At 63.0% G+C, this 111,207-nt stretch carries 114 protein-coding genes, 1 tRNA gene, 2 pseudogenes and 1 riboswitch (1 of these 118 only partly in view); of the genes and pseudogenes, 49 read left to right on the top strand and 68 right to left on the bottom strand.

Annotation, left to right across the window (positions count from 1 at the left end):
• From ABIA96_RS30530 to ABIA96_RS30540, 3 genes are all read right to left on the bottom strand, one after another.
• Positions 1-284 (bottom strand): hypothetical protein (locus ABIA96_RS30530; RefSeq protein ID WP_354140640.1); only part of this gene is annotated, 284 nt, incomplete at its 3' end.
• Positions 285-342: 58 nt separating this feature from the next.
• The gene (locus tag ABIA96_RS30535) at positions 343-2,433 is read right to left on the bottom strand and encodes a ParB/RepB/Spo0J family partition protein (protein WP_354140641.1); all 2,091 of its coding nucleotides are present in this window, start codon (positions 2,431-2,433) and stop codon (positions 343-345) included.
• Between the two features lie 172 nt (positions 2,434-2,605).
• Positions 2,606-3,799 carry a DUF932 domain-containing protein gene (locus ABIA96_RS30540; RefSeq protein WP_354140642.1) on the bottom strand — a complete coding sequence of 398 codons (1,194 nt, stop codon included), beginning with the start codon at positions 3,797-3,799 and terminating at the stop codon, positions 2,606-2,608.
• A gap of 286 nt (positions 3,800-4,085) precedes the next feature.
• On the opposite strand from ABIA96_RS30540, the pseudogene ABIA96_RS30545 reads away from it, so the two are divergent.
• The 4 genes and pseudogenes from ABIA96_RS30545 to ABIA96_RS30560 all read left to right on the top strand — a co-directional run.
• Positions 4,086-4,366 (top strand): annotated as a pseudogene (locus ABIA96_RS30545) (hypothetical protein); the annotation flags it as partial.
• A 507-nt stretch (positions 4,367-4,873) separates the two neighbouring features.
• The gene (locus ABIA96_RS30550) at positions 4,874-7,843 is read left to right on the top strand and encodes a CHAT domain-containing protein (RefSeq protein ID WP_354140643.1); all 2,970 of its coding nucleotides are present in this window, start codon (positions 4,874-4,876) and stop codon (positions 7,841-7,843) included.
• A gap of 12 nt (positions 7,844-7,855) precedes the next feature.
• Complete coding sequence (locus tag ABIA96_RS30555; RefSeq protein WP_354140644.1) at positions 7,856-8,236, top strand: hypothetical protein; 381 nt, start codon at positions 7,856-7,858, stop codon at positions 8,234-8,236.
• A 52-nt stretch (positions 8,237-8,288) separates the two neighbouring features.
• Positions 8,289-8,813: a hypothetical protein gene (locus ABIA96_RS30560; protein WP_354140645.1), complete on the top strand. Its 525-nt coding sequence runs from the start codon at positions 8,289-8,291 to the stop codon at positions 8,811-8,813.
• A gap of 191 nt (positions 8,814-9,004) precedes the next feature.
• Here the strand turns inward: ABIA96_RS30560 and ABIA96_RS30565 are convergent, their stop codons facing one another.
• Positions 9,005-9,694: a hypothetical protein gene (locus tag ABIA96_RS30565; RefSeq protein ID WP_354140646.1), complete on the bottom strand. Its 690-nt coding sequence runs from the start codon at positions 9,692-9,694 to the stop codon at positions 9,005-9,007.
• A 187-nt stretch (positions 9,695-9,881) separates the two neighbouring features.
• On the opposite strand from ABIA96_RS30565, the gene ABIA96_RS30570 reads away from it, so the two are divergent.
• The 3 genes from ABIA96_RS30570 to ABIA96_RS30580 all read left to right on the top strand — a co-directional run bounded on the left by ABIA96_RS30570 (position 9,882) and on the right by ABIA96_RS30580 (position 11,435).
• A complete protein-coding gene (locus ABIA96_RS30570) occupies positions 9,882-10,478 on the top strand; it encodes a hypothetical protein (protein WP_354140647.1) in 597 nt (198 codons plus the stop codon).
• Positions 10,478-10,837 carry a ubiquitination-like system serine protease family protein gene (locus tag ABIA96_RS30575; protein ID WP_354140648.1) on the top strand — a complete coding sequence of 120 codons (360 nt, stop codon included), beginning with the start codon at positions 10,478-10,480 and terminating at the stop codon, positions 10,835-10,837. The genes ABIA96_RS30570 and ABIA96_RS30575 overlap by 1 nt, the downstream gene beginning before the upstream one ends.
• A gap of 145 nt (positions 10,838-10,982) precedes the next feature.
• Positions 10,983-11,435 carry a hypothetical protein gene (locus ABIA96_RS30580; protein WP_354140649.1) on the top strand — a complete coding sequence of 151 codons (453 nt, stop codon included), beginning with the start codon at positions 10,983-10,985 and terminating at the stop codon, positions 11,433-11,435.
• 73 nt (positions 11,436-11,508) lie between these two features.
• Here ABIA96_RS30580 and ABIA96_RS30585 read toward each other — a convergent pair whose 3' ends face one another.
• The 3 genes from ABIA96_RS30585 to ABIA96_RS30595 form a co-directional block, all read right to left on the bottom strand.
• Positions 11,509-12,957 carry a hypothetical protein gene (locus ABIA96_RS30585; RefSeq protein WP_354140650.1) on the bottom strand — a complete coding sequence of 483 codons (1,449 nt, stop codon included), beginning with the start codon at positions 12,955-12,957 and terminating at the stop codon, positions 11,509-11,511.
• 137 nt (positions 12,958-13,094) lie between these two features.
• On the bottom strand, positions 13,095-14,462 hold the full coding sequence (dgt, locus tag ABIA96_RS30590) for a dGTP triphosphohydrolase (RefSeq protein WP_354140651.1): 1,368 nt from the start codon (positions 14,460-14,462) through the stop codon (positions 13,095-13,097).
• Complete coding sequence (locus tag ABIA96_RS30595; RefSeq protein WP_354140652.1) at positions 14,440-14,610, bottom strand: hypothetical protein; 171 nt, start codon at positions 14,608-14,610, stop codon at positions 14,440-14,442. The genes dgt and ABIA96_RS30595 overlap by 23 nt, the downstream gene beginning before the upstream one ends.
• Before the next feature lie 459 nt (positions 14,611-15,069).
• Here ABIA96_RS30595 and ABIA96_RS30600 point away from each other — a divergent pair, with 459 nt between their 5' ends.
• Positions 15,070-16,431, top strand: a complete 1,362-nt coding sequence (locus ABIA96_RS30600; protein ID WP_354140653.1) for a hypothetical protein — start codon at positions 15,070-15,072, stop codon at positions 16,429-16,431.
• A 14-nt stretch (positions 16,432-16,445) separates the two neighbouring features.
• Here ABIA96_RS30600 and ABIA96_RS30605 read toward each other — a convergent pair whose 3' ends face one another.
• The 4 genes from ABIA96_RS30605 to ABIA96_RS30620 all read right to left on the bottom strand — a co-directional run bounded on the left by ABIA96_RS30605 (position 16,446) and on the right by ABIA96_RS30620 (position 20,057).
• On the bottom strand, positions 16,446-17,126 hold the full coding sequence (locus tag ABIA96_RS30605; protein ID WP_354140654.1) for a nitroreductase family protein: 681 nt from the start codon (positions 17,124-17,126) through the stop codon (positions 16,446-16,448).
• Positions 17,116-17,709, bottom strand: a complete 594-nt coding sequence (locus tag ABIA96_RS30610) for a 7-cyano-7-deazaguanine synthase (protein ID WP_354140655.1) — start codon at positions 17,707-17,709, stop codon at positions 17,116-17,118. Before ABIA96_RS30610 ends, ABIA96_RS30605 begins: the two co-directional genes overlap by 11 nt.
• The gene (locus tag ABIA96_RS30615; RefSeq protein ID WP_354140656.1) at positions 17,706-18,914 is read right to left on the bottom strand and encodes a PfkB family carbohydrate kinase; all 1,209 of its coding nucleotides are present in this window, start codon (positions 18,912-18,914) and stop codon (positions 17,706-17,708) included. The genes ABIA96_RS30610 and ABIA96_RS30615 overlap by 4 nt, the downstream gene beginning before the upstream one ends.
• 315 nt (positions 18,915-19,229) lie before the next feature.
• Complete coding sequence (locus ABIA96_RS30620; RefSeq protein ID WP_354140657.1) at positions 19,230-20,057, bottom strand: 8-oxoguanine DNA glycosylase; 828 nt, start codon at positions 20,055-20,057, stop codon at positions 19,230-19,232.
• A gap of 456 nt (positions 20,058-20,513) precedes the next feature.
• On the opposite strand from ABIA96_RS30620, the gene ABIA96_RS30625 reads away from it, so the two are divergent.
• The gene (locus tag ABIA96_RS30625) at positions 20,514-21,584 is read left to right on the top strand and encodes a restriction endonuclease (protein ID WP_354140658.1); all 1,071 of its coding nucleotides are present in this window, start codon (positions 20,514-20,516) and stop codon (positions 21,582-21,584) included.
• A gap of 91 nt (positions 21,585-21,675) precedes the next feature.
• Here ABIA96_RS30625 and ABIA96_RS30630 read toward each other — a convergent pair whose 3' ends face one another.
• Both ABIA96_RS30630 and ABIA96_RS30635 read right to left on the bottom strand, forming a co-directional pair.
• On the bottom strand, positions 21,676-22,500 hold the full coding sequence (locus ABIA96_RS30630) for a response regulator transcription factor (protein ID WP_354140659.1): 825 nt from the start codon (positions 22,498-22,500) through the stop codon (positions 21,676-21,678).
• Positions 22,494-22,652 (bottom strand): hypothetical protein, encoded by a 159-nt coding sequence (locus tag ABIA96_RS30635; protein WP_354140660.1) that lies wholly within the window; start codon positions 22,650-22,652, stop codon positions 22,494-22,496. The genes ABIA96_RS30630 and ABIA96_RS30635 overlap by 7 nt, the downstream gene beginning before the upstream one ends.
• A 512-nt stretch (positions 22,653-23,164) precedes the next feature.
• Between ABIA96_RS30635 and ABIA96_RS30640 the strand changes: the two genes are divergently transcribed.
• Positions 23,165-23,497, top strand: coding sequence for a hypothetical protein (locus ABIA96_RS30640; protein WP_354140661.1), 333 nt, complete (start codon positions 23,165-23,167; stop codon positions 23,495-23,497).
• Positions 23,498-23,546: 49 nt separating this feature from the next.
• Here ABIA96_RS30640 and ABIA96_RS30645 read toward each other — a convergent pair.
• A tRNA-His gene (locus ABIA96_RS30645) sits at positions 23,547-23,623 on the bottom strand.
• A gap of 194 nt (positions 23,624-23,817) precedes the next feature.
• Positions 23,818-24,252 carry a phasin gene (locus ABIA96_RS30650; RefSeq protein WP_354140662.1) on the bottom strand — a complete coding sequence of 145 codons (435 nt, stop codon included), beginning with the start codon at positions 24,250-24,252 and terminating at the stop codon, positions 23,818-23,820.
• Between the two features lie 735 nt (positions 24,253-24,987).
• On the opposite strand from ABIA96_RS30650, the gene ABIA96_RS30655 reads away from it, so the two are divergent.
• Positions 24,988-28,341: a PAS domain-containing sensor histidine kinase gene (locus tag ABIA96_RS30655; protein ID WP_354140663.1), complete on the top strand. Its 3,354-nt coding sequence runs from the start codon at positions 24,988-24,990 to the stop codon at positions 28,339-28,341.
• A 107-nt stretch (positions 28,342-28,448) separates the two neighbouring features.
• Here the strand turns inward: ABIA96_RS30655 and ABIA96_RS30660 are convergent, their stop codons facing one another.
• From ABIA96_RS30660 to ABIA96_RS30710, 11 genes are all read right to left on the bottom strand, one after another.
• On the bottom strand, positions 28,449-29,621 hold the full coding sequence (locus tag ABIA96_RS30660) for a thiolase family protein (protein WP_354140664.1): 1,173 nt from the start codon (positions 29,619-29,621) through the stop codon (positions 28,449-28,451).
• A gap of 155 nt (positions 29,622-29,776) precedes the next feature.
• Positions 29,777-31,366: a phosphoglycerate dehydrogenase gene (gene serA / locus ABIA96_RS30665; protein ID WP_354140665.1), complete on the bottom strand. Its 1,590-nt coding sequence runs from the start codon at positions 31,364-31,366 to the stop codon at positions 29,777-29,779.
• Positions 31,367-31,485: 119 nt separating this feature from the next.
• On the bottom strand, positions 31,486-32,658 hold the full coding sequence (locus tag ABIA96_RS30670; protein WP_354140666.1) for a phosphoserine transaminase: 1,173 nt from the start codon (positions 32,656-32,658) through the stop codon (positions 31,486-31,488).
• 79 nt (positions 32,659-32,737) lie between these two features.
• Positions 32,738-32,929, bottom strand: a complete 192-nt coding sequence (locus ABIA96_RS30675; protein ID WP_354140667.1) for a hypothetical protein — start codon at positions 32,927-32,929, stop codon at positions 32,738-32,740.
• A 174-nt stretch (positions 32,930-33,103) separates the two neighbouring features.
• On the bottom strand, positions 33,104-33,568 hold the full coding sequence (locus tag ABIA96_RS30680; protein WP_354140668.1) for a GNAT family N-acetyltransferase: 465 nt from the start codon (positions 33,566-33,568) through the stop codon (positions 33,104-33,106).
• Positions 33,569-33,584: 16 nt separating this feature from the next.
• Positions 33,585-34,175, bottom strand: coding sequence for a glutathione S-transferase family protein (locus ABIA96_RS30685; protein ID WP_354140669.1), 591 nt, complete (start codon positions 34,173-34,175; stop codon positions 33,585-33,587).
• A gap of 72 nt (positions 34,176-34,247) precedes the next feature.
• Entirely contained in the window at positions 34,248-35,147 is a 900-nt protein-coding gene (locus tag ABIA96_RS30690) for an outer membrane protein (protein ID WP_354140670.1), read from the bottom strand.
• 169 nt (positions 35,148-35,316) lie between these two features.
• On the bottom strand, positions 35,317-36,153 hold the full coding sequence (locus tag ABIA96_RS30695) for an outer membrane beta-barrel protein (protein WP_354140671.1): 837 nt from the start codon (positions 36,151-36,153) through the stop codon (positions 35,317-35,319).
• A 310-nt stretch (positions 36,154-36,463) separates the two neighbouring features.
• Positions 36,464-37,714, bottom strand: coding sequence for an MFS transporter (locus ABIA96_RS30700; protein ID WP_354140672.1), 1,251 nt, complete (start codon positions 37,712-37,714; stop codon positions 36,464-36,466).
• A 299-nt stretch (positions 37,715-38,013) separates the two neighbouring features.
• Positions 38,014-39,363 (bottom strand): phosphoglucosamine mutase, encoded by a 1,350-nt coding sequence (glmM, locus tag ABIA96_RS30705; RefSeq protein WP_354140673.1) that lies wholly within the window; start codon positions 39,361-39,363, stop codon positions 38,014-38,016.
• A 222-nt stretch (positions 39,364-39,585) separates the two neighbouring features.
• On the bottom strand, positions 39,586-39,753 hold the full coding sequence (locus ABIA96_RS30710) for a hypothetical protein (protein WP_354140674.1): 168 nt from the start codon (positions 39,751-39,753) through the stop codon (positions 39,586-39,588).
• A gap of 104 nt (positions 39,754-39,857) precedes the next feature.
• Here ABIA96_RS30710 and ABIA96_RS30715 point away from each other — a divergent pair, with 104 nt between their 5' ends.
• On the top strand, positions 39,858-41,000 hold the full coding sequence (locus tag ABIA96_RS30715; protein ID WP_354140675.1) for an alpha-hydroxy acid oxidase: 1,143 nt from the start codon (positions 39,858-39,860) through the stop codon (positions 40,998-41,000).
• Between the two features lie 119 nt (positions 41,001-41,119).
• On the opposite strand, the gene ABIA96_RS30720 is transcribed toward ABIA96_RS30715, so the two are convergent.
• From ABIA96_RS30720 to ABIA96_RS30755, 8 genes are all read right to left on the bottom strand, one after another.
• Positions 41,120-41,746, bottom strand: coding sequence for a single stranded DNA-binding domain-containing protein (locus ABIA96_RS30720; RefSeq protein ID WP_354140676.1), 627 nt, complete (start codon positions 41,744-41,746; stop codon positions 41,120-41,122).
• A 77-nt stretch (positions 41,747-41,823) separates the two neighbouring features.
• Positions 41,824-42,450 (bottom strand): hypothetical protein, encoded by a 627-nt coding sequence (locus tag ABIA96_RS30725; RefSeq protein WP_354140677.1) that lies wholly within the window; start codon positions 42,448-42,450, stop codon positions 41,824-41,826.
• A 56-nt stretch (positions 42,451-42,506) separates the two neighbouring features.
• Positions 42,507-43,340, bottom strand: coding sequence for a shikimate dehydrogenase (locus ABIA96_RS30730; protein ID WP_354140678.1), 834 nt, complete (start codon positions 43,338-43,340; stop codon positions 42,507-42,509).
• Positions 43,341-43,410: 70 nt separating this feature from the next.
• On the bottom strand, positions 43,411-45,168 hold the full coding sequence (locus ABIA96_RS30735; RefSeq protein WP_354140679.1) for a SulP family inorganic anion transporter: 1,758 nt from the start codon (positions 45,166-45,168) through the stop codon (positions 43,411-43,413).
• Between the two features lie 102 nt (positions 45,169-45,270).
• A complete protein-coding gene (locus tag ABIA96_RS30740) occupies positions 45,271-45,543 on the bottom strand; it encodes a helix-turn-helix domain-containing protein (protein WP_008566993.1) in 273 nt (90 codons plus the stop codon).
• 261 nt (positions 45,544-45,804) lie between these two features.
• Entirely contained in the window at positions 45,805-47,853 is a 2,049-nt protein-coding gene (locus tag ABIA96_RS30745) for an elongation factor G (protein ID WP_354140680.1), read from the bottom strand.
• 154 nt (positions 47,854-48,007) lie between these two features.
• On the bottom strand, positions 48,008-48,487 hold the full coding sequence (locus tag ABIA96_RS30750) for a DUF992 domain-containing protein (protein WP_354140681.1): 480 nt from the start codon (positions 48,485-48,487) through the stop codon (positions 48,008-48,010).
• A gap of 155 nt (positions 48,488-48,642) precedes the next feature.
• The gene (locus ABIA96_RS30755; RefSeq protein WP_354140682.1) at positions 48,643-49,845 is read right to left on the bottom strand and encodes a pyridoxal phosphate-dependent aminotransferase; all 1,203 of its coding nucleotides are present in this window, start codon (positions 49,843-49,845) and stop codon (positions 48,643-48,645) included.
• A 444-nt stretch (positions 49,846-50,289) separates the two neighbouring features.
• Here ABIA96_RS30755 and ABIA96_RS30760 point away from each other — a divergent pair, with 444 nt between their 5' ends.
• The 6 genes from ABIA96_RS30760 (at position 50,290) to ABIA96_RS30785 (ending at position 54,182) form a co-directional block, all read left to right on the top strand.
• Positions 50,290-50,940 (top strand): glutathione S-transferase family protein, encoded by a 651-nt coding sequence (locus tag ABIA96_RS30760; RefSeq protein ID WP_354140683.1) that lies wholly within the window; start codon positions 50,290-50,292, stop codon positions 50,938-50,940.
• Positions 50,941-51,095: 155 nt separating this feature from the next.
• On the top strand, positions 51,096-51,272 hold the full coding sequence (locus tag ABIA96_RS30765; protein ID WP_354140684.1) for a hypothetical protein: 177 nt from the start codon (positions 51,096-51,098) through the stop codon (positions 51,270-51,272).
• Between the two features lie 73 nt (positions 51,273-51,345).
• Entirely contained in the window at positions 51,346-51,504 is a 159-nt protein-coding gene (locus ABIA96_RS30770; protein ID WP_354140685.1) for a hypothetical protein, read from the top strand.
• Positions 51,505-51,633: 129 nt separating this feature from the next.
• The gene (locus ABIA96_RS30775; protein ID WP_354140686.1) at positions 51,634-52,446 is read left to right on the top strand and encodes a PAS-domain containing protein; all 813 of its coding nucleotides are present in this window, start codon (positions 51,634-51,636) and stop codon (positions 52,444-52,446) included.
• Between the two features lie 76 nt (positions 52,447-52,522).
• A complete protein-coding gene (locus tag ABIA96_RS30780) occupies positions 52,523-52,978 on the top strand; it encodes a GNAT family N-acetyltransferase (RefSeq protein WP_354140687.1) in 456 nt (151 codons plus the stop codon).
• A gap of 262 nt (positions 52,979-53,240) precedes the next feature.
• Positions 53,241-54,182: an aldo/keto reductase gene (locus ABIA96_RS30785; RefSeq protein WP_354140688.1), complete on the top strand. Its 942-nt coding sequence runs from the start codon at positions 53,241-53,243 to the stop codon at positions 54,180-54,182.
• Positions 54,183-54,198: 16 nt separating this feature from the next.
• On the opposite strand, the gene hmuQ is transcribed toward ABIA96_RS30785, so the two are convergent.
• The 4 genes and pseudogenes from hmuQ to ABIA96_RS30805 form a co-directional block, all read right to left on the bottom strand.
• The gene (gene hmuQ / locus ABIA96_RS30790; RefSeq protein ID WP_354140689.1) at positions 54,199-54,522 is read right to left on the bottom strand and encodes a heme-degrading protein HmuQ; all 324 of its coding nucleotides are present in this window, start codon (positions 54,520-54,522) and stop codon (positions 54,199-54,201) included.
• Between the two features lie 275 nt (positions 54,523-54,797).
• Positions 54,798-55,170 (bottom strand): annotated as a pseudogene (locus ABIA96_RS30795) (endonuclease domain-containing protein).
• A 158-nt stretch (positions 55,171-55,328) separates the two neighbouring features.
• Positions 55,329-56,546, bottom strand: coding sequence for a DUF1501 domain-containing protein (locus ABIA96_RS30800; RefSeq protein ID WP_354140690.1), 1,218 nt, complete (start codon positions 56,544-56,546; stop codon positions 55,329-55,331).
• A 2-nt stretch (positions 56,547-56,548) separates the two neighbouring features.
• Complete coding sequence (locus ABIA96_RS30805; RefSeq protein WP_354140691.1) at positions 56,549-58,117, bottom strand: DUF1800 domain-containing protein; 1,569 nt, start codon at positions 58,115-58,117, stop codon at positions 56,549-56,551.
• Positions 58,118-58,232: 115 nt separating this feature from the next.
• Here ABIA96_RS30805 and ABIA96_RS30810 point away from each other — a divergent pair, with 115 nt between their 5' ends.
• Positions 58,233-58,448: a cysteine-rich CWC family protein gene (locus ABIA96_RS30810; RefSeq protein WP_354140692.1), complete on the top strand. Its 216-nt coding sequence runs from the start codon at positions 58,233-58,235 to the stop codon at positions 58,446-58,448.
• Between the two features lie 62 nt (positions 58,449-58,510).
• On the opposite strand, the gene ABIA96_RS30815 is transcribed toward ABIA96_RS30810, so the two are convergent.
• The 3 genes from ABIA96_RS30815 to ABIA96_RS30825 form a co-directional block, all read right to left on the bottom strand.
• Positions 58,511-59,209: a glutathione S-transferase family protein gene (locus tag ABIA96_RS30815; protein WP_354140693.1), complete on the bottom strand. Its 699-nt coding sequence runs from the start codon at positions 59,207-59,209 to the stop codon at positions 58,511-58,513.
• 99 nt (positions 59,210-59,308) lie between these two features.
• Positions 59,309-59,539 carry a hypothetical protein gene (locus ABIA96_RS30820; protein WP_354140694.1) on the bottom strand — a complete coding sequence of 77 codons (231 nt, stop codon included), beginning with the start codon at positions 59,537-59,539 and terminating at the stop codon, positions 59,309-59,311.
• Positions 59,536-60,315, bottom strand: a complete 780-nt coding sequence (locus ABIA96_RS30825) for a TSUP family transporter (RefSeq protein ID WP_354140695.1) — start codon at positions 60,313-60,315, stop codon at positions 59,536-59,538. Before ABIA96_RS30825 ends, ABIA96_RS30820 begins: the two co-directional genes overlap by 4 nt.
• A 311-nt stretch (positions 60,316-60,626) precedes the next feature.
• On the opposite strand from ABIA96_RS30825, the gene ABIA96_RS30830 reads away from it, so the two are divergent.
• The 4 genes from ABIA96_RS30830 (at position 60,627) to uvrB (ending at position 65,293) form a co-directional block, all read left to right on the top strand.
• Positions 60,627-61,541 carry a LysR substrate-binding domain-containing protein gene (locus ABIA96_RS30830; protein ID WP_354140696.1) on the top strand — a complete coding sequence of 305 codons (915 nt, stop codon included), beginning with the start codon at positions 60,627-60,629 and terminating at the stop codon, positions 61,539-61,541.
• A 174-nt stretch (positions 61,542-61,715) separates the two neighbouring features.
• Entirely contained in the window at positions 61,716-61,943 is a 228-nt protein-coding gene (locus tag ABIA96_RS30835) for a hypothetical protein (protein WP_354140697.1), read from the top strand.
• 59 nt (positions 61,944-62,002) lie between these two features.
• On the top strand, positions 62,003-62,233 hold the full coding sequence (locus tag ABIA96_RS30840; RefSeq protein WP_354140698.1) for a hypothetical protein: 231 nt from the start codon (positions 62,003-62,005) through the stop codon (positions 62,231-62,233).
• A gap of 93 nt (positions 62,234-62,326) precedes the next feature.
• Complete coding sequence (gene uvrB, locus ABIA96_RS30845; protein WP_354140699.1) at positions 62,327-65,293, top strand: excinuclease ABC subunit UvrB; 2,967 nt, start codon at positions 62,327-62,329, stop codon at positions 65,291-65,293.
• 3 nt (positions 65,294-65,296) lie between these two features.
• Here uvrB and ABIA96_RS30850 read toward each other — a convergent pair whose 3' ends face one another.
• The 3 genes from ABIA96_RS30850 to ABIA96_RS30860 form a co-directional block, all read right to left on the bottom strand.
• Entirely contained in the window at positions 65,297-66,607 is a 1,311-nt protein-coding gene (locus ABIA96_RS30850) for a hypothetical protein (RefSeq protein WP_354140700.1), read from the bottom strand.
• Positions 66,608-67,117: 510 nt separating this feature from the next.
• Positions 67,118-67,537: a hypothetical protein gene (locus tag ABIA96_RS30855; RefSeq protein WP_354140701.1), complete on the bottom strand. Its 420-nt coding sequence runs from the start codon at positions 67,535-67,537 to the stop codon at positions 67,118-67,120.
• A 264-nt stretch (positions 67,538-67,801) separates the two neighbouring features.
• Complete coding sequence (locus ABIA96_RS30860; RefSeq protein WP_354140702.1) at positions 67,802-68,041, bottom strand: hypothetical protein; 240 nt, start codon at positions 68,039-68,041, stop codon at positions 67,802-67,804.
• Positions 68,042-68,209: 168 nt separating this feature from the next.
• Between ABIA96_RS30860 and ABIA96_RS30865 the strand changes: the two genes are divergently transcribed.
• The 5 genes from ABIA96_RS30865 to ABIA96_RS30885 all read left to right on the top strand — a co-directional run bounded on the left by ABIA96_RS30865 (position 68,210) and on the right by ABIA96_RS30885 (position 71,115).
• Positions 68,210-68,446: a hypothetical protein gene (locus ABIA96_RS30865; RefSeq protein WP_354140703.1), complete on the top strand. Its 237-nt coding sequence runs from the start codon at positions 68,210-68,212 to the stop codon at positions 68,444-68,446.
• A gap of 74 nt (positions 68,447-68,520) precedes the next feature.
• Positions 68,521-68,961, top strand: coding sequence for a nuclear transport factor 2 family protein (locus ABIA96_RS30870; protein WP_354140704.1), 441 nt, complete (start codon positions 68,521-68,523; stop codon positions 68,959-68,961).
• A gap of 220 nt (positions 68,962-69,181) precedes the next feature.
• Positions 69,182-70,093 (top strand): hypothetical protein, encoded by a 912-nt coding sequence (locus tag ABIA96_RS30875; RefSeq protein WP_354140705.1) that lies wholly within the window; start codon positions 69,182-69,184, stop codon positions 70,091-70,093.
• A 172-nt stretch (positions 70,094-70,265) separates the two neighbouring features.
• A complete protein-coding gene (locus tag ABIA96_RS30880) occupies positions 70,266-70,691 on the top strand; it encodes a hypothetical protein (RefSeq protein ID WP_354140706.1) in 426 nt (141 codons plus the stop codon).
• 286 nt (positions 70,692-70,977) lie between these two features.
• Positions 70,978-71,115 (top strand): hypothetical protein, encoded by a 138-nt coding sequence (locus ABIA96_RS30885; RefSeq protein ID WP_187434827.1) that lies wholly within the window; start codon positions 70,978-70,980, stop codon positions 71,113-71,115.
• A 65-nt stretch (positions 71,116-71,180) separates the two neighbouring features.
• On the opposite strand, the gene ABIA96_RS30890 is transcribed toward ABIA96_RS30885, so the two are convergent.
• From ABIA96_RS30890 to ABIA96_RS30900, 3 genes are all read right to left on the bottom strand, one after another.
• Entirely contained in the window at positions 71,181-71,327 is a 147-nt protein-coding gene (locus ABIA96_RS30890; RefSeq protein ID WP_194477789.1) for a hypothetical protein, read from the bottom strand.
• Between the two features lie 186 nt (positions 71,328-71,513).
• Positions 71,514-72,008 (bottom strand): MaoC family dehydratase, encoded by a 495-nt coding sequence (locus ABIA96_RS30895; RefSeq protein WP_354140707.1) that lies wholly within the window; start codon positions 72,006-72,008, stop codon positions 71,514-71,516.
• Positions 72,008-72,460, bottom strand: coding sequence for a MaoC family dehydratase (locus ABIA96_RS30900; protein ID WP_354140708.1), 453 nt, complete (start codon positions 72,458-72,460; stop codon positions 72,008-72,010). Before ABIA96_RS30900 ends, ABIA96_RS30895 begins: the two co-directional genes overlap by 1 nt.
• 157 nt (positions 72,461-72,617) lie before the next feature.
• Between ABIA96_RS30900 and ABIA96_RS30905 the strand changes: the two genes are divergently transcribed.
• A complete protein-coding gene (locus tag ABIA96_RS30905; protein WP_027534247.1) occupies positions 72,618-72,914 on the top strand; it encodes a DUF4282 domain-containing protein in 297 nt (98 codons plus the stop codon).
• Between the two features lie 100 nt (positions 72,915-73,014).
• Here the strand turns inward: ABIA96_RS30905 and ychF are convergent, their stop codons facing one another.
• From ychF to ABIA96_RS30925, 4 genes are all read right to left on the bottom strand, one after another.
• Positions 73,015-74,112, bottom strand: a complete 1,098-nt coding sequence (gene ychF, locus ABIA96_RS30910; RefSeq protein ID WP_354140709.1) for a redox-regulated ATPase YchF — start codon at positions 74,110-74,112, stop codon at positions 73,015-73,017.
• 5 nt (positions 74,113-74,117) lie between these two features.
• Positions 74,118-74,723, bottom strand: a complete 606-nt coding sequence (pth, locus tag ABIA96_RS30915) for an aminoacyl-tRNA hydrolase (protein ID WP_354140710.1) — start codon at positions 74,721-74,723, stop codon at positions 74,118-74,120.
• Positions 74,724-74,781: 58 nt separating this feature from the next.
• The gene (locus ABIA96_RS30920; protein ID WP_354140711.1) at positions 74,782-75,513 is read right to left on the bottom strand and encodes a 50S ribosomal protein L25/general stress protein Ctc; all 732 of its coding nucleotides are present in this window, start codon (positions 75,511-75,513) and stop codon (positions 74,782-74,784) included.
• Between the two features lie 248 nt (positions 75,514-75,761).
• Entirely contained in the window at positions 75,762-76,013 is a 252-nt protein-coding gene (locus tag ABIA96_RS30925; RefSeq protein ID WP_128953911.1) for an accessory factor UbiK family protein, read from the bottom strand.
• Between the two features lie 171 nt (positions 76,014-76,184).
• Here ABIA96_RS30925 and ABIA96_RS30930 point away from each other — a divergent pair, with 171 nt between their 5' ends.
• From ABIA96_RS30930 to ABIA96_RS30965, 8 genes are all read left to right on the top strand, one after another.
• Positions 76,185-76,916, top strand: a complete 732-nt coding sequence (locus ABIA96_RS30930; protein WP_354140712.1) for a dienelactone hydrolase family protein — start codon at positions 76,185-76,187, stop codon at positions 76,914-76,916.
• A gap of 14 nt (positions 76,917-76,930) precedes the next feature.
• Positions 76,931-77,776, top strand: coding sequence for a prolipoprotein diacylglyceryl transferase (gene lgt / locus ABIA96_RS30935; RefSeq protein ID WP_354140713.1), 846 nt, complete (start codon positions 76,931-76,933; stop codon positions 77,774-77,776).
• Between the two features lie 21 nt (positions 77,777-77,797).
• Positions 77,798-78,919, top strand: a complete 1,122-nt coding sequence (locus ABIA96_RS30940; RefSeq protein ID WP_354140714.1) for a class I SAM-dependent methyltransferase — start codon at positions 77,798-77,800, stop codon at positions 78,917-78,919.
• The gene (pgeF, locus tag ABIA96_RS30945) at positions 78,916-79,683 is read left to right on the top strand and encodes a peptidoglycan editing factor PgeF (protein WP_354140715.1); all 768 of its coding nucleotides are present in this window, start codon (positions 78,916-78,918) and stop codon (positions 79,681-79,683) included. The genes ABIA96_RS30940 and pgeF overlap by 4 nt, the downstream gene beginning before the upstream one ends.
• Positions 79,684-79,802: 119 nt before the next feature.
• Positions 79,803-80,420: a hypothetical protein gene (locus tag ABIA96_RS30950; protein WP_354140716.1), complete on the top strand. Its 618-nt coding sequence runs from the start codon at positions 79,803-79,805 to the stop codon at positions 80,418-80,420.
• Positions 80,421-80,613: 193 nt separating this feature from the next.
• Positions 80,614-81,567 (top strand): ribose-phosphate pyrophosphokinase, encoded by a 954-nt coding sequence (locus ABIA96_RS30955; RefSeq protein ID WP_354140717.1) that lies wholly within the window; start codon positions 80,614-80,616, stop codon positions 81,565-81,567.
• A 202-nt stretch (positions 81,568-81,769) separates the two neighbouring features.
• Positions 81,770-82,798, top strand: coding sequence for a putative zinc-binding metallopeptidase (locus tag ABIA96_RS30960; RefSeq protein ID WP_354140718.1), 1,029 nt, complete (start codon positions 81,770-81,772; stop codon positions 82,796-82,798).
• The gene (locus ABIA96_RS30965; protein ID WP_354140719.1) at positions 82,795-83,829 is read left to right on the top strand and encodes a D-alanine--D-alanine ligase family protein; all 1,035 of its coding nucleotides are present in this window, start codon (positions 82,795-82,797) and stop codon (positions 83,827-83,829) included. Before ABIA96_RS30960 ends, ABIA96_RS30965 begins: the two co-directional genes overlap by 4 nt.
• Before the next feature lie 8 nt (positions 83,830-83,837).
• On the opposite strand, the gene ABIA96_RS30970 is transcribed toward ABIA96_RS30965, so the two are convergent.
• Positions 83,838-84,923, bottom strand: coding sequence for a serine hydrolase domain-containing protein (locus ABIA96_RS30970; protein ID WP_354140720.1), 1,086 nt, complete (start codon positions 84,921-84,923; stop codon positions 83,838-83,840).
• A 97-nt stretch (positions 84,924-85,020) separates the two neighbouring features.
• Here ABIA96_RS30970 and ABIA96_RS30975 point away from each other — a divergent pair, with 97 nt between their 5' ends.
• The gene (locus tag ABIA96_RS30975; RefSeq protein ID WP_354140721.1) at positions 85,021-85,350 is read left to right on the top strand and encodes a PadR family transcriptional regulator; all 330 of its coding nucleotides are present in this window, start codon (positions 85,021-85,023) and stop codon (positions 85,348-85,350) included.
• Complete coding sequence (locus ABIA96_RS30980; RefSeq protein WP_354140722.1) at positions 85,347-85,922, top strand: DUF1700 domain-containing protein; 576 nt, start codon at positions 85,347-85,349, stop codon at positions 85,920-85,922. Before ABIA96_RS30975 ends, ABIA96_RS30980 begins: the two co-directional genes overlap by 4 nt.
• A gap of 90 nt (positions 85,923-86,012) precedes the next feature.
• Here ABIA96_RS30980 and ABIA96_RS30985 read toward each other — a convergent pair whose 3' ends face one another.
• The 9 genes from ABIA96_RS30985 to ABIA96_RS31025 all read right to left on the bottom strand — a co-directional run bounded on the left by ABIA96_RS30985 (position 86,013) and on the right by ABIA96_RS31025 (position 95,480).
• Positions 86,013-86,471, bottom strand: coding sequence for an SRPBCC family protein (locus ABIA96_RS30985; RefSeq protein ID WP_354140723.1), 459 nt, complete (start codon positions 86,469-86,471; stop codon positions 86,013-86,015).
• Positions 86,472-86,477: 6 nt separating this feature from the next.
• Complete coding sequence (locus ABIA96_RS30990) at positions 86,478-87,317, bottom strand: XdhC family protein (protein ID WP_354140724.1); 840 nt, start codon at positions 87,315-87,317, stop codon at positions 86,478-86,480.
• A gap of 11 nt (positions 87,318-87,328) precedes the next feature.
• Complete coding sequence (locus ABIA96_RS30995; RefSeq protein WP_354140725.1) at positions 87,329-88,537, bottom strand: vWA domain-containing protein; 1,209 nt, start codon at positions 88,535-88,537, stop codon at positions 87,329-87,331.
• On the bottom strand, positions 88,534-89,400 hold the full coding sequence (locus ABIA96_RS31000) for an AAA family ATPase (RefSeq protein ID WP_354140726.1): 867 nt from the start codon (positions 89,398-89,400) through the stop codon (positions 88,534-88,536). Before ABIA96_RS31000 ends, ABIA96_RS30995 begins: the two co-directional genes overlap by 4 nt.
• A 108-nt stretch (positions 89,401-89,508) precedes the next feature.
• Positions 89,509-91,929, bottom strand: coding sequence for an aerobic carbon-monoxide dehydrogenase large subunit (locus ABIA96_RS31005; RefSeq protein WP_354140727.1), 2,421 nt, complete (start codon positions 91,927-91,929; stop codon positions 89,509-89,511).
• Positions 91,926-92,426, bottom strand: a complete 501-nt coding sequence (locus ABIA96_RS31010; protein WP_354140728.1) for a (2Fe-2S)-binding protein — start codon at positions 92,424-92,426, stop codon at positions 91,926-91,928. The genes ABIA96_RS31005 and ABIA96_RS31010 overlap by 4 nt, the downstream gene beginning before the upstream one ends.
• 12 nt (positions 92,427-92,438) lie before the next feature.
• Positions 92,439-93,302 (bottom strand): FAD binding domain-containing protein, encoded by an 864-nt coding sequence (locus tag ABIA96_RS31015; protein WP_354140729.1) that lies wholly within the window; start codon positions 93,300-93,302, stop codon positions 92,439-92,441.
• Positions 93,303-93,493: 191 nt separating this feature from the next.
• Positions 93,494-94,696 carry an MHYT domain-containing protein gene (locus ABIA96_RS31020; protein WP_354140767.1) on the bottom strand — a complete coding sequence of 401 codons (1,203 nt, stop codon included), beginning with the start codon at positions 94,694-94,696 and terminating at the stop codon, positions 93,494-93,496.
• A gap of 223 nt (positions 94,697-94,919) precedes the next feature.
• Complete coding sequence (locus ABIA96_RS31025; RefSeq protein ID WP_354140730.1) at positions 94,920-95,480, bottom strand: 6,7-dimethyl-8-ribityllumazine synthase; 561 nt, start codon at positions 95,478-95,480, stop codon at positions 94,920-94,922.
• 74 nt (positions 95,481-95,554) lie between these two features.
• Positions 95,555-95,729, bottom strand: a riboswitch (FMN riboswitch).
• A gap of 411 nt (positions 95,730-96,140) precedes the next feature.
• On the opposite strand from ABIA96_RS31025, the gene ABIA96_RS31030 reads away from it, so the two are divergent.
• Together ABIA96_RS31030 and proC are read left to right on the top strand one after the other, a co-directional pair.
• Entirely contained in the window at positions 96,141-96,641 is a 501-nt protein-coding gene (locus ABIA96_RS31030; RefSeq protein WP_354140731.1) for a type III secretion system chaperone family protein, read from the top strand.
• A gap of 186 nt (positions 96,642-96,827) precedes the next feature.
• Entirely contained in the window at positions 96,828-97,652 is an 825-nt protein-coding gene (proC, locus tag ABIA96_RS31035) for a pyrroline-5-carboxylate reductase (RefSeq protein WP_354140732.1), read from the top strand.
• 110 nt (positions 97,653-97,762) lie between these two features.
• Here proC and ABIA96_RS31040 read toward each other — a convergent pair whose 3' ends face one another.
• The 4 genes from ABIA96_RS31040 to ABIA96_RS31055 all read right to left on the bottom strand — a co-directional run bounded on the left by ABIA96_RS31040 (position 97,763) and on the right by ABIA96_RS31055 (position 101,385).
• The gene (locus ABIA96_RS31040; RefSeq protein ID WP_354140733.1) at positions 97,763-98,155 is read right to left on the bottom strand and encodes a thioesterase family protein; all 393 of its coding nucleotides are present in this window, start codon (positions 98,153-98,155) and stop codon (positions 97,763-97,765) included.
• 69 nt (positions 98,156-98,224) lie between these two features.
• Positions 98,225-98,428, bottom strand: coding sequence for a tautomerase family protein (locus ABIA96_RS31045; RefSeq protein ID WP_008144861.1), 204 nt, complete (start codon positions 98,426-98,428; stop codon positions 98,225-98,227).
• 117 nt (positions 98,429-98,545) lie between these two features.
• Positions 98,546-100,066, bottom strand: coding sequence for a histidine--tRNA ligase (gene hisS, locus ABIA96_RS31050; RefSeq protein ID WP_354140734.1), 1,521 nt, complete (start codon positions 100,064-100,066; stop codon positions 98,546-98,548).
• A gap of 236 nt (positions 100,067-100,302) precedes the next feature.
• Positions 100,303-101,385 (bottom strand): branched-chain amino acid aminotransferase, encoded by a 1,083-nt coding sequence (locus ABIA96_RS31055; RefSeq protein ID WP_354140735.1) that lies wholly within the window; start codon positions 101,383-101,385, stop codon positions 100,303-100,305.
• A 335-nt stretch (positions 101,386-101,720) separates the two neighbouring features.
• Between ABIA96_RS31055 and ABIA96_RS31060 the strand changes: the two genes are divergently transcribed.
• The 3 genes from ABIA96_RS31060 to ABIA96_RS31070 are packed head-to-tail and all read left to right on the top strand — an operon-like array spanning position 101,721 to position 104,398.
• Positions 101,721-102,263, top strand: a complete 543-nt coding sequence (locus tag ABIA96_RS31060; protein ID WP_354140736.1) for a MarR family winged helix-turn-helix transcriptional regulator — start codon at positions 101,721-101,723, stop codon at positions 102,261-102,263.
• Complete coding sequence (locus ABIA96_RS31065; RefSeq protein ID WP_354140737.1) at positions 102,260-102,991, top strand: response regulator; 732 nt, start codon at positions 102,260-102,262, stop codon at positions 102,989-102,991. Before ABIA96_RS31060 ends, ABIA96_RS31065 begins: the two co-directional genes overlap by 4 nt.
• Positions 102,992-103,009: 18 nt before the next feature.
• Complete coding sequence (locus ABIA96_RS31070; protein WP_354140738.1) at positions 103,010-104,398, top strand: ATP-binding protein; 1,389 nt, start codon at positions 103,010-103,012, stop codon at positions 104,396-104,398.
• A 177-nt stretch (positions 104,399-104,575) separates the two neighbouring features.
• Here the strand turns inward: ABIA96_RS31070 and ABIA96_RS31075 are convergent, their stop codons facing one another.
• Both ABIA96_RS31075 and ABIA96_RS31080 read right to left on the bottom strand, forming a co-directional pair.
• Positions 104,576-105,106, bottom strand: coding sequence for a DUF3617 domain-containing protein (locus ABIA96_RS31075; protein ID WP_354140739.1), 531 nt, complete (start codon positions 105,104-105,106; stop codon positions 104,576-104,578).
• Positions 105,107-105,160: 54 nt separating this feature from the next.
• The gene (locus ABIA96_RS31080) at positions 105,161-105,466 is read right to left on the bottom strand and encodes a hypothetical protein (protein WP_354140740.1); all 306 of its coding nucleotides are present in this window, start codon (positions 105,464-105,466) and stop codon (positions 105,161-105,163) included.
• 182 nt (positions 105,467-105,648) lie between these two features.
• On the opposite strand from ABIA96_RS31080, the gene ABIA96_RS31085 reads away from it, so the two are divergent.
• The 4 genes from ABIA96_RS31085 (at position 105,649) to ABIA96_RS31100 (ending at position 108,413) form a co-directional block, all read left to right on the top strand.
• On the top strand, positions 105,649-106,113 hold the full coding sequence (locus tag ABIA96_RS31085; RefSeq protein WP_354140741.1) for a hypothetical protein: 465 nt from the start codon (positions 105,649-105,651) through the stop codon (positions 106,111-106,113).
• A 119-nt stretch (positions 106,114-106,232) separates the two neighbouring features.
• Positions 106,233-106,943: a ribonuclease T2 family protein gene (locus tag ABIA96_RS31090; RefSeq protein ID WP_354140742.1), complete on the top strand. Its 711-nt coding sequence runs from the start codon at positions 106,233-106,235 to the stop codon at positions 106,941-106,943.
• Between the two features lie 122 nt (positions 106,944-107,065).
• Positions 107,066-107,938: a 23S rRNA (adenine(2030)-N(6))-methyltransferase RlmJ gene (locus ABIA96_RS31095; RefSeq protein WP_354140743.1), complete on the top strand. Its 873-nt coding sequence runs from the start codon at positions 107,066-107,068 to the stop codon at positions 107,936-107,938.
• Positions 107,939-108,197: 259 nt separating this feature from the next.
• Positions 108,198-108,413, top strand: coding sequence for a cold-shock protein (locus tag ABIA96_RS31100; protein ID WP_200513008.1), 216 nt, complete (start codon positions 108,198-108,200; stop codon positions 108,411-108,413).
• 88 nt (positions 108,414-108,501) lie between these two features.
• Here ABIA96_RS31100 and ABIA96_RS31105 read toward each other — a convergent pair whose 3' ends face one another.
• A complete protein-coding gene (locus tag ABIA96_RS31105; protein WP_354140744.1) occupies positions 108,502-109,125 on the bottom strand; it encodes an outer membrane protein in 624 nt (207 codons plus the stop codon).
• A 250-nt stretch (positions 109,126-109,375) separates the two neighbouring features.
• On the opposite strand from ABIA96_RS31105, the gene uvrC reads away from it, so the two are divergent.
• Positions 109,376-111,207, top strand: partial view of an excinuclease ABC subunit UvrC gene (gene uvrC / locus ABIA96_RS31110; RefSeq protein WP_354140745.1) — the 5' portion only. The gene runs 244 nt beyond the window's last position; only the first 1,832 of its 2,076 coding nucleotides appear in the window; it begins with the start codon at positions 109,376-109,378; its stop codon lies off the right edge, out of view.

Consider the following 111,207-nt stretch of genomic DNA (forward strand, 5'->3'; position numbering starts at 1 on the left):
AGCGCGCTGGTGTTATGTTGCGTAGAAGCTGCCAATCGTCCGTGAGACAGCACCCCAGCGCAAATGCGCAACATAACTCTCGGCGCAACATATTCGGTCCATTTGCCGGCAGGACCTTTCATCGACTCCTTGAGCCGGACGAACATCGAGCGGCCTGGGGTATTACGGGCGTCGCCCACAAGCCAATAGCTGCCTTCCCGCCGACCGGAAGAGAGATAATGGCGGCACACGGCCTCGGCTTGTTGCCTAAGGCGTTGTGCGAGATCACGCACAGCATCGGCCATGATGGTCCTCGTAAAGAAAAGGCCCGCCGTCCCCGGCGGGCCTTGTTGCGCAGGGCAGCTATTCGGCCGCGATCATCGGCTCGCCGATATCGCCATTCTGAGCAGCCGCCTCGTCTTCGTCTTCCAGCAGTTCTTCGCTGGACCGCTCTGGAGTTTCCTCCATCGCGGATTCCGGCGGCTGCCGCTCGTCAGCGGTTTGGCCCGGCGTGCGCAGTGGTTCGGGCAGCCAGGCGGTGTCGGCCAGCAGCGTTTCTGCCTCGGTCGCCATGTCGCCTTTCTTCAGATGCTCGATCCGATCGGCGGCGCGCTGGCCCTGCGCCTGCGCCACTGCCTGCAGGATGCGAGCCTTCGTCACCCGACCGAGGAAATTGTCCACCGTCGGCTTCCACCCGGCTGCCGCCATGTCGAGATCGACCGCCTGCGCGACCCGGTCGGCATGTGCGGATGCCCGCGGCCGCCGGTTCCACGGTTCGTACACCGCGTTGACCGACAGACTGACGATATGAGCGAACAAGCCGGCCTGGCTGTCGCCGTCCCATTCGTGGAGCCCTTCCCAGAGGTCAGCCGACTCCTTTGGAAGCGCCTTCGACCAGCTGTCGTGTCGCGTACGGATCGCTTGAGCCGACGCGCTGTCGTTCAGTCCTGGCGCCTGCGTGCCAAGGCTGACGCTCTTCACGTCCAGCTCGAGGCAGCTATCCGATCCGTAATGATAGAAAGTCTTCAGCGTGAGGACGTGGAGGGCCGCGAGGAAGGCGACGTCCGGCCGTTCGCCCAACGCATGGCGAAGGCCCAGCGTGCGGTGCGAGGTCAGCTCAGTCATCAGCCGGTCGGAGATGGGCGAAAGGCCCCCGTCCTCTTCCAGCTCCGCAGCGGGCTCGGCCGCCCCGATCGCCTCGCTGCCTTCGTAGCTTGCGGTCATGGCTCGTTCGGCTTCGCCATCCACGTCCGGATCGGGCTCCGGCTCGACCGGCAGCTCGTCCTCGGGTCGCACAAAGCCGCGTTCAACACGAAGATGCCCGTCGGCGCCGATGCTGACGAAGACACCGGCGCGAGCGATCTCGGCAGGGTCGAATACAACAGGCCGCGCCTCGAAGCCCTCCAGCGCGGTTTCGAGCTCCGACAGGCGCTCGTCCATCTCGCCCGGCAGTTCGTCGGCTTCCTGATATTGTTCGGATAGCCGGTCGAACTCGGCCTGGAGCGCGTCGCGCGCGGCTTCCTCGTCGGCCGAGAGCGCGAGTGTCTCACCGCGAAGTTGGCGCAGACCGAAGGCGTGACCGTAGGCGAAATCGGGGGCGGCCTCGGTCCACCGCCATCCTTCGGCGGCGATCGTCTCGGATTCCGCCTTCAACTTGTCAGCCACCATGTGGTCGACCAGCGGAACATCCTGCAGCCAGCCGCCATCATCGCCCTGGAACAGGTCGCGCAGCACCGTACCGCCCGCCGCGACATAGGCTTCCACGCCGATGAACTGCGCCCGCTTGTCTGATGCGCGGACGGCGCCCTCGGTCAGCATGCGACGAATGACGTAGGGCTGCTTGTCGTAGGACGCCTTCAGGCGCTCGAACACCTGCTCCTGGCGTTCGTGATCGCCGGACACTGTGAAGGCCATGAGCTGGTCGAGCGTCAGGCCGTCCTCGGCATAGACGTCGAGCAACATCGGCGAGACCGACGCCAGCTTCAGGCGCTGCTTCACCACGTTCACCGAGACGAAGAAGGCGGCAGCAATCTCTTCCTCGGACTGGCCTTTCTCACGCAGCGCCAGAAACGCCCTGAACTGATCGAGAGGGTGTAGCGGCGCGCGCTGGACGTTCTCAGCGAGCGAGTCCTCCTCAGCAATGCCGCTTTCGCGTACAACGCAGGGCACCGGCGCAGTCTTGGCGAGACGCTTCTGCTTCACGAGGAGTTCCAGCGCCCGGTAGCGCCGGCCACCGGCCGGGATCTCGAACATGCCGGTCGGGGCGCCTGCCTGGTCGGTAACAGCCCGGACGCTGAGGCCCTGCAACAGGCCGCGGCGGGCAATGTCCTCGGCCAGTTCCTCGACCGAGACGCCGGCCTTCACGCGCCGGACGTTCGACTGGCTGAGCAAGAGCTTGTTGAAGGGAATGTCGCGCGAGGGCGAGAGGGTGATCTTCTGAACAGTGGTAGCCATCGGGATATACTCCGCGACGAGCGCCGAAAGCCTCGCTCTCGGCATGCAACTCGTCACGAAGCGCAGCGCCGCCCTCTTCCTCTGGGGGCAGCGCCGCACAACCGATGATCAGGAAAGACGGAAAGGCACGAAGCCGGAGACACGTTTTTCCGCATCTCCGGCTTTCCGGAAGTCAGGCTGCCCGGTCGAGCAGCCTCTTCGCGCGCGCCTCTAGATCGAGCCGGGCGTCCTGGTGGGTCTTGTCGCGCGCAACGGCGGTGATGCCCTGCACGAAGTCGAAGACGCTCTCCGGTTTGCGCCCTTCCTCGGCCAATACGGTCTCGATGATCTTCGCTGTCTCGGTCTTCGAGAAGCCGCGCTTGCGCAGAAATTCGGTGCGGTCATCGTCGGTGCGGGCCACGATCTTTTCCCGCGCAGCCTTGATGCCGTTGACGAAGGAGATAGGCGAGGAGTTTGCGAAGCGGGTCAGCGCCGGTGAAGCCTCATGCGCGAAACGCGAGGCGGCGTATTTCGAGTGGCGGATGGTGATCTCCTCGAAATCCTCGACGCCCCAGAGATTGCGATTTTGGCAGACCGCGCGGAGATAGAAGCTCGCGATGCCGAGCGTCTTCGCGCCGACCTCGGAATTCCAGCAGTAGAAGCCGCGGAAATAGAGGTCAGGCGAGCCGTCCGGCAGACGGCCTGCTTCGATCGGATTTAGGTCGTCGACCAGGAAAAGGAAAACATCTCTGTCCGATGCATAGAGGGTCGTCGTATCCTTGGAGATGTCGACTCTGGGATTGTAGATTCCGGTTGACCAGTCGAGCACCCCCGGCACCTTCCAGCGTGTATCACCTGTGCCATTGCCGGCGATGCGCTGCACGGCCTCAACCAGCTCATGGTCAAAGATCCGGCCATAGTCCGGGCTGGTGACGGCACGAAGCTCAACGCGGCCATCGTCGGTCTCGAGCGTTTTGATCTGTTCCGCGCGGTTGGCGGTCAGGCCATATTGCAGGTTGATGCCTGCGAGTGCTGCGGGCAGTTGCCGGAGGTAGGCGGCCGGAGCACCAACCTGGCTTGCAAGCTGGCCGAAGCTCCAATGAGTCGGCGCGACGGGCTTGTCCGAGCCGGGCAGCATCAGGGCCAAGCGCTCGGGATCTCCGCGGCTCGCCTCGACATGAATGAGCGCGCTTTCGACCACGCGCGTGCGGCTGCGGTCTGCGCGATCACGCACCGTACGGGCCAGTTCGTTGAGCGACAGATAGCGCTCATCCGCCGGACGGGAAAACCACTCCGACGACACCCGGCCGACGCGCTCGCCACGACCCACATCTACTTTGTAACCGCCGCTGTTATCGCGGCGGGCATCCAGAACTTGCATATTCATGGGAGCAATCTCCATGACGGGCGCCGGAAGACTCCCCTCCGGCCTTCAACCCGTCACGGCGAACACCGCCCCACTCTGCCTCTCCTGCACCGTCGATCGCCGACGTCATTGCGTCTCCGCTCTCGCCGCAACTTCCGTCAGGGTTGGAAGCCCGAAGGGTGAAAACCCGGCGCAATCCGGGGTTTCGGCGTCAGCCGACAGCCCGGCCCCGCAGGGAGGCGGCAAACCTCTGGGCTGGATCAGTAAAAAATCAGTCGATCAATGCATTGCGCGTTGGCGAAACCAAATGTTCCTGCGTGCGGGCGAACCTCGACTTCTGCGCGGCGTTCTCGAGCTAGCGCTGTTCCGCGTTGTGAACCGCTACGTGCGCAATCTGGCGCCGATGCCCAGGGTTTCTCCCGATTACAAGACACCGATCGTGCGCAACGGGCAGAGGGCCGCGAACTCGTCACGGCGCGGTGGGGAATGCCATCGTCGTCAAAAGCGCTGATGGACGCCACCAAGCAGCGAGCCGAGAAGCTGCAGGCCAAGGGCGAGACAGTTGATTTCAAGGAATTGCTGCGGATGCACGTAGCGATCCTCGCAAGGTCAGGCAAACCATCGATAAATTCTCGACGGCGGTCAAACGCGCGAAATCAGATCTGTCAAAACGCCGCGTGAGAGAGCAAGGCCGCCTCTGGCGCGAATTGCAGAAGCGAAACAAAAAGGCTTGACACTCAACAGCGGATCAATCCGCTATGGCAACCACCTCAATAGTCTCTCGCTCGGCGGCTGCCGCATGACACGGACAGCGATGCGCTCGCGAAAAAATCCAATCGCGATTCTTAGACCGTATAGACGGCGTTGGTTGGACCAACGCGATAGCCGTTGCATGACGTTCAAACGAGAGTTGGCGCCGTAGCGGTGAAATACCGCAGACGAAACGAAGCACTTTACTTTCGGTTGTTTTGGACGTTCTATGCAAGCCGGAATGCCAGCACGGGATTACCCGGTATGCGCGCGATTTTCTTGTGAGTTTGTTTTAACGGTTTTCTTGAGAGCCTGCGCATGCGCCCTTCGTGCGTCGTGGTCGCCATGGTTTTTGCCGTCATGTTGGCGCCGGCCCACGGCAAGGGCAGCGCTTCGATGAGCAGAACGGAACGATGCAGCAATAATGCTCTCAAGGAGATGCTAACTTCAACCCATCTTGCTGCCGCCCGGCTTGAGCAGATGCTCGCGTGCCTTGGCAAAAGCGCCGACCGCCTGCTGGCCGCCCAGGCTGCATACGAGATCGCCTTGAGTTTTGCCGGAGCCAATGGCGACCGGCCCGCTGACTTCCGCACGGCAGCACAATGGGCGCGCAAATCCGCAGAGTACTTGAGGACCTTGAACGAGCCGAAGCTCAGGAACGGCACCACGTTGGCCGCTATCCGCCTGGACTATTACAGCGCTTCGACGACCGCCGAGCTTCGAGAAGTCACCCAATCGCTTGACCGGTATTACGCCGTCACTTGCGCGGTCCCACCTCTCGACGGGCATTGCGCGGAGAGCCTTAAGCTCCTGGGTGAGGTCGAGAGGGATCTGTCGAGCCGCGGACTTCCGCGCGCGCAGGCCTCGATCGATGCATTCCGGCGATATCTCAGTACAAATGCCGGCAAGGTGCCTGGTCCCGACCGCGCCAGCGCCCTGCTGGACAAGGGCACCCTGATTGCTCAGGCCCCGGAAGGTGCCTTGCCGCCAGGTCAAGCCGACGAAGCTGAAACCGCGCTGCACGAGGCAGCCGAGGTCTTTCGCGGCGATCGCCGGCAATTGGCACAACTCAATCTCGCGGCCTTTCTGGGAACCCATCGATCCGACCGCTCGGACTCGCTGGACGAAGCCGAAGCTCTTTTGCGCGGCCTTCTCGCGCAGAAGCTCGCTCCAAGCTCCGCTTTCACCGCGCAGCGCAATCTAGGAAGTATTCTATTCAAGAAACAGACGGGAAATCACCAGAAGAACCTCTCAGAGGCCATTACGCTCCTCGACGCCGCATATGCAGGCGTCTTGCCACGCGAGAAGGCCACTTGGATCAAGACCGGAATCAGTCTTGCGCTGACGCTAGAGGCCTCCCGAATTGGTACTCCCGCCAATCTGGAACGAGCCAAGAAGCTGCTCGAAGAGCTGCTGGCCGCAGCGGATTCGGCCGGCATGGCACGGGATGCAGCAGAGATCCTCGAAACACTGGTAAGCGTGCGGCTGCATCGTCTGGCGCTCGGAGAGGGTGAGAACCTCGACGATATCGGGGCTCAACTGAGGCGCGCTCAGAACGCTTCCGCCGGCGCACCACCCCTGACAAAAGCCCGGCTGTTGGCGCTCTCCTCCGATTACTTCAGCGTCAGAGCAAAGAACGGCGACACTGCCGCTTTGGACAAGTCAATCCAAGAGCTGCGCCAGGCTATCGAATTGACAGACCGGCAGCTAGCACCCGGCCTATGGGCCACATTCCAGAACAATCTCGGAAATCGCTGCAACAATCGCAAGCGGCCCGAACTCGCCAGCTGCGCAGAACAGGCCTACTCGCAAGCTCTCACTGAACGCACCGCTGCCAATATGCCTCGCGAGCATGCCGATACGCTCGTCAACCTCGCCAATCTGCAGTTCAGTCTGAGAAATTGGCAGGGCGCCTCCGATCTTTACACACACGCCGCGGAGCTAAGCCGGACAACCTTCGACCCCGCGCTGGGACAGGACGTGCTTCGCTTCGATGCTGCAAGATCGGATCGCTGGTTTGAACGCGCCGCTTACGCACTGGCGTGGACCGGCAAGATATCCGACGCAATCACACTCGCCGATGAAGGCCGGTTGCGCGTGCTCAAACAACGGCTGAGCGCACTGCCTGATCCAGAGTCCGGCAGGCCAAGGGCAGTCAGCTTCGAAAAGCTCCTGACCGGGCGTACCATCGTGCTCATGCCGATCGTGACAACGGCGGGGTGTGTCGTCTTCGCGGCCACTTTGAAGGATGGCCAGGTCGCCCTCCAGCGGGTATTTCTCGACGACTTTAACGGCGATCGCGTCGCCCGCTTCCTGGAGGATCGCTGGCTCCAGGCTTACCGTAGCGTCTTCGAAGCCGATCAGCCGGACGCCGCCGATGATCGCTGGAACGCGACGATCACCGAGGCGGGTGACTGGCTGGGAACGAGCTTTTTTGGCCCGCTCCTTCGCACACTTGAAGGTGCGGGCTTATGGCCGCGCGAAGACGTGGTTCTCGTCGTCCAAGGCGAACTGGCGCTTCTGCCTCTTCATATAGGAAAAGACCCAACAGGAAAGCGCCTCATGGACATCGCCAGCGTATCGTACCTGCCGAGCCTGGCGCTCTGGCAGCCACGAACTGCTGTGGCGAGCACCTCTCTGAAGCTCTACTCGATTGCGGACCCGTCGGATGACTCCGGGCTGCCTTACGCTCCGACCGAAGCTCAGGTGTCGGCCGTTCTCGGCGGCGTCACGCTTGCAGGACCGGTCGACAAGGGCCAATTCCTTCAGGCCCTCGAACAGGCCGACATCCTGCACTTTGTCGGGCACGCCCGTTTTGACCCCGACGACCCGGAACGGTCGAGCATCCGTCTCAGCAGCAAGGATCGTCTCGAGGTGCGCGACATCGAAACGGCCCAAATCCGCAAGGCTCCCGATCTGATCGTGTTGTCCGCATGCGAGACCGGCCGCGTCGAGACCGCCTCGATGGCGAATGAATTCGTCGGACTTCCCGCTGCGTTCATGAGCATCGGGGCAAAAGGAGCTGTATCTTCTCTCTGGCCAGCGAGCGACGGGCCAACTCTGTTTCTGATGGCACGGCTGATGCGCGAGCTGCATTCCGGCACGCCCCCTTCGCGCGCGCTCCAAGAAGCCCAGGTCTGGCTGTCCAACAGTACCGGCTCGCAACTCGCCGAAGTCTTGCGCACACTTGGGCCTACCCCAGGCAGCGATGCAGCCAAATTGGAGCAGATCCTTCGAATCCGCTTCCGGGATAGCCGCCCCTATGCTGAGCCTTGGGCGTGGGCGGGATTCATGTATACCGGTTTCAAACCTTAGAGGGTGCCATCCATGCGGCAATTCTGCTTCTGCTTCGCGTTCACACTCCTAGCGCTTGGCGTTTTCGCTCGATCTGCGCCTGCACAACAGGCGACCGTCTCAAAAGCCGAGGCCAGATGCATCGCCGAGAATGTTGACAGCTTCCTGGATGATCTGAGTGACCCGGTCACGATCTACCTGGATATTTGCCTCTCCTCGGACCGCCTGAAAGGCCAGGTGGCGGGCACCGTCAGAGCGGATTTGCCGAGCATCGGCAAACCCAGCAAGACAGACGGAAAAGCCACGAAAAGCATCGCGCTCTCAAAGGCTGCCCTGCGCTGCCTGAAGTCTGCCGCGGCTGCCCCCGGATTCCCAGACGCGGACCCTTACGTCCTCGCATCGAAATGCAACTGACGAGCGGCCAATGAAGGTTATTCTAGAAAGACTGGAAGCAATCTCGAAGATCTTGCTCATTCTCGGCACTTTGGCCGGCGGACTTTGGGCCGTCCGCGAATATTTTGACAAGCAGCACGACGCGCGCGTTGCCGAAACGCTGGGTTACGTGCGCAGGTTTTCGAGTGATCCGCTTCAGGCGGCGCAGACCCATATCGGGATGGCGTGGTACTCGGTGAAGGACGTCCTCCGGACCTTGGAAGAAACGCCAGTTGCTTCACCTGAGGAGTTCGCAAGCCGAAAGCGCCAGCTCGTCATGACCGTGGTCGACAAATCGGTCATTCCGCTGTCGTCGTCCGCAACCCAGAGAGGCCTGGTGCCAGACCTCGACCTCCTGGTGGGATTCTTCGCCGAGCTCCAGGTCTGTCTCGATGCGCAACTGTGCGATCGCACGGTCGCTAAGAAGTATTTCCAGCCTTACGCGCAGCGTCTGTATTGCGTTCACGAGCCCTTTATCGTCTGGAAGACGAAGTCGTACTCTCAAGGTTACGGCGACGAGCTGAAGAGGATGGCATTCCCAGGCGGAGGACAGTGCTGACCTTCATCACCCAAACGGTACTCCCGAGGCTCAAAGGCTCGCCGATTTAATTCGAAAAGCGTCCAGCGCTTATCCTGGCCCAGTAGGACACGGAAGGCCCGGCCGTTGCGACGGCTGCAGAACCGTCTCAGATTTATCTCTTCGGGTCCAAAGAGAAAACGCTGGGGAGATTCAGATCGGCACGACGTTCGCTAGCTCGAAGTAATCGAATGTCGCAAAGTCTTCAGAAGCGCCGAGGCTTCATCGATCTTCCTCAGGATATCTGGATCTTTCTTCATTTCGGCCAAAGCTGTCCACGGGACACGCTTCATGGATTCGACGACCGCAGTGAGATCTGCTGAAAGACCGACGCTTTGCTCTGGCGTCTTGCCGCCCACGCGAAGCATCGCGGAATCGATATCGCCGTCACGGGTAAGAAAGTGTGCTTTCGCGACAGGATCGGGCAGTATGGCCCTCAATTTGCGAAGATCTTTTGAGTTTGTGATGCGCTTTCGTGCGACTTTATCAACGACGGCATCGATCACGGTCGGCGCAAGCAGCTTCTTGCTAACGCCAAAGAGCTCGCGCGCCCAGGTGATGCTCGCATTTAGATCTTTGAGACCTTCCTCACTAAAACGCCTCGCAAGATCAAAAACTTCGTCGAGTTTATCGAGCTCACGGAACGATATACCGAGTATATTAGCTGCGCTTGCTCGTCCGACCAACTCGATAAGTCGATAGGCCACCATTTCCTTTTCTCGCGCATCCCACTCTTTTCTTTGCCTATGGATATAGATCCAGACACGGAGCCGCTCTTCTTCGCTGAGAACGCGGTCGGTCACTTCAATGGGTATTTCACGAAACTCAGGTTTCCCTTGATCGACAAGGATCTTCGAATTCACCCAGCGCCGTTCACCGTCGATGATTCTATATTTCCCGTCGATCTCGGGATGCGGCTCGACGAGTTTCTCCGCGCGGCACTAACCGAAGTGCTCGGCAGCCACGAAAACGTCGGGGACGTACGCGGGGACGGGCTGATGGCTGCGGTGGAAAGCTTGCATGCGCCGTTGAGGCCAGCTTCCCTGCTCGGTGACGGCGCGCGAGGCGATCGAGATTGCCGCAACGGGCGACGTGGGGTTCAGTTGCGTCGACACTCTGGAGGCACGACAGGTCGCCGACCTGATGGCAGCCTCATTTCTGATGCCGCTGATCGACGTCGGCGTCGTCATCCCGACACGCAAAAGCGGCGATGCGATCGCGATCGGCGATGCATGCGGCCGCATCGACTATGTCTATCCAGGCGGATCGACCCTCTCGGATCGCGACGTTTATTCCGCCGCCCGAGTCCGCGCAGAATATCTGCGAGGCACGGCACTGGATCAGTACCGGGAGGAAGTGCAGGCCGGTTATATCAAGGGCATGGTCGAGGAGGCACCCGCGGTCATCACACTAAATATGCGCGCAGCCGCAGCGGCCGTGAACGAGTACATCGCTCGCGCATATCCATTTCGCCTCGATCCCAACGAGAATTTTGCGCGCACGGAGTTTAGTCTCGCGGCTTGTGAAGAAGACTATACCGCCGAGGCAGCGTTTGAGCGTGGCAATAACTCCCTTCTGGCGCGCGGCAATCTGGAACCGTTGCTTGGGCTTCCGGCGCTAAAGCGGCCTAGAAACGCAGCGGCATAATGTTCAAGGCAATTTTGGATTCTCTGAACGGCGCTTTGCGCTGGACATACAAGAAATGGGATGGCATCCGGCCCGATCGACGCATTCAGATCATCGAGGGTGACAGCCTGCCGTCGAAGCTGCCGAAACGCGATCTCGTTTTAGCACGCGAGGACGACGAAGATTGGTGTGTGGGCCTGCGCTGCCCTTGCGGCTGCGGCACGAACATCGAGCTACTGGTCGTCCAGGAGGCAAAGCCTCGCTGGGATATTTCTATTGACGCCAAACGGCGCCCGACGCTCAAGCCATCGGTATGGGTGCAGCGCGGGTGCCGATCGCATTTCTGGCTGCGTGACGGACGTGTCATTTGGTGCGAATGACATACTGCGCGATCAGACTCCTTAGCACGCAGAACCTTATCGCGCGTCGTTGGTTCTACAGGCGACATCCGACAGTGCCGAGCCCGGCCCCGGCGCTAGCTTGGTCTATCTCTCGAGGCCATAATCGCAGTCGGAGAAAATGCCATTGGATGAACTTACCCTCAAACGACGGCTGTTCGACGAACTTGGTGGGTTCAGTGACAAGCGCATCAAGGATCTTCACAAGAGTGACCTCTTCATTTGCGATGATCGGGAACACGCAGCTCGGGATGCGAGGAAGCAATTGTTCCTGTGGTATTGCACCGTTGTGCTTCGGGTCATCTCCGGAGATACCGTCCACATCGAGCTCGGCCAAGCAATGCCGATGAGCGACGCCGTGGACGCCTGGTGGAAGGCGAACACGATCAAGGGGAGGTATGGACTTCGAGTGATTGAAATCAACAAAGGCGAAGAAGTAAAGCTCGGCGAGCTTGCCAAGCGCATCGCGGCGATCGTCAAGAAGCCGTACTCGGTCAAAGCATACAAGTACGTATGCCCGGAGGTCGCGGGTGTCCTGCAAAGGACTCAGAAGATCCTCAGCAAGGTATGGGCCGACTAGCTGACGGCGGATGCAGAACGCGTGTTTCCCGGGTCGACAGGTGCCGCTAAAGCAGCCGCGCAGGATGGGCGGCTCATTGACCAGCAGATTCGGGACCTGACTTCGGCTGCCAACGAGATCTCAAGATTTCCGCCAATTCGAGCGACTCAGCAACCGTAAGGCGCGACAGCTCGTCTGCCAAGCTGGCGACATCGATGGCGCCAGGCCGCCCAGGGTATTCGTCTTCTGATAGACGCGAGACGACCGCGTTTCCATCCTTGAAGTACCCCAACTCCGTTCGAATTTTTTGCGCGTTGGTGACGTCTTCGTTCGTCCAGCATTCAGTATCGATGCAAATGAAATCCTCAGATGAACCTTCAACACCAAGCGCATCCATGCCTATCCCAACGATAAACCTCCGCTCGGGGTAAATCGCCTTAGCTGCGACACAGCGACCTCGAAGCTGCTCTAAGCGGTCTTTGCGATAGGTCACATGATCACCGCCTTGATCGCCTCTCCCGACAAAGAGGACGTAGCTAACGTCCCCGCTCTCCGACGGCAGCAACGCGCTGATCGCCTCCTTCTTCGCCCGCTCAGCCCGTTCCAGGATCGCTTTTGACAACACTCGTCGGTAGAAGCGCGTTTCACTGGCAAGAATTCGCGCGGCCCGTTCGTGCTCGGACATCGCATTCTCATTGCCAAAATCAAGATTCTCCTCGATGTACTCGTCGTTTACTCGCTCGATGAATCCATCCCACAGCTGACTGACCTTGTTTGCCTCCCGTGAGGATCGATATTGGGACGATGCATCGACCTGCGGCCACAATCTTCCATCAATTCGGTACTCTCTCTCGATCGGCGGAAACGTTCTCCCATGCCATAGATAGTAGGCCAGCATGTCCGTTTCCGCTTCCGCGAACTTGAAGTTATCGGTTGAGAGCACCGCAACCTTGCTTTCCAGGTAGTGGATGAAATCCTTGATCGTAGACAACTCGCTAAGAACGGTGTGAAGGCTGGCCTCGTCGAACACATGCACCCATCCGCGTGCCTTGTCGGTCCTTCCGACTGTAAACCGGGCCTCGTCGTTGAGCACGGCTTGGTCAATTTTCAGCCAGCGTGTCCCTGTCTCAAGCTCAGCGCGGTCGAGAGCCCCCAGGGGCACACAAATGCGGTGCACACGCATGTCCGCGGAACTCGGCAACGTTACCGGAAGCTTTTCCAGACACCTGGCATCCAGAAATACCTCATCGGGATAAGATCGAATCCATCGCTCGGCTTGTGCAATCTGGCGGGCCGAGTAGGCGATTGACTTGTTGTACCATCGCGACCAATCGAGTTCGACGTCGCCCGTATTCGGATACTTGCAAGACTTGTCGGAAAAAATGAGCACATCATTCCCAAACACGACAAGGAGATCGGTCAGCTCCTTGCTGGGCTTACGAAACAGGTTCGGATAGGTCCAAAGCTTTAGAAACGACTGATCGCACAGCTCGGCGAGAACTTGTTCGGATGCCGTTAAACCCTCAGAACGTTTGTAGCGCATTTGGCTTGTCTCGCGAGTAAAGTGCTTTCAACACGCCTCGTAAGCAAACATTGCACTTGGCTAAGCCGGGCGCCGCATGCGCACAGCGCCATCCGTCCACAGTATCAGGTCAAGACGAGCAGAACGAAACGAAAGGGTCAGACAGGCTTGAACATGCTGTGACCGGCGTTCGAATGCAGACGGTCAAAGAATTCGGTGGCATAGCGATCTGTCATGCCGGCCACAAAGTCGCAGATGATGCGGAGCCGCTGAGCTTGGGTAGAAGCGCTTCTGTGGCGAGCCCGCACATCGTCCGGCATCATGAGATAGCCTTTTTCGCTGGCCAGAGCTTCAAAAATGCTCTTCACGACTTCATACCCTCGAAACTCCGGCAGCTTGACCCGTGAAGAGTAAATCATACTTTCAAACGTGTACTGCTTGAGAATTTCGACCCTCAGCCGTATCTCGTCATCGAGATACGCCGTGCTGAGCATCGGATGGTCGGCGTTCAGCCCTACCTTGACCGAATTGATGGCCTCGTGAACAAGCGCCGAGGACAGCTTGGTCCTGAGGTAGCCTGACTCGCTCAGCTCTTGCGAGGCTTGAAACCACTTAATCGTAGCAACAAGCGAGTTTTGGTCGGTGCGGATACCCCGGAAGACATTAGTCAGGATGGCCAAAACATATTCGGGCGAGATCCGACGCTTCAGCTCCTTAGACGTTTTCTTCGCCACCTGCGCCAGCAGGTCCTCGTTGGAAGCAACGATTGACGCAGGCGTTAAAAAGCCGGCCTTCATGGAGTCTTCGAGATCGTAGGTCGAATAGGCAATGTCGTCTGCGAGATCCATGATCCAGCATTCGATCGTCTTGAACTCACGACGGCCGATGCGGCCCGCCGTATGCAGCTTGATGTTCCGGACCACTTCGGCCTCGGATCCATAGTATCCCTTCACCAACTTGCTTTGCTTGGTCCGCCTTGCCGGAATGATCTTGTCGTACTTGAGAACGGCCGCCATCAGACGGTACGTCAAGTTCAGCCCCGCTCGACGATCGCCTTTCACCTGGGTTTTTCTGACAGCCTTTTTTTCGAGCCGCGATACGATGCGCAGCGTCTGCGCGTTCCCCTCAAACCCGCCGGCAGCCCTCATCAGGTCGTCGAGCGCACGCTCGCCGTTGTGTCCAAAGGGAGGGTGGCCGATGTCGTGGAGAAGTGCGGCCGCCTCACAAAGACGCAGATCGATCGGATGCTCTTTGAAGAACGGCTCGACATAGTTCAACCGCTCGGCAATGCCGCGCGCGATTTGCGCTACCTCAAGAGAGTGCGTCAGCCGATTTCGGAAAAAGTCAGACTCGTGCCCCGGAAAAACCTGCGTCTTCCCTTGCAGTCGTCTAAAGCTCGCGCAATGAATGATCCGCCCGTAATCGCGGCCTATCGCCGAGCGCCACGGAACGGTCGGACCGTCCTCGTCAACTTCCCGTTGCCAGTCGGTTTCGGAGTAAAGGCTAGCGCTTCTTTTTGCGGGCAAGCTTCAACCGCTTTTTCGTGGCCGGAGCGGAACCCTTGGCTGGCCCCTTCGGGGTCGCGCCGATGTTCAGCATCAGGGCTCGACGAAGTATAGCCACTTTCTTCTCAGCCAGATCGCTTGCTTCAATTACGGCTGCGTAGGCGGTCATGATTCGATCCCTCTTTGTATGACACTACGCGAAACGACGATTGGAGGTCCACCCAGTTTGCCCCGTCACCATTAATTTTCAGCTAGCGGGACCCCGTACGCACATCAATTTCCGGCTATCGGACGGGATAGCCTTCGGCCCCCGGCGCAGTTCGATCCGCGGGCCGCCGACAGCCCTCCCCCCCTGTACGGATGGTCCCGCTCCCGCGATGACTTGGCGGAGCTAGCCCATCGTCCACATGTTTCGGCCGTCCTGAGGGTTGCCCTGGAGGGCGGTCAACGGCAGAGAAATCGGTGGAGGTAGGGGGTAAGGAACCGCCGGCCGGTGGCTTGAGGCTCAGCCCAGCAGCCGTACGGTCGGTCGCGAGGAGAGTGAAAAGACAGTGCGGAGCGGGCTCAGCTGGACTAGACGAGATGACCCGATGACCGCCGGAGCGGCTGGGGCACAAGGACCGGGTTGATGACGCTCAGGAAGGACAAATCGCTAGACGAACTCGCACGGGTCGGAAATGTCGCGCAGTTTGTCAGCTACTCCCCGGGTCGGGCCCAGCCGCACCTGGAGTTCAGCCGCGTCGCTGGGTTCGACGCCAATCATCAATTTCATGACCTGTCCGAAGGCCTTCGTGCTCTGCTCGATCAGTGCCCGGAAGGCACCCTCAACCTGCGCAGCTTCACGCCGGACAATCCCAGGAGCCGCGACTTTCACTACGGGCTGGCGGACCTAGCCCAGATCGAAGCGCTCGTCCGCAAGATGTCTGGCGAAGGTCTCTATGTCATTGCGAACGAGACCGTCGACGTCGCTGACGGCGGGGTATCAGGCGTCATTCAAGGAGGCGTCGTCGAATTTGCTCCGGACGACACACCTCGGTGCGTCGAAAAGGGCGGCACAGCTTCATTGTCGCTGGACTGGGGACTTTCGCTACTCAAGGCCGTCTATGGCTTTCCCGCCGAAACGGTTGATGCAGGCCGCGGCCGGCTGGAGTTCAGCATCCACCCGAAACCACGGGGCTGGCGCCGTGGTCATACGCTGATGTGGGAGTATGAGGCTTCCGACAGCGCGCCCGCCATGGCGGCGTTGAAATGGCCGAACCGATTCAGCCGGCTTATTGGCGACAAGACGTTCGGTCTCCTCATCGCCAATGTAATCGGATTGCTTGTTCCAAGAACGATGTGCATCTCCCGACGCATCGCGCCGTTCTCCTTCGGTCAGCCAACTTTATCGAACGAAGTCTGGATCAGAACCTGTCCCAGCGAACAGGAGCCGGGCAAATTCACGACGGCGAAGGGTTGGCGGGACCCCTTCCGTCTTCTCGCTGAAGAGGATCCGACAGGAGAGGCGATTTCAGCGGTATTGTGTCAATCGGCAGTGCCGGCAACGTTTGCGGGCGCTGCAATCATGGATGCCGAAAAGCAGATTGTAATCGAAGGCACGCCTGGCGAGGGCGACAGCTTCATGGTTGGCAAACGACTGCCGGAGCGCCTACCTGACAATGTTCTCCACGATATTCGCGAGACGTATCGTCTTGCCGAAGAAAAGTTGGGTCCCGTACGGTTTGAGTGGGTCCACGACGGTACGCGCGTCTGGATCGTACAGCTGCATAAGGGCGCAACCGACAGCTCGGCGTCAACGCTCGTGCCCGGCGAAGCGGATAAATGGGAGGTGTTCGACGTCTCAAGCGGATTGGAAGAATTGCGTCGCCTGCTCGCCCGGCTCCCGGCCGACGTTGGCCTGCAAATCCGAGGAGACGTCGGCTTAACGAGTCACGTCGCAGATCTCTTGAGAAAGGCCCGACGACCAGCGCGGCTGCAACAACAGAGCTAGAGGGCGGTTGCGCGCTAGCGGTCTCCCTTCGCGCTGGATATCTGGATTCCTCCAACGCCTTGGAAGCGCTCCCCAGGAAGCGCCAATAAAGGCAGCATTGAATCTCCGAGGAACCCCAGCGGGCACGCTGAAAGACCCAACCATTCTGCGCACAGGCAGATAGTTGCGAGAACTGCGCCGGCATCACGCAGCAATAGCGATTGGGCGTTTTCGTAGGCTGCGCTGATTTTCAACCGATCACCAATCAGTCGTAGTGTACATCCGGACTGCAGGCCGGTAACCGATAGGACGGCCTTGCGATTTTCCAAGCACACACGCTCGTCGTTAGCGCGAAGGAGCAGGAAGGCATGGTTCACGGGATCGTACAATCGCGGCGCCGAGCTATCATCGGGAATGCAAACGATGTTGATCGATTGAAGGCCGCCAGCCGATGGACTTGCTGACCAAGCAATCGGCAATTCAGCCCGCCCACTCGGCGCATGTCCTTTCCAGCCAACCGCGTACCACAACAATTCCTCGACCAAGCTCAATTTGATCGGATCACCAACGGTCGAGCGTCTCTTCGCAATCACATCCGCAAAGGTCATCGAGGAAGGAGGCCCTGGGCGGGTCAGAACTTCTGTCGTGACGACGTCGAACTGATGGGGCGCCCACGCTAAAGGCGTGTGGCGCGGCATTGGCTCTTCAATGAGCATCCCACCCCAACGCTTTCCAAGTCTCATAGTGTTTAGTGCAACCACGGCAATTGCCGCAGGCCAGTACACCAGTATGACAAGAGTGCGCCCAGGCGAGAGTCGCTTTATCAATCCCCGAAGCGATCACCAGTTCAGGCGCAGTAAGACCGATCGCCGGCGCACTCACGGTCAAGCCGCCTTCTTGCATCGACATCAGATCTGAAATCCTGTCAACGAATGCTGGCAGACCATCGGCATGTTGACCGTCAGTCCTCAACGTCCCGATCAGCAGCTCGGTCGCTCCGAGACGCAGCGCGACAGCACCTGCGAGCGTCAAGATGAGCTGGTTTCTAAATGGCCACCATTCCGAAACAGGAGCGTGAGGACTGGGAGCTGTACCAGCCATGTCTCCTGAACCAATGGCGCTGCAGTCAGCTTTCACCTGCTCGTAGCGAATGTCCATAGCGCGACAGGCCGCCACGCCCGCATCGCGTTCTGCGGAGGCAGGCTTCTGCCCATAGTCGACGAAAATCGCAATCTCCGGCCGCTTCCACCAGGCAATACTGATCGAGTCCATACCACCGGACATGAGAACCGCTTTCATGCCTTCGGGAGCCTCCATATCGTTCGATACAGCGCGGAAACAAAGTCATCGACCACTTCGCAGCCGGTCCCTTCAACCATCTTGAGGCTTTCGACGCTGACATTCTGCGCGAAGCAAACGACCGGGATTCCCTTCTTAACGGCGTAACCCACTTCAAAGATCGTACCCGCATCCAGGCCGTTCAAGATGGCAAACACCGCGTCTGATTGCTCCAAGCCCTTGATGTCCTCTGGCCCGACGATCGACGCGGGCCCGGGCCCGACCTGGTGGAGAGGTGAGAAAACGGACGCGCCAAGGGCGCGGAGCTGATCCCGCGTCTCCTCAACAAGCCACCTCTGGGCCAGATCGAAGAATGGCGCCGCCAAGTAAACCGTGCCCCTCGTCGGTACGATAGGATCGTACCTCAGCGCTTGTAAATCGGAGATACCTGGAACGGGAAGGCTTCGCGTATCGCAATACAGCGCCACCGCCCGCGATGCGAGATGGGCCGCCTGTGGCGCGTCCATGCCCTGGCATCCCCACAAAGCAGCAAAGGTGCCCGAGAAAACGTCGCCAGATCCTAGCTTCCAAACGTGAGTCGAGCGGTACGCCGGGATGACGGACTGACCGGTGCCAGTTGTCACCACGGCTCCACTGCTGCCCATCTTGACGATCACAACTTCAGCCAAACCTTTTGCAATGAGATCCTTAGCTGCTAGCGACGGATCGGCTTGACCAGTCATTTGCTCGGTTTCGTGGCGATTCATCACCACAGCCAAACGGCGCGCCTGAGACCCGTTGGCCTGAAACGAAGCTACATCAAATGCAGATTGCGGATCATAGACGGCGACATCGGCTTCGACGATTGCGTCCCCCTCGAGCATCCCGAACCGAAGTACCACATCACCCTTTACCAGTATCGGGGCGTGAGCCTTGATGTGTCGCGGCGCCGGAAAAATAGCCGGAACGGACATCGGATGCAGATAGCTGAAGCTGAGATCATGGTCCGCTGGGGTCGGCATCAGAGTCGCATCGCATTCCGAGGCCACATGCTCCGCCTGCACTTGCATCGCGGGCGCAACATAGGAGTGCAGTATGATCCGTCCCGGAATCAGATTGCGCACTGCGTGCGCCGCTCGGCCTGCGGAACCATAGACGGCATCCCACAACGGCTGAATACATTTTTCAATGTAGATGCCGCCTACGATCGTGAGATCGCGTGTCATACCGGATCTACTCTGACCTCATAGGCTCCGCCGGCAATATTTATGATCGTCGCCTGATACGTGAATCCGCGGTTCTCAATGCAATCAACAAGCTCAAGATAACCAACGAATGTGAGCGAGCCCGCCGCCGCGCCGGCCCCATCGACGACTGTCAGGATTGGCGAAGCGCCGGGTCGCCTGACCTCGACGCCTAGAACGGAGCTAACCCCGAGAGCACCGAGGACCGTGGCTTTTGGACTATTGATCGGACCTCGGCGGCTTCGGGCGCATGGGTCGTTCGGCCCCCTGTCGCCTCCTGTCGCACCCCCATCGTCATTACGCGAGCCGCCTGACCCCGACATTTGCCCCCTCCAGATCGTTTCTATCCGAAGAGTTCCTCACTTGCGTCACTCCGTCAACCAGTTGTTGCATAAACTTTTGACTTAACGCTCTCATGGTGCTCCACATAACGGCGTCCATGCTCGAGGCAGCCGACCCGGTTGCGCGGCAGAACTCGAGAAATCGCCGCTCGAGTTCGAAATAGAGCCGCACTGGATCGGCTGCATGCGGGAATATGCCCATGATCCTGCAAGCTCTGATGATATGAACATCCAGGATCGCGACCTCGTTGCTGGCACGTCGATTGCGGACGATCCAGGACGCTGTCTTGGGGCCAACGCCCGGCAGCCCGAGAAGTGCATTGCGCATCGCCACGTCGGAAATCGCCGCTTCCTCGATACTGGGCAACATGGCTAGCGCTCGTGCCAGATACTCAGCGCGTTGCGCGGCAAAGCGATACTTCACACTGCGGCCGCCGACCTGAAGCGGATGCATCAGCAGTTCTTGCAAGCGCGCATGTCGACCGACGTCGTCTGACAAGTCCGGAAGGGCGCCGCAAACTCTTTCGGCGGCAGCAAGCCCAACCTCGGCCGGAATGCCGTAACCACCGAGAATGCAATAGACGACCTCTTCCTCAAGCGAACGCCCGAGCTGGAAGCCATCTTCTGAGGGCTTTCCCGTCATCCAGGCCTGGGCCGCCCAGAACGCGGGCGTGAGCGGATGCTCGAACGCACCCCAACGCAGATCGCCAATCAACAGCGTTTCCGGATCTGGCAGATCCAGAAAGTCGAAATGGCCACCAAACTCACCGACGACGCGTTGCATCCTAGGGCTCTTATGCAATTGAATATTCTTTTTATGTATTGCATAACATAGGTCAATGCCCCCGAGAACCTTGCTAGCGCGTGTCCACACCAAAATGCGCGAGACTGGTGCCAGCCAATCTGACGTGGCGGAAACCTGTGGCGTGACTCAACCGCACATTAGCAAGGTATTGAATGGAAAGGTAAAACTAGCCAGGAAGACAGCGGCCGGGCTAGAACAATGGCTCGATGAGAACCAGAAGTCGAGAAAACCGTCGCCCCAGACGCTGGAGACAATTGCGGCGAAGCTAAACGCGCTTGGGCCCAAACGACGGATGCAATTTATGCAATTGTTGGCTGCGATTGATGGCCTGCTCGGGCACTAGTCGCATCTTATTATCGACGGAATTCGAACGGCCTTACGAACCGCGCGCCAAATCCAAACTGTATCCAGCCTTGCATCTTTGGAGCATTCGCTTTGCCGCCAGATTGGAAGCAATACCAGGAAGACGTCGCAGGTCTGTTTCGCCGCATGGGATTTGATGCGGAGATCGAACTCAAGTTGGACGGCGCGCGAGCGCAACACAACATCGATGTTGTCGTTAGGCCTCGTCCGGCCGGGATCCCGGCTCTATGGATCGTCGAATGTAAGCACTGGAAGGCGGCCGTCCGTAAGGAGCAGGTGATGACGTTGGGCCACATTGCGCAGGATGTGGGTGCCGATCGCGCGTTTCTTCTATCGGAAAGTGGATTCCAGGCGGGGGCCATCGCAGCTTGCCGCCATTCGAACATCACTCTGACCAGCCTGGCAGAGCTCGCCGGTGCCGCCAACGACCATATCGTCGCGACGAGACTACAAACCCTATTCCAAAGACAGTCGGATGCAGAGGATCAACTCCGATTTCATCTGTACGACTCTCGAGGTCAATCGCCACAAATCATGGCCACCGATATGGGCGAGCTCACCGATCTACTCGGTGCATGTCTAGACATGCACCTGGCAATAACGGCTGGATTGACCGGTCGAATGCCGGTTACGCTCTGTGGGATACTAGATGGAGTGCAGCAATCTTTCGACGATCTTGAGATATTTGCAGACACCGTCGAACGGCAGCTCGGCGAGGTCGAAAAACGCGCAGCCCAACTCGATCGACTCAGAGGCAAAAAGCGCGCGGAGCTGATTGCCGAAGCCGGTTACTTAGTGGAGGAAGCTCAAGACCTGCTCGATCACATCGACGCAATGCTGGCGACACAAGATCCCGATCTTAGACTGGGTAGGCTGCAGACCTCATGCTTGTCCTCGATGAAGCGCATCGGAAGCCTATCGTCGAACCTACGTGAATCCTTCAAAGGAAACCTATTACGGGAAGTGCGCCATCTGATGCGCATTCTCATCGACGAAGTCTATATTGAGATGATCGCAAGGGAACGTAACGAGACTCGATGGAACGGCATCAAAGAGCGCACACGCGCACAGGCGGCTCAATTGAGCGATCTGCTTAACCTCGAACGGACTGCCGCGATAACCTCGCAGCTCGAATCGCCTTGAATGCGGCTAGATGTCCGCGGACAGCTAGACGTGCGGAGGCATATCACCGGTTGCGGGACTTTTTACTAGAGGTGTCAAATCACATCGCGAGCTAGAACGACGAAACTTCTTCGACACCCAACAGCTTGTAAACTCCGGTTCGCCCCTGAGGCACAAGATCGATCGTATTGTTTAGCTTCGCTCGAAGCCTTGGCACAAAGACATCCAAGCGGACGTGCTTGTCGTGTTTTTCTCTGCGGAGAACTTCGATGTTGAAAATCTCGCTGTCAATTGCGTGACCATCCACCGCGCACAAATGGCGCAGGAAAATGTGCTCAGTGATCGACAGGCGCTCGGAATTGCCCGAGCGATCGGTGATCCGCCGATCGCCGATCGTAAACATCCAGTTTCCGACATAGAATTTCCGACCAGAATGAGATTGCTTCGATCGACGTTCAGTGTGGGTTCTCCGCCACACCGACATTGCTCGCGGTGCAATCGCAAGAAAACCGTAGGATTTCTCAACGTAGTCATCGGCCCCATATTCGATCAGCGGCGGCGCCTCTTCGTCGATCGGAAGATTCGAGCAGATGATAATGCCGGCGTTCGTACTGTCGATCACGGCCTTGACGAAGGCCTTTCCGGTCTCCTTTTGCGTCGGCTCCCACCAGCGCTCCGAGACGTCCAAGTCAAGAAAGTATAGGTCGATATCGTCTTTCTCCAGATGCTTACGAGCGCTCGCCACGTCCTTGGCCCAGGCGATCTCGCAGTCGAGCTCCCCAATTTTTGACGATGGTGATCTCAGGGCGATAGCAATGCGATCCGCATCCGCCTTGTCGTCGTCGACTATCAGGATCCGCGGAGCCCGCATCACATCAGTAGTGTTGTGACGCTTCGGATCCTCGCCCTGATCAAACTCGTCGTCAGACGTCAGCACTCGGTCAGCCGCCCCTGCATCAACATGGACAAAAGAAAGCAGGGCATGACGGCGATTCCCGGTGGGTGTCCGGCATGAAGCAGAACCGTGGATAGGGTGATTACTGTCAGAAAGGCCAGCAACGTCTTCCAGGAAAGCTCATCGACACTCATACCGACCTCCGCAATTGGGACACATAGCCTGCATACCCTACATAACGCACAATTCTTATATTCGAGGTGAGTAAACAAAACCCTAAGCTTTCGGCCTTCGGGGGAGAGCGGCTTGGCAGAGGCAGCTCGGGGGGTAAGCCAGATTTTTGAGAATGTGGCCGTAAGCGACACCGGCGAAAGCCGAGTGTTCAGGTCGCAACAATCGAGGTCCGCTGGGTTATTGGAGTCGATTCGGAATTGCGCGTTTCCCCAATAAACACCGCAATGGGTTGTCGGAGAAATGAGCGATCGGCGCCCGAGCCAGTCGTAAGACTGCCCGTCGCGAACACCGCAAAGATAAGCGAAGCCGTCGTGCCCATTAATCTTCAGATACTGCGCCAGAAGGAGCGTCGCATCCCCGCATGATCCTAGTGGAAAGCACTCGAATGTGACGCGAATATCTCGACGATCGCCGCGCTCGATCGCATCGCGAAAACGTTCAGCACGAGCGCAAATTCGAGGAAGCTCATCTGTTGGCGGAATCACTCCGAAGGCGGCAACTCCAGCAGGCCCCCCTCGGCGTCGCCAACGACCTCAACGACAAGGCAAGAGATGGCACCCTAACCTTCGAACAGGCCATGAAGGCCGCGCGCGAAGCTGTCGCCCGGGCAAGGACGGAAGGAGCCGCTCAGGCGGCCGGCCCTGCCCCAACGGTGCGGACGGCCGTCGAGATCTACATCAAAGAGCGCGACGAGCGAGAAAAGCGGCGCACAGACCGCGAGATCCGATCCGATGCCAGCATCAAGCTGCGGCGATACGTTCTCGGCAAGGGCACAATGCATCACCGCGTGGTAGCTATCTGGTAGCTACAACGATCACAAAGCCCAGCCATTTTCTGTAAATATATGATTTGATTGGTACAGTTGGGTGGGCTCGAACCACCGACCTCCTGTTCCACAGACAGGCGCTCTAACCAACTGAGCTACAACTGCATCCTTGCGAGCCGCCATGGGCGCCTTTGACAGGCCGGTCACCGAGGGGGGCTGGACGGGGCGGAAACTAGGTGCAACGGCCGTTTTTGGCAAGGCCGCAGAACCCGATAATCGCCGTCTTAAGCAACGTAATTTCCAAGACAAAACCCGGACCTCGCGGCCCGGGTTTCTTAATCAATTCAAGACCGGTCCGCTCAGACGGCGGGCTTGTACAGCTTCGAGGCACCGGCCTTGATCGGCTCGGCGGTCTCGGCGGCGACGCGCTGGCCGAGCTCGAGCAGCTCCTTGGCCTGGGCCTGGAGGGTCTCGAGCTGGGTGCGGGTGTGGGTGGTCCACAGCTGCACGGCTTCGGTCGGCGACTTCAGGCCGAACAGCTCCTGGGCGAAGTCCAGATGAGCCGTGGTGTTGGCCTTCATGAATTCCACCAGCTTGGCGGTGTACTCGCTCGCGCCCTTGTTCACCGAGGTGAACACGGCCTCGACGGTGCCGTTGTGGCTTTCGGCGGCGTCCTTGAACTTGGCGTAGTTCTCGCGGGCCTGCGAAACGCCCTTTTCGGCGAATGCACGCATCTGCTCGGGGACCTCGAACGGAATGATCGAGGCAGAAAACGGATCAGTCGCACCTGTCATGGTTATCCCTCAACGCTAATCAAAAATGTGGGTGAGCCTTCTGGCGCGCCCGCCGGCCCGATCGGGGCTGGTTCCTGGCTTTTGGTTTCTTGACCCAGGATTTGGCGGGAACGGAGGCTGGAAACGCGAAACAAACGAGATGGCTCGTCCAGCGCCCAGCAGTATTCCTGCCTAACATGTCAACATTGTGCAACGCAATGTGATCCGGGGGTGCGTTGCGAAATTTAATCTCGGGGAGGATGAGGTTCCCGGGGTGGGGAACCGGGGGTTGAGGTGGGATGAGTCCGAACCACGAAGGCGGTGCGCTCCCTCCCCCGCTTGCGGGGAGGGCTGGGGAGAGGGTGTCTCCGCTGGCGAGGACCCCCCAGAGGGAAGAGCCCTCACCCGCGCCTTCGGCGCGACCTCTCCCGCAAGCGGGCGAGGTTAGACCGCGCCCGCGGCCCGATCGGTGCAAGCCAAGGAACATCCCGTCAGGCCTGATGCCTCGCCTTGATCGCGTCCATCGCGGCGCCGCTGACGATCTCGCCCTGAATCCTGCGGATGCAGCCGCGCGGCGGCTTGCGGGTTCAGCCGGATTAAGGTTATCGCGGCATTAGGCACCCTCGCCTAGGCTCGGGCCGTGGACCTGCCCGTGCCCGCGGGCGATACTAACCCTTTCTTAAGGCTGCCATTCCCGGCAGCCGCCCAAGTGAAGCGTGACAGCTGAAGCGTGACAGCGAGATACAAGCCGGTCGGATGACGAATTCGGATTTCCAGTTGCGAGGCGTCGGCGATCCCAGGCTGTCCGTGCATGCGACCTCACCGCTGCCGGCGTGGCTCTGGTCGCTCGACGGCTCGCGCGTGCTGTGGGCGAATGCGGTCGGCGCGAAGTTCTTCGGTGCCGATAACGCGGCGGCTCTTGCGCAAAAGACCTTCGGGCCCGCCGACGGCCATCGCCGCCAGGTCGCGCAGCTGGCGCGACGGCTGTCAGCAAGCGGCGCCATCAGGCTGGAGCGGATGCGCGGCTTCGGCGCGGCGTTCGGCACGCTGATGACCTGCGCCTGTGCGCGGCTCAATTTTGCCGATGGCGGCGAAGGCGTGCTCGTCACCGCGATGGATGCGGGCGCGCGCACCATGTCGCTGGTCGAGCGGCTGCATCGTCTCGTCGACGGCGCTGCCGTGCCGATGGCAGCGTTCGCGCCGGACGGAATGTTTGCCGGCGCCAGCGAGGCGGCACGGCCCCTGCTCGGCTTTCGCGATCTCGGCGAGGCCGGGCTCGAGCAGGCCCGCCGCGATGCGCTTAGCGAGGGCCGCGTCGAGATGCCGATCGGCATCGGCAAGATGGTGCTGCAACGGGTCGGTGTCGGGGCCGATGTCGGTCTCGTCGCGCTGATCGAGCCGCTGATCGAACCTGCCGCTGTGCAAGCTGGGCCCGTAGCCGAGAGCGTGCCGAACGCCATGCCTGACGCCGTGCCGGATCCTGCGCCTCAAGCGCCGATCGCGCCCGCATCGCAGCCAGTCGAGACGCCGCAAGCGAGCGAGCCCGCCGCCGGGATCGCGATGTTCGACCCGTTCGCCGAACCGGACGAGACGCCGACGCCGGCCGAGACGACCGTCGAAGCTGCCCCGGAAACACCGGTTGAAAACCCGCCCGCAGCCATCGTGCCGCCGCAAGCCGCGCCGATGACCTCGATCATGGTCGAGCCGCAATCCGCTTACGCGGAGACACCGCGCCAGCATCCGCTGCGTTTCCTGTGGCAGATGGATGCGGAGGGGCGGTTTGTGCTGGCGTCAGCCGAATTCATCCGCCTGATGGGCGCACACACGGCATCCGGCTTCGGCCGGCCCTGGCATGAGATCGCCGACGAGTTCTCGCTCGATCCGGACGGCCGCGTCGCGCAGGCGCTCGCCAGCCACGACACCTGGGCCGGCATCACCGTGAACTGGCCCGCCGATGGCGGCGAGCATCTGCCGGTCGAGCTTGCGGGCCTGCCGGTCTACGACAGCGAACGCAACTTTGCGGGCTTCAAGGGTTTTGGCGTCTGCCGCGATCTCGACGGGCTCAACCGGCTCGATGCGCTCAGGCGGTATGAGTTGTTCGCGGAGCCGCGTACCGCGCAGCGCCTCTCGGCCGATGTGATCGAGCCTGATCCCGAGCCGGAGACGCCGCCGCCGGTCGAGGCATCGCCGCCGCCAGAGCCTGAAACGCCGACTGCAATCGAGCCTGAACCGCCTGCACTCTTCATCGAAGCGAATTCACACCCAACCGATCCGGAAACGCCAGTGGAAACGCCTCCGAATGTCGTGCCGTTCCGCGCCCCCGGTGATCTCAGATCATCCCATGATCAGAGATCAACTAATGATCAGAGATCACCAACGCTGACGCCGGTCGAGAACAGCGCGTTCAACGAACTCGCGCGGCAATTGTCCGAGCGGCTTGAACGCGAGCGCGAGTCGATGGCCTCCGTCGCGGCCGAGCCGCCGGCGGACGAGATCACGCAGGAAGCACTTACGCCGGAGCCTGAGGCGCCGCCGGCGGCAGCCGAATGGCTGACCGAGCCCGCACCGCCCGCGCACGGCCACAGCACGCGCGACCGCGCGCTGCTCGATCTGGTCCCGACGGGCATGCTGATCTATCGGCTCGATCGCCTGCTCTACGCCAACCCCGCCTTCCTCGCGCGCATGGGCTATGCCAGCCTTACCGCGCTGGAAGATGCCGGCGGGCTCGATGCGCTCTATGTCGAGCCGGGCGTCTCCGCCGCGAGCAGCACGTCGCAAGCGGGAACGCCGGTGACGATCAGCGCGATGGTTGCGAACGGCGAGCAGCCGCTTGCGACCACCGAAGCGCATCTGCACACGATCGACTGGGACGGCGCAGGCGCGCATGCGCTGATCTGCGCGCTGCCGCAGGCCATGCCTGTGGTCGTTGCGCCCGTGATAGCGGCGCCGGTGGTGGTGATCCCCGATCTGCCGGAGGGCGAGGCCGAGTTGGAGGCCGGCGACGCCGAAGCGGAAGATCTCGCCGCGATCCTCGACACCACGGCCGAGGGCATCGTGATGTTCGACGCCGAAGGCAACATCCACGCCTGCAACCGCAGCGCGGAGGCGCTGTTCGGCCATGACGGGGCGGCGCTGATGCAGCAGAGCCTGCTGACGCTGTTCGCGCCCGAGAGCCAGCAGATCGTCATCGACTATCTCCAAAGCCTCAAGAGCCAGGACATCGCGAGCCTGCTCGACCATGGCCGCGAGGTGCTGGGCCGCGAGAAGAACGGCGGCGTGCTTCCGCTCGCGATGATCATGGGCCGCACGCGGCCCGATGGCCCGAACTTCTTCGCCGTGTTCCGCGATCTCTCGCACAGCAAGAAGGGCGAGAGCGAGCTGACGCAGGCGCGACGTCTGGTCGACGGCGCGGCGAATGCCAAGGCCGACATGCTGGCGCGGATCAGCCACGAGATCCGCACGCCGCTCAACGCCATCATCGGCTTTGCCGAGGTGATGATCTCCGAGCGTTTCGGTACGCTCGGCAATGAGCGCTACGGCGAATACATGAAGGACATCCGGGCCTCCGGCGAGCGCGTCATCACCATCATCGACGATCTGCTGGAGCTGTCGCGGATCGAGACCGGCAAGCTCGATCTCAATTTCGCGAACCTCAACCTCAACGACCTCGTCGAGGCCTGTGTCACGGTGATGCAGCCACTGGCCAACCGCGAACGCATCATCATCCGCACCTCGCTCGCACACGCGCTGCCGCAGGTGACGGCCGATGCGCGCGCGCTGCGCCAGGTCACGATGAATTTGATCTCGAACTCGATCCGGCTTGCCAGTGCCGGCGGCCAGGTCATCGTCTCGACCGCATTGAACGATCGCGGCGAGATCGCGCTCCGCATCCGCGACACCGGCCATGGCCTGAGCGAGAAAGAAGTCGCAGCCGCGATGGAGCCGTTCCGCATGCCGCCCCCCGGCGATGCCTCGGACAATTCCGCGCTCAGCCTGTCGCTGACCAAGGCGCTGGTCGAAGCCAACCGCGCCCAGTTCAACATCAAGAGCGCGGGCAGTTCGGGCACGCTGATCGAAGTGACCTTCGCGCCGGTGGTTACGCGGGCGTAAGGCGCCATCGTCATTGCGAGCGCTACGCTCGCAATGACGATGAAGTCGCAAACAAAAAAGGGCACGGCTTGCGCCGTGCCCTTTTTGCATTCAGTGAGGCGACCGCCTCAGCTGTAGATCTCGAACAGGCCGGCGCCGCCCTGGCCGCCGCCGATACACATGGTCACGACGCCCCACTTGGCCTTGCGGCGGGCGCCTTCCTGCAGGAGATGGCCGGTGAGACGGGCACCGGTCATGCCGAAGGGATGGCCGATCGCGATCGAGCCGCCGTTGACGTTGTACTTGGCGGGATCGATCCCGAGCTTGTCGCGCGAATAGAGGCACTGGCTGGCGAAGGCCTCGTTGAGCTCCCAGAGATCGATGTCGTCGATCTTGAGGCCGTGACGCTTCAACAGCTTCGGGATCGCAAACACCGGACCGATGCCCATCTCGTCCGGCTCACAGCCTGCGGCTGCCCAGGCGACGAAACGACCAAGCGGCTTGAGGCCGCGCTTCTCGGCATCCTTGGCTTCCATCAGCACCACGGCGGCAGCGCCGTCGGAGAGCTGGCTAGCGTTGCCGGCGGTGACGTATTTGCCCGGGCCCCTCACCGGCTCGAGCTTGGCGAGGCCTTCCATCGTGGTCTCGGGACGGTTGCACTCGTCGCGATCGACGACGTAGTCGACAATCGACTCCGCCTTGGTCGCCTTGTCGACGACCTTCATCCTGGTCTTCATCGGGACGATTTCGTCCTTGAACTTGTTGGCCTGCTGGGCGGCCGCCATGCGGCGCTGCGATTCCAGCGAGAACTCGTCCTGATATTCGCGGCTGAGCTTGTAACGCTCGGCAACGATGTCGGCGGTGTCGATCATCGCCATGAAGATGTCGGGCGCGACCTTGAGCAGTTCCGGATCGATCGATTCCTTCGGCGTCCCGCCGCCAGGCATCGAGATGCTTTCGACGCCGCCGGCGACGATGCAGTCGGCGCCATCGGAGCGGATCGAATTGGCGGCCATGGCGATGGTCTGCAGGCCCGACGAGCAGAAGCGGTTCACCGAGACCCCGGCCGTGGTCGTCGGCAGACCGGCAAGCAGCGCGGCCTGACGGCCGATGTTCGGCGCGCCATGGGCGCAATTGCCGAGATAGCAATCCTCGACATAATCCTTGTCGACGCCGGCGCGATCGACCGCGTGATGGATGGCGTGCGCGGCCAGCGACATCGGCGGCGTGATGTTGAACCCGCCGCGGCCGGACTTGGCAAGGCCCGTGCGCGCGTAGGAAACGATGACGGCTTCACGCATTGTTTTCTCCCTTTTCGAACGATTGGTACGGAGGCGTTGGTAAGAGGCGTCCTGGTCGCCATTGGTACACAATGTCTGGCGGCCGCGGGAGAAATAAAACGCCGCCTCCGGTAATGGAGGCGGCGTTGTTCCGCGGGTCGGAATATGTCGGCGTATCAGAACGTCAGCGCCTTGACCTGCTTGACCTGCGGCAGCGCCTGCACCTTGGCGAGCAGATCGGCCGGCACCGCGCCGTCGACCTCGATCAGCGCGATGGCATCGCCGCCCTGTTCGACGCGGCCGAGGTGGAAGGTCGCGATGTTGATCTTCGCGTCACCCAGAAGGCCCGCGAAACTGCCGATGAAGCCCGGCTTGTCCTCGTTGGTCACATAGATCATCGACTTGCCGAACTCGGCATCGACGCGGATGCCCTTGATATCGACCAGCCGCGGCTTGCCGTCATGATAGACGGTACCGGACACCGAGCGCTCCTGACGTTCGGTCGCGACCGTGACGGTGATCAGGCTTTCATAATCGCTCTGCGCGGCGCGCACGATCTCGTCCACCACCATGCCGCGCTCCTTGGCGACGACGGGCGCGGACACCACGTTGACCTCGCCCAGCATCGGCCGCAGCAGGCCCGACAGCACGGCGGAGGTGATCGCCTTGATCTTCATCTCGGCGACGTGGCCCTCATAGGTGATCTCGACCTTGAGGATGCCGGACTCAGTCAGCTGGCCGGCGAACGAGCCGAGCTTCTCGGCGAGCGCGATGAACGGCTTCAGCTTCGGCGCCTCTTCCGCGGTGATGGAGGGGAAGTTCACCGCGTTCGAGATCGCGCCGGTGAGCAGATAGTCCGACATCTGCTCGGCGACCTGGAGCGCAACGTTCTCCTGCGCTTCCGTGGTGGAGGCGCCGAGATGCGGTGTGCAGATCACGCCGGGATGTCCGAACAGCACGTTCGTATTCGCGGGCTCCTCGACGAAGACATCGAAGGCGGCGCCGGCGATGTGCTTGGCGTTGAGCGCATCGACCACGGCCTGCTCGTCGACGAGACCGCCGCGGGCGCAGTTGATCAGGCGCACGCCCTTCTTCGTCTTGGCGATCGCGGCCGCGTCGATGATGTTCCTGGTCTTCTCGGTGAGCGGCGTGTGCAGGGTGATGAAGTCGGCGCGCTTGAGCAGGTCATCGAGCTCGACCTTCTCGACGCCGATGTCCCTGGCGCGCTCCGGCGACAGGAACGGATCGAACGCGACCACCTTCATGCGCAGGCCGAGCGCGCGGTCTGCGACGATCGAGCCGATGTTGCCGCAGCCGACCACGCCGAGCACCTTGCCGGTGATCTCGACGCCCATGAAACGGTTCTTCTCCCACTTGCCGGCCTGGGTCGAGGCGTCGGCCTGCGGGATCTCGCGGGCCAGCGCCAGCATCAGCGTAATCGCGTGCTCGGCGGTCGTGATCGAATTGCCGAACGGCGTGTTCATCACGATGATGCCCTTGGCCGTCGCAGCCGGAATCTCGACATTGTCGACGCCGATGCCGGCGCGGCCGATCACCTTGAGGTTGGTCGCCTTCTCCAGGATCTTGGCGGTCGCTTTCGTCGCGGAGCGGATCGCGAGGCCGTCGTAATTGCCGATGATCTCGGCAAGCTTGTCCTTGTCCTTGCCGAGGTTGGGCTGGAAGTCGACCTCGACGCCGCGATCCTTGAAGATCTGCACGGCAGCGGGCGAGAGCGCGTCGGAAATGAGAACTTTGGGTTTGGTCATGGGGATGATCCTCTACCTTCCCTGATGGAAGGGACGGCGTTCGACCGGAACAGGTTGATGTCTGGGAACGACTTCTTCTGCCTCTCCCCGCGAGAACGAGGAGAGGCCAAGCAAGTAACTCAGGCCGCCTTGGGCAGAGCGGCCTTGGTCTCGGCAAAGGCCCAGTCGATCCACTGCGTCAGCAGCTCGACGTCCCTGGCCTCGACGGTGGCGCCGCACCAGATGCGCAGGCCAGCCGGCGCATCGCGGTAATATGCGAAGTCGTAGCCGGCGCCTTCCTTCTCGACCAGCGCCACCAGCTTCTTGGAGAAGTCGGCCTGTGCGTCTTCGGAGAGCGAGGTAAGCGCGGGATCGGTGAACTTCAGGCACACCGAAGTGTTGGAGCGGATCGCCGCGTCCTTGGCCAGGAAGTCGATCCAGGGCGTCTTCGCCTTCCAGTCGGCGAGCACCTTGGTGTTGGCGTCGGCGCGACCGATCAGCGCCTTGAGGCCGCCGATCGACTTGGCCCAGTTCAGCGCGTCGAGGTAGTCCTCGACACAAAGCATCGACGGCGTGTTGATGGTCTCGCCGACGAAGATGCCTTCGTTGATCTTGCCGCCCTTGGTCATGCGGAAAATCTTCGGCAGCGGCCAGGCCGGCTTGTAGGTCTCGAGCCGCTCCACCGCACGCGGCGACAGGATCAGCATGCCGTGCGCCGCTTCGCCGCCGAGCGCCTTCTGCCAGGAGAAGGTGACGACATCGAGCTTGGCCCAGTCGAGGGCTTGCGCAAATGCGGCGGAAGTCGCGTCGCAGATAGTCAGACCTTCGCGGGTCGCGCTGATCCAGTCCGCGTTCGGCACGCGCACGCCGGAGGTGGTGCCGTTCCAGGTGAAGATGACGTCGGACTTCGGATCGACCTTCGAAAGATCCGGGATCTCACCGTAAGCCGCGTTCAGCTTGGTGACGTCCTTGAGCTTCAATTCCTTGACGATGTCGCTGACCCAGCCCTCGCCGAAGGATTCCCAGGCGAGCGTGGTGACGGGCCTTGCACCAAGCAGCGACCACAGCGCCATCTCGACCGCGCCGGTATCGGACGCCGGCACGATGCCGATGCGATAATCGGCGGGCACTTCAAGCACTTCGCGCGTCAGATCGATCGCGAGCTTGAGCTTGGTCTTGCCGACCTTCGCGCGATGCGAACGGCCGAGCGCTGCGTCCTTGAGATTTTGGGCGTTCCAGCCGGGGCGCTTGGCGCAGGGGCCGGAGGAGAAATGCGGCACGTTGGGCCGCGAAGCGGGCTTCGCTATAGTCATGATCTACCCTTCCAGATAGTAAGCCTCCCGTTGGGGGGAGGTGTCCCGCCGCGGCTGATACGGGAATCGGGCAGGGCAGTCAAGGAAGTTCCGGCGTCTCACGCTGGAGTGATGGCTCCTCCGGCGCAATGCCGGGGGCTTCGACAGCCGTCAGCGCGTTCAGCAAGTCCGTGGCCTCGCTGATCAATTGCGCTGCGCGACGGCGGCTGCCGACTTTCAAAATGCATTTATCATTGGCCTGCACAACGTAATCGTTGCCGACCTTGATCATCGAATAGCTTGTCATTGAAATCCCCGAACCGACCGAGCCCGGTGTCCTGACGCTGCCTAGCACCCTTCGTTCCGCAATCAACGTGAACCACGAACGGGTAGTTTATCAGCTCTTAATATGAACGAACGCGCGATCCGATTTCGTTGATCGCGCAACGCTCACCCACGAACTGCATCAAAAGCGGACAGTCATGCCGGCGTGGCTCAACGCAAATCCGAGACGCTTGTAGAAGCGCTGCGCGTCGACCCTGCTCGCATGCGTCAGCAATTCGACCAGATTGCAGCCGCGCGCTTTCGCCTCAGTGATCGCCCATTGCACCAATTGCTCGCCGATGCCCCGGCTGCGGCAGTCGCTGGCAACGCGGACATCCTCGAGCAGACCGCGAATGCCGCCTTGCGAGCTGATGCCTGCGAGCACCGCGAGCTGCAGACAGCCGACCACCCTGCCCTCGCTCTCGGCAACTACAAGCAAGAGATTTTGGTCGTGCTCGACCCGTTCGAATGCCTGGTAGTAGACGGCCGGAAGCGGATCCTCGACGCGCTCGCGGGCACGGCCGAGATGATCGTCGGCGAGCATCGCCACGATCGCGGAAACGTCCTCGCGACGCGCAGGACGGATGGTGACGGATTTGTCGTTCATACAGGAACTCCAGAACTCAGCGCGCCGGCGACAGGCCGAGATAAGCCTCGACTTCGCCGATCCAACGGGAGATGGCTGCATAGCGGCCGAGATCAAAGCCGCCTTCATGCGCGAGACGGGTATAGGCCAGCAGCGAGACGTCGGCGAGTGAGACCTCATCGCCCGCGAAGAAGCTGACAGCGGTGAGATGCTGCTCCATGCGGTCGAGCGCCGCATAGCCACGCTTGACCTTGTCAGGATCGAGCTCGGATACCTCCTTGCCGAGATAGATCAGCTGGAAGCGGCACACCGCGATATAGGGTTCGTGGCTGTACTGCTCCCAGAACAGCCATTCGTCCATCTTGGCGGCAGCAAAGGCGTCGCGTGGAATCAGTGCACTGTCGCGGGCGAGATAGCGGATGATGGCGTTGGACTGCGCCAGCGTGCGGCCGTCGTCGAAGGCGACAGTCGGCACCTGGCCGGCACCGTTCAACTTCAGGAAATGCGATGTGCGCGTCTCGCCCTTGCGCGTGTCGATCTCGGTCCAGCGATAGGGCAATGCGAGCCTGTCGCAGACCCACTTCACCTTCAGACAATTGCCGGAATTGCTGTCGCCGTAGATCTGCATCGCTACCGCCCCATTGGGCGACAGAGCATCAGGACGCGGCGGACCTGTCAACCGCGGCGCAGCGAAGCCGCGTCAGAACTTGTAGCCGAGCCCGACGCGCGCATTGTTCAGCGTCACGGAGGTGTTCATGACGGGCGAGAATTTCACGTACTCGTATTCCACGCGCGCGAACAGACCCTCCCAGATGCAGTATTCGAGGCCGAGGCCGGCGACCCAACCGACCGCGAAGGCGTTCGTCCGGCGCTGCGTTTGCGCCTGCGACTGCGCCGGAACGGCCTGTGGCGCTCCGAACGTGGTCGTCGTCACCACGACGCCGAGGCCGTTAGTTACCGAGTTCGTCACATCCTGGCGCAAGTCTACATTGCTCGTCACCGAGCGAGAGACGTCCATTCGGCCGACGGCAGCGCCGGCGAAGGCATAGGGCATGAAATCGCCGCCGTCCCAGCCGACGCGGCCGCGCAGCGTGATCATGTCCTTGACCTTCGCCGCGGCGGTGCCGGTCAATGTCACGTCGTAATTGTCGGTGACGTTCGCGGCATGCATATCGCCGGCCGGATTGACGATCGTGAGCGAGTTGCTGCCCGACGTCGACGTGGCGAGGTTGTTGAAATAGGAGTAGGTGCCCTCGAGACCGAGAATGGCATCGTACCATTGCCAGTTGCGGCCGACGAAGGCGCCGAAATTCGTGCTCTGCGTGTTGGTCTTGTTCATGAGCGACCAATTCGCGGTCGGCTGCTGCAGCACGCTGTCGCGGAAGATGAAGTTGGTCAGGCCGACGACGCTCTGACTGAAATCGGTCGCGTTGCTCGTGTAGCCGCCATTGACGCCGACATAAGCGCCATCCCAATTATGGGAGGTCTTGGACAGACCGTCGGTGAAGCCGCCGCGCAGCGCGGGCAGATCCGGCATATCGGCCGCGTGCGCGGCAGACACCGTCCCCAACATCGCCGCCGCCAACATCAGCCCACGCATTGCAACGCTCCATCGAACACGAACTTTCGCTTATGATCATGGCTCGTTAACCTTAACCAATGGTTGCGCCGGGGGCTTTCGTCGCCGCCAGGCAATGAAAAATACGCAAAGCAAAACGGCGCGGGATGATCCCGCGCCGTTAAGAGACATTAAGCGATGGGGCGAACGATCAGCCCTTGGTGACGAGCGGCGGCGGCATGTAGGCCGGCGGGCTGTTGAGTTCCCAGCGCACGCCAAGCTTGACGTCGTGCGAGGTGATGTCCTTGACCTTGATCGTCGAAGCACCGGAGATGCTGCCGTCGAACGCACGGAAGTTGCCGGGCGCAGCGTCGCCGAGATCCATGTAGCTGTAGGCCAGTTCGACGGTGAACCCGGGATTGACCTTGTAGGCGAGACCGGCATGGGCGGCCCATGCGAGGTTCCACTTTCCGTTGTCGCCGAAATTGGTGACGCTGTTGGACAGCACGCCGCCGGCGTAGCGGACGCCGTTGTCCTGGAAGCCGGAGAGTTTGTTGTAGGAGCCGCCGACACCGGCGCCGATGAACGGCGTGATGCACCACCAGGTGCCGAGATCGACATAGGCGTTGGCCATGACGACCCACTCGGACTTGCTGCCGGTGTAGGTGTTGGCTTCGACATCGGTCGGCCCGAGAAGGACGCTCTGCGAACCGTGCAGATTGGCCTTGCCGCGATACTGGCCGATCACGTCGGCGCGGAACCAGTTGTTGAAACGATAGCCGACGCCGAGGTCGAACAGCGGCGACGAGTCGAAGCCGAGGCCGGCCGTCGTGGTCGGGAATGCAGCCGCAGTCGCGCTGTCAATGCGCTTGGCGCTCTGGTTGGTCATGCCGACGTCGCCGCGCAGATACCAGCCGCCGAAGTCGGAGGGCGGGGCAACCGGCGCGTACATGGGGGGCGGTGCCGCGATCGGCATATCGGCGGCGAACGCCGTCGACGAGATCAGTGATGCCGCACCCGCGGCAAGGAGAGACTTAACGCTACGCATTGGCTTCGTCCTTATGGCCGGTGAGACAAAATGCAGATGCCTCACGTTCTGGAAACTCACAGGCGGACGATGGCACCAAATGCTTAAGCGCCACTTAACCCTAATTTTTAAGGTTGATTTTTCCTAACTGCACACGTGCGTGCGGCCAAAGCGTTGCAAAAATGCGGCAGCTAGAGCTTCCGCGGAAGCTCTAGATTCTTGTTTGACGCGTTTTCTTGACGCGAACCGGCTTCCACTTCGCTGGAAAACGCTTCCGCACGCCGCAATTGCTAACGATGTATGAAGCCGCAATGCGGCGAAACAGGATTTGTTAACGCACGTGCCGCGGCAGCTTGGGCAGGAACACCGCAAGCAGCCCGATCGCCGGCAGATAGGCGCAGACCTGATAGACGAACTCGATCGAGGTGTGATCTGCGAGCTTGCCGAGCACAGCCGCGCCCAGGCCGCCGATACCGAAGGCAACGCCGAAGAACACGCCGGAGATCATGCCGAAGCGATGCGGCACCAGCTCCTGCGCGAACACGATGATCGACGACGTCGTCGAGGAGATGATGAGGCCGATGATGACGGTGAGTACCGCGCTCGCGGTGAGCCCGGCATAGGGCAGCGCCAGCGTGAACGGCAGCGCGCCCAGAATCGAAATCCAGATCACGATCTTACGGCCGAAGCGATCCCCCAAGGGACCACCGAGAAACGCGCCGACCGCGTTCGCGGCGAGGAAGATGAAGAGGTACATCTGCGCGGCCTGGGTCGACACGCCGAAGCGGTCGATCAGATAGAAGATGTAGTAGCTCGACAGGCTCGAGACGTAGAGCTGCTTCGAGAACAACAGCGCCACCAGCACGAGCAGCGCGATCGTCACGCGGCGCGAGCTCGGCGCGTCGGGATGGGCTTGAACCGCCGCCGTCTTCTTCGCCTTGATCTGCGGTTCGTACCAGCGGCCGATGCGCCAGAGGATGACGATCGCAAGGAACGCGATCGAGGAGAACCAGGCGATGCTGCCCTGCCCGAACGGCACGACGATCAAGGCGGCGAGCACCGGCCCCATCGAGGTACCGAAACTGCCGCCGAGCTGGAACACCGATTGCGCGAAACCGTAGCGGCCGCCGGAGGCGAGCCGCGCGATGCGCGCCGACTCAGGGTGAAACACCGCCGAGCCGAGACCGACCAGGGCTGCGGCAATCAGGATGACGAGATATTGGTGCGCGGCGCTGAGCAGCAGCAGGCCGAAGAAGGTCGAGGCCATGCCGATCGACAGCGAGTAAGGCTGCGCCTTCTTGTCGGTATAGTGGCCGACCAGCGGCTGGAGCAGCGAGGCCGTGAACTGGAAGGCCAGCGTGATCATGCCGATCTGCGCGAAGTCGAGCGCGTAGGTGTCCTTCAGGATCGGATACACCGAGGCGATCAGCGACTGCATGGTGTCGTTGAGGAAGTGCGAGAAACTGATGCCGGCGAGCACGATGTAGGCCGGTCCTGCGCCCGTCTTGGCCACGGGCGCGACGTCGCTGACGACGACCGGCTCGGTCAGCGTTTCCTCAGAGACGACGACAGACTTGTTCAATGGAGCATCCCGGCAGGCGCGGCGAACCGCCGCACTGCCTGACTACGATGCCGGAAGCGGCCGAACCACCGCCAATCGTCGATAGCTGGGATGCGCGGGTCCGGTCTCACTGCGAAGCAGCACGGCGGCCTGCTTGGTTCGAGACGCCCGCCCCTGGCGGGCTCCTCACCATGAGGGTCCAGGATCTCGCCAGGAAGAAGGAATCGTAGGGTGGGCAAAGGCGCATTTGCGCCGTGCCCACGTCACGGAAGTGGTGGGCACGCTTCCGCTTTGCCCACCCTACGATACTGTGGTTGTCGCTAGGCCGCCGCCGCAGCTTGCCCAAGCGCGGAGACGATGGTGTCGACGACGTCCTCGACCAGACCGCGGTCCTCGCCCTCGCCCATGACGCGGATCACGGGCTCGGTGCCGGAGGAGCGGATCAGGAGGCGGCCGTGGCCGTTGAGCCGCTTCTCGCCGTCGGAGATCGCCGACTTCACCTCGGAATCGTCGAGCGGCTTGCCGCCCTTGTGGCGGACGTTCTTCAGGATCTGCGGCAGCGGGTCGAAGCGGTGGCAGACTTCCGACACCGGCCGGCGCAGCTTCTGCACCACGGCCAGTACCTGCAATGCGGCCACGAAACCGTCGCCGGTGGTGGCGTAGTCGGACAGGATGATGTGGCCGGACTGCTCGCCGCCGAGATTGTAGCCGCCGTTCAGCATCTGCTCGAGCACGTAGCGGTCGCCGACCGGCGTGCGCAGGAGGTCGAGCCCCTGCCCTTTCAGGAAGCGCTCGAGGCCGAGATTGGACATCACGGTGGCGACGATTCCGGGACGCGACAGCCGACCGTCTTCCTTCCAGCTCTGCGCGATCACAGCCAGCAACTGGTCGCCGTCGACGACATGACCGCGCTCGTCGACCAGGATGACGCGGTCGGCATCGCCGTCCAGCGCAATGCCGATGTCGGCGCGCATCTCGCGCACCTTCCGCGACAACGCTTCCGGCGAGGTCGAGCCGCAATCCTTGTTGATATTGAAGCCGTCGGGCTCGACGCCGATCGGCACCACGTCGGCGCCCAATTCCCACAGCGCTTCCGGCACCACTTTGTAGGCGGCACCGTTGGCGCAGTCGATCACGACGCGCAGGCCGTCGAGCGAGAGATCGCGCGGCAGCGTGCGTTTGGCGAATTCGATGTAGCGGTCATGCACCCCGTCGATACGGCGGGCACGCCCCAAGCTCGCACTTTGTGCGAGCCTCTTGTCGATCGGCTCGTCGAGCAGCAGCTCGATCTGCTTCTCGAGGTCGTCGGAAAGTTTGAAACCCTGCGGCCCGAACAGCTTGATCCCGTTGTCCTCGAACAGATTGTGCGAAGCCGAGATCATCACGCCGAGGTCGGCGCGCATCGACTTGGTGAGCATCGCCACCGCCGGCGTCGGCATCGGGCCGACCAGCAGCACGTCCATGCCGACCGAGGTGAAGCCAGCGACCATCGCGTATTCGATCATATAGCCGGACAGGCGGGTGTCCTTGCCGATCACGACCCGATGGCGATGCTCACCGCGCTGGAACGCGAGGCCCGCGGCCTGGCCGACCTTGAGCGCGAGCTCCGGCGTGATCAGTCCGTTGGCGCGGCCCCGAATCCCGTCCGTCCCGAAATATTTGCGGCTCATATCGTCCCCCACGCGACAACCAAGGATCCCCACGACAACTACCGGATGCCTTGTACGGCTCCGCCATCCCTGATTACCCAGGGATCTTATAAAGCGTTCGCGGCTAACTTGGCTTCAAGAAATATGATGAAACATTACGGAACCGGGGCTGGATTCGCCCTGGTAACTTATTGTTAACATTATATTTCCTGCTGAAGCGCAGTGCCAAGCGGGAACTCCGGGCTAATCCTTTCGCTTCACATGACCGTCCGCGCGGCTCGGCGCCGGCTGGGTGACGTTGACGGGATCGGAGCCCGGAAAGGTCTCTTCCAACCCCTCCTCGAGCGCGTCGTCGAGGGCCTGCTTCTCCTTGATCTCCTCCGGCGAAGGTCCTGTGTGCGGCTTGGTCATGGCGCCCCTCTCGCAAACGATTTGGCTGTGCTTCCAACCATGCTAGATGACCCCGAAACCTTCCGATGCAAGACTTTTGAGACAAGGCGGGCCGGGGAACGTTCATGAAGCACATCACCTGTATCGACGATCTTCGCGCGCTGCATAAGCGCCGCGTGCCGAAGGCGTTCTTCGACTATTGCGACCGCGGCTCCTATGCCGAGGAAACGCTGCGCGCCAACCGCGACGACATGCAGGCGATCAAGTTCCGCCAGCGCATTCTGGTCGACGTCTCCAAGCGCGATACCTCGACCACGATCCTCGGCGAGCGATCGACGATGCCGCTGATCCTGGCGCCCGTCGGCCTGCTCGGCATGCAGCACGGCGACGGCGAGATTCACGCCTGCCGCGCGGCGCAGGCCGCGGGCATCCCGTTCACGCAGTCGACCATGTCGATCTGCTCGATCGAGGACATCGCTGCCGCCGTCGAGAAGCCGTTCTGGTTTCAGCTCTACGTGATGAAGGACCGCGGCTTCATCAAGGACCTGGTCCAGCGCGCGATCGCAGCGAAGTGCAGCGCGCTCGTGCTGACCGTCGACCTCCAGGTGATCGGCCAGCGCCATGCCGACATCAAGAACGGCATGACCATCCCGCCGGAATGGTCGCTGTCGAAGTTCATCGATTTCGCAACCAAGCCGGCCTGGGTCTCCGGCGTGCTACAGGGCAAGCGCCGCACCTTCGGCAACATCGCCGGCCACGTGAAGAACACCGAGGACCTCAACCGGCTCGCCGAATGGACCGCATCGCAGTTCGACACCTCCTTGAACTGGAAGGACGTCGAGTGGATCCGGAGCATCTGGCCGGGCAAGCTCATCATCAAGGGCATTCTGGACGTCGAGGACGCCGAGGAAGCCGCCAAGACCGGCGCGCAGGCCCTCGTCGTCTCCAACCATGGCGGCCGTCAGCTCGACGGCGCGCCGTCCTCAATCGAGGTGCTGCCCGAGATCGCCGATGCGGTCGGCGAGAAGATGGAGATCATGTTCGACGGCGGTATTCGTTCCGGCCAGGACGTGATGCGCGCGCTCGCGCTCGGCGCCAAGTCCTGCATGATCGGCCGCGCTTATGCGTATGGCCTGGGTGCGGGCGGCCAGGCCGGCGTCGCCAAGGCGATCGACATCATCCAGAAAGAACTGCTCACGACCATGGGCCTGTGCGGCGTCAACAGGATCGACGAGATCGACGAACACATTATTGCGGAGGCGCCGTAACGACGGTGCCGTAGGGTGGGCAAAGCGAAAGCGTGCCCACCAACTTCGCGAAACGCAGCAAGATGGTGGGCACGGCGCTTCGCGCCTTTGCCCACCCTACGAGTCCAGTGCTCGCCCCCTCACATCGGCGGCGTGACGCCATCGCGGCCGACATTCACGCGGTTCGCTTCCAGCGTGCCGTCGTCCTTCTTCGCCGCACCGAAGATGATCAGTTTGGCGCCGGGCTTCACTTCCGACTTGTCGCTGGCAACGAAGGTGACGATCGGGGTCTCCGGCGGCACCACGACTTTCTTCTCGCCGTCCTTGTATTTGACCGTGATGTTCTGGCCGTTGGCGCCCTTGACCGTCTGCGCCACGGTGGCGTTGGTCATGGTCGAGTTGGCGCGGGCATCCCAGGGGCGAAAACCTTCGGCGGCGCCGCGCTGGTTCTCCGGAAAGATATGCACGGCAATGGCCATCTGCGTGCCGTCAGGCTCGGGCATGGCGGTGACACCGATGTAAGAGCCTTCCTTGATTTCGGAGAGCTGCGTCTTGACCACGGCGAAGACGGCGACGTTATCGGTCATGTTCATCTTCACGTCGGTGCCCTCGCGGGTCTTGATCCCGAGCGTGTTGCCGTCGACGCTCTCGATGGTGCCGCGGATGCGGACGGTCGGCGTCTGCTGCGCCGAGACAATTGAAATGAAGATGCAGGTGGCGAAAGCAGCCGCAACGGCGCGCGGCATCCAGCTGTTCAACTTCGACATGACCTTGTCCCTCCAGGGCGTTACGCCGATCAGACAGGGCAACCCCGTCTGATCGGCGCTATTCCCTGAATTCCCGATCACATCGGCGGTGTCAGGCCGTCGCGTCCGACGCTGACGCGGTTAGTCTCGAACGAGCCATCCGGCAATTGCTTCATGAAGGCGACTACCTTGGCGCCGGCTTTCAGCTCGGACTTGTCCCCGGGCACGAACGTCACCACTGGTGTCATATCGGAGACGAACACCTTCTTCTCGCCGTCCTTGTACTTCACCAGCAGCGTATGGCCGTCATTGCCGACTACGCTCTCCGACACCGTGGCATTGGTCATGCTGGAATTGGGCTTGAGGTCATAGGGCCGAGAGCCTTCGCCGGTGCCGCGCATGCTCTCCGGAAACACGTGAACCTCGACCGCATTCTGGGCGCCGTCCGGTCCCGGCACGGTGGTGGCGCCGACGAAAGAGCCGACCTTGATGTCGGTGAGCGAGATCTTGGTGACGCCGGCGATGCGGATGTCGGATGCGATGTGGAGCTTGACGTCCTCGCCGCTGCGCGACTTGACCTGCATCAGGTCACCGTCGACGCTCTCGATCGTGCCGCGCACGCGGGTCGGCACCGGCGCCTTTTGCGCGACGGCACAGAGGGTGGAAGCGGCCACCATCGCAACGGCGATGAGCGGGCGCGTGAAATTAGCACGTTGGATGGTCATGACGGTCTCCGATTGTCCCCACGGATAGTGAACGCCGGAGACGGCGGGCTATTCTCTCAAGTCTTTGTGAGATCGGCCTCGACCAGCGCGCGCAGTTCCGCGGTCACCTGCGGCCGCTGGCCGAACCACAGTTCGAAGCCGCGCACCGCCTGATGCAGGAGCATGCCGAGCCCGTCGGCGGTGTTCAGCCCGCGGGCCATGGCGGCCACGAGCAGCGGCGTCACCAGCGGGACATAGACGAGGTCGGCAACGACGGCGGACGGCGGCAGCCGCGCCACATCGACCTCGAGTGCGGGCTGGCCGTGCATCCCGAGCGAGGTCGTGTTCACGAGAAGTTGCGCCCGCGGCAGGACGTCATTGATCCCGTCCTGGGCAAGCGGACGCACGTTCGGCCCGAATTGCGCCGCCAGCGCCTCGGCCCGCGCCAACGTGCGGTTGGCGAGATGAACGCGTGTGACACCGCGTTCAAGCAGGCCGAACACCACCGCGCGCGAGGAGCCGCCGGCCCCCAGCACCAGCGCCTCGTCGGCGTTGTCCCAACCGGGCGCGCTGGCGTCGAGATTGCCGAGAAAGCCCTCCACATCGGTATTGGTCGAGCGCAGCTCTCCGTCGGCGAACCACAGCGTGTTGGCGGCGCCCACGGCCTTGGCACGCGCATCGGGCGTGGACAGCTCCAGCACGCCGACCTTGTGCGGAATGGTGACGTTGGCGCCGACGAAGCCGCGCATCGACAGCCGCAGCACGAAATCACGCAGATCCTGAGGCGGAACAGCCTCGATGACGTAGCCGCCTGCGATGCCGAGCGTGCGCAGCCAATAATGATGGATCAGCGGCGAGCGCGAATGAGCTGCCGGCCATCCGATCAAACAGGCTGCGGGCGGTTTGGGCACGATCGTCACCTTGCAGGATCCCTCCCGGGAAATTGATGCAGGCGATCCATTTCGTGTCCCGCCGGTCCTGTCAAGCAGGCGGCTGATGACCTGTAAATTCGAGCGCGCCGGGGGCGCCCTTGATGGCAGCGACCGCGCCCTCGATGGTCTCGCGATAATGCGCGTGCGGCTCCGTGACGCCGTGGGTCAGCAGCGCCTGGCGGACGGATGGCGAGGCGCCGGTGATAAAGAGCTCGATGCCCTGGCGGTGCGCCTTGGCGGCGACGCGGCCGAGCACGTTCGCCGCGGTCGAATCCAGGAACGGCACCGCGGCGAAATCGACCACGAAGCCCTTGCGGGTGTCGGCGATGCCGTCGAGCACGTTGCCGATCGCCGACGCCGCACCGAAGAAGAACGCGCCGGTGATGCGATAGATCAGCACGTCGCGGTCGACCGCGAGCGCGGAATCGTAGGGCACGCGCTCGCCATTGCCGTCATCGGGACGATCGGCCGCCACCAGCGGCGAGCGCTCCTCGATGCCGGTCATCTCCGCCATGCGATGGATGAACAATACCGCGCCGAGCGCGAAGCCGACCAGAATGCCTTCGGTGAGATCGCGGAAGATGGTGAGCAGGAAAGTCGCGAGCAGCACGACGGCATCGCCCCAGGAGGAGCGCAGGAGCGTCGCGAATTCCTGCTTCTCCGCCATGGTCCATGACACCACGACGAGCACGGCGGCGAGTGCGGCGAGCGGGATGTAGCTCGCAAGCGGCGCTGCGACCAGCATGAACAGCAGCAGGAAGACCGAATGCAGCATGCCCGCCAGCGGCCCGCGCGCGCCGGCGCGGATGTTGGTCGCGGTGCGCGCGATCAGGCCGGTGACGCAGATGCCGCCGAACAGCGCCGCACCGATATTGGCAACGCCTTGCGCGACGAGTTCGCAGTTGGAGCGGTGGCGGCGTCCGGTCATGCCGTCGGCGACCACAGCGGACAGCAGCGATTCAATCGCGGCGAGGAGTGCGAACGAGATCGCATCGGGCAGCACCGCCGTCGCCTTTGCAATTGAGAACGCCGGCAGCGCCGGCGACGGCAATTCACGCGGGATGCCGCCGAAGCGCGATCCGATGGTCTCGATCGGCAGCGACAGCACGGCGGTCGCGATCGCCGCGAGCGCGACCGCGATCAGGATGCCGGGCCAGGACGGCCGCCAGCGCCGCAGGCCGGCAATGATGGCGATGCTGACGAGAGCGACCACAATTGCGGAGGGATTGATGGTGTTCAGACCACCGGCGAGCGCGACGAGTTTCGGCACGAATGCGCTCGGCTCCTTCCCCGCGAGCGTGATGCCTGAGAGATCGCGCAGCTGGCTCGCAAAAATGATCACGGCGATGCCGGCGGTGAAGCCGACCGTGACGGGATAGGGAATGAACTTGATGTAGGTGCCGATGCGTAACAGGCCCGCAGCGATCAGGACCATGCCCGCCATCATGGTGGCGAGGATGACGCCGTCGACGCCATGGCGCTCCGCCGTTACCGCGACCAGCACGATGAAGGCGCCTGCGGGCCCGCCGACCTGAAACCGGCTGCCGCCGAGCAGCGACACGATGAAGCCGCCGACGACGGCCGTGTAGAGCCCACGGTCCGGCGTCACGCCCGATGCGATCGCGATCGCCATCGAGAGCGGCAGCGCGACGATCGCGACGGTGAGGCCGGCAAACACGTCGGCGCGGACATCCGACAGGCCATAGCCTTCGCGCCAGACCGTGATGAGCTTTGGCAGATAAAGTTCGGCAAAGGTCGGCTGGCGCATCTGACGCAGCTCCCTTGCGTGATCGCTCGTGATGCTCATTTCAGCAAAGTGCTCCGCTGGCCCCACAATGCTCCGGTGCATCGTGCAGCGCGCGTGCGACGATGCGCTAGTCCATCCTGATCCCGGGCACGATCAGCGCGATCACGCCCCGACGCGTCGCGGCGGCCCCGGCTCCTTGAGGCGAACACCCCGCCCGCCGCTGTCGCTGCGGGCCTGTTCGCCGATCAGCTCGACGCCGGCCCGGTCGAACGCCTCGACCACCTTGATCAAGGTCTCGACCACGCCGCGCACATTGCCGGTCGAGGCCTCCATCCGCTGGATGGTCGGCAGCGACACGCCGGCGAGCTCGGCCAGGGTTTTCTGGTCAATGCCAAGCAACGCGCGAGCTGCCCGCATCTGGAATGACGTGATCACCTTGGCCTCACGTGTCAGAGCCTATAAATGATATCTGAAGCATGTACAATGATGTAAAATACATCAAACATGGGCGAACGCAAACGCCTCCCGTCTATCTCCTCCGTCATTGCGAGCGCAGCGAAGCAATCCAGAATTCCTCAGCGGAAAGACTCTGGATTGCTTCGCTGCGCTCGCAATGACGCGTGGAGAGGGCACGGACTTACCTCTCCTCTCCCCCGCAAATGCGAAGAGAGGAGAGAGGAATGTTTTCCTAACAGCTCACGCCGCGTGTTGATGCGCGGCGATGATCTGGTCGGCTGCGCGTCCCGTGACTTCGGCCATGTGGTCGAACTGGCGGGTGAAGCTGCCCGCGCCTGCCGTGGCCGAACGCAGCTCGACGATCAGCTCGCCGATCTCGGCCTCCGGCATCATGGCGCGGACGCAGTCCCAGCCGCTCCAGCCGTCGCGGGTGTCGAAGCCGAGGATCTGGCCGCGACGCGCCGACAGGATCGCGTTGATCTTGGCGGTGGCGTCGGTCGGACAGACGATCTCGACCACGTGGATCGGCTCCAGCAGCACCGACTGGCATAGCGGCAGGCCTTCGTTCAATCCGACCCGCGCCGCCGTGCGGAAGGCGAGGTCGGAGGAATCGACGCTGTGATAGGAGCCGTCGGTCAGCGTCACCTGCAAATCGGTGACGGGGAAACCGAGAGGGCCGCGCGTCAATCCGTCGACGACGCCCTCTTCCACCGCGCCGATATAGTTGCGCGGCACCGCACCGCCGACGACCTTCTCGGCGAACTTGAAACCCTCGCCGCGCGGCAGCGGCTTGATGTCGAGCACGACGTCGCCGAACTGGCCGTGACCGCCGGACTGCTTCTTGTGGCGGCCGCGCTGGACGATCGGCTTGCGGATGGTTTCCTGGTAGCCGATCGCGGGTGGATGCGATGCGATCTTGACGCCGAAGCGGTCGCGCAAGCGCTCGCTGGCGACACGCAAATGCATCTCGCCCTGCCCCCACAGCACGGTGTCATGGGTCTGGGCGTTCATCACAAAGACGAGTGACGGATCCTCCTCGTGCAGCCGCGCCAGCGCCTGGCCGAGCTTGACGTCGTCCTTGCGGTCGGTGGCGGCAACCGAAATCGCGAGCACCGGCGGTGTCGGCTCGCTGACTGCGAGCGCAGCAGGCGCGGTCTTGCCGCTCGAGACGGTGTCGCCGGTCTTGACCGGGTCGAGCTTGGCGAGCGCCACGGTATCACCAGCTTCCGCCGAGGCCCGCTTGCTGTCGTAGGCACCGTTGACGGCGAGGATGCCGGAGATGCGGCCCATTCCACCGGAGGCGGATTGCAGCGTGGCGCCGTCGTCGAGATGACCGGCGAGCAGCCGCGTCAACGACAGCTTTCCGCCGTGTTGCGAGTGCAGCGTCTTGAAGACGAAGCCGAGCGCGTCCTTGCTCTCGGGCAAGCCAAGTCGTTTTGCAGTTTCGGTGACATCAGGCACCTCGTGGCGCAGTGCCTTCATCAGACGCAGCACGCCGTTTTCGCGCGCCGCGGCGCCCAGCAGCACGGGGCAGATCAGCCCTTCACGCAACTCTCGGGCGAGGTCGTCGAACACCGCGTCGCGCGGCGGCTGGATGTCCTCGAGCAATTGCTCCATCAGCGCGTCGTCGTGATCGGCGAGCTTCTCCAGCATCGAGAAGCGGGCCTCCTTCTCGCGATCGAGATTGCCGCCGTCGAGCGTGACCACTTCGGAGGCCTTGTGCTCGCGATAGACGAACGCGCGTTCCAGTGCGAGATCGACGAATCCCTCGATCAGATCGCCCTTCCAGATCGGGATCTGGCGCAGCACCAGCGGCACGCGCGAGGCGGGCTGGAGCATCGCGAGCGTCTCGCGGATGCGGTTGTTGGCGCGATCGATCTTGTTGAGGAACAGGAAACGGGGGATCTTCAGCTCCTCCAGTTCGCGCAGGATGATCTGAAGCTGCGGCAGCTTCTTTTCGTCGGCCTCGCAGACCACGATTGCGGCGTCGACCGCGGGAAGCGCGGCGCGCATGTCGTGGGCAAACTCGACGGAACCGGGACAATCCAGGAAGGTATAGCTGTCGCCCATGAAACTCGTGGTGGCGGCAGTCAGGCCAACGGTCATCTTGTGATGGCGGGCCTCGGCACTGGCATCGCTGACGGAGGTTCCGGCGTCGACGCTGCCGGCGCGCGGGATTGCGCCCGTCCGCGCCAGGATCGCTTCGAGAAGTGTGGTTTTACCGCTTTGGAAAGGGCCCACCAGCGCAATGCACCGTGGACCTCGGGGACTTCTGACGTCTTGTCCCATTCGCCGCCTCCTTGGTGTGGAGCTCGGCCCATGATTGGGTCGGCAAGCGCAGATGCTCTGCCCGTCCCCGAGCTTTGGCAAGCGTCAAACGTCGCTGCGGTGCGTCGTCGCGGAAACGCGCATGGAACGGCGCATTTCACGCCACGTCACATCGTCAACGGCCCGGACGGAGTTCCAGGCTCTCGAGTCCGGCCGCGACGTTGAGGCCGACCTGGCCCTGCAAGCTGAGCGGCTGGAGCGCGATCGAATTGTTGGAGCCGCCGACCAGCACGTTGCCGCCCAAGCCGACGCCGACCGAAGCGCTGCCCTGCGCGCCGGCATAATTGCCGGAGAGATCGCCGGGCCCGAGCCGGTCGACCGGTGCGAACACGCCCCAGGCCAGCGTGGTTTCCTGGGTGATGCCGAGGTCGAGGCCGACTTTACGGATCGTCGCGACATAGCGGTCTTCCGGCAACCCGTCGGCGCGCAGCACGCAGCCGAGATTGGTCACTGATCCCACGATGAATCCAACGCTGGCGCCGCCGCGGCATTCGAGCACACCAAGCCGGACCATCCGCTGTTGCGCACCGCTAGTGGCGACGGAGGCAACGAGACTCGCAGCAGCAAGCCCGGCTAGGAAAAGTGAGCGGCGCATGAAATATCTCCGGCGATGAATGTGATGCGAGCAGAGAGGCGCGGCAGGAAGCCGCGGGCGTTCTATGCCACAAGAGTCGTGGGCGTGCCAGATCGCGCGGACATGAAAGGGCCCGCTTTGCGCGGGCCCTTTCATGTCGGATCGTTACTGCGGATTTAGCGGAGGTTGCCGCAGAAGCGCTGGATGCGCTTGCAGGCGTCTTCGAGATCCGAGGTCTTGGTCGCGTAGGAGATGCGGAACGCCGGGCCGAGGCCGAAGGCTGACCCCTGCACGACGGCGACGCCTTCGGTCTCCAGCAACTCGGTGACGAACTGCTCGTCGTTTCCGATCACATTGCCCGACGGCGCGGTCTTGCCGATCGTGCCGGCGCAGGACGGATAGACGTAGAACGCGCCCTCGGGCCGCGGGCATTCGATGCCCTTGGCCTGGTTGAGCATGGAGACGACGAGATCGCGGCGCTCCTTGAACACCTTGTTGTTGGCGGCGATGAAGTCCTGCGGACCATTCAGCGCTTCGACGGACGCCCACTGCGAGATCGAGGACGGGTTGGAGGTCGACTGCGACTGGATGGTCGACATCGCCTTGATCAGCTGCGCGGGGCCACCGGCGTAACCGATGCGCCAGCCGGTCATGCAATAGGCTTTCGACACGCCGTTCACGGTGAGCGTACGGTCGTAAAGACCGGGCTCGACCTGCGCGACGGTGGTGAACTGGAAGTCGTCATAAACGAGGTGCTCGTACATGTCGTCGGTCATCACCCACACATGGGGATGCCTGACCAGCACGTCGGTGAGCGCCTTGAGCTCGGCCCTGGTGTAGGCCGCGCCGGTCGGGTTCGAGGGCGAGCACAGGATCACCCATTTGGTCTTCGGCGTGATCGCGCGCTCGAGCGCCTCGGCCTGGAGCTTGAAGCCGGCCGCGGCAGTGCAGACCACCGGCACCGGCTCGCCACCGGCGAGCGCCACCATCTCGGGATAGCTGACCCAGTACGGCGCGGGGATGATCACCTCGTCGCCCGGATTGATGGTCGCCATCAGCGCGTTGTAGAGCACCTGCTTGCCGCCGGTGCCGACGATGATCTGGTTCGGCTTGTAGACGACGCCGTTCTCGCGCTGAAACTTCGCGATGATCGCGTCCTTCAGCTCCGGAATGCCGTCGACCGCAGTGTACTTGGTCTTGCCGGATTCGATGGCGTGGATCGCCGCCAGCTTGATGTTGGCGGGCGTGTCGAAGTCAGGCTCGCCGGCGCCGAGACCGATGACGTTGCGGCCCGCCGCTTTCAGCGCACGTGCTTTATCCGTGACCGCGATGGTTGCGGACGGCTTCACACGGTCGAGCGCAGCGGCAAGGAAGGACATCGTCATCTCCTGACAAGCGTCGTGAACCCTTTGGCTTCACGACTCTGATTGTGGGAATGGAGACACCCTAAAACGTGTGCCGCTGCACCGCAAGAAACTTTGGCCCGATCTCGAAAAAGTTTACGGAGTTTGGAGCGTTTCGAGGCTCGATTTCCCGCAATTTTCCGCATCTTTGCCGGGCAAACCCCTCATATCCGGCAAGGCTTGTCCTCGGAGCAATTTGGCCGTTGCGTAGCGAAGCGATGCGCCGTGGACGTTGACGCAAGCGTGATCTGATTTGCAGGGTCGCACGAAAATGATTTTCCGCGCCGTTGCAGTGCGGTAGGGTTTTCGAGTTTTTCTATGAGCCAGCCCTTGCGGCGGATTCGCATCGGCATCATTGTTTAGCCGCGGTGCGGGGCAACAAGCACCGCGCCTTCCTGATCCCGGAATCGAACTCCCAGAATGTACAAGCTCTATTCGATGCAGCGCTCGGGCAACAGCTACAAGGTCCGCCTCGCGCTGGCGCTTCTGAACGTACCCTACGAAGCGGTCGAGGTGGACATTCTGCGCGGCGAAAGCCGCACGCCGGACTTCCTGACCAAGAACCCGTCGGGCCAGGTGCCGCTGCTCGAGGTCGGCGACAACCGCTTCCTCGCCGAGTCCAACGCCATCCTTTGGTACGTCGCCATCGGCACGCCGCTCGCGCCGGAGAACCGCATCGACCGCGCCGAGGCGCTGCAATGGATGTTCTTCGAGCAGCACGCGCTCGAGCCGAATATCGGCGCCGCCTATTTCTGGCTGTCGCTGGTCAAGGGCGGCCGCGACCTCCAGACCCACGCGTTGGAGGACTGGATGGAGCGCGGCTATGGCGCGCTCCAGGTGATGGAAAACCACCTCAAGACCAACGCCTACTTCGCCGCCCGCCAACTCACGGTCGCCGACATCGCGCTCTACGGCTACACCCACCTCGCCGACCGCTGCGACTTCGACCTTTCACCCTTCCCGGCGATCCGCGACTGGCTGAAACGCGTGGAAGCAGCGCAAGGTTTCGTGGCGATGGACTGGCGGCCGGCCGAGATCGACGACCCCGCCAGCATCGCGGCCGGGGCCTGAAAACCGGTTCCGCGTTAAGAAATAGCGGGCATAGCGTTAACCTTTGCCGCAATTGCGCCATTTTCGGCGCGTTAGCCGCCCCAATATTGCCGGCTGAAATTGTGAAGTTGTTCGACGTCGCGGGTGATTCGCTCGCACGTTGAAGGATTTAGACCATGATTCGGGCGTCCGGCACGGTCGGATTTCGAGGCCAAACCGATACCGTCTCGTCTTCCCGGCTGACCAACGCGGTCTCGGCCTCGCTCGCCGTCGCCGCCCTCTCGCTGTGCCTGATCGTCACCCTCACGGTGCTGTCGACCAAGGCGACCATGGCGATGGGTCTGCCGGTCTGATCCCCGTTTCATCCTGGATGACCTTCAAGGTGCCGCGCGGCCCCGCGCCGACCGGCATCGCGACAGGACACCCATGAAGTCGCCCGTGGTAGTCGTTGCAATCACCTTGACTGCGGCCATTCTGATCGCGGCGTCGCTTCTGATTTTCGCTGGCACCCGCAAGGACCCGGGGGCGTCGACGCTGAATGCGCCCGTGCCGCAACAGCGCATCATGCACGCGCATTTGGTCTAAAATCATCCGAAAGCTTTGCGCACCCTGGCAAGCGCCGCTTAAGCGCGCCGCGCGATACCGGATTGCGCTTGTGCAACCATGGCTCAGTCTGATGGCGTTATCTCGTTCAGGGAGGAACGAGCCAGTCCCATGCGGTTCGGATGGCGTGCCATTTCCGGTCCCGTACTAACGGCAGCGATTGCACTGCTGGCGATCCTGCTTGACCGTCGCGCTCCCGCGCTCTCGCTTGCACCGCTGTTCGTTTGCATCGTGGCGCTTGCGGGTTCGCTGTCGGGCCTTGCATCCGCACTTGGCAGCGCTGCCATCGCGGTGATCGGCGCGACGCTGCTCGCGCTCAGCCGTCGCGCCGCGCCCGGCTTTGCCGCGGCTGATCTCGCGCAGCTCGGCCTGCTTGCGCTCGCGACCGCCGGCACCGCTGGCATCACCGGCCTGATGCGCGAGCGCCTGCTCGACGCCTTCGCCGCCGAGCGGCAAAACCACGCGACTGCCGCGCGGCTGTCGGCGGCGCTCGACCAGATCGACATCGGCATCGTGCTGCTCGATGCCGAGACCCGCGCCGAATTCATCAACCGCGCATTCCGCGACTATTTCGCGCTGCCGGACGAGAAGGCTGACGACAAGCCGCCCTTCGTCGCGCTGATGTATCACGGCCGCGACACCGGCGCGCTCGAGTTGCCGGAGGACGAGCTGGGCGTCTTCATCGCGCAGCGCATGGAGATGGTGCGGATCGGCGACGCCACGCCGATCAATATCGCATTGCGCAATGGCGAGGTGCTGCGCTTCGTCTGCACCGCGCTGCCCGACGGCGGCCGCATGCTGAGCTACACGCCGGTGACCGACCTCGTGCGCCATACCGACTCGCCGGCGCGTGCTGACTACTATCGCGCGCTGCGCGACCCCACGGGGCGAAAGCTGATGCGGTATCTGCGCGTCGCGGAGTGATGCCAGACGCCACGATTGATCGACCCGCCCCTCATCACGTATGAAGGACACTTCATCGATCGCGGAAGTTCACCACATGTCGCTCACCATTCGCTCCGTCGCACGGCAGGACTACGATCAATGGCTGCCGCTGTGGGACGGCTACAACGCCTTCTACGGCCGCTCCGGCCCGACCGCACTCGCGCCCGAGATCACGCGCGTGACCTGGCAGCGCTTCTTCGATGCCTATGAGCCGGTGCATGCGCTGGTCGCCGAGAGCAATGGGCAGCTGCTCGGTCTGACGCACTATCTCTTCCACCGCAGCACCACCGCGATCGAGCCGTCCTGCTATTTGCAGGATTTGTTCACGACTGAAGCCGCCCGTGGCAAGGGTGTCGGCTCGGCGCTGATCCACGGTGTGTACGAGCGAGCCAAGCTCGCGGGCGCGCCGCGCGTCTACTGGCAGACGCATGAGACCAACACGACGGCGCAGAGCCTGTACGACAAGGTCGCGGAGCGCTCAGGCTTCATCGTCTATCGCAAGATCTTCTGATATCCACGAAGCGCGATGCCCTGTGGATAACTCCGCCTGTCACCGGCGCGTAACACACCGGGATTAGGTTGTAGTTGCGTCTGATCAGGCCCCCGTCACAGATCAAGCGCCCCAAGCGGTCCCCGTCAGTCGCCGCGTCTGACAGGGGCCGCATTTTTTGTCTGCAATTCTTTGTCGGCATGGCTGCAACGCAGGCAAGCGCTTGCCGCTGCGTCGCACCGCGGTCACAATGGCCGCCTGCATTCTTCTGACAGGACATCCCATGGAAATTCGTAATCTCGGCGGCTCCGGCCTGCGCGTGTCCGCGGTCGGCCTCGGCTGCAACAATTTCGGCCAGCGCACCGATCTGGAGACCTCGCGCAAGGTGATCCACCGCGCGATCGATCTCGGCATCACGCTGTTCGACACCGCCGACATCTATGCAGGCCAGGGCGGTTCGGAGACGGTGCTCGGCACCGTGCTCGGCGACCGCCGCAAGGACATCGTGCTCGCCACCAAATATTCCAAGCCGATGGCGACTGACGGCATCAAGCAGGGTGCCTCGCGCCGCTACATCATGAACGCGGTCGAGGCCAGCCTGACGCGACTCAAGACCGACTACATCGATCTCTACCAGCAGCATGATTACGATCCGCTGACGCCGATGGAAGAGACGCTGCGCGCGCTCGACGATCTCGTCCGCCAGGGCAAGGTCCGCTACATCGGCCATTCCAACTTTCCGGCGTGGCGCATCGCCGAGGCCGAGTTCACCGCGCGCGCGATGAACGTCAGCCGCTTCGTCTCGGCCCAGGACGAGTACAGCCTCGTCGTCCGCGACATCGAAAAGGATTTGCTGCCCGCAGCCCAGGAATACAAGCTCGGCCTGCTGCCGTTCTTCCCGCTGGCGAGCGGCCTCTTGACCGGCAAATACCAGCGCGGCGCGACGGCCCCCGCCGACACGCGCTTCGGCAAGGCGCCGGCGTTGCGCGACCGCTACGTCACGCCGCGCAACGAGGACATCGTCGAGAAGCTCCAGGCTTTTGCCAAGGCACGCGGCCATTCGATGCTGGAGCTCGCCTTCTCCTGGCTCGCGGCGCGCCCGCAGGTGTCGAGCGTGATCGCCGGCGCCACCCGCGTCGAGCAGGTCGAGCAGAACGTCAAGGCGATCGCCTGGCAGCTCAGCGCGGGCGATCTCGCCGAGATCGATGGGATCACCAAGGGCTAACTCTCACGGCGCGGCGTTACTTCGCGCCGCGTCCGACCGTCTGCATCACCTCAAAGCCTTCGAACTGGGGATGGCCGAGATAAAGCGGCTTGTTGTCGCCGGCGCGGGCATGCGCCGCGCGGAACGCCTCCGACTTGGTCCAGGCCTCGAACGCCGCGTGGTTCGCCCACACAGTGTGCGAGGCGTAAAGCGTGTGGTCCTCGAGCTCGGGCCCTTTAAGCAGATGGAATTCGACGAAGCCCGGCACCTTGTCCAGATGGGTGTCGCGCGACGCCCAGACCTGCTCGAAGTCGTCTTCCGATCCCTTGGTGACGCGGAAGCGGTTCATGGCGATGTACATGCGGGTGGTCTCCTGATGTGAGCGAAGCACCGCCCCCTCACTCCCTCGCCTCGTTCTTACGGGGAGAGGGTGGGGTGAGGGGTCGCCTCCGCGAGTTCGATCGCAATTGTAAACGACGCGCGCCTTGCACGCACGATCGTTGTACGAGTCGGATGGGCTGTCGCTTCGGCAAACAGTGTGCCCTGCCCCTCACCCGGATCGCGCCGCGAAAACGGAACATTTAGCTGGCTCCCGGAGTGAGGGTGGCACCGCCCTCTCACTCCCTCGCCCCGTTCTTACGGGGAGAGGGTGGGGTGAGGGGCTGCCTCCGCGAGTTCGGAGTGAATCACGGTTGAGAACACCTTCGATATTGCCAAGAACGTCGTTGTTCCAGAAACGAAGTACCTTGTAGCCCTTCTCTCCTAGGCGTTGATCTCGGACAGTATCCGCTGCCGATTCATTATGCTGCCCACCATCAACTTCAACGATCAGCCGCTTCTCGCGGCACACGAAATCACAGATGTAACCGATGATCGGCTCCTGTCTGACGAACTTGTGTCCATCGACCCTTCGATTGCGGATGCGATTCCAGAGGACCGTCTCCGCATCCGTCTGATCGACGCGCAACCGCCTTGCGAGTCGGATGGGCTTTTCGTTGTGGCCACGCATTGCCTTGCCCCTCACCCGGATTGCTGCGCAATCCGACCTCTCCCCGCATAAGAGCGGGGAGAGGTTAGGATCGCAGCGCGAACGGACATTTTAGCTGGCTTCTGCAGTGAGGGAAGCACCGCTCCTGCACTCCCTCGCCCCTTTCTTACGGGGAGAGGTTAAGCCACCAGCCCCTTCATCGGCCTTGCGCTTGCGCTGTCCGGGAAGACTGTCCTCGCCAGCACCTGATCCGACAGGCCGAACTGACTCTGCAGCACGCCCTTGATCACGGAGCGGAGGTCGGTGGTGGGCTTGAGGTCGCGGGCCTCAAAGAGGTTGGCGGGCTTGAGGCCGGGCCAGTCGGAGATGACGCGGCCGCCTTTCACCGCGCCGCCGGCGAGCAGCGCGATGGTGCCGGTGCCGTGGTCGGTGCCATCGGTGCCGTTGATGCGCGCGGTACGGCCGAATTCGGTGGCGACGACGACGACGGTGTCGCGCCAGCGGTCACCGAGGCCACTTTCGAATTCGGCGAGCGCGCCGTCGAGACCGCCGAGCAGGAAGGCAAGCCGCCCGACCGGGCCGCCTTCATTGGCATGCGTATCCCAGCCGTCGAAGGCGAGCGCGGCGATGCGCGGACCGTCATCGGCGGCCATCAGTTTTGCCGCGCCGCGCGCGACCTGCCGCATCTGCGCGACTGCGTTGCCGGGCTTCGGCTTCATGTCGTCGCCGCTCGCGGACTTCTCCAACTGGAGACCTTGCGACAGCGCCGAGGCCAAAGCGGGATCGCGATGCCGGTAGAGATCGACGAGCCGCATCGCGGTGTTGTCGTCGGCCTGCGGCAGCGCGACCGGCGCCCAGCCGACGGTCGGCGCATTGCCGCGCAGCACCAGCGGCGTGGTCGGACCGACCGCGAGACCGCTCGACACGCGCTCGCCACGCGGCAGCGCTTCGAGCGCGCGGTTGAGCCAGCCGGATTGCACCCGGCCCGGCCCGGCGTAGCCGCTCTCGAGCACGTCCTGGCCGTCGAAATGCGAGCGATCGCGATAGGGCGTCGCGACGGCGTGGATCACCGCAGCATGCTGGGCGCGATACATCCGCGCAAATTCCGGCATCGCCGGATGCAGCGCAAAGAAAGAATCGAGCATCGGCGCGGGATGCGCGCCGCCCGCCGTGAGCGCGATCGAACCGTGCAGGCCGGCATAATCGGGGTCGCCGACCGGCGCGACGGTCGCGAGCCCGTCGAGCGCACCGCGCAGGATCACCACGACCAGCCGGGGATCGCGCCCATCGGCCGCGCGGGCGAATTTCGGCAAATAGGCCCAGGCCGCGAAGGAGGCGCCGCCGAGCAGAAGACCGCGGCGCGAGGTGAGGAGCTGGTTTTCGACGCAGTCGATCATCATCATCTCCTCTGAATTTCCGGCGACATCAGCAGCAGCGCCAGCGCCTGCTGGCGCGATTCCGCGCGCTCGATGGTTTTGCGCGTTTCGATGGACGCCGCATCGGCCGCGGCGAATTCCAGCAGATCGAGCGGATCGATATTGGGCCCGAGCCGCGCGCCCATCTGAGAGGCGATGTCGAGCCGAAGCTTGATGCCTTCGGGCGCGGCCCAGGCCGCCGCCGTGTCGGGAAAACCGTTCGGCCCGGCCGGTGTCCACAAGGGTTGGCCGAGCAGGTTCAGATTGCCGAGGTAACCACCTGGATCCTCCGGCACGCGCGCGAGCAGCCGGCCGCTCGCGACCAGGAAATCGTAAGGCGAGCGCATCTTGGTCAGCGGCGCCTTCCAGGCTTCGTCGGAATCGACCAACGCTGTGGCCAGCGCCTTGAGGTCGCCATCGGTCCTGACGAAAACATCGCGCAACCGCGCAACCAGCGCCGGCGGCGGATCGTCGGCAACGAAGTGCCGGACGAATTTGGTTGCGATGAAATTCGCGGTCGAGGGATGCCGTGCGATGTCGGCGAGCGCGGCCTCGCCCTGCGCCAGGCCAGTCGGCTCATAGGTTTTACCGAGCAGCAATTGCGGCCCGGGCTGGTGCGCATTGGCATTGAAGGCGAAGGAGCCGGGCGTTCCGAGCTGACCTTTTCGGCCGGCAAAGGTCCAGCCCGTGATGATGCGCGCGAGCGAGGTGACGTCCTCCTGCGTATAGCCGCCGCCGACGCCGAGCGTATGCAGCTCCATGATCTCGCGCGCGAGATTTTCGTTCAGCCCGCGCTTGCGGTTTTGCCCGGCGCGCGAATCCGGTCCGAGCGATTGCTGGTTGTCGAGGAAGAACAGCATCGCCGGATGCTGCTCGACCGCCTTCAGCATGTCGGCGAAGCGCCCGAGCACATGCGGGCGGATCGCCTCGCGCTCGAACGCGCCGGCCCACATCCGTGCCAGCTCGCCCTTGCTCGCGGAGATGCAGAAATGATTGGACCAGAACACGACCAGGCGCTCGGTGAAGCCGCATTCGACCAGCATCGCGCGCTGCAACCGCGCCAGCGCCTCGGCGCGAAAGGTCTTCTGGATGACGTTGAGCGGCTGCGGCGAGGGTTTTGCAGGAGCAGGCGCAACGGCATTGGGCTGCATGCTGCCGGATTTCATCGCTGTGTCGGCGGCAGGTTTGGCGTCGGTCATCTGACCGGCGATCTCGGTCATCACCGTGTTGAGCGAGAGATTGCGCCGCAATTGATTGTCGGGCTTCGGGTCGGCGGGCGGCTGCGGCGCCGGCACCTCGGTCGGCGTGGCGGCCTTCGCCGCCTCACGCGCCTGCTTGACCTGGTCCTGATAGGCGAACGCAGCCTGTCCCAGCTGCGGCGTCGATTGCAGGCCCGGCGCCTCCAGCAGCGCGCCATAAGACCGGGCCAGTTCCGCCTTCACAAAACCTCGGGGATCGGAGGCCGCATTGATGAGATCGCCGGATGCGCCGCCGCGGGCGCCGAAGCCGAAGCGGTTCAGCGCGACGAGGGCGGCTTGCGAATCGCGGGCCATCGATTTGTCCTTCGCACCGTCGTGAAACGCTTTCCGAGCCTATGCGCGGCGCCTAATATACCGCGACACCAGATGAACCCGACATGAAAATGACGGCGAAGCTTCGGCGTAAATCATGACAAATCCGAAAGAATTTCCGTTGCAGGAACCTCGTCGTCTCGCCTGTTCCCGATGCGGCACCGAATTCGGCTGCGACGTCTCGAGCAATTGCTGGTGCGCGGAGGAAACGGCAAAGCTGCCGATGCCGGTCAAGGGCGAGGATTGCCTGTGCCGAGACTGTTTGCGCAAGGCCGCGGCGGAGGCCCGTAGCCCGGATGGAGCGCAAGCGTAATCCGGGAATCTTTCCGCGGGCACGAACCCGGATTTCGCTCCGCTCCATCCGGGCTACGAAGTCTAGATTGGATACCCCGGCGATTTCCGCGCCATGCCGTCGAACGCATCGAGCAGCTTTTCGCGCCAGGCATAAACGGGATCATCGGCTTCGAGCAGCTTGAACGGGCTCACCACGCGCGCCCACTGGAAACCGCCGAACGCGATGTAGTCGGCATAATTCGGCGCGGCGCCGCCGATGAAGGGCTGCTTCTTCAGCGCCTGCCGCATCACCTCCAGCGATTTGCGGAATGCGACGACGCCGGCATCGCGGCTTGCCATCACCTCTTCCAGTGCCTTGCCGCCAAAGCGCGCCTCGCGCGATCGGCGAAAATAGGCGGCATCGACCTCAGCCAGGTTCTTCGGGATGTCGGCGATGATCAATGGGAAGATGCCGCCGACGACCGCAATGTCGCCCCAGGCATTCAGCATGCGCGCCATGGCGCGGCCGCCTTCGCCGCCAAACAGTGATGGCTGGTTTGGAAAATTGTCTTCGAGATAGTTCGCGATCGCCCAGGAATCGACCACGGGCGTGTCGTGATGCAGCAGCACCGGAACCTTCTCCGAACCGTGCGGCGCGATCGTGCTCTTCTCGGTGAAGCGCCAGGGCAGCGATTCCGCCGTCAGCCCCTTATGCGCCAACGCCATCCGGGTGCGCCAGCAATAGGGGCTGAAAGGGCGCGATGCGTCGGTGCCGACGAGTTCGAAGAGTTTGAGCGACATGGTGGGGTTCCGTCATTGCGAGCGCAGCGAAGCAATCCAGGTTGTCGCCGCGGAGACATTCTGGATTGCTTCGCTCGCGCTCGCAATGACGTTGTGGCGTCACCGCCCGTTGGTTCGCAGCAGCCTTTCGCCGTCTTCCGTCACCGCGATGATCAGGCCGATACCGGGCAGCGTCTCGCGCGCGACGAAGCCGCGGTCGGCGGCGTCCTCCCAGATGGTGAGGCGCGGGCACGAGGTCTTCCAGGTCGAGATCACCTCGGCATAGGCGCGCGGCTCGCGCGCGATCCATTCGACGAAGTCCAGCACCAGCGGGTCGGCGTTACAGCTCATTGCAAACCTCCCTTGTCGAAGGCGGCCAGCACCGGCACGCGAAGCAGGAGCCAGCCGCCATAGGCGATGTAATAGCAGGCGACGGTGGTGATCAGCTTGTTCGACCAGGCGATGAACTGCTGGTCGGTCATGGCTTCGAGGAGGCGCCGCGCCAATGTGGTCCCAAGCATCGAGGCGGCGATCGCGACGCCGGCGAGCACGGGATCGAGCGTGGCGGCCTGGTCGATCACGCCGCCGAAATAGATCAGCTTGGTGAAATGGCTGACGAGTTGGCACATCGCTTTCGTCGCGACCTTCTCGCGCCGTCCGAAATTGCCGCCGAGGAAGAAAGTGTCGAGCAGCGGCCCCGACACGCCGGTCATCAGCATCAAGCCCATGCAGACCGTGCCGTAGGCGCTGCCCTGCCAGAGGCGGTCGGGATCGGGCTTGATGGTCGACGGCAGCAGCCGTGCCATGAACGGCGTGATGCCGAGCAGCAGCAGCGCCATCGGCTTGTCCGGCACAAAGCGCGTCAGCGACCAGGCCGCGAGCGCGATGGCGGCGCCGACCATATAGTTCGCGACCGGCCGCCAGCGGATATGCGCACGCCATAGCAGAGCCCGCCAGCCATTCGAGGCCATCTGCGTGATCGCGTGCAGCACCATCGCAGTCGGCAGCGGCATCAGCGCCAACAGCACGCCGATCAGGATCAGTCCGCCCGCCATGCCGAACAGCCCCGACAGGAACGCGGTGCCGACCATCAGCAATCCAAGGGCAGCGATCATGATGGACGTCACGAAGGGGTTCTCCTGTGGTGGTAAGGGACGCAAGCTGTCGCGCTCCCTCGCCCCGTTCTTACGGGGAGAGGGTGGGGTGAGGGGCTGCTTCGGCAATCAAAGTAGTAGTCGGACTCGCGGAGAGTCCCCTTCACCCGGAATTTGCTTTCGCAAATTCCGGCCTCTCCCCGCGTGCGGGGAGAGGCGAAGTGGCACCGCCCCCGCTTCAACAAAATCAGCATGAATTACGCCGATGTTTCTGCCTCGCTTGCCGTTCGCACGCAAACTGAGTTATCTTGGCCTGGCATCAGCTTTCCTGAGGGTCTTTGCATTTGCGGCGGCTGCTCTTTCTCAACGGCATCAAGGCATTCGAGGCGGCGGCGCGGACCGGCAGCTTTGCTGCGGCCGGCGTCGAGCTGAGCGTGTCGGCGGCCGCCGTCAGCCGCATGGTGCATCTGCTGGAAGAGCGGCTCGGTGTCGCGCTGTTCGAGCGCAAGGCCAACAGGCTGGTGCTGACGCAGGCAGGGCGCGCCTATCAGAGCGGGCTGACGCCGATCTTCGATGCGCTCGCGAGCCTCACCGCGCAGGTGACGGCGCCCTCGAGCGTGCGTGTGCTCACCATCGGCGTCGGCCACACTTTTGCGATGCGCTGGCTGATCCCGCGGCTGTCGGAGTTTCGCAACGAGGAGCCCGACATCGAGGTGCGCTTCACCACTGGCGGCGCCGAAGTCCCGTTCGGCGAGGATTGGAGCTGCGGCATCAAGCTCGGCACCGGCGACTGGCCGGGACTGGTGGCCGAGCCGCTGTTCGCCGGCGACCTCACGCTGGTCTGTGTGCCCCGTCTCGCCTCGGGCCTGAAACGCCCGGCCGATCTCAAAGGACCAAGTCTGATCCGCGTCACGCATTCGCCGGAGGACTGGCCGATCTGGCTGAAGGCCGCCGCCCTCCCCCGCATCAACGCCCGCGGGCCGGAGTTCCAGTTCTACGGCCAGGCGCTCCAGGCCGCCGTCGACGGGCTCGGCATCGCCATGGGCATCCGGCCTTATATCGACGACGATCTCGCCGCCGGCCGGCTGATCGCGCCATTCGACCTTTCGGTGCCCAAAGGCATGCGCTGGTACCTGCTCTACCGCAGTTTTCAGACCGAACAGCGCGACTTTGCCGCCTTTCGCCGCTGGATCATGCGGGCGGCGGCGGAACCGGCGGCCCGGCCGCGGCGGACCGGACGCGGCGCCGGACGGAACTAGATTCTTGTTTTGACACGTTTTCTTTTCGCGAACCGGTATCCACTTTGCTCGAAAACGCTCTGGCCCATCACCCTTTCGGGTGAAAAAGCCGGCCGCTTGTGAACCGCTTCACATTTCGAATTCCGCAAACGTGGTCCTCTAACCCTCCGACACGAGAGTATTTGGGGACTACCAATGACGACCATTTACGATGGCTTTGACATCGAATCCTTCGAAGCTGGCAAGGGACTGTGGCACGCCCGGATCCGGCGCGCCGATTTCAGCCCGGTTGCCATCGACGGCGTGCTGTTTCCGGCCATGGAAGTCGGCTTTGCCTGGCCCGATCCCGACGCCGCGATCGCGGACGCCAAGCATCACATCGATCGCTTCCGCCGGCGTTCCGACGACAGCGACGACGAATAGGCCGGCGAGACGGCAACAGGACTGAGCGGCAGCGTGGCGTACCAGGGGGACACCGGTTCATGTCAGTCATCGAATACGAAGACGCTTCCCGGCCAAGAATTTATTCGCGCAAGGTGCTGTCGATATGCCCGGAATGCGACGGCGATCTCACGGTGCTCCGTGTGATCGGCGGCCGCGCCGGCTGCGAGTACTGGACCATGCGCTGCACCGATTGCGGCGGGATCCATCTCGACATTCTCGAGCCGCGTCTGACGGTCGTGGACGGCGAAGGGCCGCTGCCGGCGGCGTAGTCGAAAGGCCTGCTGCCAACCTGCTGTCAGCAGCCTGCGCAGAGACCTACCTTCGCCCTTTTCTGAAGCGCGGACTCGTCCCATATTCGGGGCATGGCGAAGAAACCTGCTCCCCCAAAATCCCCCAAATCCAGCTCACCTAGCAAGACCCCGAACTCGAAGGCACATCGGCCCGATGTGCAGCCGATCGGGCCGGCGCTGGCCGAATTGCTCAATCCCGCGATCAATCGCGGCGATGCCGGGCTTGGATCGGGCACCGGGCTGCAGCCGCCGCCGGACAATTCGCGTGACCGCCGTTCCGGGGGTGAAGCCGCCGCGCATCGCGCGCGGGCCTCGACGCCGAAAGAGTTTCCACAGGATTCAGCGCGACCGATGCCGCTGCGGCCCAATCCGCAGCCGCCGGGCGCCCGAGAAAGTGCCGGCTTCGACGAGGCGCCGCAGGCCAATTACGGAACTGCGGCTACCATTCCGACGCTCGATCCGGAACTGGCGCGGCAACTCGGCCTCCCCACCGAGGAGGACGATGCTGAGGCGCTGGCACGTCCGCCGCGCAGCAAGATGGAGGCGCTCGGCGTCAAGGCCACCGCAGATGCGCTGGAGTCGCTGATCCGCGAGGGCCGGCCGGAGTTCCGAAGGGATGACGGCTCCACCAAAGTGTGGACGCCGCATCGGCCACCGCGCCCGGAAAAGTCCGAAGGCGGCGTGCGCTTCGAACTCAAGTCCGCCTACGAGCCGCGGGGCGATCAGCCGACCGCGATCAAGGAGCTGGTCGAAGGCATCCAGCGCAACGACCGTTCGCAGGTGCTGCTCGGGGTCACGGGCTCGGGCAAGACCTACACCATGGCCCAGGTGATCGAGAAGACGCAGCGCCCCGCCATCATCCTGGCGCCGAACAAGACGCTTGCCGCCCAGCTCTATGGCGAGTTCAAGAGTTTTTTCCCGGACAATGCGGTCGAGTATTTCGTCAGCTATTACGACTACTATCAGCCCGAAGCCTACGTCCCGCGCACCGACACCTACATCGAGAAGGACTCCTCGATCAACGAGCAGATCGACCGCATGCGCCACTCGGCGACGCGCGCGCTGCTTGAACGTGACGACGTCATCATCGTTGCGTCGGTGTCCTGCATCTACGGTATCGGCTCGGTCGAAACCTACACCGCGATGACGTTCGCGCTGAAGAAGGGCGAGCGCATCGACCAGCGCCAGCTGATCGCCGACCTCGTCGCGCTCCAGTACAAGCGCACGCAAGCCGATTTCACCCGCGGCACGTTCCGCGTGCGCGGCGACGTCATCGACATCTTCCCGGCGCACTATGAGGACCGGGCCTGGCGCGTCAATCTGTTCGGCGACACCATCGAGAACATCGAGGAATTCGATCCGCTCACCGGCCACAAGCAGGACGAGCTCGAATTCATCAAGATGTACGCCAACTCGCACTATGTGACGCCGCGCCCGACGCTGGTGCAGGCGATCAAGTCGATCAAATCCGAATTGAAGATGCGGCTCGACCAGCTGCACGACCAGGGCCGCCTGCTCGAAGCGCAGCGGCTGGAGCAGCGTACCACCTTCGACCTGGAGATGATGGAAGCGACAGGAAGCTGCGCCGGCATCGAGAACTATTCGCGCTATCTGACCGGGCGCCTGCCCGGCGAGCCGCCGCCGACGCTGTTCGAATATGTGCCCGACAACGCGCTGGTGTTCGCCGACGAAAGCCACGTTACGGTGCCGCAGATCGGCGGCATGTTCCGCGGCGACTTCCGGCGCAAGGCGACGCTGGCCGAATACGGCTTCCGCCTGCCCTCCTGCATGGACAACCGCCCACTGCGTTTCGAGGAATGGGACATGATGCGGCCGCAGACGGTCGCGGTGTCGGCGACGCCGAGTGCCTGGGAGCTGAACGAAAGCGGCGGCGTGTTCGTCGAGCAGGTCATTCGTCCCACGGGGCTGATCGATCCGCCCGTCAATATCCGCCCCGCCCGCACCCAGGTCGACGATCTCGTCGGCGAGGTGCGCGCCACCGCGCAGGCCGGCTATCGCTCGCTGGTCACCGTGCTGACAAAGCGCATGGCCGAGGACCTCACCGAATATCTGCATGAGCAGGGCATTCGCGTCCGCTACATGCACAGCGATATCGACACGATCGAGCGCATCGAGATCATCCGCGACCTGCGCTTGGGCGCCTTCGACGCGCTGGTCGGCATCAATCTGTTGCGCGAGGGCCTCGATATTCCCGAATGCGCGCTGGTCGCGATCCTCGATGCCGACAAGGAAGGTTTTCTGCGCAGCGAGACCTCGCTGATCCAGACCATCGGCCGCGCCGCGCGCAACGTCGACGGCAAGGTAATCCTCTATGCCGACCAGATGACGGGCTCGATGGAGCGCGCCATCGCCGAAACCAACCGCCGCCGCGAGAAGCAGGTCGAGTACAACACGGAGCATGGCATCACGCCGGAGAGCGTGAAAAAACACATCGGCGACATCCTCAACTCCGTCTACGAGCGCGACCACGTGCTGGTCGAGGTCGGCGGCCACGACATGACCGACGACGTCATCTCGATCGGCCACAACTTTGAAGCCGTGCTCGCCGATCTCGAAACGCGCATGCGCGAGGCCGCCGCCGATCTGAACTTCGAGGAAGCCGCCCGCCTCCGCGACGAAGTCAAGCGCCTGCGCGCCACCGAGCTCGCGGTGGTCGACGACCCCACCGTCAAGCAGCGCACCGTCGCCGGCAAAGCCGGCGCCTATGCCGGCACCAGGAAATACGGCGATGCCGCCAACCTCCCGGTCAGCGCCATGAAGAAAAAGACCGTGAGCTCCGCGCTGAAAGCGAGCGGCGGTGGCAGCGGCTCGAAGGTGCACAAGCCGCATCTCGACGAGATGCACGGCCCGGAATCCCTCCCTTATCGCGAGAGCCAGACGCTGCCGTCAAAGCCGTTCGGCAGCACGAGCCGGATCATCCAGCCGACGGATTCAAGGCAGTCGGGCCCGGAGTTTGGGCCGGCGCCCAAGTCGACGGGTGGGCAGCCGGGAAGGCGCGGGGGGTGGAAGAAGAGGTAGGACTCAGGCGTTCAGACAGAGAACAAGATAGCTCGCCATCCAATCCCACATCGCCCGTAAGTGATCGGGCGATGGAGCGAAGTTTGGAGAATGAACATACCGATTTAGCGTATCGGCTGAAAGCAAGTGGTCGTGCTGAGGAAATTTGCCTAGGAGCTGCGAATACTTTTGGTCGATCTTTCCGTTAGATTCCAAATTCTGGGCGACCTTCAATACTCGCTTTGCGAGATTGTCGTTGTGAGCGATCGTCGCAAGCTTCGTTTGTTCGATGTAATTTTCGGTGGCGAGCTCCACGAGCACTCGAAATAGAACTGAGATGGCGTTCGGATGATCGCTTAGCTTCAAATGAAATTGGAGTTCCTCCCAAATAGCTCGGTGTCTTTGAATTCGCCCTGCCCAAGCAATTGAGTAAGGTGTATTTGGGATAAGTGTATTCCGGGCCTGCGGACGCGCAACACGAGTCGGAGTGGGCTTGGCTACAGTTGCCGGCTTCTGTTCAGATGGCGGCTGCTTAGCAGCCAATGAATTTGCCGATGTTGGCAGAACACCTTCAGTCTCCAGTCTATCCAAATACGCCCGCTTCGCATCGATATCCCAGATATCTCCCAACACTACGTGACGATTTGCGAAATCGTCGGCGATACGGCGTAACGCTCGAATAACAACAGGTTCGTCATGCGTGAATTCAAACTTTCCTCTTGCACCAGAGAATCCAACTCGATTTCTGAAAGCTTCGGCCGAGAGCAACCTATTTAGGTTCGAGCGCGGAACCTTTTTGTGCGGAAGCATGCCTGCTTCCGAAAGGCGTTTTTCGACTTCGTCCGCAGCATTAAAGCCACCTCCCATTCCTGTCCGACCAATGAAGTTAGACTTCATTCGATCGTCCCAAGTGGATTGGCCCACACCTCCCTGGCTACCCGTGTGCCGACGAAACAAGATATCGTCTATTCGGTCGCGATCCGTTTCGATCTGACACTCAACCGCGGACGGAAATTCGCTTTGCCATTTTGCGCGTTGCTCAGTGAAGAATTCTTGCAATTCAACGGTCGGCGCCCGTCGCGGCCGGTCCAGCAGCTTTAGACAGGTCATCCGCCTATTGCCGTCGAAGAGAACATAGAGATCTTGATCCGGAAACACCAACGGCGGCTCGAACACCTGCCCCTGCGCAACGATGTCCTTAGTAAGATTTCGCATGTGAGCTTCGAAATTGTTGAACAGCCAAGCGATTGCGGCCGTCTCATTCTCAAGCTCCCCATGACGGTCGTTAGCTCGATTCACGACGAGCGAATCGAGCGATAGATGCTTGTAGCTCATTGTTTGCTTCCCCCTAGGGAAGCATAAACCGGATCCCTCTCTTAGTTGTACTGAATCATGCATCCACCTTAGGTATGATACAACTCGGTTCGCAGTTTTGCTGCAACGCAAAGTTTCTCATTGAATTCGGCGGTACAGATGGCTCATCAGCCAGATATTTGGACGGGAAGGCGTGCGGCGGGTTTTGTATCGACGCCTGGTCCAACTGTTTGGGCCCAGTCAATCATGGGAAAAGACCTCATCGCCCGGCAGAGGCTTGGACCGCAAATTCAGCCTCTTTTGCGAGGACTTTGCTAAAGCCGTTGGCGCCAGATCCGACGGTGCTGTGAAGCAACAAATACGATTTGCTTTGCCCGAAACATAGGGCGGAAGCAATTGGAATAGACATGCACAGACGGCCATCCTGAACAAGGCAGCAACCCTTGAAATGGGCTTTATTGAAGATAGGCAGCTACCAAATCTACAGGCTGTAGGTCGATCTTAGGGACGTGGCGAGTTGATTGATCGCCTTCAGCAGATATTGAAATTTTCGGATTGAAAGCGACTGGACTCACCCACGCTCGCCGTTACCACCGCCATCACCGACAGCATCAGCACGATCGCGACCAGCGAGGCGGCCGGGTGGGTGCGCCATTCCGTGATCTTGTCGGAGAGCGACAGGGTGCCATCGAAGAAGCCTGGTTCGTAGAGCGTCTTGAATAGCGCGGGGAAACTCGGCCCGAGCGTGACTGCGATGGTCGCGTGAACCAGCGAGGCGAAGGCGACGAAGATGGCGACGCCGGGGTCGCCGACGAGGTCGTGGTTGCCACACAGTTTGAGCAGCAGCGCGGCGGCGGCGAACGTCGGAAAGCTCTGCAGGATCACGGTCAGCGCAAAGCCTTCGAGCGCGTTGCGCAGGCGGGACTTTCTCGCGGCGGCGGTGACGGCCATGGCACGTCTCCCTGATGGCATGCGGATGATGGTAGCCGCATGGGGAGGTGTGCGATGTGAGATGGCTCACGCGGGGGAGCGGTCTGTCTTTACCTCGCCCCGCTTGCGGGGAGAGGTCGAAATCCGCGCTTTGCGGGTTTCGGGTGAGGGGGACTCTCCGCGAGTCGAACTGCCACTGTCTCCGGGGAGAGAGCCCCTCACCCCACCCTCTCCCCGTAAGAACGGGGCGAGGGAGCAGACCGTCGGGGCGGATGGGGTAATGCCTTACAGCTTGCCCTGGCCGTTCGCCTGGCTCTGCTGTTGCTGCTGCTGCTTGCCCTGCTCGTTGGCGTGATGGCGGCCGTAGAGGCAGCCGGCGGCGGCGCCGAGGACGCCGTGATGGCCCGCATAGTGACCGGCGACGCCGCCGACGACGGCGCCCTTGATGCAGCCCTTGGCGTTGGCGGTGGAGGCCGCGCCCAGCATGAGGAGCGCGGCAGTGATGGCAATGAGGGGGGATTTCATGATCGATGTCTCCGGAAGGGGTGTCAGCCTTTCAACGAGCATCGGGGTACCTGAGTTCCACTCATCGTCGCGCGACGAGCCGCGCCAGCCATCTGCGCGCCGAGCTGCGCGAGCTCTGGCAGGCGGCGTGGTCGCTATTCGGAAATCCGCTACAAGGCACCGCACGTCGTGGCCGACGGCGACGATGTCACGACCTGCCTGCACACCCATTTCACCAAACGCAGCAACGGCCGCCTCGTGCAGTTCGACATCGCGGTCTCTCCCACCGGTCCCGGCGCGCGGCCGGGACCGGTAAAATACGGGGTTCTATTACAAATCTCACATTCTGCGCTCACTTGTGCATTGCAAAAACGTGATTTGCGTTTTGGCCGAAATGGCCTATTTGTTCGTATACAAATGAATTGAACAGCCCCTCGGCACCTTACTGTGTATGGGGTTGTTTTCCGTTTTTCTGCAAGCCAGTTTCAGGACGCCCCAAAATGACAGAGCACAGCCTCTGGCGTTTCTCGCGCGCGTTGCATCGCGCGATCAACGACCGGCATTTCGAAGATATCGAAGCCCTGATCGATGAGGACGTCGAATGGGCGATCTATGGCCCGATCGACATGTTTCCGTTCCTCGGCGCGCGCCAGGGCAAGGCGGCCGTGCTGCAGGTCATCCGCCAGCTCGCCGACAATTTCCGCGTCCGCCGCTTCGAGCGCGAGAGCATCATGCTGGGCGTCGATTCGGCGTCCTCGATGCTGCGCTATTCGCTGACCGCATTGGACTCCGACAAGCCGATCAGCTTGCGCGTCGCGCAGTTCGCCCAGTTCCGGGCCGACCGGCTCATCAACATGCGTGTGCTGGTCGACACCTTCGATCTGGTCGAGCAGGCACTCGGCCGCGCCATTCATCTGCCAAAGATGACCGGCGTCGGCTGAGGGGGACACCAACGGGCTCCGCAATGCGGGACCGGTCGATTGATGCTCCCGCGACGTGTTCCGGCCTCCAGCCCCGCCGGACGCCATCGTGGAGATGCTCGTCATCGGGCGCGCGCTTTCCGCGCGGCCCGTTGGTTCGTTATTCTGGATGAGGCGAACGCCATAATTTTGCAACGATAGTTCCGCATTCTGGGCGCGAACTGGGCTCGCGGGCAAGGTAATGGAATTCTCGACAGGTTTTGGCTGGACCCGGCTGCCGCTGGCGGCCGCGTTCATTTTCGGCTCGGTGCTGACGGCCTCCGCGCAGATCATCCCGCCCTTCTCCCCTGCCCCCGCAGCGACCGCGCCTGACGAAGAAGCCGCCGAGACCGCCGACGTCAACGATCCCGACGTGCTCAAAGGCATCGACGTCGACAAGCTCGACTGGAGCCAGCTCGCCATCGACGCCGGCACGCTCAACGACATCATCACCGCCAAGAAGCGCGCACAGGCTGCCGCCAATAACGGCCTGAACTGGTCGACCAACGCCAACGCCAACGGCTCCTCGGCCGTGACCGTGAAGCAGTCGGTCACGTCGTTCTGGGACACCCGCATCGGCGCCGACATGACGGTGGCAAAAGAGCCGACCACGATGTCCGAGCTGATGGCGCAGAAGGCCGCCAATGGCGGCAACTTGCCGCAATCCTCCGGCAGCGCCTGGGCCACCGCAACCGCACCGGGCGCGGGCGTCGTCTGGGACAAGACCGCGGTTGAAGCCCGGGTCGATCCCGGCGCCGAGCAGAGCAAGCTCGGGGCGTCGCTGATCAAATCGGTGCCGGTGTCGAACGATTACTCGCTGACGCTCCAGAACGGCTACAGCGTCAACCAGCAGGGCACCACGGCGCTGCCCGGCATTGGCGGCCACATCACCCGCAATTACGAGACCGACCAGTCCGCCAAGGTGACAATCACCGACACCGGCACCAGCATCACCGCCGGCCAGACCATGTCGACCACCGACGACAAATGGCTGCGCAAGGTCGGCGCCGAGCAGAAGCTGTTCGACAACGTCACCGTCTCCGGCTCAGTTGGCGAGACCTCGCAAGGCGCGATCAACAAGAGCCTGACTGCGGGCTTCAGGAAGAGCTGGTGAGGCTTCTTTAGAGTCTGGTAACCATACGCCACGGCAAAACCCCCGAATGGTCCGCCCTTGCCGCAACTCGGCCCCGTTGCGGTCAAAATCGGGCGCCCTGATGCATCGGCCTGACACACGTCGTCGTGCGGGGGACACTCGCGCTGCGCTCAACGCGAATAGGGGAATAACGATGAACGCCATGCGTCCGGAAAAGACCGAGACCACCGCCGAGACCGAGACTGTCGACACCAACCTCGCCGCCGTGACGGAAGTCGAAGCCGGCATCCGCGATTTCGTCCGCAACGACATCGCCTATTTGCGCCGGCCGGCCGCGACCACCACCGATGCGCCGCCGCTCGATCCGAGCGCGGAAGCGACCGTCACCAACGTCAACTCGCTGATCCAGCGCGTCGCCGGCACTTCGCTCGCCGAGATCGAGAATCTGATCTCCGAGCTCGAGAGCCTGCGCGACCTGCTCCATGCCGAAGGCCAGCGCGTCCAGCGCGAGATCTCGGGCTACGCCCAGCTCAGCCAGGCCGCGATGAAGTCGACCCGCATGATCGCCGACAACGTCTCCCAGTGGAAGCGCGCCGCCGACGGCCTGCGCAACAGCTGATCGCTCGTACGAGGCATCACCAGCCGCCGCATTCCGGAAGGGACGCGGCGGTTTTGATTCAAGGGGGGGCGTGACGGACGCGCGCTCCCACGAAAGGTGTCATCACCCGCGAAAGCGGGTGATCCAGTATTCCAGAGACGGCAGTGATTGAACCGAGACGCCGCGGCGTACTGGATGCCCCGGTCAAGCCGGGGCATGACAGCAGGTCCTTGAACCCTCCGCCCATCCCCGGCGACCAATGCCAAGCGCCCGCAGCGCTTACGGCCGGGCCTGGGGACCTTTTCAAATGGAAAGCATTCGGCCCGAGAACACGGACCCGATACCACTGCGGCCGGCGCCGAACCAGTTCGGGACCATCATGCTGCGCTTTGTCGGGCTGCTGGCGGTTGCGATCGCGATCTTGGCGTTCGTCTATAGCCGCTGAGGGTGGAGGCCGCGTCGCGGCCCCGCGCGGAGGCCACTTCGTGGCCCCGCGGAGTTAACAATCTCTTAACGGCTCGCTTCGACCGTCGAGGCTTCCAGGGTGTAGGCGCCGTCGGCGTAACCCTTCACCACCATGCCGGCAACCAGCATCACGGCCAGCGTCGCGGTAGCGAAGATAAATCCGACCAGTTTGAGTGCGCCGCGGTCTGCCATTGTGCTCGTCCCCTGTACTCTGCCCAGTTCGTTCAAATAGACAGCGACAGGTTCATAATTGGTTAGCAACTCGATGGTTCCGGTTAACTGCTTCGCAAGGTCCGGCCATCTCGGGGAGGCTTATGGCAGCGGCCCGGAATCGCGTCCATAGCGCGCGGGCAACACTTGCGCGCCGATTTTGGCCGTTCATGCTGGAACTGGTCTAATCGCCTTCCGCATCGGCACGAAGGCGCTAGCCGTGATGGAATAGACCTCCTCGCCGCGCTGGTTGGTGCCGGTGGTGCGCGCTGTCAGAATGCCCCAGCCGGGGCGTGAGCCGGAGGCGCGCTTGTCGATGACGACGTTGGCATAAGCGATGGTGTCGCCGGCGAGCACCGGCTTGATCCAGCGCAGATCGCGAAAGCCCGGTGACGGCCCCCATACGGCGACCTCCTCGCCACGCGCTGTGGCTTCGCGCGCCAGGCGCTGGCCGTCCGCGACAAGCAAACTCATGCAGGCCGAGCCGACATGCCAGCCGGACGCCGCGAGCCCGCCGAACAGCGAGTTCTTGCCTTCCTCCTCGTCGAGGTGGAAGCGCTGCGGATCGAACTTGGCCGCGAAGGTCTTGATGGACAGGGCCGTGAAATTGTAGGTGCCGATCTCGCGGCGATGGCCGATCTCGATGTCTTCGAAGAACGGCATCAGACCGCTCCCTCACGACGCTCGATCAGGATCGGCGAGGTCATCTCGCACAGCGCTTCGCCCCTGGCGTTGCGCATGGTGCATTTGAACTTGACGATGCCGAGGCCTGGCCTGCTCTTCGAGGTGCGTGCCTCGACGACGTCGACGTCGAGCATGAGGTCGTCGCCGGGCCGCAACGGAGACAGCCAGCGCACCTCATCGACACCAGGGGATCCCAGTGATGCGGCTCGGGCAATAAAACCGTCGGCCATCATCCGCATCATCAGCGAACAGAGATGCCAGCCCGAGCCGGACAGGCCGCGCAGCATGCTCTTGCCGGCGGCCTCCTCATCGAGATGCATCGGCTGCGGATCGAACTCGGCGGCGAACGCCATGATCTCGTCGCGGGTAACGTGGCGCGGGCCAAACGTTCCATACCGGCCGGTCGGGAAATCTTCGAAGGTCAGGGTCATCTTGGCAAAGCTTTGCGGGAAGGACAGATTGTGGCCCCACTTTGCGGCAATCTCAACCCGCCGGTCCGCATGGCTCGTGCTACATTCGGCGAGTCGGCCGGACCTGCCTCATTGTCGGATTGACGCGGCCGGGGGCGCGATTTGCCGGGGGAGAGCGATGTTTTCATTCAGCGACCTGTTTCAATGGGACCGCTTCATCACGCCGACGATCATCAAGACCTTCTACTGGCTGGTGATCGGGGTGATCTGCCTGTTCGGACTCTCCGGAATCTTCGCCGGCCTCACCGCAATGGCGATCAGCCCGTTCGCCGGCTTTCTGGTCGTGCTGGAATCGATCGCAGGCGTCGTCGTGGGCGTGGTGTTCTCGCGGATCGCCGCGGAATTAATCCTGATCGTGTTCCGCATCAACGAACATCTCGGCGCGATCAGGGACCAGGGCGGCGGGGTACGGTAGCCCGTCATTGCGAGGAGCGAAGCGACGAAGCAATCCAGACGTCACCGCGGAAACAGTCTGGATTGCTTCGCTCCGCTCGCAATGACGGGGAGGAAAGACCTTACGTATTAAACCGGAAATGCATCACGTCGCCGTCGGCGACGACGTATTCCTTGCCTTCGAGCCGCAGCTTGCCGGCATCGCGGGCGCCGGCTTCACCGTTCAGCGCCACGTAGTCCTCATACGCAATGGTCTCGGCGCGGATGAAGCCTTTTTCGAAATCGGTGTGGATCACGCCCGCCGCGCCCGGCGCCTTGGTGCCGCGATAGATGGTCCAGGCACGCGCTTCCTTCGGGCCCACCGTGAAATAAGTGATGAGGTCGAGCAGCGTGTAGCCGGCGCGGATCAGGCGGTCGAGGCCGGCCTCTTCCAGGCCCAGCGTCTCCAGGAAGTCGGCGCGCTCGTCCCGTGAGATGGTCGCGATCTCGGATTCGATCTTGGCGGAGATGACGACGGCGATGGCGCCTTCCTTGGTGGCCTGGTCCTGCACGGCCTGCGAGAACGAATTGCCTGTCGCGGCCGAGCCTTCCTCCACGTTGCAGACATAGAGCACCGGCTTCGACGACAGCAGGCCGAGCATCCCGAACGCGCGCTCCTCCTCGGCCTTGCGCTCGACCAGTCGCGCGGGCTTGCCTTCGCGCAGCAGCACCAGCGTGCGGTTGACGAGGTCGAGCTGCTCCTTGGCGTCCTTATCGTTGCCCTTGGCCTTCTTGGAGAGGTTGTCGACGCGCTTCTCGAGGCTGTCGAGGTCGGCGAGCATCAACTCGGTCTCGATGGTCTCGATGTCGGCGAGCGGGGCGATCTTGCCCTCGACATGGGTAATGTCGGAATCTTCAAAGCAGCGCACGACATGCGCGATGGCGTCGACCTCGCGGATGTTGGCCAGGAACTGGTTACCGAGGCCTTCACCCTTGGAGGCACCGCGCACGAGGCCGGCGATGTCGACGAAGGTCAGTCGGGTCGGAATGATCTGCGCCGATTTGGCGATCGCCGACAGCTTGTCGAGCCGCGGATCGGGCACGGCCACCTCGCCGACATTTGGCTCGATGGTACAGAACGGATAGTTCGCGGCCTGCGCCGCGGCTGTCTCGGTCAGCGCATTGAACAAGGTCGACTTGCCGACATTGGGCAACCCGACAATCCCGCATTTGAATCCCACGAGCGTTATTCCTTGCCGTTCTCGTCCTTGGTCAAAAATCCCTTCGCCTGCATCGCGAGATGCACCCTGTTGGCGAAGGTCGCGTCCGTGCCCTTGACGATCAGCGCCGCGTGCTCGGCAACCGCGTCGCAGAGCGTCGTCACCCAGTCGTTGTCGGCCTTGGCGAAGTCCGACAGCACATGGCCGTGCACCATCTCCTTGACGCCGGGATGACCGATGCCGAGCCGCACCCGGCGGTACTCGTTGCCGATATGGGCGGAGATCGAGCGCAAGCCGTTATGCCCGGCAATGCCGCCGCCGATCTTCACCCGCACCTTGCCCGGCGGCAGTTCGAGCTCGTCGTGAAACACCGTGGTGTCGCCCGGTGCGATCTTGAAGAAGCTCGCCGCTTCCTGAACGCTGCGGCCGGAATCGTTCATGTAAGTCGTCGGCTTGAGCAGGATCACGCGCTCAGTGCCGAGCGTGCCCTCCGAGGTCTCGCCCTGAAAACGACGGCGCCATGGTGCGAAACCATGACGCCGCGCAATCTCGTCGACGGCCATGAAGCCGATATTGTGCCGGTTACGTGCGTATTTCGCGCCGGGATTGCCGAGCCCAACAAAGAGTCGCATGACGCGGCGCGCCCCTCGCTCGGCGCGCGATCAGAGACCGCGCGCCAGCCTTGAGAGATTACTTCTTTTTGTCGCCGCCGGCGGGAGCCTTGGCAGCGGGAGCCTTGGCAGCAGCCGCCGGAGCAGCAGCACCCGCAGCCGGAGCCGCAGCGCCAGCCGCCGGAGCAGCCGCAGCAGCACCTGGAGCCGTCGCTGCAGCTGCAGCCTTCTGCTCTTCGGCGTAGCCGGACGGCGGCACGATGGTGACGAGGGTCGCGTCCGCGGAGGTCAGCGCCTTCACGCCGGCCGGCAGCTTGACGTCCGACAGATGCAGCGAGTGACCGATTTCGAGCGAGCCGACGTCAGCCTCGATGAACTGCGGGATGTTCTCGACACCGCACTCGAGCTCGATCGCATGGGCGACGATGTTGACTGCGCCGCCGCGCTTCACGCCGGGCGAACCTTCCGCCTTCACGACATGCAAGGGAACGCTGATGCGGATGGTGGCACCTTCGCCGAGACGCATGAAGTCGACGTGGATCGGGAAGTCCCTGACCGGATCGAGGTGGTAGTCGCGCGGAATCACGCGATGCTTCTTGCCCTCGAGTTCGACGTCGACCAGCGTGGTCAGGAACCGGCCCGCGAGGATGCGCTGGCGCAGTTCACGATCGTCAACCGAGATCGGGAGCGGGGGCTGGTTGTTACCATAGATCACTCCGGGCACTCTCCCGGCGCGACGCTCAGCCCGGGCGGCCCCCTTGCCGCTCTTCGGACGTGCGGTCGCCTTCAATTCCTTGACGGTCGTCGCCATAGTCTAAGTCCTTGTTTTTGCAAAAGTTAATGGGCCGCAGCGCGGCCCATGGCATAGTTCGCAGCAAGCCTCCAGGGGTGCGGGGGCCACGAACTTGGCGGGCTTTTACCCGGAAGATGCGGATATGACAAGGAGAATGGGCGGTGGGCGGCCCGAAGTAGCCCGGATCGAGCGCAGCGAAATTCGGGGTGGTTCCGCGGGCGCAGATCCCGGATTGCGCTGTGCTCCATCCGGGCTACGGACTATCCCTACCCGCCGAGCTTGGCCTCCAGCGCCGCGATGCGCGCCTTCAGGGCCTCGTTCTCCTCGCGCGCCAGGCGGGCCATGTCCTTGACGGCCTCGAACTCCTCGCGCTTGACCAGGTCCATGTCGCGCAGGAATTTTTCGGCCTGGTTGCGCAGCACCGTGTCGAACTCGCGCTTGGCGCCCTGCGCGGCACCGGCGGCATCGTTCATCAGGCGGCCGATCTCGTCGAAAAACCGGTTGGTGGTCTGGGTCATGTCGGTCTCCTGGCGGCCTCGATAAACTTTGCGCGAACTCATCGAAACACAATGGCAATCCGGACACGGCGGTTCAAGGGCCGCATTGCGGTATCCTTGTCATGGCCCGGTTTCCTTGCAATCGTATTCAACGTCCCTGCATAACAAGAATCACAAGGCGGAACGCAAGACATGATCGAACAGCAGATCGCAATTCCCACCAGGGACGGCCACACCGCGACCTTCATCGTTCATCCCGAGCGCGGCGGACCGTTCCCGGTCATCCTGTTCTACATGGACGCGCCGGCGATCCGCGAAGAGCTGCGCGACATGGCACGTCGGCTCGCGACATCGGGCTATTACGTGATGCTGCCGAACCTCTATTACCGTTCCGGCGTGATGGAGCTCGGCGCGCTGCCGGCCGATCCGAACGCGCCGGAGCGCAAGCGCATGTTTGCGCTGATGGGCTCGCTCACGATTCCCATGATCATGAACGACACAAGCGCGCTGCTCACCTATGCCGAAGGCCAGACGGCCGCGAACACCGAGATCATCGGCACCGTCGGCTATTGCATGAGCGGCCGCTACGCGGTGAACGCTGCCACGCATTTCCCCGATCGCGTCAAGGCCGCCGCCTCGGTCTACGGCACGCAGCTTGCGACCGATCAGGACGACAGCCCGCATCTCGCAGCAGCCAAGACCAGGGCCGAGCTCTATTTCGCCTGCGCCGAGACCGACATCTATGCGCCGACCGAGATCATCGAGAAGGTGAAGAAGGGCATGAGCGGCGTGAAGGCCGAGGTCGAGATCTATCCCGGCACTCACCACGGCTTCGCCTTCCCCAAGCGCCCGGTCTATGACCGCGACGCCGCCGAGCGGCATTGGGAGCGTCTGCTGGCGCTCTATCGCCGCAATCTCGTCTAGACACAGAAAGCCCGATGCCTTTTCTGCTCATCGACTTTCCATCGTTCAACCCGATCGCGGTCGCGATTGGACCGTTCGCGATCCGCTGGTATGCGCTGGCCTATATCAGCGGCATCGTCATTGGCTGGCTCTACGCACGCTCGCTCTTGAAGAACGAGCGCCTGTGGGGCGGACCCGCGCCGATGTCGCTGGTACAGATCGACGACTTCATCCTCTGGGTCACGCTCGGCATCATTCTGGGCGGCCGCACCGGCTACGTGCTGTTCTACAATCTGCCCTTCTTCATCGATCATCCCGCCGCAATCGTCAAATTGTGGGAAGGCGGCATGTCATTCCACGGCGGTTTCCTTGGCTGCGTCGTCGCGGTGATGTGGTTTGCCTATCGCAACGGCATCTCGATCCTGTCGCTCGGCGACATCACCACCGCGGTCGCTCCGATCGGGCTGCTGCTCGGGCGGATCGCGAACTTCATCAACGGCGAATTGTGGGGCCGCGCCACCGATGCGAGCCTGCCCTGGGCCATGATCTTCCCTCACGATCCGACGCACCTGCCCCGCCATCCGAGCCAGCTCTATGAAGCGGGTATGGAGGGCGTCCTGCTGTTCATCGTGCTGGCGATCATGATCCGATTCGGCGCTTTGAAACGGCCCGGCATGATCCTCGGTGCCTTCATCCTGATCTATGGGCTGACGCGGATCGCCGGCGAGCATTTTCGCGAACCGGACGTCCAGCTCGGCTTCCTCTGGGGCGGATTAACCATGGGCATGCTGCTGTCGATCCCGATGCTTATCGTCGGAGGTATACTTATTGTATCAGCTGTCAGGCGCGGTGCGCCGAAGCCGCTCGATGCCGTTCATTAGTTCATTTCGAGAAGACAAGCCGTGACCGACCAGCCACTGCTCAACGAGATCAAGGCGCTGATCAAATCCTCAGGCCCCATGCCGGTCTGGCGATACATGGAATCGTGCCTGATGCATCCGCGCCACGGCTATTACGTCTCGCGCGATCCATTGGGACGAGAAGGCGACTTCACCACCGCGCCCGAAGTCAGCCAGATGTTCGGCGAGCTCTTGGGATTGTGGACCGCCTCGGTCTGGAAGCAGATGGGCTCGCCGCAATTCCTGCGGCTGATCGAGATCGGCCCCGGCCGCGGCACCATGATGGCGGACGCGCTGCGCGCACTGCGCGTACTACCGCCGCTCTACCAGGGGCTCAGCGTTCATCTGGTCGAGGTCAATCCGGCGCTGCGCGAGCGGCAGACTGCGACATTGTCGGGCGTGCGCAACAACGTCGCCTGGCACGACAGCATCGACGACGTGCCTGAGGGACCGAGCATCATCCTCGCCAACGAATATTTCGACGTGCTGCCCATCCACCAGATGGTGAAACGCGAGAACGGTTGGCACGAGCGTGTGATCGAGATCGACCCCAACGGCAAGCTTCAGTTCGGCGCGGCATCCGAGCCGACACCGCGCTTCGACGTGCTGCTGCCGCCTTTGGTGCGCGCGGCGCCGGTCGGCGCGGTGTTCGAATGGCGGCCCGATACCGAGATCATGAAGCTCGCCACCCGCGTGCGTGACCAGGATGGCGCGGCGCTGATCATCGATTACGGCCACTTACGCAGCGATGCCGGCGACACCTTCCAGGCGATCGCACGCCACACCTTCACCGATCCACTGAAGGCGCCGGGCCAGGCCGACGTCACTGCCCATGTCGATTTTCAGGCGCTCGCACGCGCTTCTGAGGATGTCGGTGCGCGCGTGCACGGACCGGTGACGCAAGGCGACTTCCTCAAGCGTGTCGGCATCGACACCCGCGCGGCCGCGCTGATGCAGAAGGCGACGCCGGACGTGGCGACCGACATTTCCGTGGCGCTGAAGCGCCTGACCGACACAGGGCGGAGCGGCATGGGCGCGATGTTCAAGGTGCTCGGCATCTCCGAACCGCGGCTGACGGGACTTGCGGGCCTCAGCGATCTCGAACAGGCCGGAGGCAATCGATGACTCTCACTTCGTCGTTGCTCTCGGCGGTGCCGGGCCTGCGCCATTCCTTCTTCACGCGTGAAGGCGGCGTCTCCAGCGGGATCTATTCCGCGCTGAACGGCGGGCTCGGCTCCAACGACGATCAGGCCCTCGTTGCGGAGAACCGCCGCCGCATGGCCGAGCATGTCGGTGTTGCGCCGGAGCGCTTCCTCAGCCTGCATCAGATCCATTCGCCCGACGTCCTCGTCGCCGATGCGCCCTGGCCAGGCGGACCGCGGCCGAAGGGTGATGCGTTGGTGACCAGGACGCCGGGCATCGCGCTCGGCGTCTCGACCGCCGATTGCGGTCCGGTGCTGTTCGTCGATCCCAATGCAGGTGTGATCGGCGGCGCGCATGCCGGCTGGAAGGGCGCGCTCACGGGGGTGCTGGAATCCACGATTCTAGCGATGGAAAAGCTCGGCGCCTCGCGCAGCGGCATCATCGCCGCAATAGGCCCGTTGATCCGGCAGGACAGCTACGAGGTCGGCAACGAGTTCGTCGCGCGCTTCATCGAGGCCGATGCGGACAACGCAATGTTCTTCGTCCCGTCGGTGCGCGAAGGACATGCGATGTTCAACCTCGCCGGCTTCATCCGCAAGCGGCTGGAAGCCGCCGGCATTTTGATGATCGACGATCTCGGCCTCGACACCTACGTGGACGAACGCTTCTTCAGCTATCGCCGCTCGGTGCACCGCAAGGAGCCGGACTACGGCCGCCACATTCACGCGATCGCGCTGGAAGGGTGAACACACAGGCAACGTCGTTTCATTCCGGGGCGATGCACAAGCTTCGCGCCCGTAATGCCCCAGGTCTGTGTCGCCTCTGCCCTAGACCTTAATCGATTTTAACGATATCGCTGCCCTCAATGAGGGAAGCGTCACCCATCTTGCGCCGCGCGGGCTCGCGCGGGCTGGCGGTCATCCTGCTGGCGGCAGCGACCGCGCTGGCCGGCTGCGCCGGCGGCAACGCGCCCGCCAATTCCTACGCGATGGCACCGAGCGCCGGCTCCGGAGCGACGGTCGCTTTCGAATCCATCGACGGGCCGCCGCCGCAGGTGTTCGACCGCATGGTCGGCGTGCTCGATTCCGAATCCAAGCTGCGCAGCCTCTCAATCGTGTCCCGTGAGGGGACGGCCGCCTACCGCGTGCGCAGCTACCTCTCCGCCCAGGTGGTGCGCGGCAAGACCGTGATCGCCTGGGTCTGGGACGTCTACGACGCCAACCAGCAGCGGGCGCTACGCCTTTCCGGCGAGGAACCGACCGCGACCAAGGGCGGCCGTGACCCCTGGCAGGCCGCCGACGACCTCGTGCTGCGGAAGATCGCCCAGGCCGGATTCAGCGGACTTTCCAATATGATCAACGGAGCGCCGGCCGATACGCCGGGGTCGGTTCCAGGCCTGCGCGGGCCGGCCGTAGCCAGCGTGACGCCGGAGGCTCCGGTGGCGGAGATGCCGGCCTCGGCGCTCGGCTATGTCCAGCAATAACCACCGCTAAACCACGGGCCCAGTTATTAGCCAAGCCGTTGGCCCGACTCAGGATTTCGAAGGGAAAACGTAGCATCCCGGGTTGCCATCGCGGCCCTCGGCCTGATATTTCCTCGCCCGTCGTAACCGTGCTGCCAGTGGGTATTTTCTGATGTTGAACGTCGTATCCAGCAAAGCGCGGGAGGAAGCGTCCATGTCGGCCAAGAACGGCTCCATCAAGCTTGTCGCCGGCAACTCCAATCCGGCGCTCGCGCAAGCGATCGCGCAGGGCCTCGACCTGCCGCTGACCAAAGCCGTGGTACGGCGCTTCGCCGACATGGAGATCTTCGTTGAGATCCAGGAGAACGTCCGCGGCTCGGATGCCTTCATCATCCAGTCGACCTCGTTCCCGGCGAACGACCATCTGATGGAACTGCTGATCATCACCGACGCGCTGCGCCGCTCGTCCGCGCACCGCATCACCGCGGTGATCCCGTATTTCGGCTATGCGCGGCAGGACCGGAAATCCGCCTCCCGCACGCCGATCTCGGCCAAGCTCGTCGCCAATCTGATCACGCAGGCCGGCGTCGACCGCGTCATGACGCTCGATCTGCATGCCTTGCAGATCCAGGGCTTCTTCGACATTCCGACCGACAACCTCTACGCAGCGCCACTGATGGTGCGCGACATCAAGGAGAAGTTCGACCTCTCCAGGACGATGGTGATCTCGCCTGACGTCGGCGGCGTGGCTCGCGCGCGCGGCCTCGCCAAGCGCATCAACACCCCGCTCGCGATCGTCGACAAGCGCCGTGAACGCGCGGGCGAGTCCGAGGTCATGAACGTGATCGGCGACGTCGCCGGCTATACCTGTATCCTGGTCGACGACATCGTGGACTCCGGTGGCACGCTGGTGAACGCAGCCGACGCGCTGATCGCCAAGGGTGCCAAGGACGTCTTCGCCTACATCACCCACGGCGTGCTCTCCGGCGGCGCGGCTGCCCGTATCGCGGGCTCCAAGCTGAAAGAGCTCGTCATCACAGACTCGATCCTGCCGACGGATGCGGTGACCAAGGCGCCGAACATCCGCACGTTGCCGATCGCCAGCCTGATCTCCGACGCGATCGCGCGCACCGCGTCGGAAGAGTCGGTCTCGAGCCTGTTCGACTAAGTTAAGTTCCGCAGTGCCGTAGGGTGGGCAAAGGCGCGACGCGCCGTGCCCACCTTTTCTTTTTGGTGGGCACGCTTCGCTTTGCCCACCCTACGGCACCGTCGCCCTGGGCCACAGCGCGCCCTCGCACCCGCGGGTTGTTGCCGGCTGCCGCCCATGACATCATCATGACACCGAGTCATCACTGCCCTCTGGATACCTGATGCCGCGCTGGAAATTTGCTTGGGAAAAACTGTCGGATGACGAGTTGCTCAAGCAGCATCTCTCCAGCCTGCGGGTTACGGTCGAAGGCACCTGGCTCGAGGACTGCGTTGGTACGCTTCACGAAGAGCTCGAAGAGCGGGGCATCCGACTGCGGCCGCATACGTGGATCTCGAGCGAATGGTTCAGTCCGGGAGATGTACCCGGCATCGCGCTCCCCTTCTATCTCGCCCATCCCCGCCTGATGAAGCTCGAGAAGAAGATGATGTTCGACGTCGAGGGCGGAACCTGGCGCGAATGCATGGCCATCCTCCGTCACGAGGCCGGCCACGCGCTGCAGCACGGTTACCAACTGCAGCGCCGGCGGCGCTGGCAGCAGCTATTCGGTCCGTCGTCAAAGCACTATCCGCGCTACTACCGGCCCAACCCGGCAAGCCGGCGTTACGTCCAACATCTCCGTCTCTGGTACGCGCAGAGCCACCCGGACGAGGACTTTGCCGAAACCTTTGCGGTGTGGCTGCGGCCGCGCTCGAACTGGCGGACGCGATATGCCGGCTGGCCGGCGCTGAAGAAGCTCGAATATGTCGATGAGCTGATGGGCGAGATTGCGGGAAAGCGACCGCTGATCACGACGCGGGAACGCGTCGATCCATTGAGCAGGCTCAGCCAGACACTCGAAGACCACTACAAGAAGAAGCAGGCTTTCTACGCCTTCACGCCACCGAAGACTTACGACCGCGACCTCTCCCAGCTGTTTTCCGCCGATCCTCGGCATCATCGGTCCAAACCGGCTTCGAGTCTGATCAGGCGACATCGTGCCCAGATCAGGCAGTTGGTCGCGCGATGGACAGGCGAGAACCAGCTTACACTCGATGCCGTGCTTGACGACATGATCTCCCGCTGCCGCGAGCTCGATCTGCGCGCCGTGGGCTCTGAACAGAAGCTCGTTCTCGATTTCACCGTCCTTGTGACCGCCAAGACGATGCACGCGCTGTTTGGCCCGTCTCGGCGCAAATGGATCGCGCTATGAGACGACTCCGTATTCTCGTGCTGATGCATCCGGACTTCCTGCCTCCGGATTCGACCGACGGATACACCCCGCAGGAGATCAACACCTGGAAAACGGAATACGACGTCGTCAGCACTTTGCGCGCGGCGGGCCATGAGGTCCGCGCACTCGGCGCGCAGGAGGAAATCAGACCGGTCCGCGAAGCGATCGAAGAGTTCAAGCCGCATGTGGCTTTCACGCTGCTGGAGGAATTCCACAACAACGTCGCCTACGACCAGCACATCGCGAGCTATCTCGAGCTGATGAAGGTCCCCTATACCGGGTGCAATCCACGCGGCCTGATCCTCGCACGCGGCAAGGATTTGTCGAAGACGCTGGTGCATCACCGCCGGATTGCGGCACCGGCCTTCGCCGTCTTTCCGATGCGCCGCAAGGTGAAGCGTCCGACGCGTCTCGCGCTGCCGCTGATCGTCAAGAGCCTGAACATGGATGGATCCTTCGGCATCTCGCAGGCATCGATCGTCGATACGGACGAGAAGCTAGCCGAACGAGTTGCCTTCATCCACGAACGGGTCGAATCCGCCGCCATCGCCGAGCAGTTCATCGAGGGGCGAGAGCTGTATGTCGGCGTGCTCGGCAACAACCGGCTGCGCGTGCTGCCGGTCTGGGAGTTGAAATTCGGCAGCATGGGCGGGCGCAGTTCACGCCACATCGCCACGGAGAAAGCCAAGCACGACACCGACTATCAGGAGAAGGTCGGCATCGTCGACGGGCCGGCGAAGGACCTTGCGCCCGAAGTCACCGCGCGCATCCAGCGCGCGGCGAAACGCATCTACCGGGCGCTTGGCCTCGACGGCTATGCGCGCATCGATTTCCGTCTCGCGGCCGACGGCACGCCGTATTTCATCGAAGCCAACCCCAACCCGGAAATCGCCAAGAACCAGGAGTTCGCCACGGCGGCTCAACATGCCGGGCTCAAATACAAGGATCTCCTGCAGCGCATCCTGACCCTCGGGATCAGTCGGGCCAAGGCGGGGGTGTCGCTGGGGTGAGCAAGAACTCAGGCAAAGCCCGGCAACACCACGTCCTTCATCAGCGCGATCATCACAGCGGTCTGCTCCTGGCCGGATCGCTGATAGTTTCCGCAGTGGATCACCACGACGAGATCGCGCGCCGGCATCACGAACAGATATTGGCCGCCCCAGCCGACACCGCCGAGCCAATGCAGGGGCTGCGCCGTGGCGAAATCGCCGATGTACCAGTGATAGCCGTAATCGCGGCCAACCCAGGTCTGGACTACCGGCGTTGTCACGCGCTTCACCCAGTCGGACGGAACGATGGACCTTCCATTCCAGCTGCCACTCGCCAGCATGAGCTGACCAATCTTGACGAGATCGCGCGGCAGGAGGCGCGCGCCTGACGCCGCACGCGGTTCGCCGTCACGGCCAACGGTCCAGTCGGACCGGCCAAAGCCGAGGGGATCGAACAGCACGCGGCGGCAATAGGCCGGCAGGGCTTCGCCAGTGCCCTTGGCAATGAGCCGGCCGAGCAGCGCGGTGGCGCCACCGCAATAGGTCCACTTCACGCCGGGCTCGCCTGCGATCGGACGTTCGAGAATGAACCGATAGCGGTCCGTCGCGGCTTCCATCGCCGTCTCGGCGTTGCGTGGATCGCCGTAAACGATCGCAAGCTCTTCCCATTCGAAGCCGAGCGTCATCGAAAGCACATGGTGGATCGTGATCTTGTCACGGCCGGGCTGCGCGGCAAGATCGGCATATTCCGGAAACTGCGCGTAGAGCTTGACATCCGGTGGCGGCACCTTGCCTTCCGCGAGCGCAATGCCATAGGCGAGACCGACGACGCTCTTGGAAACGGAGCGCAGATCGTGCAGCACGTCGGGGCCAAAGGCGACGTCACCAAGCGGTGCGCCCAGCCGCTCGTCCGAACCTTTCCCGTAATGCTCGAACACGAGCTTGCCGCCCTGGTTGACCAGGAACGCATGCAGACCGGGCACCTTTCCGGCCTGCATGAGCCCGGCGAGGCGCTCCGCGGTATCGGACGATGCGGCAATCGCGGGCACGGCGCGCGGAAGGACGACGCTCGCGCCGACGCCAGCGAGGACATGACGACGGTTGAGATAAGCCATAGCTCGATTCCTCTGGAATGGGGTATTCACAGATATCTTGCAATACATGGTACCTTGCTATATCAGCTCCCTTGAAAGCAGTGTAGTCAAGGAGGAAATGGCCGACTCGTCGAATCAGGTTCAGCTCAAGAAGGGCGCGCTGGAGCTTTGCGTGCTCGCTCTGCTCGCACGCAGCGAGAGCTATGCCTATGAGATCGCGAGCACGCTGTCGGCCGGCGTCGGCATGGGTGAAGGAACGATCTATCCGCTGATGCGGCGCATGCAGGATGACGGGCTGGTCGACACCCGCCTCGAGGAATCCAGCAGCGGCCCGCCGCGCAAATACTATCGGCTGACGGCCGCCGGTCGCGCCGCCTTCACCGCGCAGAAGCGCGAATGGCGAAATTTTTCGGACGCTGTGGATCGGCTGCTCGGAGATACCAGATGAGCCGCGACGACTTCCTTCACATCCTTGCCGATGGGCTCGCGGGGCTGCCCGCAGCAGAGATCGACGACATCCTGTCCGACTACGCCGCCCATTTCGAAGAGGCCCGCGCGTCGGGCCGGACTGAGCAAGAGGTCGCTTCCGCGCTTGGCGACCCCAAACGGCTGGCGCGCGAGCTGCGCGCCGAGACGGGGTTGCGCCGATGGGAGAACCATCACTCCTTCCGCAACTCCACGACCGCGCTGTTTGCGCTCAGTGGCCTCGCCGTGGTCGACATCGTCCTGCTGCTGCCGCTGCTGCTTGTCGTCTTGCTGATCCTGCTCGTGATCGCCTTCGTGATGTGCGTGCTGGGAATAGTCGGCATCGGATTGCTGATCAGCGTCTACAAGCATTTTGGCGACGGGCACGTCGTCAATCTGATCTTGCGCGGGCTCGCAGGCGTCGCGCTGATGACGACGGGCGCGGGGTTCGCTGCGTTGCTGGCGCTTGGACTCAATGCCGCCGTCCGTTGGCTCGGCGGCTATGCGCGGCTGCACTATCGGCTGCTCAAGCCGGAGCCAAGCGCGCATCCGTAGGGTGGGCAAAGCGCAAGCGTGCCCACCATCTCCATCAATTGGAAAAGATCGTGGGCACGGCGTTTCGCTCCTTTGCCCGCCCTACGAGATCTAACCCGCCTCGGCTTTCGCGCTCACCACATCGGCAAACGACTTGAAGAATTCGCCGGCAAGTTTCGTCGCGGTCGAGTTGATCAAACGCGCACCCAACTGCGCGAGCTTGCCGCCGATCTGCGCGTCGACCTCGTAATGCAGCACCGTGACATCGGCGCCCTCGGACTCCAGCCGCACGAGTGCGCTACCCTTCGCAAAACCGGCGACGCCACCGGAGCCTTCACCCGAGATGCGATAGCTGTTCGGCGGGTCGAAATCGGACAGCGTCACCTTGCCGCTGAACGTCGCCTTCACCGGGCCGACCTTGAAGACCACAGTGGCAGTCATCTCGTTCGGCGCGGTCACATCGAGCGACTGGCAGCCGGGGATGCACTGCTTCAGCACTGCGGGATCGTTCAGCGCCGCCCACACCTGTTCACGTGTGGCGGGGATGCGCTGGCTGTCGTTCATCTGCATGATCGGTTACTCTCTGCTTGCTGTTTGACTGGCGGCACGCTGGCCGCGGCGCCGTTCCCTGGTGATCTCCGCGAGGATAGACATCGCGATCTCTTCCGGCGTGATGGCGCCGAGATCGAGCCCGGCTGGCGCCTTGAAATCATCGATCGCCGCGGTGCTGGCACCTTCCGCGATCAGTTTTGCCCGGAGCGAGGCCATCTTGCGGCGGCTGCCGACGAAGGCGTGATACTCAGCCCTGGTCGCGACCGCCGCGCGCAGGGCTGCTTCGTCGCCCTTGCCTTGCGTCGCAACCACGACAAAACGTTTGGCGTCATTGAGCTCGCCGAGCTGGTAGCTGTCGATAATCGCATCGGCCTCCGGCTGCGCGGTGAGATCGGCGGCAGGCGCGGCGAGCGTGACGTGATAGCCGAGCACGCGCGCCTGTGCGGCGAGCGACAGCGCCACCGGGCTTGCGCCGAGAATGACCAGCGAGGGATGCGGCAGTACCGGCTCGACAAAAATGTCCATCGTGCCCTTGCTCGGGCACATGTTGCTGGCGAAGCGAATGCCGTCGCGGCTCTCGCCCGCGCTGACGCCGAGTTCGGCCAGCAAATTTTCCGGCTGCACCGACACCATGCGCGGCTCGCCGTCGGCGAGCGCCTCGCGCGCCGCCTTCAGCACCGCGCCCTTGGCGCAGCCGCCGCCGATCCAACCCGCGACGATGGTGCCGTCGGCCGCGATGATCGCCTTGGCGCCAGCCTTCGCCGCGGTCACCGACACCGTTCGCACCACCGTCGCGAGCACGAAGGCACGCTCGGCGGCCTTCATCTGCGCCACGAGATCCAGCACTTCGACATGAGCGGTCATCGCAACATCCCTCAGAGCCTGGCCAGATAGGGTTCGAGCGCGCGCAGGCTTTGCAGCGAATTCGCGGGCGCATAGAGATCGACATGCGGCAACGCTGCTTTGATGCCCCGCGCCTCCGGCGCGTAGCCGTCCCAGGCCATCATCGGGTTGAGCCAGACGATGCGGCGGCAGCGGCGATGTAGCGCCGCCATTTCGCGGCCGAGCAGCGCGGCATCGCCGGTCTCGTAACCATCGGACACGATCATCACGCAGCTGCGAGAATGGATGACGCGCGAAGCGTGCCAGCGGTTGAAGGTCTGCAGGCTCTCGCCGATCTTCGTGCCGCCGCCCGCGCCCTGCGCCATGATCGAAAGCCGGTCGAGCGCCCGCCCCGCATCTTTCTCCTTCATCGCATCGGAAACATGGGCGAGCCGCGTGTGAAACAGGAACGCCTCGGCCTCGCGAAACTGATCGAGCACGCCGTGGATGAAGCGCAGGAACACGGAGGTGTACATGCTCATCGAACCCGAGGCATCGAGCAGAACGACGAGCCGCAGCGGCTTGTCCTTGCGCTGGCGCTTCACGAGTGCGATCGGCACGCCGCCATGGCTGATGTTGCGATGGATGGTGCGGCGGAGATCGAGCCGATAGCCGCGGCGGCGCGCCAGATCACGCCGGGTCAGCCGCACACGCATCGATTTGGCGAGCTGTGCCGCGGCTTCATGGGCCTGTGCGACCTGATCGGGATCGCTGAGCTTTCGGAAATCGACTTCAGCAAGATTGTCCGCGCGCGAAGCGCCTTCCATGCGACCCTCGCCGGAACGGCCCTCCGGCGCATCATCGGACGACGGAAGCTGATCGGTGGCCAGTTGGTTGCCGCCTTGCTCCGCGGTTGTGTCCTGCAAGCTCTTCAGCGACGGATTGCTGGCGCCCGGCGCCGAACCAATGGTGCGGGAGCGAGAGCGCAGGCGCTTACCCAGCCAGAACGCATCGAAGAGCCCGTCGAATTTTTCCCAGTCGGATTTGCGTGCCGAAAACAGATGCTTGAACGCTGTGCGCAGCAGGCCGGGTCGCGCCGCATAGCCTGACGACATCAGCATTGCGGCATCCTGCCCTTCGGCGAGCCCCACGCGAAAGCCGGCATCGCGCAAGGTGCGCAGGAACGCGGCAAGCTTCGCGGAGACGAGGCGGGAGACCTCACTGAGATCGTCATATCCGGGGCTGGAACCGCAGCAGCTCATGCGACCTTCCCCAGCAGGCGTTGCGTCACCTCGGGTGTCACGCGGGCGCGGTCCTCGTGAGTCTTTAGCAGGCAGACCAGCGTCTCATGCACCATCTCGGGCGCGTCGTGGAGATCGCGCACGTCGAGACCGACGAGCGCCGCCGCCCAGTCAAGCGTCTCCGCGACTCCCGGGACTTTGCGCAGCTCCTCCCTGCGCACGCCTTCGACCATGCGCGCGATCTGGAGCGACAATGACGGGCTCGCACCCGCGACCCGCGCCAGGATGATCCGGGTCTCGCGGTCGACGTTGGGATAATCGACGTAATGATAGAGGCAGCGCCGGCGCAGCGCGTCTGACAGCTCGCGCGTTCCGTTCGAGGTCAGTACGACATGCGGGATGGTGATTGCGGAAATGGTGCCGAGCTCGGGGATCGAGACCTGGAAATCGGACAATAGCTCCAGCAGGAACGCCTCGAACTCGTCGTCGGCGCGGTCGATCTCGTCGATCAGCAGCACCGGCGCCTTCGGCCGGCGGATCGCCGCGAGCAACGGACGCTCCAGCAAATATTTCTCCGAGAAGACCTGGTCTTCGATGCTCTCAGCGCCGCGATGGGCCTGAATCGCCAACAACTGGCGCTGATAATTCCACTCGTAAAGTGCCGAGGACTGGTCGAGCCCCTCATAGCATTGCAGCCGGATCAGCTCGGTCGCATGCACTTTAGCGAGCGCCTTCGCCACCTCGGTCTTGCCGACACCCGCCTCGCCTTCCAGCAGCAGCGGACGCCGCAGCAATTGCATCAGCGAGATCGCGGTCGCGAGATCCGCATCGGCGATGTAGCCGGATGCGGCCAAAGCTTGCGCGATCTCGTCACGGCCTTTCATGCTTCCACCCTCTTCTCGTCATTGCGAGGAGCGAAGCGACGAAGCAATCCAGGCTGTTTCCGCGGTGGGATACTGGATTGCTTCGCTTCGCTCGCAATGACGGTCAGATCACGCCACCGCGCCCAGATCCTTCGCCGCCTTCCAGTTGCGCCAGAAATCATGCGGCATCTGGATGTGCTTCGACCCCAGAAACGAGAACGCGTCGTTGACGGCATTGGAGAAGGCCGGCACGCCGCCGACATTCGGGCTCTCGCCGACGCCCTTGGCGCCGATCGGGTGATGCGGCGACGGGGTGACGGTGAAGTCGGTCTCCCAATGAGGGGTCTCGACCGCGGTCGGCATGAAGAAGTCCATGAACGAGCCGGTGACGACGTTGCCGACCTCGTCGTAGCGGATCTCCTGGCCCATCGCGATAGCGAAGGCTTCGGTGAGGCCGCCATGAACCTGGCCCTCGATGATCATCGGATTGATGCGCGTGCCGCAATCGTCGAGCGCGTAGAAGCGCCGGACCTTGTACACGCCGGTATCGACATCGATTTCCATCACGCAGAGATAGGCGCCGAACGGATAAGTCATGTTGGGCGGGTCGTAGTAACTCACCGCCTCAAGCCCCGGCTCCATGCCCGGCGGCACCGAGTTGTACGCTGCCCAGCAAATATCCTTCATCGACATGAATTTTTCCGGCAAGCCTCGCACCCGGAAACCGTCAATGTCGAATTCGAGATCGTCCTCGTGGACCTCCAGCTTATAGGCCGCGATCATCTGCGCCTTGGCCTTGATCTTTCGCGCCGCCATGGCGATTGCGGCACCCGCCACCGGCGTGGAGCGCGAACCGTAGGTGCCGAGCCCGTAGGGCGCGGTGTCGGTGTTGCCCTCCTCGACCATGATGTTGTCGGCGGGAATGCCGATCTCGGTCGCGATGATCTGGGCCCAAGTGGTCTCGTGGCCCTGGCCCTGACTCTTGCTGCCCACGCGCGCGATGCCCGCTCCGGTCGGATGCATGCGGATCTCGCAAGAATCGAACATCGCGATGCCGAGGATGTCGCAGTTCTTCGACGGGCCCGCACCGACGATCTCGGTGAAGAAGGAGATGCCGAGGCCCATGATGTCGCGGGTCTCGCCGCGGGCGAACGCGGCCCGCTTCTCTGCCTGCTCCTTCCGGAGCGCGGCGTAGCCTGTCGTCTCCATCATCTTGCGCATGGCGGTGTGGTAGTCGCCGGAATCGTATTCCCAGCCCAGCGCCGAGTGATACGGAAACTGCTCCGGCTTGATGAAGTTCTTCAGCCGCAGCTCCGCCGGATCCATGTTGAGCTTCTGGGCCAGAATATCCATGGCCCGCTCGATGCAGTAGGCCGCCTCCGTGACGCGGAACGAGCAACGGTAGGCGACGCCGCCCGGGGCCTTGTTGGTGTAGACGCCATCGACGGCCAGATGCGCGGTCGGGAAGTCGTAGGAGCCGGTGACGATGTTGAAGAAGCCGGCCGGCCATTTCGACGGGTCGGCGCAGGCGTCGAACGCGCCGTGATCGGCGAGCACGTGGACGCGCAGGCCCGTGACCTTGCCGTCCTTGGTCGCAGCGATCTCGGTGGTCATGTGGTAATCGCGCGCGAATGAGGTCGCGGTGAGGTTCTCGATGCGGTCCTCGACCCATTTCACCGGCTTCCCGGTGACGATGGAGGCCACCGCCGCGCAGATATAGCCGGGATAGGCCCCAACCTTGTTGCCGAAGCCGCCGCCGATATCGGGCGCGATGACGTGGATCTTGTGCTCCGGCAGCTTTGCGATCAGCGCCACCACGGTGCGGATCACGTGCGGGGCCTGGAAGGTGCCGTAGATCGTCAGCTCGCCCTTGATCTTGTCGAAGGAGCAGACGCACTGGCAGGTCTCCAGCGGAGACGGGTGGGTGCGGTGGTAGGAGATCATCTCCTTGATCGTCACCTCAGCCTTGGTGAAGGCCGCGTCGGTCAGCTCCTTGTCGCCGACGGTCCACTCGAAAATGTGGTTGTCGTGCTTGCGCGGGCCATGCGCGCCGGACATCTTGCCGACGAGGTCTTCGCGCAGCACCGGAGCGTCCTTGTCCATCGATTTGAAGGGGTCCACCAGCGGCGGCAGCGCCTCGTATTCGACGATCACCTTGTTGATGCCGTCATCGGCCGCATAGCGGTCGGTGGCGACGACGAAGGCGACCTCCTGGTTCTGGAACAGCACCTTGCCGTCGGCCAAAACCATCTGCACGTCGCCGGCCAAGGTCGGCATCCAGGCGAGGTTGACGGTCTTCAGCGTCTCGGCAGTGATGACCGCGAGCACACCCGGAACCTTCAGCGCCTCGCTGTCGTCGATCTTCTTGACGCGCGCATGCGGGTGCGGTGAACGGACGAAATCGCCATGCAGCATGCCGGGCAGCTTGACGTCATCGACGTAATTGCCCCTGCCCTGGGTGAAGCGGATGTCCTCGACGCGCTTGCGCTTGCAGCCCATGCCTTCGAGTGCGGCGGTGCGTTGTTCCCGCGTGGGAGTGAGGTCATTCATTCTGCGGCCTCCTGAAATTCCACGCCATTGATCTTGGCGGCGGCGTATTGAATGGCTTTGACGATGTTCTGGTAACCGGTGCAGCGGCAGATGTTGCCGGAGATGCCCATGCGTATCTCGGGCTCGCTCGGGGAGGGATTTTCCTTCAGCAACCGATGCGCACGGACAATCATGCCGGGCGTACAGAAGCCGCATTGCAGACCGTGCATCATGCGAAAACCTTCCTGCAGCGCGGACAGCGTGCCGTCGGCATTGGCCATGCCTTCGACCGTGATGATGTCACTACCTTCCGCCTGCACTGCAAACATGGTGCAGGACTTCACCGACATGCCGTCGATATCGACGGCGCAGGCGCCGCAATGCGTGGTCTCGCAGCCGATGTGGGTGCCGGTCATCTGCAGATTCTCGCGGATGAAATGCACCAGCAGCGTACGCGGCTCGACGAGGCCTTCGACCTCGGCGCCGTTCACCTTCATGGTGACGTGTGTTTTGGCCATCGATCCCCTCCCTTACTTCGCGACGGAAGCGGCGCGCTGAAGCGCCCGCGCCACCATGATGCCGCCGACGTGTTTGCGGTATTCGACCGGCCCGCGCGCATCCGCCGCCGGCGCCATGATCGCCGAGGCCGCTGCAGCCGCTTTCTTCAACGTGGCGGCATCGAGGCTCGTGCCGATCACGGCTTTCGCAGCGTCAGCGGCGAGTAGCGGCGTCTCATGGACATTGGTGAGACCAATCGAGCAGCTCGCGACCTTGCCGCTGGACATGCTCAGCACGACGGCGGCTGCCGCGGTCGCGTAGTCGCCAACCTTGCGCTTGAGTTTTTCGTAGGCGTAGCCGTGGCCCGCCGCCGGCACAGGGACCGAGACGGAGGTGAGGATCTCGCCGGGCTCGAGCGCTGTGAAATAGGCACCCTGGTAGAAGTCCGCCGCCGGAACGTCACGGGCGCCGCCAGCGCCTTCGAGGCGGTAGGTCGCCCCCAGCGTCATCATCAGCGCCGGCATGTCGTTGCCGGGATCGCCATTGGCGACATTGCCGCCGATTGTGCCGCAATAGCGCACTTGCGGGTCGGCGATCAGCAGGGCCGCCTCATGCAGGATCGGCATCGCCTTCGCGACCTCGTCGGAGGCCAGCAGTTCGTGCTGGGTGGTCATCGCACCGATGACGAGATTGTTGCCGTTGCGGCTGATGCCCTTCAGGGCGGCGATGCCGTGCAAATCGATCAGATGGGCGGGGGTGGCGAGCCGGAGCTTCATCATCGGCACCAGGCTGTGCCCGCCGGCCAGTGGCCGCGCGTCCTCGCCGAGATCGACCAAGAGTTTGACGGCATCGGCGACACTCGCCGGCCGGTGATAGCTGAATGAGCCTGGGATCATCATCTCCTCCTCGTCGTCCTTTGCGCGTGACGGCGCGGACGTTGGTGGGGACGGTCACTCCCGGCGGGGCCAGCCGCAATCATTCGGGCACGGAACAGCGAATTTCGCACGAAGTACGGCGAGGAACGCACGAATTGCGTCAGGGGTGGGGACCCTTCACCTCGCCCCGCTTGCGGGGGAGCGAGAGACCGTTACGCCTGCCGCCTGTTCACCAGCCCTAGCCGGGCCTTCACCTCGGCGATCTTGGCCCGGCTCACCGGGACCCGGTGCGGCGATGGGCCGTCGAGCTCGAGCACGGCACCGTCGCCCTCTTTCCGGACCAAGGCGACATGGGGGATGGCGACGATATGGCTGCGGTGGACCCGCAGGAACAGTGAGGGATCGAGCTGCGCCTCGGCCTCCGAGATCGACCATGGGCACATCCGCTCCCGGGTGCCGTCATGGACGCGGGTGTAATGCGCATCGGCGCGAACGCTGCGGACATTGGCCGTCTCAATAAAGTGCGTGCCGTCGGCACTCTCGACCGGCAGCCGGGGAGCCGGCGCACGGGGCGGCTGGCCGAGTCCGCCGAGCGGCGCCATCGGCCGCGGAGGTGCGGCGAGTGCGGCAATCGGTTCGGCGACGGCCGGAGCGACCGGCGGGGCAACCGGATCGGCGGCAACGACGGCCGCGATCTGCCGGCGTTGATCGGGGACGAGCGACAGCAGGAAGCCGGCCGCGATCACGAAGCACAGCACGGCCACGATGATCGAGAGGATTTGCTGCGACGCGGCAAGGCCGCCGCCGGCATGGTGATGCGCCGCGCCGGTCAGCGGCTCGAAATGCATGCCGAGCATCGCGGTGTAGTGCATGCCGGAGACGGCAATGCCGAAAACAATGGAGCTGACGATCAGCCGAACGCCTTCCTGCTGCGCCAGGAAGGCGCGCAGGCCGCCATAGGCCGTGACGATTGCCACGACGACCGACAGGAGAACCATGATCGGGTCGTGCACGATGCCGAACGGGCCAGCCAGCCCATGAATTCCGACATAATGCATGCTGGCGATGCCGACGCCGAGCAGCACGGCCGACGACGCCACTCGCTTCAAGCTGGGCTCGCCGATCGAGACAAAGAAAAGCGAGATGCCGACCACCAGCGCGCAGATCAGGAACGAGATGATGGTAGGGAGCACCAGATAGACTGTGTCCGGCGGCAGCGGTGCAGCCAGCATTCCGACGAAATGCATGGTCCAGATGCCGATGGCGAGAAACGCCGCGGCGCCCGCGAGCAGCATGCGGTTACTGACGCCGGGCGTGTTGCGGATGCGAGCAGCAAGCGCAAAGCCGGTATAGCCACCCAGACTCGCGATCGCCACGGAGAGCGCGACGAGATAGGGATCGTGTCCTTCGAACATGATCTTGTCAGCCGCCCGTCTCCACGGCACGGCCTCCTCCCGCAGCCGACTTTATAGGGACGGCGGCGGGATTGACAATCAGCGGCGTGTGAAGAGCCCAAAGAGCCTCATGGTGAGGAGGCGCGCAAGCGCCGTCTCGAACCATGTAGGCCCCACTGTGGCCTTCGTCCTTCGAGACGCGCTACGCGCTCCTCAGGATGAGGAGCGCGAGTTTTTGCGGCCTCTACACAATTCCCGCCGCAACCTGGCCGCGCAGGCGCTCAAGGCCGTGTAATGTCTCCGCGCAGGCTGCCGCGACCTCGACGCCCTTGATCGCAAAGTGCCTGCGGAAGAAATCATAGTGCACTTCGGTCTCGTGGAACTGCTGCGGCGTCAGCACTGCGGAGAACACCGGCACCTCGGTGCGGAGCTGCACGTCCATCAGCGCCTTGATCACGGTGTCGGCGACGAACTCGTGCCGATAGATGCCACCGTCAACGACCAGGCCCGCCGCGACGATCGCGGTGTAGCGCCGCGTTTTGGCGAGGACCTGTGCGTGCAATGGGATTTCGAACGAACCCGGCACCTCGAACACGTCGACATGGGTGAGGTGGCGCGCCTCGGCCTCCTTCACAAAGGCGATGCGGGCTTCCTCGACCACGTCACGGTGCCAGCAGGCCTGCACGAAGGCCACCCGCTGCGGTTTTGCAAAGCGCGGATGCTCGATCGCCGGCGGATCAACTGGAACCGGCGGCTGGGTTGTCTGGGACGTTTCGGTTTGGGGATCTTGCATCATCTGATTCATGGCTTTCCTTCAAAGGACCAGAATCAGGGCATACGGAACGACAAACAGCCGCATCTTGCGATGCGTCTGCCACCGACCGTTCTCTTTCATCCGGACTTTAACCGTCGGCTTCGGAGTTGCACCGAATCTGCTGACCCTTCCCTTTGGAGAAAATCCTTTTCAGGAAACCCCTTGGGGAAGGCGCTCGCGGGCTTAGGCCTTTCGGCCCTTACCGCCGGTGGGGACTTTCACCCCGCCCTGAGAACATCGGCCGTCCGGAATGAACGGCCTGAGGCGAAATATGACGCCGGTCCGGGGCCGCAGCAAGCGTGTTCCGCAGCAAAAAACGCATGGTCCTATGCTGCTATGGCCGTGCAGCCCTCGGGAGGCGGAATTAACGATTGAGCCGAAGCGGCTCGATCCGATTCCGATTTGTTCTCAAATTAATAATTGTGTCGGAGATGAGCTGTGGACGAACGAGTCCTGGCTTGTGGACGGACTCCGGACCCCGTTGCGCAGATTCCGCAAATCACATCAGTTGATCCGCGACAAGCCCGCGCTGGTCCGAGGGATCGCTAAATCGACTCCGAGGAGATTGCCCTTAACGACGTTAAGGAAGCGCGCGCCGGACCAAGCGCGTGCGTATCAAAGACAAACAAAAAGGCAAGAGGTCGAGACGGCATGTCCCTGCTCGAAGGCACTATCGATTCCAAAAGCCATCCGCTCGCGGTGGTCGAGGATATCGCTGCCAGCAACAACTGGCCGTTTGAACGCTCCGGCGAAGACGAACTCACGATTGTCTCGAAGGGACAATGGACCGACTACCAGATCTCCTTCACCTGGATGGGTGAGATCGAGGCGCTGCATCTCGCCTGCGCTTTCGACATGAAGATTCCGGTCGCACGGCGGCCGGAGGTGCAGCGACTGGTTGCCGCGGTCAACGAGCAGCTGTGGGTCGGGCACTTCGACCTGTGGTCCAACACCGGCATGATCATGCACCGCCAGGCGCTGGTGCTGCCGGGCGGGCTGACAGCCTCGACCGCGCAATGCGAAGCCATGCTCGCCGGCGCCATCCACGCCTGCGAACGCTACTTCCCCGCGTTCCAGTTCGTGGTGTGGGCGGGCAAGACCACCGCGCAGGCGATGGACGCGGCAATGTTCGATACGGTGGGCGAGGCTTAAGTCTCGCCTGAAGATAGTGAGGGAGCCACACCTCCCTCCCACCGTCGTCCCGGCGAACGCCGGGACCCATACCTCTTGATTTACATTGTGGCACGCGGCTTGTTGCCACCACCTTCATCCACTAGAACGCCTGAGGTTATGGGTCCCCGCTTTCGCGGGGACGACAGCGAACGTATGGCAACAGCGATGGCGAACAACACTCTCCAAAACATCACCGGCACCATCCTTCTCGCCGGCGCCGGCAAGATGGGCGGCGCGATGCTGACCGGTTGGCTGGCGGGCGGGCTCGATCCGCGCCGCGTCGCGGTGGTCGATCCTTTCATCTCGCCCGAAATCACCGCACTGGCCGCCAAGGGTGTCACGCTCAATCCCGACGTGAAGGCGGCGGGACACGTCGAGACGATGGTCGTCGCGGTGAAGCCGCAGATGTTCCGCGAGGCCGGCGCCAAACTGAAGTCGTACGTGTCCGACAAGACATCCGTGGTCTCGATCATGGCTGGAACCACGATCGCATCGATCGAGGAAGTCTGCGGCGGCGCCGTGGTGCGCGCGATGCCGAACACACCGGCTGCGATCGGCCGCGGCATCACCGTGGCGGTCGCGGCGAAGAATGTCAGCGCCGCACAGCGCGCGGTGGCCGACGCGCTGCTGCGCGCCACCGGCTCGGTCGAATGGGTCGAGGATGAAAGCCTGATGGATGCGGTGACCGCCGTGTCCGGCTCCGGACCCGCTTATGTGTTCCTGCTCGCCGAAGAGCTCGCCCGCGCCGGCGTGGACGCAGGCCTGCCTGAAGCGCTGGCGGCGAAGCTCGCACGCGAAACGGTCGCAGGCTCGGGCGAACTGCTGCACCAGTCGGAGCTTCCCTCCAGCACGTTGCGGCAGAACGTGACTTCGCCCGGCGGCACCACCGCCGCGGCGCTGAGCGTGCTGATGAGCGAGCCCGGCTTGCGCGATCTCATGATCCGCGCGATTGCGGCGGCGACGAAGCGGTCGAAGGAATTGGCGAAGTAAGCAGGTGCCGTAGGGTGGGCAAAGCGAAGCGTGCCCACCAACTTCATCGCAATTCAAGAAAGATGGTGGGCACGGCGCTTCGCGCCTTTGCCCACCCTACGAGATCCGGGCTACGCGCCCAACCGCTTGTTGAACATCTCGACATTGACGAGCCCGCGCGCATGGCGGCCTTCGCCGAGCTTGCGCGTGCCTTCGAATGCCTCGACCTCGAAGCGGATCACCCGACGTTCGACCGCGACCACTTTCGCGGTGGTGCGCACCGTCGCGCCGACGAGCGCTGCCGCGAGATGGCGGATGTCGACCTCGGTGCCGACGGTGACCCAGCCGGGCTGAAGCGCGGCGCGGATCGCATCGCCCGACGTCATCTCCATTTCCAGGATCATCATCGGCGTTGCATAGACCATCGGCATGCCGGGCACGAAATGCCCGACCGTGCGCTCGGCCGGCACCACCAGCGTGCGCTCGGCGCTCATGCCGATTGTGATGAAGTCGCGTGCGTCCATGGGGCTTGCTCAGTGTCGTCCCGGACAAGCGAGGCGCAGATCCGGGACCCATTGGCGCTACAGCGCTGCCTACTTCTTCGCAGCCGCGGCGCGCTCCACAAAGGTCTTGCCGCCCTTCATCTTGTGGCGGAGCGGGGCTTCGTTGATCTGGATGACGACGGCATCGGCATCGACGCCGAGGTTCTTCACCAGCGCCTGCGTGATGTCGCGCATCATGCCGGCCTTCTGCTCATCGGTGCGGCCTTCGGCCATGCTGACGGTGATCTCAGGCATTGTCGTCTCCCCTGGCTTTCGTGATGACCGGGCACACCCCGGTCTTTCATGGTGGTGCGCATCAAACAGGACGACGATGCCCGGGACAAGCCCGGGCGTGATGGCCTGCCGGAATGGCTATCCCCACTTTACGTCATGGCGCGCCAGGACCTCGCGCACCCTGGCGACGAGATCGGCTTCGCTGCATGAGAACTGCGCCGGACGCGTCTCGCGCCATTCCTGGTTGGATGCGATCGCGGCGGCGGCCTTGGCGCCTTCGACCAGGTCCTTGATCTGCAGTTCGCCGCGCGCCTTTTCATCCGAGCCCTGGATGATCACGCAAGGGCTGTTGCGACGGTCGGCATATTTGAGCTGGTTGCCCATGTTCTTGGGATTGCCGAGGTAGAGCTCGGCGCGGATGCCGGCGGTGCGCAAGGACGCCACCATCTTCTGATAGTCGGCGACGCGGTCGCGGTCGAACACGGTGACCACGACGGGACCGACTTCGGGCCGCGTGTCGAGCTTGCCGAGCAGCGTCAGCGCGGCCTGGAGCCGCGACACGCCGATCGAGAAGCCCGTCGCCGGCACGGGCTCGCCGCGGAAGCGCGAGACGAGGCCGTCATAGCGTCCACCGCCGCCGACCGAGCCGAAGCGCACGGGACGGCCTTTCTCGTCCTTGGTGTCGAGCAGCAGTTCGACCTCGTAGACCGGACCGGTGTAATATTCGAGGCCGCGCACGACGGATGGATCGATCTTGATGCGGTCGGCACCGTAACCCGACGCCGTGACGAGCTTAGCGATCTCCTCCAGCTCGCTCACGCCGGCCTGACCAATTTCGCTCTTGGCGAGATAGGTTTCTGCCGCGGCAATGGCCTCTTTCCAATCGTCGCGCGGTTTGGTGATGGCGAGAACGACGTCAGCCTCCGCAGCGCTCAGATTGGCGCCTCTGGTGAAGTCGCCCTTGCCTTCTTCACCGCCATCCCATCGTCCGGGACCAAGCAGCCTGCGCACTTCGTCGGCGGAAAACTTGTCGAGTTTGTCGATCGCGCGCAGCACAGTCAGCCTGCGTGCCGCGTTCTCCTCACCCGCGAGACCGATGGCCTCCAACACGCCGTCGAGCACTTTTCGATTGTTCACCTTCACCACGTACTGGCCGCGCGCAACGCCCAGCGCTTCCATCGTGTCGGCGGCCATCATGCAGATCTCGGCATCCGCCGCCGGCGTCGCCGAACCAACCGTGTCGGCATCGAACTGCATGAACTGACGGAAGCGGCCGGGGCCGGGCTTCTCGTTGCGGAAGACGTAACCGACGCGATAGCTGCGATAGGGCAGAACCAGCCCGTCGGTCCCGTAGCGCTCGCCGACATAGCGCGCGAGCGGCGCGGTCAGATCGTAGCGCAAGCTGATCCACTGCTCGTCGTCGTCCTGGAACGAGAACACACCTTCGTTCGGGCGGTCCTGGTCGGGCAGGAATTTGCCGAGCGCGTCGGTGTATTCCATCGCCGGCGTCTCCACCGGCTCGAACCCGTAGAGCTCGTAGACGGCGCGGATTTTCTCGACCATCTCGCGCGTCGCCCGGATCGCGGCGGGATCGCGATCCTCGAGCCCACGCGGCAGGCGCGCCTTCAGTTTCTGGGGTTTTTTGGGTTTTTCGGCCATGGGCTGGTTGGTATCAGCGCATGCTCCGGGCGGCAAGCGCCGGTGCTTCCTAACCTCTCCCCGCCCTTCTGCGGGGAGAGGTCGAAATCCGCGATTGCGAATTTCGGGTGAGGGGCATGGCGCGCTACCCGTCGCGAATTCGGAACCTGCGGATCGAAGAGCCCCTCACCCCACCCTCTCCCCGCAAGTGCGGGGCGAGGGAGTGAGAGAGCATACGCACCTCACACGAGGGCCAATCAAAACACCTTGCGGATCCAGCTGTGCGGATCGTTGGTGCGGCCGTACTGGATGTCGACGAGCTGCTTGCGCAGGCCCATGGCGACGGGACCGGCGGCGCCGCCGCTGATCTCGAAGTCGCCGCTCACCGAGCGCACCTTGCCGATCGGCGAGATCACGGCCGCAGTACCGCAGGCGAAGGCTTCCTTGAGCTTTCCGCTGGCCGCATCCTTGCGCCACTGGTCGAGCGAATACGGCTCCTCGCGCACGGTCTTGCCGGCGTCCTTGGCCAGCGCGATGATGGAGTCGCGGGTGATGCCGGGCAGGATGGTGCCGAGCGGCGGCGTCGAGAGCGAGCCGTCCTCGAACACGAAGAACACGTTCATGCCGCCGAGCTCCTCGACGTAGCGGCGCTCGACCGCATCGAGGAAGACGACCTGATCGCAGCCGTGCTGCATCGCTTCGGCCTGTGCGCGCAGGCTCGCCGCGTAATTGCCGCCGCACTTGACGGCGCCGGTGCCGCCGACGGCAGCGCGCGTGTAATTCTCGGACACCCAGATCGAGACCGGCGCGGGACCGCCCTTGAAATAGGAGCCGACGGGCGAAGCGATCACCGCGAAGATGTATTCCGACGACGGCTTGACGCCGAGGAAGGTCTCGCTCGCGATCATGAAGGGGCGCAGATAGAGGCTGCCCTCGCCGCCCGGCATCCAGGCGCGATCGATGCGCACGACCTGCTCGACCGCCTCGATGAAGACGTCTTCGGGGATCTGCGCCATCGCCATGCGGTCGGCGGAGTCCTTGAAGCGCCGCGCGTTGGCGTCGGGGCGGAACAGGTTCACGCCGCCATCGTCGCGCTTGTAGGCCTTGAGGCCTTCAAAAATTTCCTGGGCGTAGTGCAGAACCGCGCCGGCCGGATCGAGCTGGAAGCTCGCGCGCGCCTCGATGCGCGCCTCGTACCAGCCGCCCTTGGCCTGGTTGTAGCGGACCACCGCCATGTGGTCGGTGAAGACCCGTCCAAAGCCGGGGTCCACCAACTTGGCGACCCGGTCCTTCTCGGAGGTCGGATTGGGTGCGGGCTGGATTTCGAATTTCATGCTCATGTCCTTGGCCTCCCGCTGCCGATGGCGGCGCTGTTCTGGCGCCCGCCTGCCCTGTTGGGCCCGGCTGGCTTGATGTGGTTTCTGGCCGAACCACCGCCAGCCTTGTTACGGCCGGTTTCCGTGGCCAGCATGTCCTCCGAGGACATGCTTTTGCGGAAGGCGGAAGTCCAGTATGTTTTGCCGAAATGCCGCTCGACAATCGCACGGTAGTGCTTCGGCCATCGCCGCCTGTTCGGCAGGCTCCGGCCGCTCTTAGAAATGCCACCCGACGCGAAACGATCTAAAATTTCGTGCGGGCCGATCGTTTTGTAACATTGGACCCAAGATACGTCAATATGCCTGACATAAATTTCGCGACTCCCCCTCAAGACGCTGCCGAGCCACGGCCGGCAGCAGGCGATGGAGGCAATTTGCGCTGGGATATCATCGAGCTGCTGTTCTTCGCCTATCGCGATTTCGTCGGCGATCCTGACCAGGAGCTGGAGGCTTTCGGCTTCGGCCGCGCTCATCACCGGGTCATGCACTTCGTTTATCGCTATCCCGGACTGAAGGTCGCAGACCTCCTCGACGTGCTCCGGATTACCAAGCAATCACTCGGCCGGGTGCTCAAACAGCTGCTGGACGAGGACTATATCGTGCAGAAGACCGGCGACAATGACCGCCGCCAGCGTCTGCTCTATGCGACGCCGAAGGGCGAGGCGCTGGTGCAGAAGCTCGCCGGCCTTCAGACCACACGGATCACAAAGGCGCTTGCCGAGATGGCGCCGCAGGATGCCGAGACCGTCAAACGCTTCCTGCGCGCGATGATCGACCGCGAGGATCCGGACAAGGTGCTGGAGACGATCTTCGCCACCGTCCATCAAGACTCAAAGGAGTGACCGTGCCGCTCGCTGCCACGCTCGCCCGCCCGCCGGCGCAACCGGCCGACGACGCCCCACATTTGCTGCTGGTCGACGACGATCGCCGCATCCGCGATCTCTTGTCGCGCTTCCTCGCGGCCGAAGGCTATCGCGTCACCACCGCCGCAAGCGCCGGCGACGCGCGCTCAAAACTGCTGGGCCTGCATTTCGATCTTTTGATCCTCGACGTCATGATGCCCGGCGAGACCGGGTTCGATCTCGCCCGCTTCATCCGGACATCCTCCTCGGTGCCGATCGTGATGCTGACGGCGCGCCATGAAGCCGAAGCCCGCATCGAGGGCTTGCAAATCGGCGCCGACGATTACGTGGCAAAGCCGTTCGAGCCGCGCGAGTTGGCGCTGCGCATCAACAACATCCTCAAGCGCGCGGCACCGCCGGTCCAGGCCGCGGCGGTGGAGAAGATCGCGTTCGGTCCTTACGTCTACCATCTCGATCGCGGTGAATTGCGCCAGGGCGAGGAGGTCATCCACTTGACCGACCGCGAGCGCGAGATGCTGCGGATTCTCTCGGAGACGCCCGGCGACACCGTGCCGCGCAGCGCGCTGACCGGCAATGGCAGCGTCAATGAGCGCGCCGTCGACGTGCAGATCAACCGCCTGCGGCGCAAGATCGAGACCGACCCCGCCAATCCGCTATTCCTTCAGGCGGTGCGCGGCATCGGCTACCGGCTGGTAGCCTCGCCATAGAAGTATGAAGCACGACCGATGAGCACGATCGATACCGGCCTGACGCTACTCAAGAGCGCCGCCGGGCGCGTCTCCGCCGCCAATGGCTGGATGGGCAACGCGTTCAAGGGCTGGATGCCGACCGGCCTCTATGCGCGCGCGCTCCTCATCATGATCGTGCCGATGGTGATCCTGCAATCGGTGGTCGCCTTCGTGTTCATGGAGCGGCACTGGAACACGGTGACGCGCAGATTGTCGGCCGCGGTGGTGCAGGACATCGCCGCGCTGATCGACGTCTACAAGGGCTATCCGCAGGACAAGGATCGCGACCAGATCCGCCGCATCGCCCAGCAGCGCCTCGGCCTCGTCGTCGACTTCCTGCCGGCCGGCGACATGCCGCCGCCGGGACCAAAACCGTTCTTCTCGCTGCTCGACCAGACGCTGTCGGTGCAGCTCGGCCGCCAGATCGGCCGCTCCTTCTGGATCGACACCGTGGGCCGCTCCAACCTCGTCGAGATCCGCATCCAGCTCGACGATGCCGTAATGCGCGTGTTCGCGCAGCGCAGTGCCGCCTATGCCTCGAACTCGGAGATCTTCCTGTTCTGGATGGTCGGCACATCGTCAATCTTGCTGATCGTGTCCGTGCTATTCCTGCGCAACCAGATCAAGCCGATCCTGCGGCTTGCGGACGCCGCCGAAAGTTTCGGCAAGGGCCGCGAAGCGCCGAATTTCAGGCCACGCGGCGCGCGCGAGGTGCGGCGCGCGGCGGGCGCCTTCCTCGAGATGAAGTCGCGCATCGAACGCGCAATGGAGCAGCGCACCGCGATGCTGGCCGGCGTCAGCCACGATCTGCGCACCATCCTGACCCGCTTCAAGCTCGAACTGGCGCTGATCGGCGACAGCCCCGAGATGGAGGGCATGCGCAAGGACGTCGACGAGATGTCGATGATGCTGGAGGATTACCTTGCGTTCGCCCGCGGCGATTCCGGCGAGCAGTCGCAGCCGACCGACATGGCGCAGGCGCTCGAGGAGCTGCGCAGCGATGCCGAGCGCCACGGCCACATTGCGACCGTGACCTTCGGTGGTCTGCCGGTGGTGACGGTGAAGCCGGCCTCGTTCAAGCGGTGCCTCGCCAACCTCGTCACCAATGCCGCACGCTATGGCCAGGCCATCGCCATCTCCGGCCAGCGCGATCACCGTTATCTCACCGTCACGGTCGATGACGACGGGCCCGGAATTCCCGCGCATCTGCGCGAGGAAGTGTTCAAGCCGTTCCTGCGGCTCGACAACGCCCGCAACCAGGACGAAGGCGGCACGGGCTTGGGCCTTGCCATCGCCCGCGACATCGCCCGCTCGCATGGCGGCGACATTACGCTGGGCGACAGCCCGATGGGCGGATTAAGGGCGAGCGTGCGGATACCGGTGTAGCTGCTCGTACCTTACCTCGCCCCGCTTGCGGGGAGAGGTCGAATTCGATCGCAGATCGAATTCGGGTGAGGGGGTACAGGTCCCTCGACGATCGCGCGTGTCGAGAGAGCCCCTCACCCCACCTCTCTCCCCGTAAGAACGGGGCGAGGGAGCGCACCGGCCGCGCGGCGTCCCCGCCTACTTCGGCAGCAGCGCCTTCAACTTGTCGACGTCGCGTACGTTCATCTTGAAACCGCCGGGCATCACGATGTCGCCGGGCTTCTGGTCGGACTTGCAGGCCCCCATCCACTTCGCTTCGAGCGTCATGGTGGTGTCGCGCCCCGCGGTGCCGGCCGCGCCGCCTTGCGCGTGCGACGACGTCTTCACCGTATAGGCCGAATTGAAATCGCCGGTGATCTCGGCATGCGAGGTCGTGGACATGCCGGCGACGTTGCACTCGGAATCGCTGACATAGCCGGTCGACGTCTTCTTGATGTCCTGCTTGGAGCAGACCTGCTTGGCCATCGGCGAGATGTTGTTGTTCATCTCCTTGTCGACGGCCTCGTCGGTGCAGTGCTGCATGGTCATTTCCGGCATCGCCGAGCCGGTCCTGACCATCTTCATTTCCCACAGGCCGGCCTTGCGAACCGGCAGATCGTCGGCGAAGGCGCCACTCGCCGACAACATGAAGCAAACAGCAGATCCGAGCAGAGCAAGCTTGCGCGTCATGCGAGAGACTCCGGCTGAGATGTCGTGGCGTGACCTTTGGCGTTCCGAAACGCCTCAGTAGAGCGTGCGGATCGGCCGATCGGCGGCGCCATAGGGCACCCAGCGGCAGGCAAACGAGATGTAACCGCCTTCATAGGCCTGCACCGCGAGGAATTTCACCACCTTGCCGTAGCGCGCGCAGTGATCGACCGCGACCTGGCGCGCATCGGTCTGCGTTGCCATCGAATAGGCGATGATGCCGCCGGTGTCGTTGCCCTTGAAGGGCGGCACCGGAAGGATGTCGGCGCGTGCCGACTGGCTCGCCATCATCCCCGAGACAACCAGGCCGGCAAGAAAGCCCGCGGCCGCAATGATTCGCATTCCCGTCACTCCGATTGATTGGGGGCAGTTTACGGTGCCGGCGCGGCGGTGGAAAGAACGGAAGGGCTGTAAACTGCGGCGTTGTGATCAACTCGTGGCCAAGTGTTGCCGCGCTGCACTTGACCTCCCCCGTCCTTCGCGGCACCGTCCGACCCTCACAGATCATGCTGTCTGGATTGCCCATGCGCGCCTCGACCTCCCGGAAATCGCTTCGTTTTGCCGCCGTTCTCGGCCTCATGTTCGCAGCGCTGTCGGTCGGCGAGGCCAGGGCTGCCAATCCGCTGGAGCTGAATTTCTGGCTGAGCGGACCGCGCTATGACGGCAATGTCGCCGATTGCGACAAGGCACTGCCGACGATCGCGAGCCAGTTCTGGGAGAAGGAAAGCTCGTTCTGGAATTCGTCGTTGAAGATCACGGGCTTCGCGGCCGTTCACGAGACGGCATTCCGGCCCTGGGCATCCGACAATATTCCGCGCCGCTACTGCACCGGCGAGGCCATGCTCACTGACGGCAAGGTGCGCAAGGTGCACTTTTCGATCATCGAGGATGGCGGCTTCGCCGGCTACGGCCAGGGGGTCGAATGGTGCGTGGTCGGGCTCGACCGCGATTGGGCCTACAATCCAGCCTGCCGCGCCGCCAAGCAGTAGTTCGAGGAGCCCCGATTCGGGCCAATCACGCGGCCGATCGACGATCACCTGAAATTTGTTCTTGAAATGTTCTTGTTGCTTGCTAGACTGACTGCACAGTCTAGTTGAGGGGCGTCGCCATGTTTGATTTTAGATTGCATTCCTTCCGTCTCGTGATCTCGCTGACCCTCCCCCTGATTCTTGCCGCCGGGCTGATCTCGCTGGCCGGCGGCGCGAAGGCGCAGGACAAACGGCAGAATGCTCCCGGCGAATTCGACTTCTATGTACTGTCGCTGTCGTGGTCGCCGTCTTTCTGCGAGGAAGCGGCAGAGCGGGGCCGCGGTGGCGGGCGCTCGAATATCCAGTGCGAGGGACGGCCCTATTCCTTCGTGGTGCACGGGTTGTGGCCGCAATACGAGAATGGCTTTCCGGAATACTGCCAGCGGCCGTCGCCGCGGCTGAACCGCAACATCGTCTCATCGATGCTCGATCTGATGCCGGCGCCGGGCCTGATTTTCAATGAATGGGATAAGCACGGCACCTGCTCCGGGCTGACCGATCGCAATTATTTCGAGACGATCCGCAAGGCGCGCTCCGCGATCAAGATTCCGGCCGAATATCTCGACCTGTCTCAGGCCAAGACCGTGGCGCCGGACGAGGTGGAGGAAGCCTTCATCAAGGCCAATCCCGGTTTAAGCAACGCAGCTATCTCGGTCACCTGCAACCGGACCAGGCTCTCCGAAGTCCGGATCTGCCTCAGCAAGGACCTCCAATTCCGCGCCTGCGAGGAGATCGACCGCCGCGCCTGCCGTCGTGACCAGCTGACGATGCCGCCGGTCAGGGGTGGTTAGTTCCCGTCATTGCCAGCGCAGCCAAGCAATCCAGACTGCCTCCGCGGTAAGATTCTGGATTGCTTCGCTGCGCTGGCAATGACAAGGGGTTGGGATCACCTGGAACAACGTGGTCCTATCTCATGAACTACCGCCACGCCTTTCACGCCGGCAACTTCGCCGATGTCATCAAGCACATCGTGCTAGCACGCATCCTGATCTATTTGCAGGACAAGCCGGCTGCCTTCCGCGTCATCGACACCCATGCGGGCGCTGGCCTCTATGATCTCGACAGCGACGAAGCGCGCCGCAGTGGCGAGTGGCTGACCGGGATTGCACGGCTGCTGCAGGCGCGCTTCTCGAACGAAACCATCGCGCTGACAAAACCCTATCTCGACATCGTCCGCGCCTTCAATCCGAAGGGCGAGCTCAAGACCTATCCCGGCTCGCCGCTGATCGCGCGCGGCCTGATGCGGCCACAGGACCGGCTCGTGGCCTGCGAACTCGATTCGAAGGCGCGCAAGGCACTGATCGACGTGTTGCGGCGCGACGAACAGGCCCGCGTGGTCGATCTCGACGGTTGGACTGCGCTGCCGGCGTTCGTGCCGCCGAAGGAGCGGCGCGGGCTCGTGCTGATCGACCCGCCGTTCGAGGCGAAAGACGAGTTCGAAAGACTGGGCGAAGCCTTCTCCACCGCGTTCGCGAAATGGCCGACCGGTATCTATGTAATCTGGTACCCGGCCAAGAGTCGGCGCGCGACCGACACGCTGGCGCAACTGGTGGCGCGGACCGCAGCCGCAGCAAAGACTCCGGGAAAATGTCTGCGGCTCGAATTCAGCGTTGCACCGCAGCTTGATGGCGCGGCACTGACCTCGACCGGACTGCTGATCGTCAATCCGCCCTACACGCTGCAAGGCGAGCTCAAGACGATCCTGCCTGAGCTCGAAATGCCGCTCGGTCAGGGCGGCGCTGCCAGATTCCGATTAGAGGTACCTAAGCCCTTTAGAGGTACCTAGGCCCTAAGCCGCCGCCATTCTTGGGAAAAATATGCAGTAGCCGTAGGCAATCTGCAAAGAACCGTATTATGCTATTTGCGTGACTGGCTTTACGTTCCGCTTCCGCGAATGGTTGCGGCGGAGTGAAGGCCTAACAAAGATCCAGTCGGACCGAAGGGTCTGCCCAAGGATGGCCAGCTCTCCCGGGCTTCGTGATGCCCGGTCATGTCGCGACGCGCGTCTGCGTTGCGACGGAGGAGCAATGAGGGGGAGTTTCCCGATGGCCAATACGGGAACGGTTAAGTTTTTCAACGGCGAGCGCGGCTACGGATTTATCAAGCCGGACGACGGCGGTCGCGATGTCTTCGTTCACATCACCGCTGTTGAGCGGGCGGGACTGAAGGATCTTGCCGAAGGACAGCGTATCACGTTCGAAGTCGAACCGGACAAGAAGGGGAAGGGGCCGAAGGCGGTCAATTTAGTGATCGTCTCCTAGCGGACCTGACTCAAAAAAACCTGGTGCAAAAAAAATCCCGGCCGCAAGCGGCCGGGAGGTTGTAGTCCGGTATTTTCTTATTTGGCTATCAGAAGTGATAGTTCACGCCTGCGCGAACAACGCTGGCGCTATAGTCGTTTGATACGCCTGTAATTGCGAACTGGCTCGACGACAGATCGATGTAGAGATATTCGAGCTTCGCGCTCCAGTTCGGAGCGAAGCCGACCTCCGCGCCAACGCCGGCGGTCCAGCCGGCCGTGGTGTGCGATTCCGTCCAGCCGAAGGTCTGCGCGCGCAGCTCGCCGAACGCGAGGCCCGCGGTGCCGTAGACCAGCACGTTGCTGAAGGAATAGCCGGCGCGGCCGCGCAGCGTCCCGAACCAGGGATTGGAGAACTTCCACGGTGCGAAAGTGTCGTCGGCGCCTGCTGCCTGGATGTCGCCCTCGACACCGAATACCCACGGGCCGTTCTGGAAATTGTAGCCGGCCTGCACGCCGCCGACGAATCCGGACGGCTTCACGGACGTGTTGCTCACCGAGCCCCATTCATAGCCGAGATTGGCGCCGAGATAAGGGCCTGCCCAGCTATAGCCATTGAGCGGCTGATTGACCGTATAGGGCGCACGCTGCCCGTAACTGAGATCGGCGGCCCCTGCCGAAGCCGTCCAGCCGGCTGTAACCAACGCGGCTGCGCCCACAACGAGCCTCTTCATCACACACTCCAACGCAACTGCCGCAACCGGGTGCGATGCCCGCGCCGCCGCGCAAGGCCAGATCGCATGGTTACGGAACCACCACTTTTCGCGTAAGATTTATCGAGAGTTTTAAGTTAAAGGGCTGTTAAGACCCGTTACCGCGCTGTTAACAGACTTAAGGAAGCGTTACCGGGAGCTGCGCCGCCATCCTGTGCGTGCGGCACGGCCGGAACTTCAAATCAGCTCCCCCAGCGCTTAAATTCGCTCCATGGTTCACGATTCCACCGACAATCCGGACGACGCACGCGCGCGCAAATCGCAGCAAGCCGCGACCGCCGATGCCCCGCCCCAAGAGATATCGCCTGAGACGGCGCCGCCCGACCTCGATCCGGCCACCACAGGCGGCGACGACGAGGACGACGCGCGGCTGCCGGATATTCTGGAAGAGAGCGGCGCGATCGGCGAAGTGCCGCTGGCGACCGGTCACGAGGCGATTGAGCGCGCGGTTCGGCTCGCGCCGACCTCGCCCGGCGTCTATCGCATGCTGAGTGCGAATGCCGATGTGCTCTATGTCGGCAAGGCCAAGAACGTCAAAAAGCGCCTGTCCAACTACGCGCGCCAGAGCGCGCCGCTGCCGGCCCGCATCCTGCGCATGATCGCGGCAACAGTGACCGTGGAGATCGTCTCGACCAACACCGAGACCGAGGCGCTGCTGCTGGAAGCCAACTTTATCAAGCAGCTGCGGCCACGCTTCAACGTGCAGCTCCGCGACGACAAATCGTTTCCCTACATCCTGATCACCGGGGACCATTGGGCGCCGCAGATTCTCAAGCATCGCGGCGCGCAGACCCGGCCCGGACGCTATTTCGGCCCGTTCGCCTCCGCGGGCGCCGTCAACCGCACCATCACGGCCTTGCAGCGCGCGTTCCTGATCCGCTCCTGCACGGATTCCTTCTTCGAGAGCCGCTCTCGGCCCTGCCTGCTGTACCAGATCCGACGCTGCGCCGGCCCCTGCACCCGCGAGATCGACTTCCCCGGCTATACGACGCTGGTGCGCGAGGCGACCGACTTCCTGTCCGGCAAGAGCCAGGCGGTGAAGCAGGAGCTCGCGGGTGAGATGGAGAAGGCGTCCGGCGAGCTCGAATTCGAGAGTGCGGCGCTCTATCGCGACCGCCTCGCCGCGCTCTCGGCGATCCAGTCGCAGCAGGGCATCAATCCGCGCACTGTGGAAGAAGCAGACGTCTTCGCCATCCACCAGGAGGGCGGCTTCTCCTGCGTCGAAGTGTTCTTCTTCCGCACCGGACAGAACTGGGGCAACCGCGCCTATTTCCCGCGCGCGGAGAAGACCTATACGCCGGAGGAAGTGCTGGGCTCTTTCCTGGCCCAGTTCTACGACGACAAGCCGCCGCCGAAAGTCATCCTGCTCTCGCACGAGATCGAGGAGAGCGAGCTGCTCGCCAACGCGCTGTCGATCAAGGCCGGCCACAAGATCGAGGTCACCACGCCGAAACGCGGCGAGAAGAAGGAGCTTGTCGCCCACGCGTTGACCAACGCCCGCGAGGCGCTGGGCCGCAAGCTCGCGGATACTGCCACGCAGAGCCGCCTGCTCGACGCCATGGCCACGACACTGAGCCTGCCGCATCCGCCCAAGCGCATCGAGGTCTACGACAACAGCCACATCCAGGGCACCAATGCGGTCGGCGCCATGATCGTCGCCGGCCCGGATGGGTTCGTCAAAAACCAGTACCGCAAGTTCAACATCAAGTCCGAAGGGCTCACGCCGGGCGACGATTACGGCATGATGCGCGAGGTGCTGGAGCGCCGCTTCAAGCGCCTCATCAACCCGCCCGAAGATGCTGCGAGCAAGGCCAAGGACGACGATTTCCCGCAATGGCCCGACCTTGTCATCATCGACGGCGGCCGCGGCCAGCTCAACGCGGTCCGGGAAATCTTCACCAATCTCGGCCTGACCCAGGTGTCGCTGATGTCGGTCGCCAAGGGGCCGGACCGGGACGCCGGCCGCGAGACCCTGTTCATGCCAGAGCGCGAGGCGATCAAGCTTGAGCCCCGCGACCCCGTGCTCTACTTCATCCAGCGCCT

This window comes from Bradyrhizobium sp. LB11.1 (genome assembly GCF_040549385.1).
Classification (GTDB): domain Bacteria; phylum Pseudomonadota; class Alphaproteobacteria; order Rhizobiales; family Xanthobacteraceae; genus Bradyrhizobium.

What these genes read in the sequence shown, in the direction of transcription:
- ABIA96_RS30535 (WP_354140641.1), bottom strand. Translation starts at nt 2,433, where the DNA reads ATGGCTACCACTGTTCAGAAGATCACCCTCTCGCCCTCGCGCGACATT.
- ABIA96_RS30540 (WP_354140642.1), bottom strand. Translation starts at nt 3,799, where the DNA reads ATGAATATGCAAGTTCTGGATGCCCGCCGCGATAACAGCGGCGGTTAC.
- ABIA96_RS30550 (WP_354140643.1), top strand. Translation starts at nt 4,874, where the DNA reads ATGGTTTTTGCCGTCATGTTGGCGCCGGCCCACGGCAAGGGCAGCGCT.
- ABIA96_RS30555 (WP_354140644.1), top strand. Translation starts at nt 7,856, where the DNA reads ATGCGGCAATTCTGCTTCTGCTTCGCGTTCACACTCCTAGCGCTTGGC.
- ABIA96_RS30575 (WP_354140648.1), top strand. Translation starts at nt 10,478, where the DNA reads ATGTTCAAGGCAATTTTGGATTCTCTGAACGGCGCTTTGCGCTGGACA.
- ABIA96_RS30585 (WP_354140650.1), bottom strand. Translation starts at nt 12,957, where the DNA reads ATGCGCTACAAACGTTCTGAGGGTTTAACGGCATCCGAACAAGTTCTC.
- ABIA96_RS30595 (WP_354140652.1), bottom strand. Translation starts at nt 14,610, where the DNA reads ATGACCGCCTACGCAGCCGTAATTGAAGCAAGCGATCTGGCTGAGAAG.
- ABIA96_RS30600 (WP_354140653.1), top strand. Translation starts at nt 15,070, where the DNA reads ATGACGCTCAGGAAGGACAAATCGCTAGACGAACTCGCACGGGTCGGA.
- ABIA96_RS30605 (WP_354140654.1), bottom strand. Translation starts at nt 17,126, where the DNA reads ATGCTCATTGAAGAGCCAATGCCGCGCCACACGCCTTTAGCGTGGGCG.
- ABIA96_RS30610 (WP_354140655.1), bottom strand. Translation starts at nt 17,709, where the DNA reads ATGAAAGCGGTTCTCATGTCCGGTGGTATGGACTCGATCAGTATTGCC.
- ABIA96_RS30615 (WP_354140656.1), bottom strand. Translation starts at nt 18,914, where the DNA reads ATGACACGCGATCTCACGATCGTAGGCGGCATCTACATTGAAAAATGT.
- ABIA96_RS30620 (WP_354140657.1), bottom strand. Translation starts at nt 20,057, where the DNA reads ATGCAACGCGTCGTCGGTGAGTTTGGTGGCCATTTCGACTTTCTGGAT.
- ABIA96_RS30635 (WP_354140660.1), bottom strand. Translation starts at nt 22,652, where the DNA reads ATGAGTGTCGATGAGCTTTCCTGGAAGACGTTGCTGGCCTTTCTGACA.
- ABIA96_RS30650 (WP_354140662.1), bottom strand. Translation starts at nt 24,252, where the DNA reads ATGACAGGTGCGACTGATCCGTTTTCTGCCTCGATCATTCCGTTCGAG.
- ABIA96_RS30655 (WP_354140663.1), top strand. Translation starts at nt 24,988, where the DNA reads ATGACGAATTCGGATTTCCAGTTGCGAGGCGTCGGCGATCCCAGGCTG.
- ABIA96_RS30660 (WP_354140664.1), bottom strand. Translation starts at nt 29,621, where the DNA reads ATGCGTGAAGCCGTCATCGTTTCCTACGCGCGCACGGGCCTTGCCAAG.
- serA (WP_354140665.1), bottom strand. Translation starts at nt 31,366, where the DNA reads ATGACCAAACCCAAAGTTCTCATTTCCGACGCGCTCTCGCCCGCTGCC.
- ABIA96_RS30670 (WP_354140666.1), bottom strand. Translation starts at nt 32,658, where the DNA reads ATGACTATAGCGAAGCCCGCTTCGCGGCCCAACGTGCCGCATTTCTCC.
- ABIA96_RS30675 (WP_354140667.1), bottom strand. Translation starts at nt 32,929, where the DNA reads ATGATCAAGGTCGGCAACGATTACGTTGTGCAGGCCAATGATAAATGC.
- ABIA96_RS30680 (WP_354140668.1), bottom strand. Translation starts at nt 33,568, where the DNA reads ATGAACGACAAATCCGTCACCATCCGTCCTGCGCGTCGCGAGGACGTT.
- ABIA96_RS30685 (WP_354140669.1), bottom strand. Translation starts at nt 34,175, where the DNA reads ATGCAGATCTACGGCGACAGCAATTCCGGCAATTGTCTGAAGGTGAAG.
- ABIA96_RS30690 (WP_354140670.1), bottom strand. Translation starts at nt 35,147, where the DNA reads ATGCGTGGGCTGATGTTGGCGGCGGCGATGTTGGGGACGGTGTCTGCC.
- ABIA96_RS30695 (WP_354140671.1), bottom strand. Translation starts at nt 36,153, where the DNA reads ATGCGTAGCGTTAAGTCTCTCCTTGCCGCGGGTGCGGCATCACTGATC.
- glmM (WP_354140673.1), bottom strand. Translation starts at nt 39,363, where the DNA reads ATGAGCCGCAAATATTTCGGGACGGACGGGATTCGGGGCCGCGCCAAC.
- ABIA96_RS30710 (WP_354140674.1), bottom strand. Translation starts at nt 39,753, where the DNA reads ATGACCAAGCCGCACACAGGACCTTCGCCGGAGGAGATCAAGGAGAAG.
- ABIA96_RS30715 (WP_354140675.1), top strand. Translation starts at nt 39,858, where the DNA reads ATGAAGCACATCACCTGTATCGACGATCTTCGCGCGCTGCATAAGCGC.
- ABIA96_RS30720 (WP_354140676.1), bottom strand. Translation starts at nt 41,746, where the DNA reads ATGTCGAAGTTGAACAGCTGGATGCCGCGCGCCGTTGCGGCTGCTTTC.
- ABIA96_RS30725 (WP_354140677.1), bottom strand. Translation starts at nt 42,450, where the DNA reads ATGACCATCCAACGTGCTAATTTCACGCGCCCGCTCATCGCCGTTGCG.
- ABIA96_RS30735 (WP_354140679.1), bottom strand. Translation starts at nt 45,168, where the DNA reads ATGAGCATCACGAGCGATCACGCAAGGGAGCTGCGTCAGATGCGCCAG.
- ABIA96_RS30745 (WP_354140680.1), bottom strand. Translation starts at nt 47,853, where the DNA reads ATGGGACAAGACGTCAGAAGTCCCCGAGGTCCACGGTGCATTGCGCTG.
- ABIA96_RS30750 (WP_354140681.1), bottom strand. Translation starts at nt 48,487, where the DNA reads ATGCGCCGCTCACTTTTCCTAGCCGGGCTTGCTGCTGCGAGTCTCGTT.
- ABIA96_RS30755 (WP_354140682.1), bottom strand. Translation starts at nt 49,845, where the DNA reads ATGTCCTTCCTTGCCGCTGCGCTCGACCGTGTGAAGCCGTCCGCAACC.
- ABIA96_RS30760 (WP_354140683.1), top strand. Translation starts at nt 50,290, where the DNA reads ATGTACAAGCTCTATTCGATGCAGCGCTCGGGCAACAGCTACAAGGTC.
- ABIA96_RS30765 (WP_354140684.1), top strand. Translation starts at nt 51,096, where the DNA reads ATGATTCGGGCGTCCGGCACGGTCGGATTTCGAGGCCAAACCGATACC.
- ABIA96_RS30770 (WP_354140685.1), top strand. Translation starts at nt 51,346, where the DNA reads ATGAAGTCGCCCGTGGTAGTCGTTGCAATCACCTTGACTGCGGCCATT.
- ABIA96_RS30775 (WP_354140686.1), top strand. Translation starts at nt 51,634, where the DNA reads ATGCGGTTCGGATGGCGTGCCATTTCCGGTCCCGTACTAACGGCAGCG.
- ABIA96_RS30780 (WP_354140687.1), top strand. Translation starts at nt 52,523, where the DNA reads ATGTCGCTCACCATTCGCTCCGTCGCACGGCAGGACTACGATCAATGG.
- ABIA96_RS30785 (WP_354140688.1), top strand. Translation starts at nt 53,241, where the DNA reads ATGGAAATTCGTAATCTCGGCGGCTCCGGCCTGCGCGTGTCCGCGGTC.
- hmuQ (WP_354140689.1), bottom strand. Translation starts at nt 54,522, where the DNA reads ATGTACATCGCCATGAACCGCTTCCGCGTCACCAAGGGATCGGAAGAC.
- ABIA96_RS30800 (WP_354140690.1), bottom strand. Translation starts at nt 56,546, where the DNA reads ATGATCGACTGCGTCGAAAACCAGCTCCTCACCTCGCGCCGCGGTCTT.
- ABIA96_RS30805 (WP_354140691.1), bottom strand. Translation starts at nt 58,117, where the DNA reads ATGGCCCGCGATTCGCAAGCCGCCCTCGTCGCGCTGAACCGCTTCGGC.
- ABIA96_RS30810 (WP_354140692.1), top strand. Translation starts at nt 58,233, where the DNA reads ATGACAAATCCGAAAGAATTTCCGTTGCAGGAACCTCGTCGTCTCGCC.
- ABIA96_RS30815 (WP_354140693.1), bottom strand. Translation starts at nt 59,209, where the DNA reads ATGTCGCTCAAACTCTTCGAACTCGTCGGCACCGACGCATCGCGCCCT.
- ABIA96_RS30820 (WP_354140694.1), bottom strand. Translation starts at nt 59,539, where the DNA reads ATGAGCTGTAACGCCGACCCGCTGGTGCTGGACTTCGTCGAATGGATC.
- ABIA96_RS30835 (WP_354140697.1), top strand. Translation starts at nt 61,716, where the DNA reads ATGACGACCATTTACGATGGCTTTGACATCGAATCCTTCGAAGCTGGC.
- ABIA96_RS30840 (WP_354140698.1), top strand. Translation starts at nt 62,003, where the DNA reads ATGTCAGTCATCGAATACGAAGACGCTTCCCGGCCAAGAATTTATTCG.
- uvrB (WP_354140699.1), top strand. Translation starts at nt 62,327, where the DNA reads ATGGCGAAGAAACCTGCTCCCCCAAAATCCCCCAAATCCAGCTCACCT.
- ABIA96_RS30850 (WP_354140700.1), bottom strand. Translation starts at nt 66,607, where the DNA reads ATGAGCTACAAGCATCTATCGCTCGATTCGCTCGTCGTGAATCGAGCT.
- ABIA96_RS30855 (WP_354140701.1), bottom strand. Translation starts at nt 67,537, where the DNA reads ATGGCCGTCACCGCCGCCGCGAGAAAGTCCCGCCTGCGCAACGCGCTC.
- ABIA96_RS30860 (WP_354140702.1), bottom strand. Translation starts at nt 68,041, where the DNA reads ATGAAATCCCCCCTCATTGCCATCACTGCCGCGCTCCTCATGCTGGGC.
- ABIA96_RS30870 (WP_354140704.1), top strand. Translation starts at nt 68,521, where the DNA reads ATGACAGAGCACAGCCTCTGGCGTTTCTCGCGCGCGTTGCATCGCGCG.
- ABIA96_RS30875 (WP_354140705.1), top strand. Translation starts at nt 69,182, where the DNA reads ATGGAATTCTCGACAGGTTTTGGCTGGACCCGGCTGCCGCTGGCGGCC.
- ABIA96_RS30880 (WP_354140706.1), top strand. Translation starts at nt 70,266, where the DNA reads ATGAACGCCATGCGTCCGGAAAAGACCGAGACCACCGCCGAGACCGAG.
- ABIA96_RS30885 (WP_187434827.1), top strand. Translation starts at nt 70,978, where the DNA reads ATGGAAAGCATTCGGCCCGAGAACACGGACCCGATACCACTGCGGCCG.
- ABIA96_RS30890 (WP_194477789.1), bottom strand. Translation starts at nt 71,327, where the DNA reads ATGGCAGACCGCGGCGCACTCAAACTGGTCGGATTTATCTTCGCTACC.
- ABIA96_RS30895 (WP_354140707.1), bottom strand. Translation starts at nt 72,008, where the DNA reads ATGCCGTTCTTCGAAGACATCGAGATCGGCCATCGCCGCGAGATCGGC.
- ABIA96_RS30900 (WP_354140708.1), bottom strand. Translation starts at nt 72,460, where the DNA reads ATGACCCTGACCTTCGAAGATTTCCCGACCGGCCGGTATGGAACGTTT.
- ABIA96_RS30905 (WP_027534247.1), top strand. Translation starts at nt 72,618, where the DNA reads ATGTTTTCATTCAGCGACCTGTTTCAATGGGACCGCTTCATCACGCCG.
- pth (WP_354140710.1), bottom strand. Translation starts at nt 74,723, where the DNA reads ATGCGACTCTTTGTTGGGCTCGGCAATCCCGGCGCGAAATACGCACGT.
- ABIA96_RS30920 (WP_354140711.1), bottom strand. Translation starts at nt 75,513, where the DNA reads ATGGCGACGACCGTCAAGGAATTGAAGGCGACCGCACGTCCGAAGAGC.
- ABIA96_RS30925 (WP_128953911.1), bottom strand. Translation starts at nt 76,013, where the DNA reads ATGACCCAGACCACCAACCGGTTTTTCGACGAGATCGGCCGCCTGATG.
- ABIA96_RS30930 (WP_354140712.1), top strand. Translation starts at nt 76,185, where the DNA reads ATGATCGAACAGCAGATCGCAATTCCCACCAGGGACGGCCACACCGCG.
- lgt (WP_354140713.1), top strand. Translation starts at nt 76,931, where the DNA reads ATGCCTTTTCTGCTCATCGACTTTCCATCGTTCAACCCGATCGCGGTC.
- pgeF (WP_354140715.1), top strand. Translation starts at nt 78,916, where the DNA reads ATGACTCTCACTTCGTCGTTGCTCTCGGCGGTGCCGGGCCTGCGCCAT.
- ABIA96_RS30950 (WP_354140716.1), top strand. Translation starts at nt 79,803, where the DNA reads ATGAGGGAAGCGTCACCCATCTTGCGCCGCGCGGGCTCGCGCGGGCTG.
- ABIA96_RS30955 (WP_354140717.1), top strand. Translation starts at nt 80,614, where the DNA reads ATGTCGGCCAAGAACGGCTCCATCAAGCTTGTCGCCGGCAACTCCAAT.
- ABIA96_RS30960 (WP_354140718.1), top strand. Translation starts at nt 81,770, where the DNA reads ATGCCGCGCTGGAAATTTGCTTGGGAAAAACTGTCGGATGACGAGTTG.
- ABIA96_RS30965 (WP_354140719.1), top strand. Translation starts at nt 82,795, where the DNA reads ATGAGACGACTCCGTATTCTCGTGCTGATGCATCCGGACTTCCTGCCT.
- ABIA96_RS30970 (WP_354140720.1), bottom strand. Translation starts at nt 84,923, where the DNA reads ATGGCTTATCTCAACCGTCGTCATGTCCTCGCTGGCGTCGGCGCGAGC.
- ABIA96_RS30975 (WP_354140721.1), top strand. Translation starts at nt 85,021, where the DNA reads ATGGCCGACTCGTCGAATCAGGTTCAGCTCAAGAAGGGCGCGCTGGAG.
- ABIA96_RS30980 (WP_354140722.1), top strand. Translation starts at nt 85,347, where the DNA reads ATGAGCCGCGACGACTTCCTTCACATCCTTGCCGATGGGCTCGCGGGG.
- ABIA96_RS30985 (WP_354140723.1), bottom strand. Translation starts at nt 86,471, where the DNA reads ATGCAGATGAACGACAGCCAGCGCATCCCCGCCACACGTGAACAGGTG.
- ABIA96_RS30990 (WP_354140724.1), bottom strand. Translation starts at nt 87,317, where the DNA reads ATGACCGCTCATGTCGAAGTGCTGGATCTCGTGGCGCAGATGAAGGCC.
- ABIA96_RS30995 (WP_354140725.1), bottom strand. Translation starts at nt 88,537, where the DNA reads ATGAGCTGCTGCGGTTCCAGCCCCGGATATGACGATCTCAGTGAGGTC.
- ABIA96_RS31000 (WP_354140726.1), bottom strand. Translation starts at nt 89,400, where the DNA reads ATGAAAGGCCGTGACGAGATCGCGCAAGCTTTGGCCGCATCCGGCTAC.
- ABIA96_RS31005 (WP_354140727.1), bottom strand. Translation starts at nt 91,929, where the DNA reads ATGAATGACCTCACTCCCACGCGGGAACAACGCACCGCCGCACTCGAA.
- ABIA96_RS31010 (WP_354140728.1), bottom strand. Translation starts at nt 92,426, where the DNA reads ATGGCCAAAACACACGTCACCATGAAGGTGAACGGCGCCGAGGTCGAA.
- ABIA96_RS31015 (WP_354140729.1), bottom strand. Translation starts at nt 93,302, where the DNA reads ATGATCCCAGGCTCATTCAGCTATCACCGGCCGGCGAGTGTCGCCGAT.
- ABIA96_RS31020 (WP_354140767.1), bottom strand. Translation starts at nt 94,696, where the DNA reads ATGTTCGAAGGACACGATCCCTATCTCGTCGCGCTCTCCGTGGCGATC.
- ABIA96_RS31025 (WP_354140730.1), bottom strand. Translation starts at nt 95,480, where the DNA reads ATGAATCAGATGATGCAAGATCCCCAAACCGAAACGTCCCAGACAACC.
- ABIA96_RS31030 (WP_354140731.1), top strand. Translation starts at nt 96,141, where the DNA reads ATGTCCCTGCTCGAAGGCACTATCGATTCCAAAAGCCATCCGCTCGCG.
- proC (WP_354140732.1), top strand. Translation starts at nt 96,828, where the DNA reads ATGGCGAACAACACTCTCCAAAACATCACCGGCACCATCCTTCTCGCC.
- ABIA96_RS31040 (WP_354140733.1), bottom strand. Translation starts at nt 98,155, where the DNA reads ATGGACGCACGCGACTTCATCACAATCGGCATGAGCGCCGAGCGCACG.
- ABIA96_RS31045 (WP_008144861.1), bottom strand. Translation starts at nt 98,428, where the DNA reads ATGCCTGAGATCACCGTCAGCATGGCCGAAGGCCGCACCGATGAGCAG.
- hisS (WP_354140734.1), bottom strand. Translation starts at nt 100,066, where the DNA reads ATGGCCGAAAAACCCAAAAAACCCCAGAAACTGAAGGCGCGCCTGCCG.
- ABIA96_RS31055 (WP_354140735.1), bottom strand. Translation starts at nt 101,385, where the DNA reads ATGAGCATGAAATTCGAAATCCAGCCCGCACCCAATCCGACCTCCGAG.
- ABIA96_RS31060 (WP_354140736.1), top strand. Translation starts at nt 101,721, where the DNA reads ATGCCTGACATAAATTTCGCGACTCCCCCTCAAGACGCTGCCGAGCCA.
- ABIA96_RS31070 (WP_354140738.1), top strand. Translation starts at nt 103,010, where the DNA reads ATGAGCACGATCGATACCGGCCTGACGCTACTCAAGAGCGCCGCCGGG.
- ABIA96_RS31075 (WP_354140739.1), bottom strand. Translation starts at nt 105,106, where the DNA reads ATGACGCGCAAGCTTGCTCTGCTCGGATCTGCTGTTTGCTTCATGTTG.
- ABIA96_RS31080 (WP_354140740.1), bottom strand. Translation starts at nt 105,466, where the DNA reads ATGCGAATCATTGCGGCCGCGGGCTTTCTTGCCGGCCTGGTTGTCTCG.
- ABIA96_RS31085 (WP_354140741.1), top strand. Translation starts at nt 105,649, where the DNA reads ATGCGCGCCTCGACCTCCCGGAAATCGCTTCGTTTTGCCGCCGTTCTC.
- ABIA96_RS31090 (WP_354140742.1), top strand. Translation starts at nt 106,233, where the DNA reads ATGTTTGATTTTAGATTGCATTCCTTCCGTCTCGTGATCTCGCTGACC.
- ABIA96_RS31095 (WP_354140743.1), top strand. Translation starts at nt 107,066, where the DNA reads ATGAACTACCGCCACGCCTTTCACGCCGGCAACTTCGCCGATGTCATC.
- ABIA96_RS31100 (WP_200513008.1), top strand. Translation starts at nt 108,198, where the DNA reads ATGGCCAATACGGGAACGGTTAAGTTTTTCAACGGCGAGCGCGGCTAC.
- ABIA96_RS31105 (WP_354140744.1), bottom strand. Translation starts at nt 109,125, where the DNA reads ATGAAGAGGCTCGTTGTGGGCGCAGCCGCGTTGGTTACAGCCGGCTGG.